This is a genomic window from Alteromonas sp. Mac1 (genome assembly GCF_001562125.1).
Taxonomy (GTDB): Bacteria; Pseudomonadota; Gammaproteobacteria; order Enterobacterales; family Alteromonadaceae; genus Alteromonas; species Alteromonas stellipolaris.
Window position 1 is genome coordinate 3,496,587 of the sequence record NZ_CP013932.1, and the last position, 115,343, is coordinate 3,611,929.

The following is a 115,343-nucleotide window of genomic DNA, read 5'->3' on the forward strand; positions in this document are numbered from 1 at the left end:
AGGTGAGCACTAGGCTCACCTTTTCAATTCTCTATGTGTCACAAACTTAATTAAGCATCGACAACCACCCTACCCCTCAATATAACTCTCTATACTAGGGCAAGAACAAATCAAATTACGGTCCCCGAACACATCATCAATTCGGTTAACCGAAGGCCAGAATTTGTTTCTGTGAACTTCTGGTACTGGGTACGCCGCTAGGTTGCGGTCGTAGCTGCGGTTCCAGTCGTTGTCACAAATATCGGCTAAGGTATGTGGTGCATTGTGTAGTGGGTTATCGGTAGCATCCCACTCGCCGCTTTCTACTTTCGCAATTTCTTGGCGAATGCTGATCATGGCATTTACGAAGCGATCTAGCTCGTACTTGGCTTCCGATTCAGTTGGCTCAATCATTAGCGTGCCCGCTACTGGGAAGCTCATTGTTGGCGCGTGAAAACCGTAGTCGTTTAAGCGTTTTGCTATGTCTACTTCGGTTACACCGCTGGCTTCTTTTAATGGGCGCAGGTCAATAATACATTCGTGCGCTACGCGGCCGTTTTGGCCTTTGTACAGTACGTCGTAGTGCCCTTCTAATGCATTGGCTACGTAGTTGGCGTTAAGTATGGCTACTTCAGTTGCCTTACGTAGGCCAGCCGAGCCCATCATTTTAATGTACATGTAGCTTATTGGCAGAATAGACGCGCTGCCCCATGGTGCTGCTGAAACCGCACCGCAGTCTTTGCCTGCTGTTTCAATATTCACTACCGTGTGGTTTGGCAAGAAAGGCGCAAGGTGCGATTTCACACCAATTGGCCCCATACCTGGGCCGCCACCACCGTGTGGAATACAGAAGGTTTTGTGTAGGTTTAAGTGCGATACGTCTGAGCCAATAAACCCAGGTGACGTAATACCCACTTGCGCGTTCATGTTCGCGCCATCCATATACACTTGGCCGCCGTACTGGTGCACAATTTCACACATTTCACGAATGGTTTCTTCGTACACACCGTGGGTAGATGGGTACGTGATCATGGCGCACGATAAGTTATCGCCCACTTCTTCGGCTTTCTTGCGAAGGTCGGCAATGTCTACGTTACCGTTGTTGTCGCACTTCACTACCACTACGTTTAGGCTAACCATTTGCGCAGATGCGGGGTTAGTACCGTGTGCTGAACTTGGAATTAAGCATACGTTTCTGTGCCCTTCACCGCGGCTTTCATGGTAACGCTGAATGGCCAACAAGCCTGCGTATTCACCTTGTGCGCCCGAGTTAGGTTGCATAGAAAGGTTGTCGTACCCAGTTACGTTAATTAACCACTCGGCTAGCTCGGCAATCATTTCTTGATAGCCCACTGCTTGATTTAGTGGTGCAAACGGGTGAATTTGGCCGAACTCTGCCCAAGTTACGGGAATCATTTCAGCAGTAGCGTTTAGCTTCATGGTGCACGAACCCAATGAAATCATTGAATGGTTCAAGGCTAAATCTTTATTCTCTAGGCTTTTAATATAACGCAGCATTTCAGTTTCTGAATGGTACTGGTTAAACACTTCGTGAGTAAGAATATCGCTAGTGCGTACTAGGTTTTCTGGAATAGCATTAGTAGGCTGCGTGGTAACTTCGGCATCAAGCGCATCTACACTTAAGCCGTGGTCGCTGCCTAGAATAACGGTAAACAAAGTAGCAATATCTTCACGGGTAGTGGTTTCATCAAGCGAAACCCCTACAGCGCCTTCTAAGTCGGCACGTAGGTTTAGCCCGTGCTCGTAGCCTTTGTTTAGTACGGCGTCTTTGTTATCTACCAATACGGTTAGGGTATCGAAATAAGTACTGTGCTTAAGGGCGGCACCTTTTTTCGTTAGGCCTGCCGCTAGAATACTGGTTAAGCGGTGTATGCGCTGAGCAATGGTTTTTAAGCCTTTAGGGCCGTGGTATACGGCGTAAAAGCTGGCCATGTTAGCTAGCAGTACTTGCGCGGTACAAATGTTCGAGTTGGCTTTTTCGCGGCGAATATGTTGCTCACGCGTTTGCAGCGCCATACGTAGTGCTGGGCGGCCACGGGTGTCTTTACTAACGCCAATAATACGGCCAGGCAATGAACGCTTGTAGCTGTCGCGTGTTGCGAAGAATGCAGCATGTGGGCCACCGTACCCCATTGGCACACCAAAGCGTTGTGCGCTACCTAGGGCAACGTCTGCACCTAGTTCACCGGGCGATTTTAGCATTACCAAGCTCATCAAGTCGGCGGCTACTGCCACTATGCCTTTTTTGGCTTGTACCGCAGCAATAATATCGGAAATGTCGGTTACTTCACCGGTGGTGCTTGGGTATTGTAACAACGCACCAAATACATCGTGGTTAGCGGCATCACTTGCTGGGCCGGTAATAATACCAAAACCAAACATTTCAGCGCGCGTAGCTACTACATCGTGGGTTTGTGGGTGTACGTCATCAGCAATAAAGTAGCTGCTGGCTTTTTTGTTTTTAGATACGCGTTTAGCCAATGCCATGGCTTCAGCTGCTGCGGTGCCTTCATCAAGTAATGAAGCAGACGCTAGCTCTAGGCCTGTTAAGTCGATGGTTAACTGTTGGAAGTTTAAAATGGCTTCTAAACGGCCTTGGGCAATTTCTGGCTGGTAAGGCGTGTATGCTGTGTACCAACCTGGGTTTTCTAATACGTTGCGTAGAATAACATTGGGTACGTGGGTATCGTAATAACCCATACCAATAAACGAGCGATTAACCGTGTTTTTGCCAGCCACTTTTTTCAATGCCGCTAATGCATCTACTTCGGTTGCCCCTTCGCCTACTTTTAACGGCTCGGGTAGCGCAATGCCAGCCGGTACGGTTTGCGCAATTAAATCGTCTAACGATGTTGCGTCAATAGCCGACAGCATTTGCTGAATTTCTTCTTCGCCTGGGCCTACGTGGCGGCGAATGAATGCGTCTTTTTGCTCTAGTTGAGCTAATGTAGGAGAAGTATTCGACATAACGTTGTTAAGCACTCGCAATGTATTGCCCCGAAAGGCAGGATAAAACACAAATAAAAACGTAAAGATAAAAAGGGGCTAATTAGAAGCCCCTTTTTAATAATTACTGGTTACTACGCTTCCATTTAGAAGCAACTAACGAATTACTCTTCGTCAATGCTGTTTTCATAACCTTCAGCGTCTAATAAGCCTTCAACTTCTTCGGCATCATCCGCTTTAATTTTGAATAACCAGCCATCGCCGTAAGGGTCTGAGTTTACAAGCTCTGGTGAATCTTCTAGTTCTTCGTTAACGCCAACTACTTCGCCGCTAATAGGGGCGTAAACGTCTGAAGCCGCTTTAACCGATTCAGCAACAGCGATATCGTCGCCAGTGCTCACGGTGTCGCCAACGTCTGGCAACTCTACAAATACCATATCGCCAAGCAAGCCTTGAGCGTGCTCAGAAATACCTACTGTAAATACACCATCGCCGTCTGGACGAACCCATTCGTGGGTAGATGCGTAACGTAAATCTGTTGGAATGTTGCTCATAATCGTTCCTGTTATTCTCTGTTAACTTATAAAACACTTTTTCCGTTGCGAACAAAGGAGGGCTTAACCACTTTTACTGTAACCCACTTTTTGCGCATTTCCACCTCAACCGTTTCACCAACATCTGAAGGTACTCGTGCTAACGCAACAGAGTGGCCTAATGTAGGTGAAAATGTACCTGAGGTAATAATGCCTTCGCCGCTTTCGGTTTTAATTTTTTGACCGTGGCGCAACACGCCTTTCTCTGTCATTACTAAGCCAACTAACTTGTCGGTACCGGCTTCGCGCTTTGCTTCTAATGCGCTGCGGCCAACAAAGTTACGATCTGCTGGTTCCCACGTAATAGTCCAGCCCATGTTAGCGGCTAGTGGTGATACAGTTTCATCCATATCTTGGCCGTACAAGTTCATGCCTGCTTCTAAACGAAGGGTATCGCGCGCGCCTAAACCACACGGTTTAACGCCTGCGTCTAGCAAGTCTTGCCAGAAGCTGGCTGCTTGCGCGGTAGGCACCATAATTTCGTAACCTGCTTCACCGGTATATCCTGTGGTAGCAATGAATAAATCTTCAGCTTGTACGCCGAAAAACGGCTTCATGCCTGCGACTGCTTCTTTTTGCGCGGCACTGAAAAGCGTTGCGGCTTTTTCTTTGGCATTAGGGCCTTGCACAGCAATCATGGCGAACTCTGGGCGTTCGGTAATAGATACGTCGAAACCTTCGGCGTTACTATTTAGCCAGTTCATGTCTTTTTCGCGTGTGGCTGAATTAACTACTAGGCGATAGTTAGTTTCATCGAAGTAATACACGATTAAATCGTCTACCACGCCGCCTTCTTCATTAAGCATGCCGCTGTATAGCGCTTTGCCTTTTACTTGAAGTTTAGCAACGTCGTTTGCAAGAAGGTGTTGAAGGTATGCTTTAGCTTGTGTGCCTTTAACATCAACAATGGTCATGTGCGACACGTCGAACATGCCTGCATCTTGGCGAACAGCGTGATGCTCTTCTATTTGCGAACCATAGTTAATTGGCATATCCCAGCCAAAGAAATCAACCATTTTGGCACCAGATTCCAGGTGCTTTGCATGTAGGGCGGTGGTGTTAGACATTCCACTTTCTCTTAGGTAAGGGTAGAAAACGCTATCGAGTATAGTGAGTGAAATAAGGCGCAACAAATTGAAAATTCTTATCAATACATTTATAAAGGTAATGTATACGATTTACTACATCAGGAATTCAAATCTTAATGAAGCAGCTATCGCTAGATAATTTGCGCACTTTTGTGAGTGTTATAGAGCTTGGCGGCTATGCTAAAGCCGGTGAATTCGTGGGTCGGTCGCAGCCCGCTATTAGTTTGCAAATAAAAAAACTAGAATCCCAACTAGAAAGAAAGCTGTTTACTAAGGTAGGCCAACGGCATTTACCTAGCGCCGATGGCAATTGGCTTTATCCTAAAGCAAAAGAGTTACTAGAACTTAACGACAATATCTTTAAAAGCCTAATTCCTGCGCCTTTAAGTGGCCGTTTGCGCTTGGGTATTCCAAATGAATTTGCATCAACGTTACTGCCAGGGCTTATTGGTGAATTTTCGAAGCGCTACCCTGATGTGTCGCTAGAGGTAACATCATCGCTAAGCCGCGATTTACTACACCCCAGCCAGCGGGATCATTTCGATTTAATTTTAGCGCTGGTAAACCCTAATGAAGATACTGAAGGGGAAGTGGTCCTAGAAGATGAAATAGTGTGGGTGGGCGATGCCACCCTCCCTTTAGTAGGCGATAGCATCCCGCTGGTGCTGGCCCCCGATGGCTGTATGTACCGAAGCCGTGTAATTGAAGAACTAAAACAACAAACCTTTGCATGGAAAATTACTTACACTAACGCCGATTTAGGTGGCTTAGTGGCGGCTATTCAACAAGGCTTAGGTATTACCGCCCTCGCCCGTTCAAGTTTGCCGCAAAACGTTTCGCCGCTTAATCACCCAAAACTGCCCAAATTAGGCAGAGTGAATATCTGCCTTTTCAACCAAGACACCCAACATCCTGTCATTAGTAAAACCTTAGCAGAGTTTATAACCAGTAGATTACGGGCTTAGCCTAGTTAAAAACTGATGGCGTTAGGTAAAATTGAACTGGGGTTAGCGTGAAAAAAAGCCGCAATTTATATAAATAAATGCGGCTTTTGTTTTTAAATCACGCACCATGTTTTACGTAAAGTGGATGACATGCGTTGTTAATAAATATCCAAATAAAACAAAGATTGTAACGTCATAGTCTCATCTTGAAGGTAGTTTGGGTTTCTATCGCAGGTATTTTCAGTGCCATCAATGATGCCCGCTAATACTTGCCCGCCATCTTCTCTGCATACCGTGCGCTGGTGAGGGCGTTCGCTTCTAAGGTTAGGATTTGTTGAACCGGGAAAAACGTCATCAAAACCTACTGAATCAAGGTGTTGCGCTACGGGTGACCATGTTTCGCCCGGCCCTCGGGGATCTTTCCAGTAATAGCAGTAGCCACCCGTTAAAAAGGTCCAACTATCTGCGCTAGCCCGCGACCGTTGGTCGTGATAGTTACCATGAGAATATTTCCCCACATACACAACAGGATGCTCACCATCTTTTTCTACTGTTTCAGCAGCTTTAGTATAGCGCCCGTTGTGCTGCCAGTAAGTCACGTGCTCTAGCTCATGATTTACTACATGAACGGTAATCGCCTCCCAATCGTCTGCGTGCCCACTATCCCACGTGGTACATCCGTTTTGATCGCCATAATAATTCCAGTAGGTAATTAATTTGTGTGTTTTACCGTTAACATCTTCTTCGTACGCTTCCCAGAAAACAGGAACCGTTGTAGTTTGATATTCACTTCGAGTAACGCATTCCCCGCTATTTGTTCCGTTGGCAGGGTTAGTCGGCCAACATTCGTTATCTGTTCTTAACTTGTACACAGGTTTGAAGTCATTCACGTCATCTGCATAGGCATTTTCAATTTGCCCAGCAAGTCCCACAACAACGCAAATTAGGCTTACATAGAAATGTAGTTTCATTTTATGTCCTTTTCTGTTTAGGTTATTTATTGGTTGTACACGCCTATCTCAAATAGCTTTTCGAGATACCAAGAAGAGTTCTGCGCTAAGCATCTTGGGGACAACAAACAGCATGAAATTTATGTGACAGAGAGTGATGTAACCACCACCCGAAACAAGAACATAAGCAAGATGAAAGGCATACCGGTATTACCACAACGGATTCTGGTATGGCATTACTTAAAAAACAGGTATAGTTTCTTTTTTTAACGACAAAAAATGCAAGAGCCCATAACTAAATGGTGACTATCAAAGATGTAGCCGCCCATGCTGGCGTAGCGTTCAAAACGGTATCTCGCGTTGTTAATAACGACCCCACTGTAAAGCCGGCCAATCGTGACAAAGTATTAGCGTCTATTGAAGAACTAGGCTATCGCCCAAATCGTGCTGCGCAAATGACTAGGCGGAAAAAATCGGGAGTAATTGGATTTATTGCTGATGAGCTTTTGCGTGTGCCTTACACTTTCGATCTTATTCGCGGCGCGCAAGACTTAGCGTGGAAGAATAATAAAGAGCTTATGGTACTTAACGTTAATGTTGATAAATATAGCGTAGAAGGTGCTATCAATCATTTGTTAGGGCATAGAGTTGAAGGCATTATTTATGCGGCAATGTATCATCGGGAAGTAACGCTGCCTGAACAACTTACCCCTGTTCCCACTGTATTAGCGAATTGTTTCGACCCATCAAAGCGATTTGCCTCAATCGTGCCTGATGAAAAAGAAGCTGCCAGAGAAATTACTGCCAAAATGCTGAATAAAGGCTACCGTCGTATTGCCTTCTTAAACTTGAATGAAAATATTATTGCGGGGCAGCAGCGTAAAGCAGGTGCTGAACAAGCTTTTGCCGAACATAAAGGGAAAAATTGCGAACTGCATATAGAGTCAGTCATTATTGGTGAAGAAGGCAGTGAGCGCTCAGTAACGCGCCAACGGGCAGCTGAACTTATCGAAAACTTTAAACCCGATGCAATTCTTTGCGGCCAAGACCCAATGGCAGTAGAAGTCTATTTTGTGGCACAATCTTTAGGTTTAAAAGTGGGCGAAAACATTGGCATTGGTAGCTTCGATGACTGGGATATCATCCCCACGCTATTGCAACCATCTCTTACCACCATGGCACTCCCTCACTACGACATGGGCCAATGGGCCATAAATTATCTTTTAAACGAAAGAACCGATATCGTTAGTCAAACGGCAAAATTTAACTTAATTAATCGCGACTCATTTTAAGGTTTGGTTGTTGAAGTGCCGGCGTCGCCTTGTTTTTATCTTCTAACACCCGCCAAGATATCGCTACGTTTAGGGTTACCACTATTCCTAGTACCAAATACGCATTGGCAAAACCAAACGTATCGTACATTTCACCCACTAGCGACGACAGCGCTGTCGTTACCACCTGCGACATCACATTAAATCCAATTAAGTAAATCGTTGCAGAGAGCCTAGCGTCGAAGTTTACCGTTATGTATTTGAATATACTCACTAACAAGAGGGGTAATTCTACGGCATGCAGAAGCTTCACCATCGATATTGAAATTGTGTCGTCAACTAAGCCTGATGCAAGAATACGTAGCGCCATAATAGCGCCACTCAGTAACAAGCCATTCTTTGCACCAACCTTGTTTACCACGTATGGCGCCACAAACATCAGGCCCGCTTCCACAAACACTTGAGTCGAATTTAAGTACCCATAGAATCGGTTACCCTCTTCTACACTGGGGAACATTGCTGCAAAATAGATAGCAAATTGCTGGTCGTAAATTTGATACAGACAAGACACGCCCATAACGTAAAAGCCTAAGCGCCAGAATGAACCTAGCTTCAAAAGCGCAAATACATCCATTGAAGAGATACTGGTTCGATGCGACGATTGTAAATCAAATTCGTTTGTTGGAAGTCGAAGTACACAAACAAAAAATGCTGCGCCACTCACACTCGCAATCCAAAAGTTGACCTGCGGGCTAATGTTGAAAATTATCCCTGCAGCAAATGTTGCCACCGCCCAGCCTAATGAACCCCACAATCTCGCTCTACCAAACTCGACACCATGCTGACGCCCTATACGCTCAATTAGCGCCTCTAATGTACCTACCGCAGCACCAAACGCTAACGCGCTGTAGAGTGCGCCAACACAAACTCCCGTAAAAAAATGATGGGTGAGTAAAGGTTGGTAGACATACACAAAAAATGGCCCAACTGCGATGGTCAATAAAGCTAAAATACGGAGCAATTGCTTACCGGTACCCAACTTGTCTTGCACTACGCCATAAACCGGCATAGCAAACAATGCAGCTAGCGCGTTTGCGGCAAATACAATACCGGTTTGTTTGCCAGATAACTGTAACGTTTGGTTTAGCCAAAGTGGGAAAAGCGAGTAAGCGAACGACCACGTTAAGAAAAACGTGAACAAGGCCAGTGCTGAAGACCAATACGCGGTACTAGGCCGCTGCCGTAACATGCAACCTAGTACTGACGTTGAATGGACTTTATTTTTTAGCATAAATAGATGCTAAACGCGCACCTAACACTGAGTGAATTTCAGTAGTATCATCGTTAGTTTTCAGCGTAGTGTAAACCGATTTCGGAAAGACCAGCGCTGTCATAACAGTCAAGCCATCATCAATGAATACTTCAACTGACCCACGATCTGCAACCACAGTCACGCTAATTTCATCTCCTTCGTAGTTAAGAAGCGCGCGTTGCGTACTGCCAAACTCGCTATGAAACTCTGTTTTACCCGACAAACTTCTATCTAACTTAACGACATTAGATTTGGTATCTATTACTAGGCCAATACTCTCACCTTCATCGTTTGCCAAGGTTATGCTAGAAATTGGGTTGTTTTTACTATCAATATTAAATGAGAAAATAGATGCCGTGTTGCTTCGTTTTCCGACCGCTTCTTTTACTATCAGAGAATCCCCAGCAGTAAGTGTCTTCAAACTCGTCTCTTGTTGTTTCAGTTTGTAGACTTCTTTTGCCAACTTGCTTTTAACCCGCAAACCATGATTACTATTAACCAGTATCAATTCCCTGGGCAATGTCATGGCACTTCTAAAATTACTTGAAGGCACTTCATTGGCATATAGCCAGTTGCTCATCCAACCCATAAACACATGACGCTGTTCATCACTATTAGGTGCTTTGAAGAACGTAACCCCTGCATAGTTATCGGTTCCGTAGTCTAACCAAACGGCTGGTTCAATTTGATTTCTAGCGGGGTGATCTGAAAATACAAATTGATCAACCAACACATGACCCCAACCTCCGGTTTCATAATCAATGATTTGAAGTTGAGCATGTTGGCCTTCATACGCCGCAACATCCCAGCTCACATTGCGTAATATATTACGGTTCTTACCCGTTGCCGACATCACCACTTTATTGTCGACTAGCAAATTAACGCCCACTTTTTCCGTGTGCTGCCCACCTGCCAATTTAAAATTAATAAACGGTTTTTCTATCAAAAACTTCGGTGATGTCAGAGAACCGGTAGATAAATCGCCGTCTTTAAAACTATTAATAAGATGCTGCCCTTCAAAGCCTTCCGGCATAGGCTGAGCACCGTGTGAGCCCGCGGTGGGACCACCATTAAAAGCATCACCTTTTGTGTGCCAATCGTTAATTTCCTGTTCAAAATCGGCAAATACAGTGCCCTCTGGAAACTCTGCTGGCGTCTGAGCTAACGCTTGCTGCCATGTATCATCAAGGACGAAGTTTTTACCATCAAAGTCGCCCACGAAGTACTGCGTAGCTGAACCGCCATTTGGACCGCCCGGCATGATGCTTACAAGTAGTACATATCGATATTCATCGGTGCCAGCTATTGGCATAAGAATCAATTCAGGGCACTCCCATACGCCGCCGTGACTCCCCATGTTTTCACCGAAAGTACTTTCTAACTTCCACTCTTTTAAATTCTCTGAACTGTAAAACCCAATATGGTCTTTTTGTGCCAGTGCCATAATCCACTGCTTAGAGCCCTCATGCCACATGACTTTGGGATCTCTGAAGTCGCGAATGCCTGGATTTTCCACCACTGGGTTTTGAGCGTACTTCTGCCAAGTTCGCCCCTTATCTAAACTGTAGGCCATGGCTTGCGTTTGAAAATCAATACGCCCCGCTTTTTCAAGCTCTGGATTGTGATAAGTGTACAGCGCCACGATGGGTGGATTTTCCTTTGTTCCTAACCCGCTAGAATTGTTCCAGTCGACCACGGCACTTCCCGAGAAGATAGTCCCCTGTTCATCGGGGTAAAGCGCAATGGGCAAATGCTCCCAATGCACTAAGTCTCGACTAACAGCATGCCCCCAATGCATGGGCCCCCAAACCGAAGCATTTGGGTTATGCTGATAGAAAAGATGATATTCCCCATCAAGATAAAACATACCATTTGGATCGTTCATCCATTTTTCTGGTGGCGTGAAATGGGCCTGCGGCCTAAATTTTTCGTTGTACATGGGGGCCAATCCTGTTGTATCTGTAGTGCGATTCACTACCGAGCTTTGCATTGAACAACCAACTAATGCAGTTGAGATTAAAACGCTAACTAAATATTTCATTGAATTTTAATTTCCTATTCCGATAACTCAGAAGCCACATCTTCTAATGTGCGTCCTTTGGTTTCAGGCATCATGAAACGTACAAATATAAGTTGTAGGAACATGGCTAAAGTAAAAAAGAAGAAGACTTGAGATGCGCTGAAGGTGGCTAACACTTGAGGCATCGCCAAGGTGATGATGGCAGCAAACACCCAGTGAGTTCCGCTACCCAGAGACTGGCCTTTAGACCGCACAGAATTGGGGAATATCTCGGCAATAAACACCCATATGACAGCACCTTGTCCCAACGCGTGTGAAGCAATGAAAACAAAAATAGCGACAACGACGAGTGTGCCCCCCACATCACCGTAAAAAGCCCAACTAACCGTTGCTAAAGAAAGGATGTAGCCAATTGAACCAACGTACATTAATAGCTTACGTCCACATTTATCAATTAAGCTTATCCCCACCATGGTGAACACTAGGTTCACCAACCCAACGCCGGCGGTAGACAATAACGCATTACTCGCATCAAGCCCTGCCATTTCAAAGACCCTTGGTGCGTAATAAATAATAAAATTAATACCCGAAAGCTGATTGAATGCCGCAATCAAAAATGCCAACGTAATCGGCAACTTATATTCGCTTTTAAACAGTGAAGTGTTGGGCTGACGTTTTGCAGACTCGCGTACCTGAGTAATGGTATTGTCAATATCATCACTACCGAGTGCTTGCATTATTTCACGAGCTTCCTGCTCCTTGTTGTGTTTAAGAAGTAACCAACGAGGACTCTCAGGTGCTTTAAGTACTAGAAGTAAGTAAACCAAAGCGGGAATGGCTTCTATTCCCAACATGACTCGCCAGTCTTGAGGAATGATACCAGTCAGTAAATAGTTAGATAGAAAAGCGATGAGGATGCCAAACACAATTTGGAACTGATACGTTGCAACTAACCGACCTCGCAGGTTGGCAGGAGCAATTTCAGAAATGTAAGCCGGTACAACAATAGAAGAAATCCCTACGCCCACTCCGCCAATAAAGCGCAGAATAGCAAAGGTATAAGGGTCTTGTGCTAGTGCAGAGCCGATAGCAGACAAAAGATAAAGCACACCAATAATAACCAGTGTTTTTTTACGCCCCAACTTATCGCAGGGGATGTTTCCGGATAATGCACCAAGTACGGTTCCCCACAGTGCAGAAGACATAACAAATAAGCCATGTACCAGCGGTGAAGTTCCCCACAGCGCTTGTATAGCTTGGTCAGCACCAGAGATGACGGCAGTATCGAATCCGAATAAGAACCCGGCAACTGCAACAGTAACCGACCATGTAATTATTTTATTCATAGTTATATGTACAACAAGTAAAGCCCCCTTATTAGGAATAATCTCTAATAAGGGGGGCGGCTGAATTAGTAGCCTGGGTTTTGAATGTAAATACCGCCGCTCAAGTTAATCTGTTGATTAGGAATAGGCAGGTATTCGTGCTTGTTTTTGGTGAACTTAGCATCAACTAAGTAGGGCTTGCGGCTTTGCTCCACACTAAGGTATGAGTCGATGGTTTCTTTCGCGATCCCCCAACGAACCAAGTCGAAGAACCTATGCCCTTCAAGGCCCAATTCTAAGCGACGCTCAAATCGAAGCGCTTGGCGTGCTTGCTGTTTTGAAGTGAACGCCGTATAGGTGCTAATACGGTATAAACTGGCGTTATTGAGTCTCTCGGTGCTGTTTGCGGCACGCTCACGAATTCGATTAATTATCGGTATCGCTTCAGCAAACCTATCTAGTTCAATTAATGCCTCTGCTTTCCAAAGCAAAACGTCTGAATAACGAATAATAGGTGTATTCAACGAGAAGATTGGGAAGGGGCCGTTCGCTCCGCGGCAATCACACTCAGGGTTTTCCATGTCTTTTATGGCGTTAAAATTGCCGTAAATAGCAGGCGCACGGGCCCAAGAATCGCCACCGTGAATGTAATTCTCATCATATTTGAAGGGCTTGCCTTCCATTGCAACGGTGTGATCTAAGCGTGGATCAACATAGTCGGTCTCTACACGATAATTTGCATCGTTGTACGAATCGAACTGTGGCAAGCCATCTTGGTCGGTTTTAAACGCATTAACAAAGTTTTCGGTTGGCACATGAAAGCCACAACAACCAAACCCACTTTCGCTTGAAATAGGAGCATTTAGCGCACTAGGCCAACTGCCTCGGCCATCTGGTGAGCCATCGTTAAGCGAGCGCTGGATTGCAAATACCGACTCTTGCCCATTCTCAAATTCAAACAGAAAATTCTCTGCATAGTCATCGGCTAAACTAAAAACACCACTGGCTTCAATTTCATCAACTAAGGCAACCACTTCATTAAGCTTGTCTTGATTGATATTGACCACGTTGTGCAGATCGTCTTGCTCGTATGCTTGATAAAGTAAAGTTTTGGCTAAAAATGCTTTCGCAGATAACGCTGACGCTCGGCCAACATCCACTTGTACATCTGGCAATGTTTCAGCACCTACACGGAAGTCTTCCGCTATTTTGTCCCACAACTGCTGATCGGTAAGATCGCGGTTGCTAGCAGACAGAATATCTTCCTGTGTCATGGTTTCATCAATCCAAGGGATATGTTTATGATGAATTTTCAAGTCAAAATAAAAGAAACCACGAATAAACCTAAGTTCTGCAGACTGCAAATTACCATTAGGTAGCTCGGCGGCAGGCGTTTCATTAATAATTTTAAGCGCAGCGTTCACCCGCGAAATGCCGGTATAGTTCCGCGTCCACTTTTTATCATTTAAATCGATAAGATCGGGAGGGAACGATTCCATATCGGGTACCAACGGCTCGTATAGCGACAAGGCATGGTAGGCGAATATATCTGAGGGACCATTCCCGCCTTTATGGGCATCGCCCGCGCGTAAGTTTCCGGTAGGCCAAAGAAAATTAGGTGCTGTATAGTGATCATTACCTATATAGGAATACGCCGCTATCACGAGGGCATCTACATTTTCTGCGGTAGCAACCTGCTCTTCAGTGAGCACTGCTTGGGGTGCCGTATCTAATTGATCACTGCCGCCGCAAGAGGCGACCGACAGCGCGACTAAACTACTTGCTAATAACTGTGTTACTCGTTTCATAATTCAAATCCGTAAAAATAGGGGCGCTTAGAAAGACAAATCCATACCAAGGGTGATTCGACGCGGTACTGGGAATACCTCATTTGGCGTTTCAGGATCTTGGCTTAACGTGCCATCTGGCGTGATGGTAAGTAGGTTTGAGGCTTGCACATAGAAGCGAGCATTGCTCAGTCCAAAGCGCTCAACAAAATCAAGTGAAGGGGTGTAGCCAACGCTGATGTTACGTAGTTTTAGATAAGTGCCATCTTCCCAAAAGAAACTAGATTGACGGCCTTCACCGTTGTTATCCACCAAAGTAAGTGCCGGTACGGTGGTATCGGTATTTTCCGGTGTCCACGCATCTAACGTTCGAGAACCATAGTTTGAACCAATATTAAGCGAGGTAAAGTCGGTAAATAAGCGCCAGTTGTTGCGAATTTGACCACCTTTTACGCCCTGCCAAAACATGTTGAAATCCCAGTCTTGGTAGCGGAAAGTAAAGTTCATTCCATAAATGAAATCTGGATCGGTGTCGGCAAAGAAATCTTGATCGTTCTCGTCGATAACACCGTTTCCGTCAAGATCTTTCCAGCGAATACGACCTAAACCAGCGCCCGCTTGTGCGGCGTGTGAATCTATTTCTTCTTGGTTTTGGAAAAGTCCGTCTGCTACGTAACCATATACAGAGTTAATGGAATGCCCTAAGATGGTTTTATCTTGACCATTACCGCCAAACGAATTCACCACATCTTCCGGTAAAGCCGTTACCGTGTTTTTGGCGCTAGAAATATTAAAACTAATATCAACTTCTAGTTCATCGTCAAGAAAACCGGTGTCCACCCAACTTTCATAACCAAGCACCAGTTCTACACCTTTGTTCTCAATGGTGCCGCCGTTCACCCAACGCTGGGCGCCTTCTCCTAGCGTAGCGACAGGCTGAGTGAGAGTTAGAATGTCGCGGGTTTCTTTTTCGAACCAATCAATACTTCCGTAAATAGTTCGTTCGAATAGTTCAAAATCGAGCCCTATATTAACTTGGGTCGATGTCTCCCATTTTAAGTCTTCATTACCCGTTTGTGCTTTTACAAACCCAGATGGCAATGTTCCGCCATTGGCACCCGTTACATCGTATGCGGTTCCTTCGTCTTGAAGATCTGTGAAGAGTGATTGAGTTGCATAGCGTGGAACATAGGTAGTGAATGTGGCATTTGACGCGATTTCCTGGTTTCCGGTTTCACCTATACTCGCTCTAAGTTTCAACGTATCAATAGATTCAATATCGAAAAACTCTTCGTTTGTGATAACCCAACCTACCGATGCCGCTGGGAATGTTCCGTATTCATTGTTTTTACCAAACCGAGATGAACCATCTCGTCGCACCGTTGCTGATGCTAGATAGCGATTGTCGTAGTTATAATCTACCCGCGCAAATTGTGAGTCTAAGGCCCATGAATCGCCCTCTCCTTCAACACGAACATTTTCGGTCGCTTGCGATAAATATGCGAACGCGCGGTCATCAGAAGCAAAGCCAGAACCAAACCCTCTAGACAACTCGTTTTTAGCATCAATTTGTTCAACGCCAGCTAAAAAATTAAACTTATGTTTATCATCTAAAACAAGCTTGTAAGTAGCCGTAGCGCTGGTAATAATACTTTGGTTCCAGCTGTCTTCTACACTGAGTAAATCATCTGAAGATAAGAAGCCTGCTGTGTAAGCACGTCTAAAATTACGGAAGTAATATTGACCGTAATCCACACCTACCGAACCTCGAAGTACTAAATCTTCAATGGGTTCATATTCAACATAAAAACTACCCATAATTTTATTGTAGGTGCTTTCGTTATCACGGTTTTGCTCAATAATACGAACCGGGTTATCGCGATCGGTAATGCCGGCAACAGGCCCTCCCCAGTTACCTACGTCGTTATAAACTGGAACGATAGACTGCTGTTCAATAGACAAGCCCACAATATCGCCGGCAAGGTCATTGATTAAGTTGGCTTTTTGGTCGGTAATTAAAAAGGTTTGCCCCACTTTCAATTTATCTTCAATAATCTCGTAGTCTGCATTTACACGGAACGACATACGAGAAAACTTAGAGCCATCAACCACGCCCTCTGCGTCGTAGTAGCCAATTGAGCTGTAGAAACTAGCGCGATCAGTCCCACCTTTTACGGATAGGTTCATATCTTGAATTTTGGCAGTTTGCGTGACTTCATCAAACCACTGGGTGTCAGCGGCTTGCTGCACGCCTTCAGGATCGGTGTACTGAGGAATAGAAACACTGTTTAACTGTGGATTTGTGAAATCCCCGTTCCAATCGTAGGTATATAGCGGACTGGCAGAGTTAGGATCGGTACCGTCATTCACGGCAGCACGCCATACAACTTCGCCACGTTGAAGAGTGTTAAGAGGGTTTAAGTCAAAATCATATTCTTCAAACGATTGATTGTAGCGGAAATTGAAATCAAGGCCGTCATGACCACGCTTCGTGGTAACGACGATGACGCCATTTCCAGAACGAGCACCGTAAATACTGGCGGCGGCCGCATCTCGCAATACCTGTATATCAGCAATGTCATTACTGTTTATTTCTTGCAGGCCTGATTTAGTAGGAATACCGTCGATAATGTAAAGGGGATCGTTGTTACCTAATGGACCCAATCCTTGCCCTCTAATCCTTACCGTTGCTGATGAACTAGGATTACCATTAGTCGTAATTTGCAAGCCAGGCACACGACCTTGAAGGTTTTGCATAATGTTGCCTGACGGTAAATCGACAACATCTTTAATATCGACTGATGCGATTGAACCGGTTAAATCGGTTTCTTCTACCGCACTATATCCGTAGGATATTTGAATGACTTCAACGTCATCTTCAGAAATGGCATTCTCCAACTCCGCCTCTTGTGCAACACCAATAGGGGCATACATGTAACAGAGAAGCGAACAGGCAGGCAACGCCGTACGCACTTGTCGGGCTAACGGGTGTAATTTGATATTTTTCATTTCACATTCCAAGTCTGTGGTTGTGTTTTTAATTTAAATAAACAACGTTGTCTTTTTAATTTATACATTTTGTTTAAGTATTAATCAACATATAATTAACATATAATTTCAACCCACAAACTGAAACGATTAAGCTCTTTAAATTTCAACAACTTAAAATTATAAAAATAAGAATTTATTTAACCTATTTCATCAGGTTTTATGACTTATTTACGTGAATGTATGATTTTTGTTACTGGCGCCGCACCGTCAACACCTTATCTAGTGGAAATTTCGTCAGCCTCTGTCGATGACCGTCTGGCCATAAAATTTCTAGGTAATCGACTACGTCGTTTTGAGGTATGCCAAAGTGTGCCGTCATAAAGTCATTTGATAAATAGTTCGACCCTAAACGGAGCTCCCTAACTTGATTTAGTGACGCAGTTTTTAGCCATAATTTAGCGCCAATAGCGTCGGGATTTTGTTGCCCTGCGACTAGTTTCACTGTCAAAAAGTGATTTGCATTTTTCAGCGTATTTTTATAATACGTAGGCGCCGCACCATTATTTGCAATGAGAATATCAATGGTTCCATTTCCGTCAAAATCAGTACAACTGACTCCCCTGCCTTGCGCAGTATGAGTTAAACCTAATTGACGAGACTTTTGTGTAAATGTGCCGTCACGATTGTTGATAAACAACCTACTGGGGTCATCATAAAACTGACCTACTTGTGATTCTTCGGCGATCGTACCGGTACGCATACCATTTGTATGAAATATATCTAGCCATCCATCGTTGTTAAAATCAGCGAAGCAGGCGCCCCAGCCCCAGTAACCTTCTCTTACACCGGCAACGTCAGTCACATCAGTAAAAACGCCCGTACCATTGTTTTGGTATAGCCGGTTGCCTGAATCGCCACCTATGTACGTTTTCTCCTCTATTGGGTTTGAAATAGCGGTAACAAACCAATCAAAATCACCATCGTTGTCGAAATCTCCCACTGCGGCACCCATGCCATTTTCATCGCTTATCACCGAATGGGTTTTATCCTTAAATATACCCTCTTCGTTAACCATCACCTGAGATGTTTCGTAGTCAGCCGCTATCAATAAATCGAGATCGTTGTCCATATCAATATCGGTAAAAATGGGAGTGAAATTAACATCTAGATTTGGATACAAGGGCGAAGGACGCACATCAGGCAACCGAGAACTTACGTCTTGATACCGTCCTTTACCGGTATTTTCCCATAAGTAACCTTTTCGATTTTTTGTTCGCGTATCTCCCCAATGTGAGGCAAACAAATCGAGATCGCCATCCTTGTCAAAGTCGCCAGCCGATAAAGAGTGGGTAAAGCGAGAAAAATTTATACCGCCTTTAGTAAACGAAGCAAACTTACCACTAGGAAGTTGGTTGAACACCCTAAAATAGCCTTCAAAAATATCGTCTCCCACTAGCAAAAGGTCTTTTCTTCCATCGGCATCATAATCAATAAACAGTGCCCCTAATTGTCTGCCCGATAAATCTCCTAGTAGCCTTGATGTCTCATCGGTAAAACCGCCTTTTTGATTATTGATAAAAAGCTTACCAGGCTGCATGGCATGGCTAATAAATACATCTGGCCATCCATCTTTGTTAATATCATCTACCGCAACACCTCCGCCCATCAAATGATATTCATCGGTAAATTCAGCTTGCGGCAGCTCATAACGCAGCCCACTATCGATTGAAGCGTCAATGAACCACGCATTTAATGCTTTTTCCTTATCATCAATAGCCCTAACTTGCTCGTCACTGGCACTATTTTCAGGCTCTTGCGCAAGATTTAAATTGCGCACACTATTTATTTGAGATGCGCTAAATTCAGGCCTTAGTAAATTAAACGTTTGTTCTTGCTTGCTTGATACAGGGCTCCAAGGCTTTAAGCAGTCTGAAGAATTTACGCACGGATCAGTTAAACTCTTAAGAAATGCGACTAGCGCATTTACGTCTTTTTCTTCAACGAGCCCTGTTTGTAATTTATTGCTGTCTTTGTTATCAATGAATTGCTTTAACACGCGGTACGATAAGGTTTTATTACGTTCTTGATTTACCTTTACGCCGGCAAACTGGGGGAGATGACTCAAGCTGTAATCAAATTCAACTACCGAGGCTTCGGGTGCCATATGGTGTTTAATAACATCTGCCAACGAATGGAAAGCCCCAGAATGTCCATACGGCCCTGTCACATCTATATTCAATAAGATAGGTGTTCTGAAAGCATACTTATCGTGAACATTAAATGTGTGCAGTAAACGCCCATGATCATTGCCATCAGTATCTTTTCCTCGGCCAATTTGTGGCATCGCAATATTATGAAATTGTTCATCGGTAAACGCACTACCACTATGGCAGCCGTTGCACGAATACCCTCCATTCGAGGGTTTACTAAAAAATAGCATTGCACCACGCTTCGCTTCATCGCTTAACGCTTCGCTATTTCCGGCCAAATACTCAAACCATGGGTTGTCAACAAACCACATAGAACGCTGAAAAAATGCCAGCGCGGTAGATATTCTATCAATAGTAATAACGTGCTCGGGGTCAGTACTTGAGTCGTCAAAGGCGGTTTGAAATAGAGGAAGCCAAGGGTTATCCCGTCCCGTATCATCAACCTCCAAAAAACCTGCCAATACTTGCTGCCTTTTGGCATTGTTAGTTTTTCTTTTATCTGGTCCATGACCAAACATTTCATGAATGGCGGTAATCGGAAACTTTGCTTGAGCTTGAATAAAATCATCTGCTACCGAGGTATCAGGTAAATTCATTCTGCTATCCGGGGTACGTAACATGGAAACACCCGGGGTTTGAACATCATCTTGTATAATTTCCACTCGCCCATCCCAAAACGCTGCTTTTTTTAAAAGCTGGATATTGAAAATGGTAGAGGCGTTTCTTGGTACATTGGGCGAACCGTCGGCTCTGCTATCAACCAACGTATTCCCATCATGGGTTCTCCCAATGCCTAATAATTCAGGGTTTACTGCGTCAACTCCCACGGGTAACGAAAGCCCATCGCCTCCCCCTAGCTTAGGATGATGACAACTAACACACGCTACATCACCATTAGCACTTAACGTCTTGGTGTAAAACAAGTTTAAGCCTAGCTCAAACATAGGGCCAGACGGCACAGGGACGTCTTTGCTACTAGGTATAGTTGCTTTCAAAGCTAATGATTCAATCAACGCTGCTAAGTTAACGTCTAGCTCATTCTTATTTGAATAAGGAGGTGTATTGGATGGAGAAAGAAAAGTGTGTACTGCCGGAGCAGAAGTAGCAACACTAGCTGTCACTACAAAAACAAATATTGCACTCAAACGCCAACAGTGCGTGATGTAATTAGCCATACCGACCCTATGAATTTCAATAAAAATCTTGCCAAACCAGATTGACAACGTTGTCTTTAATGAAACTTAAAGTGCTAACACATCGAATGCAACAAGTATTTTACAATAGCATCGTTTTACAAAGCCTCTTGAGTAGAGGCCTTGCGTATGACCTTATACTAACGGTACTAAACGTCCTAAAGGTTTAGTTAAGCTTTCTGGCGGCTCGGTAAAATAAACGGGGGCTTTGTCTGTCATGTATAGGCAATCTTCTAAGCGAACGCCAAATTTTCCGGGTATGTACAAGCCAGGTTCGTTCGAAAAGCACATGCCTTTGTTAAGTGGTGTAGTTTCGCCACGCACAAAGTTCACGCTTTCGTGCCCCTCCATACCAATACCGTGACCGGTACGATGGCTTAAACCAGGTAGAGCATAGTCTTTATCGTAGCCTTGCGTAACGTAATAAGCGCGCACCGCATCATCTACTTCACCTGCAGGCGTACCAATTTTAGCAGCCGCAAACGCCACGTTTTGGCCTTCACGCACGGTATTCCACACATCTACCACCTGCTGCGATGCTTTGCCGAATACCAAAGTACGGCTAATGTCCGACTGATACCCATGTACGCTACAACCACTGTCGAGCAATATCACTGAGCCTTCACTAATGGTTTGTTTTGCATTCGTACCATGAGGATAAGCACTGGCATCATTAAATAATGCTAAACACCATGCACCGCTGCCGCCAAGTTGCTGCTGAGCGCTATTCATTAGGCCTTTTACTTGCGCTTGGCTCATGCCGATTTCAAGTTTGCTAAAAACATATTGGTAAGCCTTAAGAGTTACTTCATTGGCTTTATGCATAAGAGTAAGCTCGGCAGCCGTTTTATACATTCTACAACCGCGAGTAACCGGCTCTGCCGCCACTATGTTCATATTTGGCAGTGCGTTAGTTACGCCAGTTACGACAAAGTAGCGAACACTGCTTTCAAAGCCAATATTGCCTTTGGTAATACCACGAGATTTCAAAATGCTGGCTACAACATCAAACGGGCTTTCGTGCTCTTGCCATACGCGAACATCGTCGCCTACTTTCAAGCTTTCCAAAACACTGGGTTGCTCAAAATAAGGCGTTACCACACCAATCTCACCTTTTTGCGGTATAACTAACGCGGTGAGTCGCTCGCTTCGCCACCACTGAATACCTGAGAAATAGTCCATGGCTGCACCCGGCTCTATTATCAGTGCTGCCATATCATTTTCTACCATTAACGCCTGCGCCTTTTTAATTCGCGCTTCGCGCTCGGCGTTGGTAATAGGAGAAACGCCTGAGGTAATTGGCTGTAACGATAATGAATTGCTTTTAGTGCTAGCTGCTGCATTGGCAGCGGCAAGGCTGGTCAGTGGCGATAACGCCAAAGGGGCTAAAGCTGCCGCGCCTGAAAGTCGAAGAAAATCGCGTTTTTTCATTATCATTCCTTTAGTAATAAACGTGGTAAAGGCTTGGCTTACGCCCACATAACAAGTACTGCGGCAATCGCAATCAAAAATAAACCAGCTATTTCCTGAACAGTCACTTTATGTTTAAGCCAATAGTGCGCTAGCAATAGGGTTAACAATACTTCTAGTTGCCCTAATGTTTTCACCAAAGCCACATGCTGAAGTGCCATAGCAGTAAACCAGCATATAGATCCTAGGCAGCTCACTGAACTGATAACCAACGTATGGGTGAATCGGTCAAATAGCTGTTTAAAAACATTTGGGTTAGTAAAGAATATATACGTACTTAACCCAATGGCTTGTGTACATAGCACCCATAAAAGCACCCATGCGGCGCCATGCACAAATGGCATGGCAAGCATATGACTGGCCTCTCTTACGAATAACGAGGTAAGTGCAAAGCACGTTCCGCACGCTATACCTATCATTAAAGTTTTTAAGCTTAAGCCTTTTGCCCTATTCCCGCTACTTAATACAAATACGGCCACGGCTCCGATACCAATGCCTATCCAGCCAAGCAAGGTTAAATAGCTACCAAAGAAAAGCATACCCAGCACAGCGGCTACCAGCGCTTCACTTTTGGCTAGCCCTGCACCTATGGCAAAATTCTTTTGTTTAAATAACATAACCATAAATGCCGTGGCAGCTATTTGCAGCACCGAAGCTAGTAAAACCATAATAATAAAAGCGTGGCTAAAGCTAGGTATCTGCTGTGGCGATGTTATATGAAGCGCTACTACGTAAATAAGGGCAATAGGTGGCGCGAATAGAAACCGAGAAAGCGTGACACCCACGGTATCTACGTGGGTGCTTAATTTGCTTTGCAGGGCATTACGAACGGTTTGCATAATTACCGCGCCTAGGGTGTAAAAAACCCAGCTCATAGATAGTTGTTCACTTCTGTGTAGATGTTCTGAAACGGCTATTAGTGCTATTGAGCACTCGCATCAGGTCTGGGGTCAGGTCTGTCTACTAAGCGCCTATTCTTAAAATCAGACTCACGCTTCCAATAAGGCCATGCTTGGCTGTTTGCAAAATCTGACATCATAGTGCCGATTAACGCTAAGTCTTGCTGTACACCACCTAGTGTCCAGCTTGGCAAGTAGTCGTCGTCGGCTTTGTGATAGCGATTGGCGATGAAATCAGGATCCGTATCACCTAGGCTCATAAACAGTAACGATGGCACACCTTGGCGGGCCAGCGCAAAATGATCGGAACGAAAGAACAGTCCATTTTGCGGGCGAGGATCGAGCTTAACCGAGCGCTCTTGTGCTGCGGCTCCAGTACTTAAGTCATCTTCTAGTGAAGAGTAGCCTTCTCCGTACTGCAAAATGTAATCAACGGCATTATTCACGTTCATGCCGTCTATATTTAAAAACGCCACCATGTTTGCAGTTGGAATAGGCGGATTTTTGGCAAAGTGATCAGCCCCCAGCAAGCCGGTTTCTTCGGCAGTAAAAGCACTGAACATTAATGTGCGTTCAAACGGGGTTTGTTTGCTTTGTGCTACCAAACTATTGGCCAAGGTTAGCACACCTGCCACGCCCGAGGCATTGTCTACCGCGCCATTGTAAATTACGGTTTTACCGTTTTTCTCACTTTTACCCAGATGATCCCAATGGGCGTGTAACATTACCCACTCATCAGGTGCGGACGCGCCAGGTAAAATCGCTGCTACGTTTTGTGACTGAGCATGAGTGATGGTATTGGAAAAGGTCAACGAAGCTTTCACTTTCATAGGAATAGGCTTGAACCCAGGCGTAGATGCTTGTTCTTTCAGCGTGCCGTAATCTAGCCCAGCTTGTTCAAACACCGTACGCGCGGTATTAAGATGTAGCCACCCCATTACGCCAACTTGAGACAAGTTCTTATTGTTATCAACTAACGCAAACTTGGTATTCGAGTTCGAGTTTTCAACCACCCCCCAGCCATAGCCGGCAGGCATGGTTTCGTGAACAATAAATACCGCTTCTGCACCTTGGCGGGCGGCTTCTTCGTACTTGTATGTCCAGCGGCCATAATAGGTCATGGCATTGCCTTGAAATAAATTCGGGTCTTTTGAAGCAAAACCTGGGTCATTTACTAACATGACCACCGTTTTACCTTTTACATCTAACCCTGCGTAGTCATTCCAATTGTATTCTGGGGCATTAATGCCGTACCCCACAAAAATTACATCGCTGTTTTTTAATGTAATTTCTTTAACTATTCGCTGGGTTCTGGCGGTAAATGCGCTGCCACCAGCAAAAGTATGTTGACCCAAGGTTAACGCCATATCACTTGAAGGCGTAATTTTTGCCAAGGGCACGGGCTGGGTGTAGCTATCGCCAAAGGCGGGTTTTAGCCCAAGGGCTTTGTAGGCTTCAACTAAGTAATTGACGGTAAGTGTTTCACCTGCTGACAAAGGGCCGCGGCCTTCAAACTTGTCGCTTGCTAACGTACTAACATGGGTACGGTATAAGTCTAAGTCGGCATCAGTAATGCTAGCTGTGATATCGATAGTTTTTGCGGGATCGCCGCTCTTAGAAGCTGATATTTCTGCGTAAGCTAAAATGGAAAAAGAAAGCGAAGTACAGATCGCCATCAAAGATGAAAATGCGAATTTATGAATAAACTTTTGAATTATCATTAATTTAGGCGCTTTTATAAAACGGATAGCTTAAGAGTATCGTTATAAAGCGCCTAGCTCAATGTTTGACGTGCATTTGGCTGCTCTTATTTGCAGCCATTTGCAGCCATTTGCAGCCAATTTAAAAATTGATAAAGGTGAACTTGTATTTATAAACCCATTGCGTGGCTAACAAATGCCTGTTTAACCGCGCTAAGTTTATCAGTAGCGGCTAGGCCTAACCCTCGAATTAGTTTTTTAAGCGGGTCGTCGCCATCGAATAAGAACTTAAACCCATCCATAGCGGCAATCATCTTCATCGCTTCGGTTTTACGTGCTCGCTCATAGGGGCGCAAGTAGCGAAGCTGACCAATGTCTTTTTGATCATCTAGCAAGGTAATTAAGGTTGCAGCCAATGCCAAAGCATCTTGCATGCCTAAGTTAGCGCCCTGCCCTGCTAATGGGTGGATAGTATGGGCAGCATCGCCCACCAGCACTATGCCCTCTTTAGCCCATTCACGGGCATAACGCATAGTCAGTGGAAAGGCTGTTCTAGCTGTTTCTAACGTTACAGGACCTAATGCATTATTGCTTGCTGCTAATAGTGCATTACAAAATTCGCTATCGGAATACCCTTGTAAAGTTTTGGCGGCATCTGGGGTTTGTGACCATACAATAGAGCACACGTTAGGGTCGCGCATAGGCAATAATGCTAAGGGTCCGGTTGGCGTAAATGCTTGGCGTGCCACGTTTTCATGAGGTTGCTGAGTACGAATATTGGCAACAATGGCGGTGTGTTCGTAATCGCGAAACGTAATAGGAAAGTTTGCATGTTTGCGCACAAAGGAATTAGCTCCATCGGCGCCTACTAATAATCGGCAAGAAAGCGCATCGCCGTTTTCTAGCATTAGCATGTTTTGCTGCGGGCTACTTAATACGCGCTCTATGGTGGTATCTATTACCACAACGTTATCTTGCTTTAACACCGAATGGGCTAAGCCATTTATTAAAGCCTGATTTTCAATAATAACGCCCAGGGTATCGCTTTCCAGCTCCCCCCCAGTATCGTTACCCGCAAAGTGAATATCACCAAAGCTGTCTTTATCCCACACATGCATTGCATTGTAAGGGTTAGCTCTGCTTTCATCGATATGCTGCCAAACGTCGGCTTTTTTCAACGCGTTAATATTGGCCTGATTAATGGCGCTAACCCGCGCACCTGGCTTGTCGCCAAGGGGCTGGTCTATAGCGCCTTTATTTATAATAGCGATGCGGCACGGCGCGTCTTTTAGCGCTGCGGCTAGGGTTAACCCTACTATTCCACCGCCTACAATGGCGATATCAACATGTTGCATATCGGCTCTCTTATTCTTTCATCATTTCGCTAATCTTACGGCGACAACTTTACGGTGCTAACGGGTATCACCGCTTATGTACTGCGCCCATATCCAGTGGTTTGCTGCACAAAAGCACGCTTGGCCGCTGGCATCACATTAAGTGCAGTTAGTGCCAAGTTTCTTGCTGCCACTAACGGAAAGTGTCGATTGGAAAACGTACGTACTAATGTGTCGGTCAAGGTAATGGTGGCGGCTCTGTCTTTGCTTCGCTTAGCAGCGTATTCACTAAGTAAGTTAAATTCCCCCGGATCGGTCACGCCTTTAAGCGTATTTACTAGGGTAATAATATCGCGAAGACCAAGGTTAAACCCTTGCCCTGCAATAGGATGTAATGCTTGGGCAGCATTACCTACTACTACTGCACGGTGCGCGGTTAATGCATCGGTGTAACTTAAGGCTAGTGGGTAGCTGGCTAATTCACTGATTGCGGTAATTTGCCCCTGCCTGTAACCAAATTCTTGCTGTAACTTATTAACGAAGGCTTCAGGGCTAAGCTGAATAAGTGACTCCGCATGCTCTTTTGCAACCGTCCACACCACGGAAAACCCTTTTCCTTTCGCCACATGGCCATTAATTTCACTGTCGAAAGGCAAAAACGCTACAGGGCCGTTTTCGGTAAAACGCTCGTAGGCTTTGTTGTAATGAGGCTCGCTAGTATGGGCATTGAAAATAATGGCCACTTGCTGATAGTCGTCACTATGTCGGGTAAGCCCTACTTGCTGAGCAAGTGAAGAGCGCCCGCCATCGGCAATAACTAACAGCTTGGCATTAATGGTGCTGCCGTTATTAAGCGTAACTACCGTAGTGTCGGTTTCGCGGGCTAAATGGGTGACCGTGGCTGGCGCAATGTGCTCATACTGCTTACTTTGCGACATTACATTATGGGTAAGCGCACTTAGCGACACCACTTGTCCAAAGGTGTTAATACCAAATTCACTGCACGATAAATTCGTTAGGCCAATACCGCCTTTATCGCTTACTTCAATGTGTTCAATTTTGCCTTGGCTTTGTTTTGCCAGCTCTGCTAGCCCCACGCCCATGGCATTTAATTCATTTACTGTTCGTCTAGCAAGGGCGATTACACGCGTGTCGGTTAACGGGTTAAAGTTGCTATTTGTATTAGAAGAGCTGGCGGTATTTGAAAGGTCGGAAGCATCAACTAAGGTCACCGAAAGACCTGCTTGTTCAGATAAACCTTTCGCTAATACGCAGCCAACAATGCCTCCACCTACTATCACTACATCTTGCTGGCTCACGCTTTTGAACCTTCTTGCTTACTTTTTTTATTGGCTGGCTGCATCAGCGCTTCGATGTCTTTTACGGTTTTAGGTACATCGGCAGTTAGTATGTCTACCCCTGTTGCCGTAATCACAACATCATCTTCAATACGCACGCCAATACCTTTGTATTGTTCAGGTACATCGCTGTCGCTGGCAATATAAATACCCGGCTCTACGGTAAGCACCATACCGGGTTTTAATAAGCGGTCTTGACCATTAATTTTGTAGTTACCTACATCGTGAACGTCTAAGCCTAAAAAGTGCCCTAGCCCGTGCATGTAAAATTGCTGCCATGCTTTATCGTCAAGATTTTCAGCTACCGAACCTTTTAGTACACCAAGGGCGACTAAACCTTCAGTAATCACTTCAGCGCTATGCGTCATGGCATCCGTTAACGTGATACCTGGTCCAAGCATGGCCAATACGCTTTCTTGCGCTTTTAGCACCAGTTCGTAAATATCTCGCTGGGGCTTAGAGAATTTCCCGTTAACGGGGAAAGTACGGGTAATGTCAGCAGCATAACCCTGAAATTCAGCGCCTGCGTCTATTAGCACTAAATCGCCGTCTTGGGTTTGAGATGAATTTTCGGTGTAATGCAAAATACAGGCATTTTCACCGCTACCTACAATCGTACTGTAAGCCGGTGCGCGAGCACCTGCCATGGCAAATTCATGGTGAAGTTCGGCTTCAAGTTGATATTCGAAGCAGCCCGGCTTGGCAAATTGCATAGCGCGCTTGTGCGCACTGGCGGTAATTTCTGCCGCAGCTTTCATCATGGCTACTTCACAAGCCGATTTAAACACCCGCATTTCGTGCAAAATGGGGCGAACATCAGTAATAGAGGTGGGTGCTAAGGCTTCTTTAGGCGCATTGCGCAGGGTTGCAAGAACACTATTGACCTGTGCATCAGCGTTATCGTTTTCACCTAAGGCGAAATATAGATGGTCTTGCCCTTGCAGTGATTCAAGCAAAGCATCGCCTAATTCAGACAGTTCAAACGCTTCGTCTAAGCTAAAGCGTGCTAGCGCAGCTTCCGCACCTAAACGTCTGCCTTGCCAAATTTCAGCGTCTTTATCTTTGGGTAAGCACACCATAGCCCGATAGCGTTCGCCATACCGAGGATGATTCGACAATATTAACCAGGCGTCGGCTTCTTCAAATCCGGTTAAATACCAAAAGTCGCTGTTTTGTCTGAACAGGTATTCCGTATCTCGGCTTCGGGTTACTAAACCTGCAGCCGGAATAACACAAACACTGTTAGGTAAACATTGCGCCAACAGCCTATCTTGACGAGCGATAAATTCTTGCGCACTAATCATCTCATTCGCCTTTCTTCATCAATATTATAAAACTCATGCATCTAATGATGATCATGCTATTTGTGACATCTACACTGACTGTCACTTCACTTGTGCTTATCTAGCCCATGATTCACAAGTACGGGCTCATATATACCCGCTTTTGCATACCAGGTTGTATATACGAGGTTATATATACGAGCATTGCTGACTAAAGATTATTACCTTAGTGAACAGATGGCTTATCTTGCTGATCGTCAAGTAGCGACTGACCTAATTCGCTGAAACACAAAATAGCGGAAATCTTCACGTATTCCATTACCTCAAATAAAGCTCGTTCAGACTCTTCATCAGCATCCATAGGCTCTTCCATACGGGCGATGTCGCCAAAGTCTTCCAACGCTTCTTTCACATCGGCAGAGCATTGCATTAAATCTTGCTGGTGTAAGCCGAACCCTAACATAAAGCCGTGTACCCAATTAATTAGCGCTTCGCCTCTGTCGTTAATAGGGGCTTGGTCGTCAGGTAGCATTAGCTGTAAGGCGAATTCAGGTTCAAGTAACTGCTGACACGTTTGGTTAAACAATGTGTTCAGTAGATGAGTGGTGGCATCGTTGAAGTTTTCACCTTGGTGAATAGTGTCACTTAATGCAGAAAGCCACTTTTGATCGGTTAGCGACATGCCGCCACACAACATGCCACATAAAATTCCGTGAACTTCTGCGCCATCTACTACTATGCCGTGTTGCGATAATTTATTGCTAACGCTGTCGTAATCGAGCTGTTTTTCCACAAATAGGTTTCCTTTTTCGTTGAATCTTAATATTAGCAAAATAGCGCTGTAAAACACACTATTGGTAATTTGGTCAGATGTTATTCAAGTAGTACTGGTCTTATGGGTTTTAACTGGCAACCTAGTATTAATTGCTCTATGATCGACGTTATTGGATATGGAGCTTCCTTTGCAGCAGATTAAGGTAAATCAGTAAGAAGCTTACTTAAGCGAAGCAAATTTGAGCTTAAGTGAATAGCGTGTATAATTGCTGACCAACTGGTCAAGATTAGATTTATCGAATCTCATCAGTAATGGTTAAATTAGCTACGCAAATAATTCATTGGCGCTTTGGTGATCTACTTCACCCCACACCGCGTTTGATATACCCTGTTGCGTTATACAATAACAATGTTTCCTGGAATGTTCGCCAGTTCACTCTTGTCCCTGGCCGATGCTATTAAACTAGGAAGTTGAAACCATGGCTACTGTGCAAGCTCGACTCGTATCGAGAAGCCTACGGCCATAGTGATGCTTCCGCCCTGAACTTTCGGTTCACGGGCGAACGATGAACAGCGGCATTTCGGGAGACGCCCTCTTTCGACGGAAGAAGAAATGGCAATAATAAATTTTGGCTCTATAAATATCGATCATGTTTATCAGGTAGATCACTTTGTTCAACCTGGTGAAACCCTTGCGTCTACTCACTACCAACAACTGCTTGGTGGTAAAGGTGCGAACCAGTCAATTGCCCTAGCGCAAGCAGGTGCTGATGTTCGTCATGTAGGCAGCATTCATGAAAATGACGCAACGTTTAAACAAACGCTAATTAAAAAAGGCGTCGATTGCCGTGGCGTTAAATGCTCTGAAACCCCTTCAGGCCATGCCATTATTCAAGTAACGCCCAGTGGTGAAAATGCTATTGTGTTATTTGGTGGCGCAAACCAAACCATTACTGCCGATACGGTAAACAAAGCGTTGTTAGATACGTCTTCTTCGGATTGGGTATTAACCCAAAACGAAACCAGCAGTATTGCTGACGTACTTCGCTTAGCAAAAGAACAACAGCTTAAAGTTGCCTTTAACCCTGCGCCTATGAGCGAGTCGGTTAAAGCCCTTCCTTTAGATTGTATCGATTTACTGATTGTAAACGAGACGGAAGCAGCAGCATTAACAGATAAAGAAGCGCTTGACGATATTCTTAACGTTTTCAAAGAGCAGTGGTCTCATTGCGAAGTTATCATTACACTAGGTAAAGCGGGTGTGATGATGTTAAGAGGAAGCGATACTATTGAAGTGGAAGCGTTTTCTGTTGATGCAGTAGATACCACAGCCGCTGGCGATACGTTTATAGGTTACTTCTTGTCTGCTTACAGTACTCACACTGATGCCAAACGTGCATTAATCAGAGGCTGCGCAGCATCTGCAATTGCGGTTACCCGTGAAGGCGCTGCGCAAAGTATTCCTACGCAAAAAGAAGTTGACCGTTTTTTGGCAAAGCACACTAAATAAGAAAACGCACTAGAGTATTATTAATGGCACATAAGATAATTTTAGATACGGATCCTGGCATCGATGATGCGATGGCAATATTTTTTGCGTTTCAATCTCCAGATATCGAAGTTCTTGGTTTAACGACTGTTTACGGAAATGTACCGGTCACCATGGCGGCACAAAACGCCCTTACGCTTTGCGAAATTGCGGGTAAAGATATTCCGGTAACCAAAGGTGTTGGTATGCCTTGGGTAGGTCCTGAATCAACTTACGCGCATTTCGTACATGGCGACTATGGTTTTGGTCACATTAAACCTGAAGCGCCTAAAACTGAGCTAGACCCTCGTAGTTCTGCACAGTTTATTGTAGATATGGCCCGTAAATACCCAGGCGAAATAACGCTTGTGGCTATTGGCCCATTAGGTAACTTAGCGCTAGCACTACGTTTAGAGCCTGAACTGCCTAAGTTAGTGAAAGGCGTTACCATCATGGGTGGTGCTGCATTTGTACGTGGTAACGTAACACCACTTGCCGAAGCTAACATTTGGAACGATGCCTACGCTGCCGAAATTGTATTTGGTGCAGATTGGGACTTAACCATGTTTGGTTTAGATGTAACGAACGACACACCGTTTTCTCCTTCTTTCGTTGAAACCCTTGAAGCGAAAAACGAGAAGCTTGGCGGTTTTGTGAAAGACACAGCTCAGTTCTACATGGATTTCTATTCAGCTAATCGTGAAGATCGTGTTTGTTTCTTCCATGATGCTTTCCCACTTGCACACTTACGCCACCCAGAGTTATTTGAACTCACCGAAGGTCATGTGCGTGTTGGTACTGGCGAGCTAGATCGTGGTCAAACAGCAGTGGCACCTAAGGGTACAACCCCTAGTCCACTGTGGAACAATGCGAACACCATTAAAGTGGCTACAAAAGTAGATCACGCTAAATTGGAACAATTGTTCATAGACACCTACGCTTTATAGATGTGAAAGGAGGCTGTTCTACGGTAGTCAGCCTCCTGCTTTCACATTTTAGTTGAGGTAATGTGAACGAATGATCCCTGCCAAGGTTCCAGAGAACGAAGAACAGCGCCTTAGAGAGCTATTAAGCTACGATGTACTCGATACAGACGCCGAGCAACTCTTCGACGACTTAACTCAACTTGCTTCGCAAATTTGCGACTCACCCATTGCGTTAATTAGCCTAGTTGACCCTAACAGGCAATGGTTCAAATCTCGTGTAGGGATTGAAGCGACCGAAACCTCTCGTAATATCGCCTTTTGCTCTCATGCTATTTTACAGCGTGAAGTGTTCGAAGTATCTAACGCAAAAGAAGATCCGCGTTTTCACGATAACCCGTTAGTTACGGGCGAGCCAAACATACGATTCTACGCTGGAGCCCCCTTAATTACCCCATCAGGGCATGCTATTGGTACACTATGCGCAATAGGCGATAAACCTAAAACTCTTACCAACCTTCAACGCAGTGCACTTAAAACACTGAGTGAATCTGTGGTTGCTCACCTTGAATTAAAACGCAAAAACAGAGAGCTTGAGCGAACCAGCCAGTTTAAATCTGACTTTCTTTCCTACATTAGCCATGAAATTAGAACGCCCCTAAATGCGATAAACACCTTCAGCCATTTACTTGAAGGCGAGGCCAAGCAATATTCACTGCCCGCTAACTTTAGCGATTCCTTGGGGCATATAAGCAAAAGCGGCGAGCGTTTGCTTGAAATAGTGAACTCAGTGCTGGATATGAAACAAATTGAAGCGGGTAAAATGCGCGTTATGCCCCGCCCTGTAGCTACAGCCGACTTTTTCACTCATTTATTCTCGTTAACCCGAATTCGCGCTGAAGATGGCAATGTTATTTTTAATGCTGTGATTGATGACAATGTTCCCCACTCGCTTAATTTTGACGACACTAAATTTGGTCAAGTTGCCCTAAACCTGTTATCGAATGCCATTAAGTACACGCATGCCAACAAGCATGTTTCTATTCAAGTGAAGTATAAGCAAGGGAAATTGTTGCTGGCGATCAAAGACGAAGGCATCGGCATTAGTGAAGAGGAACAAAAGAAGCTGTTCGCACCTTTCGAGCGGATGGAGAACGCGCATCAATTTGATGGTACAGGCTTAGGCTTAAATATTACCAAGAAGCTGGTAGAGCTGATGGATGGTTCTATAAAGCTAAGCAGTAAGCTAAACGAGGGTACGCGTGTAAGCGTAGCCATTCCTGCCGAAGAAGTCAGTGCCGATACTGTCGAGCACGACCCCACCCTGTTGCAGCCCGAAAAGCTAAATGTTCCTGCTGACTCTCTCGTATTAGTAGTGGAAGATCATTATATAAATCAAATAGTGATAAAAACCATATTTGATAAACTTGGTTTATCAATATCGGTTGTAGGTAGCGGTGAAGAAAGCGTAGAGTATGTTAAATCGAACCCTGTAGATTTGGTGCTAATGGACATCAACTTACCGGGTATTGACGGAACAGAAGCCACACGGCAAATTAAGCAAATGCGCGCAGCACTGCCTGTTATCGCCTTAACCGCAGATGTAATAACGCAACGAGATCTGTTACTAAAAAATGGCTTAGACGACCTACTCACCAAGCCCGTTGAAAACGCAGAGCTCATTAGGGTACTTAATCACTATTTGGGGAAGTAAGACAACGTGGAGCCTCTGGAAGACTGCTGTATGGAACCGAATACATCACAAATCATGTCAAAGAAAATGTCACGAGTGTCGCTTCGAAAGACATTAAGAGCATTGCGCAACGAATTATCTGATTCACAGCAGCAGCATGCCTCTTTAGCTGTTCGAGATAACCTGCTGTCATTACCCGCGATTACCGATGCATCATCTATTGCTTGCTACCTGCCAAATAACGGTGAAGTAGACTTACGCCCTTTTATGCACGCATGCTGGGAACTTAACAAAAGGTCTGCCCTGCATACTTCCTTGCCTGTATTGCACCCAGTTTGCAAAGGCCACCTGCTATTTCTTCGGTATACCGATAAAACGCCGATGCGCATGAACAAATACAACATTGAAGAGCCAGTACTGGCTTGCCCAGATGTTATTCCTACCTTTCATCATCAGGTGATACTTATGCCATTGGTGGGATTCGATGCAAATGGAAACCGCTTAGGTATGGGCGGCGGCTATTACGATAGAACTTTAGCCAGTATACAAACACAAACGATAAGACCAAAACTCATTGGTATTGCCCACGATTGCCAACAAGTAGACCAACTTCCCGTTCAGCATTGGGACATTCCTGTAAACCGTATTGTTACCCCCACACAGCAATTGAGCTTTAATCGAGCATAACGCACCGTAAATTCCCCTATCACGGTGGGTTAGCCCGTGGTTTTCCGGTAAACTGATGAAAATTTAGTTAGGAGAGTCACTATGGATCAGAATGCAAAGAAGCAAGCAGTCGCTAAAGCAGCCATCGAATATGTTGAAAAAGGCAGTATTGTTGGCGTAGGTACAGGCTCTACGGTTAATTTTTTCATTGAAGAACTCGGCAAAATTAAAAACAACATTGAAGGGGCGGTATCAAGTTCAGATGCCTCTACAAAGTTGCTTGAAGCCCTAGGCATTGAAGTATTCGCGCTAAATGATGTAAGCAATATTTCGGTGTATATCGACGGTGCTGATGAAGTTACCGAACATAAACACATGATTAAAGGCGGCGGTGCAGCCCTTACCCGCGAAAAAATTGTAGCCGGTGCATCAACTACATTCGTGTGTATTGTAGATGACAGCAAGCGCGTGCCCGTGCTTGGCAAGTTCCCACTGCCTGTTGAAGTTATTCCAATGGCGCGCTCTTTTGTGGCTCGTGAGTTGGTAAAACTAGGTGGCGATCCTGAATACCGCCAAGGCGTAGTGACAGATAACGGCAATGTTATTTTAGACGTGCATAATCTTGAAATACTAAATCCAAGAGAGCTTGAGCAGTCGATTAATAATATTCCAGGTGTGGTCACCAACGGCATATTCGCCCTACGTGGCGCAGACATCGTACTGTCGGCCACCGATACCGGTGTTGAAACCTATAAATAATAGCTTTCAAGTTAAACTGATTTCTGTTAGATTTCCGTTTAGACGTCTAGATGGCCTTTCGAGAGTGTGAGGCTGGTGCTAGTCGGGGTAGGTAAGACTTCCGCAAACACGCTGTGAACCCATCCATGGGAGCTCCGCCGCCGCATCCATGCGGCGGAGGGTTTGCTCCAGTCTTACCTACCCCGCCTGCACTAGCCTCGAGCTCTGTAAATACTAATACTTTTTAAGAGATAGCAAATCCATGAGCAAAGTTTCACTAGAGAAGGATAAGATCCGGATATTGTTGTTAGAGGGTGTGCATCAAAGTGCATTAGAAACCTTTAAGAATAATGGATACACCAATATTGAGTATCTCAAAACGTCCCTTCCTGAAGAAGAGCTTGTTGAGAAAGTGAAAGATGCCCACTTTATTGGCCTTCGTTCACGTACTCAAATTACTGAGAAGGTAGTCGATGCTGCTCAGAAATTGGTAGCTATTGGTTGTTTCTGTATTGGTACGAACCAAGTTAATTTAGAAGCAACACAGCGCCGTGGTATTCCGGTATTTAACGCACCGTTTTCTAATACCCGTTCAGTAGCAGAGCTTGTGCTTGGTCAGCTTATTCTTTTGCTTCGCCAAGTACCTAGTAAAAGTGCAAAAGCGCACCGCGGTGAGTGGGAAAAAACTGCCAATGGTTCGTTTGAAGCCCGTGGTAAAACATTAGGTATCATTGGTTATGGCCACATTGGTACCCAGCTAAGTATTCTTGCTGAACACCTTGGTATGCGTGTACAGTTTTTCGATATTGAAGATAAGTTGGTATTAGGTAACTCTACGCAGATAAAGTCGTTAGAGAAGCTATTAAACACCTCTGATGTGGTATCGCTTCACGTGCCTGAAACTCAGCAAACGCAAAACATGTTTGCAGCTGAGCAATTTGCACAAATGAAGAAAGGAAGCATTTTTATTAATGCGTCTCGCGGTACGGTTGTAGATATTGATGCCCTAGCCGACGCGCTTGAAAGCGGCCAGTTAAATGGCGCAGCTATTGATGTATTCCCTGTTGAACCTAAGTCGAACAATGAGGAATTCCAATCGCCTTTACGTAAGTTCGATAATGTTATTCTTACGCCGCATGTAGGTGGTAGCACCCAAGAAGCACAAGAGAATATTGGTATTGAAGTGGCCGGTAAATTGGCGAAGTACAGTGATAATGGCTCTACCTTATCTGCTGTTAACTTCCCTGAAGTATCATTACCAGAGCACACTAACCGCTCTCGCTTACTTCACGTACACAAAAACCAGCCTGGTATTCTTACTCAAATTAACCAAGCGTTTGCAGAGAAAGGCATCAACATTGAAGCCCAGTACCTTCAAACTAACGCAGAAATTGGTTATGTAGTAGTAGATGTTCAGCAAGACAGAGCCTATGACGCGCTTGCACAACTACAGCAAATTGACGGTACGATTAAAACCCGTATTCTTCACTAATGCTCTGTATGACGGTGGTTTAATACCGTCATACACTTTTAAAGACATAAAAAAACGCTGCCAATTGGCAGCGTTTTCTGTTTCTACAATCGTTAATACGATTTTAGAAGAAGTTGTAAACTAGCGTTACTGCAGTTTCAGTATCTAGCTTTTCTACGTCGTCAGATACGTTAGAGTTGTGGTCTACCTTGAATGACAACTTCATAGAAAGGTTACCGCTAATGGTAGCCGTAAGCGCCGATTCAGCACGAGATTTCGTGTTGTCAGAACCCACTTCCGTACTCACTGTTTGCGTGAATTTAGCCGTATCTGAAATTTTCCAAGAGTATGCACTTGAAGCACGAACAATCATGCTGTTCTGCTCTTCGCCTTCTTGCGTTTCAGCAAACGAGTAACCAGGACCGATTGAGTACTCTAAAATGTGACGTTTATTTTCAAGTACTTTTTGGTTCCAACCCACAGCAAGTGTTGATTGATAGTCGAAGTTACTTAAACGGTCATCTTCATACGATGCGAAACCAAATAAACGGTAATCAGGGTTATCTAGCTTGTAGTTACCCTGTGCAGAACCGTAAAACTTTTGCGCTGATGTGTACTCTTCTTCGGTACCATCGTCGTTATCAACAGTTTCTTTTTTGTAAAGACCTTCTAGAGTGTAGTCGTTGCTCCACTGCTCTAATTCTTGGTGAGCAGTAATACCGGCACTGATTGATGACGTTTCGGTGTTACCTGTTGTTGCGATAATACCTAGCTCACCTTCCATCGTGAAAGGTTTAACGTCGTCTTGAGCAAAAGTAACAGAAGAGAAAGACAAGGCCAAAAGTGATGCGAGAAGCTGTTTTTTCATTAGCAATCCTAGTAGTGTTTTATCCTTTGCCATGCTGTGAAAACCTAGCGTAAGCGCTAGCCAGCATAGCCTGAAAAATCTGCGCCAATAGTACCTACCTAATAGTGCGAGTCAATGAGGGTCGAACAAAAATTAGACTATAAGACGTAAAATTTACACTTATTGATAAGCTTTAAGCGTAATTGTTAGAAGAATTGATAAACCAAGGCAACCGAGGTCTCGGTACTTAACCCATCTACATCTTCGGTAGTATCGGTTTCGTGATTCAAAATAAACGATAGCTTCATGGCTAAAGAGCCGAAAACATTGGCCGACAAAGATGTCTCGGAACGAGATTTAGTATTTTCGTCGCCCGCTTCCGTGCTTACAAATTGTCGAAGGTTAGCACCTGAGGCCCAATGATATTTGTATTCAGCTGATGCACGTACAATTACCCCGTTGTTAATATCTTCTTCGAGGGGTTCTTCTAGCTCAACAAAAGCATAACCCGGCCCAACACTGTAACGGAACTCGCTGACTTCATCTCGCCAAACTCGTTGTGACCAACCGGCAGCCAGTGAAGCACGATGATCATAGCCGCTGAAGGCATCATCTTCATAATCGCCGTACATGAACAAGCGTCGACCAGGCTGGTTTAATTTGTAATCGAACTGAGCACTGCCATAGAAGCGTTTGGCCGACACATCGCGACCAGTGCCATCGGTGTTACTTTCTTGATAAAGCATTTCTGCAAAGTACAGACTGCTCCAATTTTCAGTTTCATGGTCGGCGTTGATACCCGCTTTAATACTCGCTGCTGATGTATTACCCGTGTTTGAGAGTATACCTAACTCACCATTTAACGAAAATCTAGGCACTTCGTCGTCGGTGTCTGGCGTAAAATCAGCGTGATAAAGCGTTTGAATTAAGTCGCGATCTGCTGCGAAGACGGCAGTACTTATGCCAAGAAGACAGCATACTGCACAGAAATGTTTTGTTAGATTAAGCATAATTTTTAATAAATTTTTATTGGTTTGGTGTTGTTATGGCATAGCCATTTAACACCCTATTATGCCCTTCCATGGGTATTACGTTAGCTATGTGTTTTTTACCGCTTAGTTGTACGATTGAACACTTGTAAAGCGGCTTCTGAACTTACATTCAACAACCATCAAGCTGCCTTGGCTAGATAAAGCTCAAGGCTGCTTATCACTGTTTTACCTCATTACTGGTAAATCAATGGATAAGCATGGAAATTTTTGCTGTTTCTCTGTCGGCGAACTCTATGGCATTTGCCACGTCATCTATATTCACACCACTATTATTGGCTATGTCTTCTAAAAAAAGTTCAATGTCACCGTCAGTTTTTTTATTTTGCTGCATGGTAGTAACCCTTGATGCTAATGCCAGTAGCGCAATATCGCTATCTGTTGCCTGTCTAGACATATCATTAGCGTGCATAACCGGATAATAGAGCACAAGAGGAAGCTTCCAATTTTCTAATATGGTACCGCTACAGTTTGAAAAGGTAAAACCAAAATGTTGAATTTGTCTTGCCCCGAGAAGCATATCGCTATCTTGCTCAATATAGCTTTTATAAAGCTCTGGCGAACGTTTAGCAATGACCAACTCACTGAGGTTTTGCAATATCCCCATAACGAAGAAACGCTCACTACCACGCATATTGCTGGCCTTAGCCAAATGTTTCGCCACCATTCCACAATAAACAGAGTTGAACCAATGTTTATCAAGGTTAATAAGCTGGGTATCAAAGTATTTAAAAGCGGTATTGGCGGTTTCTGCAACCACCAAATTATACAAAGCTTCACCACCAATGACATTGATGGCTTTTGAAACAGACTCTACTTGTGATGGAAACCGGAACAGTGAACTGTTTGCCAATCGCAGCACTTTGGCTGTTAATGACGAATCTAAACTGATTAAATCGCCAAGGTCGCTTGCACTTGAACGAGGGTTATCTAATACCGAGCGGATACGAATACATATATCTGGCAAGGTAAATGACTTTGTTGCAAACGACACATATTTATCTAAGGACATGCAAAGGTTCCACTTTTATCATCTGCATTAACAGCTATCGCGAGGTCAGTCTCACTGCTTATGCTTTATCAATTGTCTCGAAAGGCACATCAAACATATTTATTTGACTAGGCTCTCGTACTTCTATTGGTTTTTCATTTTGGCGACGGGCTCTACTTAGCGCCGCTTGCTTTCTTCGCTGACATGCCCCAATTATCTTTCGGCGAGTTCCATCATCAATCTTAAGCCAATACAGCCGCTCTTCTCGGCTGCGGTAACATCCTTTGCAATACCCTCGCACTCCAGACTCACAAACACCAATACAGGGACTTGGAATTTCAAAGAACTCCAATTGCTGTGCTGGCGGTGTTTGGTCTGTCATGTTTACCTGTATGCGCTTGCTAACACGCGTTTCGTTAAATTAAAAACACCCTCTTAATGCCACTAACGCATTGTTATTGGCAACCTAATCTGGCCACGTAATTTAAGATAGCTTTACATTACTCCAGTATATTTTGGGCAAACTCACCAAAATAGCAACTCTGTAATAATACATCAGTATTAATCTACTAGTGTATAGTCAATAGTCGAAACTACCCGAACCTGCTTAATATGGGGGTGATGATGGTCTCTGCTAGCGATTGAAAACCGCCCTTGATTAGCCCGTTTTATTTTCCCTAACGTACTTTTCGAGTCCTGCGCGAACTTTTCAGCAACCTCTCTGGCATTAACAGTGGCTTCCTCGATCATTGCCGGTTTTACTTCATTTAAACGCGTAAATACATAGTCGGGCTGTGCTTGATAGTGTTGATTCGTTAGCACAACACCAGACTTTAATAAGCTACTTATCTGGCTCATGACTACACGTACCTTTTCGACCTCGTTTGAAAATACGGTAATGGTTTGCACTGCGGTGTAACGAAATGGCGCTTTTTCTGTACCGCCATATTGCTGAGCTAGTTTATCGGTAATGTCTGGCTTACCAATGGTAATACCCTCTTTGGCAATCCCTTTGCTCTGTAAGAAGTTAGACACTTTCATGCTGTTTGTTTCTATCTGGTTGTAAAGCGCGGGTAAATCATTGCCTGCATCAACAAATTGAATAGGCCAAATCACTCGATCTGCCACGTACTCCCTTTCAGACAACCCTTTAACGGTAACTACCCTGTCCCAAGTTTGCATGTCGTTTAGCGCCGAAGACACCTGTTGACCCAATATGCCAAGCGCACTCACCATGCCTATTGCCACTACCACTGCTGCACCTATCTTCATAACTCTCGTTCCAGTTTTTATTGTTGATAGTGCTAGCTTACGTTCAGTTGGAGTCGAATTTAGGGATGAAAAAAGCCGAGATTGTTGATACTTAACGATACATAATGACCAATTGTGGCCGCAAAGAGGCTGGAGAAATGGATTAGCGTTTATTCCCATCAACTATCATTTTGCGCGCTCTCGCATCCGAATTTCGAATCATATCGTCAATCAAAGCTGTTTCGGGCATATTCTTCCAGTACTTTTTGGGCATTGAGCTTAACATTGCGCTCTTTTTGATGCGGGCGGGATTAAAAATATTAGCGTAATAAGTGAGCCAATATTTTTCGATACGGTCGTCATTAGGAAACACACTCGGATCGGGATTATCTTCTAAAACTAGCTTTTCAGTATCCCAATGGGCAGCCCGATAAGGCGTTAATATTGACCACCGCATATTTTTAAAACGAGTTTGGAAGAAGTCGAGCTTAATCTCTAAGCTAAAATGTTCCGGCTCATACCAAGCGATAAAGTGCTCTTGTCCGTCATGATTAACTTCTCGAAACCTCAAAAAAGCACTTATTTTATATGCATCGCGTTTTACCGCTTTGGCTAACGTAACAAGTTGCATGATATCTTCATCAGTTTTTAACTGAATAAGGTTTTTGTTTTCGAAAATAACACGCCATAACACCCGATAACACAATGCGAAGCGGCTAGCATCTTGGTGACACAACGCATATTTGATAAGCGTTAAGACTGACTTGGGAATGCTGTGTTTCGCTTTTGGCTTACTGGCTGCTATAACTTGTTCCCCACCGCCAAACAGGTCGTCTTGTATAGACTCTGAAGTTTGCCAAATAATATTTTCGGGGGGGATAGCTTGCGCCAAACATTCTCTTGCTGCTATGCGCCACTCATCGTACCCAGGCACTGAAATGATTGTAATGGTTTTCATCTTTATGCCATTTCAATTAGGCGCTAAATAGCTCGAACTGCTTCGGCTGTTTGAACTGTAACTCAAAATTATTGCTATCGAGTAAATGAATATTAGGCGAGTAGTCGCTCACGCTAATAAAAGGCTTCAGCTTTTGTAGAGGCAGGCGCATTTTAGTAAGATCCATCCAACTAAGCTTTGCATAACGGCGAATAGTCAGAATTTTTTGTACAGTGCGTGCACCAAGGCCTGGTACCCGTAACAACATCAGTTTGTCGGCTTTATTTAAATCGATTGGAAACACATGACGATTGCGCAATGCCCACGCAAGTTTAGGATCATGATCCATATCAAGCATGTCATCGTGCAATATTTCATCAAGCTTGAATCCATAAAAACGCAAAAGCCAATCAGCCTGATAAAGACGATGCTCGCGAATTAAAGGCGCTGGTTTTAGCGGTAAAACTTCTGATGCATCGGGTATTGGCGAGAATGCAGAGTAATAAACGCGACGTAGCTTTTGTTGGCTATAAAGTTTTACGCTCGTGCCCAAGATAACTTTATCATTAGAACCATCGGCCCCTATTATCATTTGAGTAGACTGCCCGCCAGGGGCAAAGCGAGGAGGACGTTTACCTGTATGGGTTTTATCTACCTTATGCTCAGCTATTTTCTCTTTCAGTGTATTCATCGCGTTATGAATAGCGCCGAGGTCTTTTTCGGGCGCGTACTTATTTAAAGAAGGTTGGGTTGGCATTTCTACATTAATGCTTAGTCTGTCGGCGTATAAGCCAGCTTCGGCCTGCAATTCAGGTGAGGCATTGGGAATTGTCTTAAGATGAATATACCCCTTGAACCCGTGATCCAGACGTAAAGATTTTGCAATACGCACCATACTTTCCATTGTAAGGTCTGGAGAACCCACAATGCCTGAACTAAGAAACAGACCTTCGATATAGTTACGCTTGTAAAAATTCAGTGTTAGGTCTACGGTTTCTTTCACAGTGAAACGGGCACGTTGAACACTACTCGATACTCTATTAATGCAATAGTGACAGTCGTAAATACAGTAGTTCGTCATTAGTATCTTTAACAAAGAGACACAGCGCCCATCAGGGGTAAAACTGTGACATATACCCGTACCACCGGTAAGAGAGCCTATGCCCGTTTTATCGGTTTTGCCAGCCTTTCGTTTACCTGCAGAACCGCTTGCACATGAAGCGTCATACTTGGCTGCATCTGAAAGAATTTCGAGTTTTTGTATCAGTTTGTCATGCATCGCAGATTTGTACTTTCTCTTAGCAAATACACAGCGTCAGTGGGTTCAGTAATAAATGATGAAAAAAGACGTGTGTATCGGCAATATCGTTTTCAGTATATAAAACGTTATATCATGTATAAATATACAGTACAAATGCATTTTGCTATCAACACTCTGCTACCAAAAAGCAGAGCGCAATAGGTTTGAGCCACTGCCCCCTTCTCCCTAAGGACTGGCATAAAAAAAGGCCACTTAAACAAGTGGCCTAAAGTGCCTCCAAAGTACGAGGAGGAGGCAACGCTTGGGTAAACGGGAGAGTTAACCGTTACGTTTCAACAAATAGTAAAATACAGGAGTAAGAATTAAGCCGAACACAGTTACCCCAATCATGCCTGAGAACACTGCTACGCCCATGGCTTGACGCATCTCTGCACCTGCGCCTGTAGAAAGTACCATAGGCAACACACCCATAATGAAGGCTATAGACGTCATTAGGATTGGGCGAAGACGCAACTTACTGGCCTCTTTAATGGCTGATAGTGCATCCATGCCGTTGTCTTGTAGCTCTTTGGCAAATTCCACAATAAGAATGGCGTTTTTAGTCGCCAGCCCCACCAGCACAATTAAGCCAATTTGGGTAAATATGTTGTTGTCACCACCATATATCACCACACCAATTAGTGCGCTTAGCAAGGTCATGGGGACAATCAATATAATGGCCAGCGGTAAGCGTAAACTTTCATACTGCGCTGCCAATACTAAGAACACCAAAAGCACCACCAGCGGGAAGATAAAGGCCGAGGCGTTGCCTGCCAATATTTGCTGATAAGTTAGCTCGGTCCATTCGTAGGTCATGCCTAACGGCAGGGTTTCATCAAGAATTTGCTCTATCGCTGCTTTAGCTTGATCTGAACTGTAACCCGGCGCCGGAGAGCCGTTAACTTCAGCGGTGACATAGCCGTTGTAATGCATCACTCGGTCTGGCCCTGCGCTGTGCTCAATATTAAGAAATGAACCTAGCGGGATCATATCGCCTTTATCGTTTCGCACTTTAAATTGGGTGATGTTTTCAACATCTTGACGATACTGAGCATCGGCCTGAACATTTACCTGATAGGTTTTGCCGAAAAGGTTAAAGTCGTTCACATACACCGAGCCCAAATACGCCTGCATGGTGTCAAACAAGGTACCTATGTTTACACCTTGGCTAACGGCTTTCTCGCGATCTACATCCACATTTAACTGAGGTACGTTAACCGTAAAACTGGTGAAGTTACCGGTTAGCGCAGGGTGTGCCCACGCTTTGCCAATCACTTCTTGGGTTACTTTTTCAAGTTCAGCAAAACCTAAGTTTCCTCTGTCTTGCACTTGTAGCCTGAAACCACCAATGGTGCCAAGGCCCATTACCGGTGGTGGCGGGAAGATAGCCACATAAGCACCTTTAATAGAGCCAAATTGCTGGTTCAATTGCATAGCAATTGCACCGGCTGAAAGCTCAGGGCTTTGACGCTCATTGAACGGTTTAAGCGGCGTAAACAACACACCCGAACTTGGGCTGTTGGTGAAGCCGTTTATGTTCAAACCTGGAAATGCCACTGCATCAGAAACACCAGGGTGTTCCATCGCAATACGCGACATTTCACGCACGACTTCCTCAGTTCTATCTAACGACGACGCATTAGGAAGCTGTGCAAATGCAATAAGATACTGCTTATCTTGAGGCGGTACATAACCAGTTGGCGTGTTAGCAAACTGGAAGTAGGTTAACCCTAGCAAACCAGCGTAAAGCACGACTACCACACCGCTTTTGCGAATAAGCCCACCTACAGCGCCAGTGTATTTTTTCGCACCGCGATCGAACATTTTATTAAATGGCGTAAATACAAAGCGCCCAAACACTTTATCCATACCTCGGCTTAGCCAATCTTTCGATTGCCCATGAGGCTTCAATAACAAGGCCGATAATGCAGGGCTTAAGGTTAACGAGTTAATTGCCGAGATGAAGGTAGAAATAGTAATGGTTAACGCAAACTGCTTATAGAACTGACCGGTTAAGCCGCTCATAAAGGCAGTAGGGATAAATACCGCAGCCAATACCAAGGTAGTGGCAATAATAGGCCCTGTTACCTCTTTCATTGCTTGCACGGTAGCATCGAATGGCGCTTTGCCGTCGGCAATATTCCGCTCAACGTTTTCCACCACCACGATGGCATCATCAACCACAATACCGATAGCCAGTACCAAGCCAAACAACGATAGCGCATTTAACGAGAAGCCCATCAATTGCATAAACGCAAAGGTACCTACCAATGAAATGGGAACCGCTACTAAAGGAATAATAGACGCGCGCCAGGTTTGTAAAAACAGTACTACTACTAATACAACCAATAGCACAGCTTCAAGTAACGTATTTACCACGGCTTCAATTGAGCCACGTACGAATACGGTAGGGTCGTAAACGATGTCGTATTCCAACCCTTCTGGAAACATCTTTTCAAGTTCTGCCATGCGAGCACGCACGTCGTCAGAGATTTGAATAGCGTTTGAGCCTGGGGCCTGAAATATAGGTAATGCAGCTGCTGGATTATTATTTAGTAATGAACGCAAGGTGTAATAATCGGCACCTAACTCAATTCGGGCTACGTCTTTTAACCGGGTAATTTGACCATTATCGCCCGTTTTGACGATGATATTTTCAAATTCACTTTCATCTTCAAGGCGACCGCGCACATTAATAAGTAGCTGAAACTCACTGGTGCCCGTTGGCTGTGCGCCTAGGCTACCTGCCGCTGCTTGTTGGTTTTGCTCGGAAATAGCCGCAACCACATCGCCTGGGTTCATTTGCAGTGAAGCTAACTTGTTTGGATCTAGCCAAACACGCATGCTGTATTCACCAGCGCCAAATAAACGAACTTGCCCTACCCCTTCAACTCGCGCGAGCTCATCTTTTACGAATTGGTCGGCATAGTTCGACAAATAAAGCATGTCGTAACGTTTATCAGGTGAGGTTAAATGCACCACCATGGTTAAATCTGGTGATGATTTTTCGGTAACAATACCTAAGCGCTGTACTTCCTGTGGCAATCGCGGTGTCGCACGGTTAACACGGTTTTGAACCAGCGTAGTAGCATCATCAGGATCGGTACCAATAGCGAACGTGATGGTAAGCGTCATACGGCCATCAGATGTGGCCTGTGAAGACATATAAATCATGTCTTCCACGCCATTAATCTCTTGCTCTAAGGGCGTAGCAACGGTTTCGGCAATAACTTTGGGGTTAGCGCCAGGATAGTTAGCCGTTACCACTACCGTAGGCGGCACCACTTCTGGGTATTCTGTTATAGGTAGCTGCCAAACAGCTATCGCACCACCAATGAAAATGAGCAGGCTTAGTACACCTGCAAAAATTGGGCGGCGAATGAAAAATTGCGAAAAATTCATTAATTAATTCCAGTGCCAGCTACGCTACTTGTAATAGCGTCTGCGTTAGCCAAATTTGTTACGTTATCTACACGAGACTGCCAGTTTTGCAGGCTTGCTAGTGCTTCTTTATCACCCATATCAACGTGGTTTGGCGCAACAACAGCACCTGGGCGTACGCGCTGCAGACCATCTACTACAATGGTATCGCCTGCCACTAAGCCACTTTGAATAATGCGCATGCTGCCTACTTTGTCACCCAAGGTAACGGCTCGGTATTCCACTTTATTTTCGCCGTTTACCACCAACACAAATTTGTTGTTAAGGTCGGTACCAATGGCTTTTTCTTTAATTAAAATGCCTTGTTCGTTGGTATCACCCGCAAGTTTTAGATGGGTAAATAATCCCGGCATTAAACGACCATTTTCATTGTTGAAAACCGCGCGAACACGAAGGGTTCCGGTATTGCCATTAACTTGGTTATCTACGAAGTCGATTTGTCCCCAATGGCCATAATCTTGCTCATTGGCAAGACGCATAGCCACGGCTTGGTCGTTAACCGCTGAGTCGGCTTTATCATCACTGCTCACGTAATTTAGGTACGTTTGCTCATCAATATCGAAGTAAGCGTAAAGCTGATGGGTAGATACAATGCTGGTGAGCTCAGACTGCCCTGCCGTTACATAGTTGCCTGCAGTTATATTTGCGCGAGAAACACGGCCAGAAATAGGCGCTTCCACACGGGCAAAACCGCGGTTCAAACGGGCAACTTCTAACGCCGCTTTTGTTTGGTTAATGCTAGCAAAAGCTTGATTCTTACCCGCTAAACGCTCATCTAGCACTTCTTGCGAAACCGCTTGGGTTTTTCGAAGCTTTACGACTCTGTCGTAGCTTTGCACTGATAAATCGTAACGGCTTTTTGCTTCTTCAAGTTGCGCGGTTAAACGCTCAACTTCTGCTTTAAAAGCGCGGTTATCAATAAGGAACAAGGTTTCGCCCTGCTCTACATATTCGCCTTCCTCAAACGCTACAAATTCAATGTAGCCTGAGACACGTGGGCGAAGGGATACGGTTTGCGGCGCTTCTAAACGGCCAGTAAAGCTGTCCCATTCGGTTAAACGCTGCGAGACCACTGGCGCAACATCTACAGGAATGCCCACATTCGCATGCATTTGCTGGCCAGGATCCGTATCGTCGCTACCACATGCGGCGACAAGTGCTGTTAGGCTTAGAATTGCCAAAAATCGAGTTAAAGTCGTCATTGCAAGAGTCTCTAAAAGTGTGAAGGCGTGCATTATGCACATGGCAATACAATAAAAATAATTATATTTTCGTATGCAACACATCATAAAATGATATATATTGAGAAGTATGAAATTTAGGCTATTTCGCTCAAGGTGTTACCTGTAATTTGGCAGCACAACATGAAGCAAATAAATGTGGTGATAATACTTAAACGCGCTGTTTAGCGATAAACTCACGTGATAAAAAGCGACGGATTCACACGTGTTTATGCAGTATTTCCTCTGCTCGGCCTAGTATACTGGTACAGAACTAATTTACGAATAACCGGAGAGACTGATGCGTCCACATGATTTAAATTTATTGATGATATTTGATGCCATCATGACAGAGGGCGCGATTACCCGAGCTGCTGATAGATTGTCGATGACCCAACCAGCTGTCTCGAACGCCCTTTCTCGCATGCGTACCGCGTGGAAAGACGAGTTATTCGTAAAGGATGGGCGTGGTATTCAACCTACGTCATTTGCCACCAACTTGTGGAGCCAAATTCAAGGCCCATTAGGACAACTTGAAGTTGCCGTCAGCCCGGCGGAATTTGACCCTGCCACGGCCAAGCGAACCTTTCGTATATCGGCCACCGATAGCATTGTTGCTATGGTGTGGGGGCCGCTTCGCAAGGTAATTGAAAATGAAGCTCCAGGCATTAATATTCACGCTATTCCCAGTTACGATTTAGGCACTGATAAGGTTTTAAAAGACGCAGAGGCTGAACTGACCTTTTCTAAATATCATCAACCCGATGCGGTAATACGCACCGAGCACGTTTTAGACCCTAGTTGGGTAGTGGTGATGCGCCCCGATCACCCACTAGCAAAAGCGCAGCTTACCTTGGAAGACTTTATTGCCGCAGATCACTTATTGGTGTCGGTAACAGGCGATGTTACCGGCCCTACCGATCAAGTATTAGCTAACATGGGGTTAAAACGCCGTATTGCTATGTCGGTCAATCAGTTCTACAACGCCACGCCGCTGCTAAAAGAAAGCAACTTAATATGTGTTGCACCATCACTGGTCGTTGAGAAGGAGATTTTCTCTGGTGAGCTCGCAGTATTTGAAACGCCGATTGAAATAAAAAGCTTGCCAATGTCGGTAATGTGGCACAAACGCCAAGACTTAGATGCAGGGTTACAATGGTTGCGTAAGCTTGTCGTGAAGTTTATTCGCGAACGTGTTGAGCGACATGAAATGCTACTTTCTCAATGTTGCCGTAAAGCCTACTGCGCTGATACCGTTAAGCGATTCTTGGCGCAGCGTAATATGGACAACAGCGACTTTTCACCAGCGCATATTAAGCACGACGAAACGTTGGATGCTGCTGAAACAGCAGATATTGTGGACTTAGATAAAGCCGTGAATGATGCGAAGGGAAAAGTAACCGCATAGTGTTTTGATAAGCCCTCTTCGTACCTTTTGGCGTTAAAACCCAGCGGTGCCTCTTGGCGATAAGCCCCAGCGATGTCTCTTAGCGAAAGGCCTAGGTGGTGCCATTTGGCAATAGGCCACTATTTCCCCTGTGATAGGCAGCTTTTCACCTACCTAGCATTACTTGTATTTACACCCTTTACTGGCAAGCCACGCTAATCCATCTTTTTCATCAACACAAAAGAAATAGTCGATATCTGCTGCCAAATACACCCGCTCAAACTGACTTTGCACCAGCGCTGGAATGTCAGCGTTGGTAACAACTAGAGCGCAGGCTGACATACCGTATATTTTGCGAAGTTTAATTGAGTCTATCAGGATAGTTTCTGCTGCAGGGGTTAAAATACCCGTGCCAAGAACAAAGCCAAGAAAGCCCCACTTTTGCCCATTGAGGCTAATAACTATATCTTTAACGTCTTCGTGATATTGCTTTAAAATCTCTTCATTAACCACGCCTCGTCCGTCTACTCGTAGCACACTACCTATGAGCTCAATATCATATTCGGCGTGTTTAGTTTCTGCATGAGAGGTGTGTTTTCCAATAGTATGAATGTTGCTCGGAACCATTTTGTCTCGTTTAAAACTAACTGCTAATTACCTGCTCTAATAATAGGCGCTACATTCGCATTACGCCAAGTTAGCTTCGCTAAAAATAAAAAAACCCGCCATCTGGCGGGTTTTTGCGTTAACTATTAAGCTAACTTACTTCTTTTTCTTTGCCTTAGCGTTAGGCAAATCGGTAATACTACCTTCGAAGATTTCTGACGCTAGGCCGATTGACTCGTTTAGCGTTGGGTGAGCGTGAATAGTTAATGCAACATCTTCAGCGTCTGCGCCCATTTCAACAGCAAGACCAATTTCGCCAAGCATTTCGCCTGCGTTAGTACCTACCATTGCGCCACCAAGTACACGACCGGTGTCTTTTTCGAAAATCATTTTAGTCATACCGTTAGTTGCATCAGAGGCAATAGCGCGACCTGAAGCAGCCCATGGGAATACGGCTGTTTCGTAGCTTAAACCTTGCTCTTTTGCTTCTTTCTCGGTAACACCAACCCAGGCAACTTCCGGCTCAGTATAGGCTACTGAAGGAATACCACGTGGGTCGAAGTAGTGTTTTTGTCCGGCAATAACTTCAGCAGCAACATGACCTTCGTGAACCGCTTTATGCGCAAGCATAGGTTGGCCAACTAAGTCGCCGATAGCGAAGATGTGTTCAACGTTAGTACGCATTTGCTTATCAACGTTAATAAAGCCACGGTCGTCAACGTTAACACCAGCAGTGTCTGCGCCAACCATTTTACCGTTTGGACGACGTCCAACAGCAACTAATACTTTGTCGTAGCGTACTTGCTCTGAAGGTGCATTTTTACCTTCAAATGTTACATACAAGCCGTCTTCTTTTGCTTCAACCGCAGTTACTTTGGTTTCAAGCATGATGTTGAATTTTTCTTTATAGTCTTTCATAAAGACTTTCATGATGTCTTTATCAGCAGCTGGAATAAGCTGATCTAAAAATTCAACAACATCGATTTTTGAACCTAGTGCTTCGTACACTGTACCCATTTCTAGGCCAATGATACCGCCACCAAGTACTAGCATTTTCTCTGGAATATCTTTCATTTCCAAAGCGCCAGTAGAATCGATGATACGATCGTCTTCTGGAATAAACGGCAAGCTTACTGGCTCAGAACCCGCAGCAATAATCGCTTTTTCAAACGTAATAGTAGTAACGTCGTCACCATTTTTTACTTCAAGGGTATTAGCGCCAGTAAATTTACCGTAACCTTTAACGTGCTTGGTTTTACGCATTTTAGACATGCCGCCAAGACCGTTTGTTAGCTGTTTAACAACGCTGTCTTTGTATTCACGAATTTTATCTAGGTCGATTTTTGGCTCACCAAAAGTCACACCATGGCTAGCCAAGTGCTTCGCTTCTTTCATTACTTTCGCTACGTGAAGTAATGCTTTTGAAGGAATACAACCAACGTTAAGGCATACGCCGCCTAGCACTTCACGTGAATCAACAATAACGGTCTCGATGCCTAAATCGGCAGCACGGAATGCCGCAGAGTAACCGCCAGGGCCGCCGCCCAGTACCACTAATTGCGTTTTAATTTCGCTCATTGTGAACCTCAATCCTATTTTTTGTTATCTATCACCTTGTGCGTGATAGCATAACCTAAATACTGCCCCATGGGCTTATAAAATCACCGAGAATGTTAATGATATAACAAACATTCTCGTATTTTGATTTAAAGTATAATTCTACGCAAGTCAGTCAAGTTTGCCGCCACTTCTGTGGAGAACCTTGCACCTACTGCACCATCAATAACCCGATGGTCGTATGACAAGCTTAATGGAACCATAAGACGAGGTTCAAACTCGCTACCATTCCACTTCGGTTTCATATCAGACTTAGACACACCTAAGATAGCAACCTCAGGGGCGTTAACAATTGGCGTAAACGCTGTTCCACCTATGCCGCCTAAGCTAGAAATAGTGAATGTGCCGCCTTGCATGTCTGAAGACTTCAGTTTTCCGTCACGGGCTTTCTTCGATGTCTCAATCAGTTCTTGAGACAGCTGCTCAATACCTTTCTTGTTCACATCTTTGATAACGGGAACTACCAAACCACCAGGCGTTTCCACCGCAATACCGATGTTGATGAATTTCTTGATAATCAAGCTTTCACCGTCATCAGAAAGAGAAGAGTTAAATACTTCGTATTTCTCTAACGCTTTAGCAACTGCTTTCATGACGAATACAAGTGGCGTAATTTTAAGGCCAGACTTAATTTTCGCATGGTACGCATTTTGTTCCTTACGGAACGCTTCTACGTCGGTGATATCAGCCTCATCAAACTGTGTTACATGAGGGATAGTCGCCCAGTTGCGGTGTAAGAATGGACCAGAAATCTTCTGAATACGCGAAAGCTTAACTTCTTCAACTTCACCAAACTTGCTGTGGTCAATAGGTTTAACCGGCACAATTTGAAGTACGTTATCGCCTGCTGGCGCAGCTACACTGCTTGCGCTGCCTTTAGGCTTAGCAAGCTCTGCTTTCACATAAGCCTGAACGTCTTCTTTTAGAATACGATTCTTAGGACCCGAGCCACTAACAAGGGTAAGGTCTACACCGAACTCTCTGGCTACACGACGTACAGAAGGAGAAGCATGTGCTTTGCCATTGCCTTTAGGCGCTGGCGCTTCTTGTGCTGGTACAGGTGACTTATTTTGCGCTGTTGGTTTTTCAGCCGCTTTTGGTTCCTCAGGCGCAGATTCCACTTTCTTCGGCGCAGGGGCATCGCTACTTGCTGAACCGCCATTTCCGGCAGTTTCTAGCTTAATAACTAACGTACCTTGCTTAACTTTGTCACCGGCTTTAATGAAGACTTCTTTTACTGTACCTGCATGGGTAGAAGGCACATCCATTGTGGCTTTATCAGTTTCAAGGGTAATAAGACCATCTTCTTTCTCAATGGTGTCACCTACAGAAACTAATACATCGATAACGTCTACTTCGCCGTCTTCACCAATATCAGGTACTTCAACTTCTACTACACCACCGGCTGATTTCTCTGAATCTGACGACTGGGCAGATGAATCAGCCGCAGGTGCCGCTTTTTCAGAACTTGATTCAGCAGGCGCATCGCTGCTTGCCGTTTCACCACTTCCAGCGGTTTCTAGTTTAATAACTAGCGTACCTTCTTTCACTTTATCGCCAGTACTGATGAACACTTCTTTCACCGTACCTGCGTGAGTAGAAGGCACATCCATAGTCGCTTTGTCGGTTTCTAGCGTAATAAGCCCATCTTCTTTCTCGATGGTATCGCCTACTGAAACCAATACATCAATAACGTCTACTTCGCCATCGTCACCAATATCAGGAACCGCAACTTCTATCACTTCACCGCCACCAGATGATGCTGGTGCCGCTTCGGGCTTACTTTCTTCTTTTGGTGCTTCTTTTGACGCTTCTGGCGCAGGCGCTTCTTGAGCTGGCTCTTCTTTCTCTTCAGAAGAAGCTTCTTCGCCACCTGCTTTTTTCATTTCACCGATAACATCGCCTTCTTTTATCTTGTCGCCAACAGCAACAGATAAGCTAACGATCTCACCTTCAAATGGTGCAGGAATGTCCATAGAGGCTTTGTCACTTTCAACGGTAACAACGCCTTCATCTGCATCAATGGTGTCGCCTACGGCAACACATAGCTCGATAACTTCAACTTCGTCACCGCCTACATCGGGTACGATAATCTTTTGAATATCTGACATATGTAAAATACCTTATCTGCCTGCGGCTACGCGTAAAGTGGGTTTAGTTTTTCAACGTTAATATCAAAACGTTTAATCGCTTCGGCAACATCTTTCTTATCGAACTCACCGCGTTGCGCCAATTCGTACAATGAAGCTACTACAATGTATGCAGCGTTAACTTCAAAGTGAGTACGCAAGTTTTCACGGCTATCACTTCTACCAAAGCCATCAGTACCTAGGCAGCGGTAATCAGTATCGATAAATGCACGAACCTGATCAGAGTAGTTCTTCACGTAGTCGGTCGCCGAAATAGCAGGACCTGCATCTTTCGTGATTACCTGACCAATGTAAGCTGTTTTCTGATCGGCTTCTGGGTTCAACATGTTCCAGCGCGCCACTTCTTGACCTTCGCGAGCCAATTCGTTGAACGAGGTAACCGAGTAAACGTCTGAAGAAACATTGTAATCGTCACAAAGAATCTGTGCCGCTTTACGTACTTCATTCAAGATAGTACCCGAGCCCATTAACTGTACATTGGTCTTGGTCTTCTTGTTTTCAACGCGTTCAAGCTTATAAATACCTTTAATGATTTGATCTGCTACGTCATCACCTTCAGGCATAGCTGGGTGTTGGTAGTTCTCGTTCATCAATGTTAGGTAATAGAAAACGTTTTCGTTGTTGCCATACATGCGGCGTAAACCGTCTTGTACGATAACAGCCACTTCGTATCCGTAAGTTGGATCGTAAGTTACACAGTTCGGGATAAGGTTCGCTTGAACATGTGAATGACCATCTTGGTGCTGTAGACCTTCACCGTTCAATGTTGTTCTACCTGCAGTAGCACCTAACAAGAAGCCTCTTGCTTGGCTATCGCCAGCTGCCCACGCTAAGTCGCCAACACGTTGGAAACCAAACATTGAGTAGTAAATGTAGAACGGAATAGTCGTGGCGTTACAGGTTGAGTAAGATGTACCTGCTGCTACCCACGATGCCATTGCACCTAATTCGTTAATACCTTCCTGCAATACTTGGCCTTTTTTATCTTCACGATAGTAAGCCACTTGGTCTGCATCTTGTGGAACGTACTTTTGGCCTTCGTTAGCATAAATGCCCACTTGGCGGAAAAGTCCTTCCATACCGAATGTACGTGCTTCATCAGGAATAATTGGCACAATACGCTTACCAATTTTCTTGTCTTTCAACAACGCATTAAGTACGCGAACAAAGGTCATAGTAGACGATACTGAACGATCGCCTGAGCCTTTTAAGATTGCATCGAAAGCTTTTAATTCAGGTACTTCAAGTTGTTCTTCAGCTTGTTCTCTACGAGAAGGTAAGTAACCGCCTAAAGACTCACGACGCTCGCGCAAGTACTTCATTTCTTCACTGTCTTCAGGGAACTTGAAGTAAGGTAGCTCTTCAATCTTCTCATCAGCGATTGGAATGTTGAAACGATCACGGAACACTTTAAGTGAATCAACGTCCATTTTCTTCACGTTATGCGCAATGTTCAAGGCTTCACCAGAAGCACCTAAACCAAAGCCTTTAACTGTTTTAGCAAGAATAACCGTTGGACGACCTTTGGTCTCTTTCGCTTTTTGATAAGCAGCAAAGACTTTAACTGGATCGTGTCCACCACGGTTCAAGCGCCAGATGTCATCATCAGACATGTTCGCTACAAGTGCAGCCGTTTCTGGGTACTTGTTGAAGAAGTTTTCGCGAGTGTATTTACCACCCTTCGCCTTACAGTTCTGGTACTCACCGTCTACGGTTTCGCCCATTAACTGAATAAGTTTGCCTGATTTATCACGGGCAAGAAGCTCATCCCAGTAACTGCCCCAAATAACTTTAACCACTTCCCAGCCTGCGCCGCGGAATGTGCCTTCAAGTTCTTGGATAATTTTGCCGTTACCACGTACCGGGCCGTCTAGGCGCTGTAGGTTACAGTTGATAACGAAAGTTAAGTTATCTAGGCCTTCGCGTGAGGCAAGACCAATAGCACCTAATGATTCTGGCTCATCACACTCGCCGTCACCCATGTAGCAGTATACGCGCTGTTCAGAACAGTCTTTGATACCACGATTAGTAAGGTACTTAAGGAAACGAGCAGTATAGATGGCTTGAAGTGGACCTAAGCCCATCGATACTGTTGGGAACTGCCAGTAATCTTTCATCAAGTGAGGGTGTGGGTATGAAGATAAGCCTTCACCAGCACATTCTTGACGGAAGTTGTTTAGCTGTTCTTCAGAAAGGTTACCCTCAATGAAAGAACGGGCATAAATACCTGGAGAGATATGGCCTTGAGCAAAAATAAAGTCGCCGCCAGCATTTTCTGTAGGCGCTTTAAAGAAGTGGTTAAAACCAACATCGTATAGCATGGCAGATGACGCAAAACTACCAATGTGACCACCAAGCTCTAAGTCTTTCTTAGAAGCACGTAATACAATCATCAATGCATTCCAACGAATGGCTGCACGAATACGTGCTTCAATCGTTAGGTCGCCAGGCATTTTTGGCTCTTGCGCTGAAGGAATTGTATTGATGTACGCTGTGGTGGCGTCGTACGGTAAGTGCGCTCCGCTACGACGAGCCTTATCAATCAGTTTCTCGAGTAGATAATGGGCGCGTTCTACACCTTCCTCTTCCAAAACAGATTCAAGAGCGTCAATCCACTCTTTAGTTTCTTGAGGATCCACATCTTGGTGCATCATATCAGTCATGGTGCCATCCTATTTTTGCTTTATATATAGAGAATTCTTCCTTCGACCTAATTATCGAAAGAAGAATGACCAAATTACGTTGTACTCGCTGTGACCCTTAATGGCTCACCTGTGCTTTTTGCCTATTGCAGTAGCTAAAATTCTCTTTAAGCCTCTGCTTATATAATCACGCCTCATAAAACTGGGTAAACAAGAAGGCGTGTTAAATTTCCAATCGTCGTAACGCGCGTTGTACACGAGTGTCACGCTGATTAATGGTTAATAATGTCTTTTCAATGAACGCAAGGTGCGTATTACACGCTTGACGTGCCGCTTCTGGATCCCGTGCGGCGATAGCCTCAACTATTTCTCGTCTTTGACGAGCAATATCGGCCACTGCATCGGGGTGAGTCGCTAACATATCAAAGTTACGTTCAATGTTTTCCACCAGCATACTCTGCATGGTGCTCATTACATGTAAAAGCACCATATTATGAGATGCTCTTGCCATAATGATGTAGAACTTACCTAGCGCTTCAGCTTGTTCCCGCTTACTTTCTTCGGGTGCTGGCGTGGGTAGTTCATTAAGCGCATTTTTTAGTGCTTCATAATCTTCAGGTTGCCCACGAAGCGCTGCGTAATACGCCGCCATACCTTCTAAGGCATGACGAAACTCAAGTAAATCAAACTGAGTTTCAGGCCGTTTACTCACCAGCGCCATCAACGGATCTTTCATGGCTGAGTTAAGGTTGCGATTCACAAACGTGCCGCCCCCTTGCTTGCGCTCAACCAATCCACGCGCCTGGAGATTACCAATGGCTTCTCGTAACGAAGGACGCGATACCTCAAATTGAATCGCAAGTTCACGCTCTGGTGGCAATTTCTGACCTGCCAATAAGCTCCCATCCAAAATCATGGATTCAAGCTGCTCGGTGATAACATCGGCAAGTTTTTTTCGCTGCTGACGCATGCGTGACTATATTCCTTCGTTTACTTGAGTATGCGACTATTTTGTAAACAAGTAAGGTTTACAGTCACAATTGGTAATACCATTTTACCTATACAGTTTAAGATAGATTGAAACCGAGGTAAATACTCTCAAGCATAGCAAACTTGTAAGGAGTTGCTTGTTGTTAAGCTTTATTGTTGAATTTGTTGCAAAAATTTAGCAAACCCACACTGGTCTGATGAGGTGAGGTAGCCAGCATATAAGACGTGAAATGCCTGATCTATAAATGAAAAATTTATAGACCAGGATAGAATGGTAATACGTTTGTTAATGGGAATAGTTAGGCAAGGGTGCCAATAACGGTAAGCGCAGAGGTAATTACAAGCAGAAAAATAACATTACGTTTTGCTAACTTGACTAACACTTTAGGCTCTACAGCCGCGTTTTCTGATTGAGCTTCATACTCTTCGGGCGTTAACATCTCGGCTTTCGACGATACTTGTGTAAGCAAGTCATAGGCAGAGACATTCAATGAAAAGGCGTGTTTCAGCCATTCAGGCAATGCACGAGAAAAATGCCCCATCATGAGCATACCGAAAGCAGTAATCCGTACCGGAATGAAATCAAGTGCGTACATTAGTTTTCCCGCCGACATAGACAACGGATGTTGAGATGCACAGAAGCGCTCGGTAGCACTTCTACTAAAACAGTAAAATACGGCGCCCGGTGCACCAAATGCAATAAACCATAGCATGACTGCTGCATAATGCTGATAATTCAACCAAGTAAGATGTTGCCCGAAACTCTTCCCTTCAGCCAACGCTGTACCATCACTAGCCCGTTCACTTCCACAATGTCCTAATTCGTCTGTGTACATACTGCAAGCTTGCAAATCGCCACGGTCTGCAGCATTTAAAAAGCATTTATAAGTGGCCCGCAATACGGGGCAGCCTATACATAGAAACAGAATCACACTTTGTTCTATAAAGGTAAGAAAAGCGCCGAACAGCCAGTGTTCAATTAGCCCTATTATTAATGCTGGCAGTAACATGTATAAATAGAAGGCTACGGATGACGTGCCTTCTTCTAGCCATTTTCGCTCGTAAAGCCAGTTTTGATAGGCAACTGCATAACGCTCGATGTGCCATACCGGTGTCTTAGTGATAAGCCTTTCAAGACTTAAAACCAACAGTAAACTCATTAGTATCATGTTTATTCCCTACCGTAGAAATGCTGAATTATGGGGTAATGGACAGGCGGTTAAACGCCCTATTTACCTTTTCTGTTTATGATGTTTCTTAAGGTGTTGGTTAAATCGAGTGACTGTCTGTAGCGTGGCCAATCGAACGCAACACCCGGATCGGTTTTTCGCCCTGGCGCAATATCATTATGGCCTACTATACGCCCTAACGAAATTTGCGGGTATTGTTGCAATATAAACTTACTCAACTTCGAAAGTTGTTCATATTGGGCATCTGTGTAAGGTAGCGTATCGGTGCCTTCTAATTCGATACCAATGGTAAAGTCGTTACAACGAGAGCGCCCCTGAAATGTCGAGAACCCTGCATGCCACGCCCGCTTATTAAAGGGCACGAACTGCTCTACTTCGCCAGTACGGTAAATAACACAATGAGCAGACACTCTAATACCTGCTATTTCTTTATAAAACGGGTGTTCATTTGGGTTTAATGTACCCGTAAACAATTCGCGAATACCTGATGTACCGAACTGTGAGGGTGGCAACGAAATATTGTGGATAACCAACACACTCACGTCGGTTTCGTCGGCCCGTTCATCATAATGGGGGCAATCAATTTGCGTCGCGGGCTCGTATAACACCATATAATTTGAAAATTCGTTGCGTTGTTTTCATTAATAACAGTGTGACACCAGCCGCCCACTGGCACAAGCTAAACACATTGCGTATGGGTGGTAAAGCACGCCGTGAATCCATCCATGGAGGCTCGTCTGCAGCATCCATGCTGCAGACGGCTTTACCCCCAAACTCACCTTACACTTATATAGTGTTACTAGTATTTTTTGAAAACAGAAAAGAATGCTGCCTTCTGCTGGCAAGGTATAAATGGTTACGAACTCTATTAGTTTGGTCGATACATTTATATGTACGTAGAAAGGCGGTATAAAGGGAACGATAAAAAGAAGTGAGATGTTTTATATGAGTGAAGATGATTCTGTGGGCGTGAGTTCTGCCGGTAAGTATATGGTGGTGCTGGCGTGGATTTGTGGGTTTGCCCTGCTGGTCTATGTTTTTTCTGGCTTGCTCGACAAGCAAGTTAACCCAAATAGCGAACCTCAGTCACAACGTATTGGCTCGCAAACTGAAGTACGTTTAAAGCAGAATCGTGCGGGGCACTATGTTACTTCTGGCTATATAAATGGTGAAGAAGTGGTGTTTTTGGTGGATACTGGCGCTACCGATGTGTCTATTCCTGCCCATTTAGCCCAGAGGCTTCAACTACAAGCGGGTCGCAAAGGTTTAGCCAATACCGCTAATGGTACGGTTACTGTGGCTGAGTCTTCTATTGATACCCTTCGTATTGGCGACATTGTCTTAAATAACGTTAGAGCAAATCTAAACCCTGGTATGCAAAGTGAGCATATCTTGCTTGGAATGAGTGTTTTACGGCAATTAGAGTTTACTCAGCGCGGAGATTGGTTAATATTGCGTACCCTTTAATTCTAAACAGCGATCATCATGATTTCACCCGACATTAACGCCATTCGCGAACAAGTTTCTCTCGCACTAATTGAAGATTTAGGTGGCGAGCTTAACGCGCATAACGACATTACTGCGAACTTAATAGATGAAAGCGAAAGCGCGACTGCCACTATTATTACCCGTGAGCATTGTGTTATTTGCGGCGTAGCCTGGGTTGAGCAAGCGTTTGCGTTAATTGATGAGAGCCTAGAATTAGTATGGCAAGTGAAAGACGGCGACACCGTAGAGGCCGATACTACTCTGCTTACCTTAACAGGCTCGGCTCGCGCCATTCTTACCGCTGAGCGTGTAGCACTTAACTTTCTGCAAACCCTTTCTGCTACGGCGACAGTGACGGCAAGCTACGCGAAGTTGTTGGCCGGAAGTAATACCAAAATTCTTGATACGCGCAAAACCCTCCCTGGTCTTCGCATGGCACAAAAGTATGCGGTACATTGTGGCGGCGGGCAAAATCATCGTATTGGTTTGTTTGATGCGTTCTTAATTAAAGAAAACCACATTTTTTCCTGCGGCTCTATAGAGAAAGCAATAAGCCGCGCCAAAGAAATGAAACCTGGTAAGCCTGTTGAAGTAGAAGTAGAAAGCTTAGAAGAATTGCAACAAGCACTTGTTGCAGGGGCTGACATCGTTATGTTGGATAACTTTACCAACGAACAGATCCAAAAGGCAGTAGCGCTAACCCAAGGGCAATGTAAACTGGAAGTGTCAGGTAACATTACCGATGAACGGTTATCGTCGCTAGCAACACTGGGTGTAGACTATATTTCATCTGGTGCACTAACCAAGAATGTGAAGGCAATTGATTTATCGCTAAGAGTGAATTTAGCGTAAAACAGATTTGTCGATTAGCTTGCGTTAAGTTCACATGTAACAGTTCAAATGACGTGCTTGGGTATAAAATTACTTTACTACTTTATAGGCACGTTTCACCGGTTTCGTTCTAGGTAGTATAGTTATCTATACGTACGAAAGTTGCAAATTCATACCAAAGTTCAACAACATAGGGCTGAAAAGCCCTTTTTGAATGTGTCATACTGAAAAAGTCAGACATAGGTATTTTTCTGCATACTTGTCTCTGACCAATAAATTTATATACTTAGATTCAAGTACCAGGGGCGTTTAAGGACGACTCGGGTATAAACGTCAATTTGAATTACATTTAAACTTAACGTGCTATACACGTCCCGGAGAAAACCATGATGAACATGAATAATAAAAACCAAAAGGGTTTCACCCTAATCGAATTAATGATCGTTGTTGCCATTATCGGTATTTTGGCGGCAATCGCTTTACCTGCTTATCAAAATTATGTGAAAAAAGCTAGGTTCTCAGAGCTTCTTAATGCATCTGCTGCAGCTAAAACCGCTGTTGAGGTTTGTTACCAATCAAATGCTGCTTTAACAAATTGTAATTCTGGAACAAACGGGATCCCTGCCGCTATAACTGCTTCGGGTGATATAGTCGGAGTTTCAACAGCAGCAGGCGTTATATCGGTAGCTACGCATGCTGATCACTCTAGCTTGTCTAGCACAACTGCTACATTTACTCCTACTGTAACAAGTAATCGTTTAACTTGGACAATCACATGTAGTGACGATTCACTTTCGAACAGCTGTACAACTGCAACAGCAACTCCTACCTCTTAACTATATTTGATTTGAACAGCCCAGTGAATACTGGGCTTTTTTGTCTAGCTAAATGGAAACTCAAAATGGCAAAGGCAACATTAGTATTTGAATGGCAGGGGAAAGATAGAAAAGGTAATAGCCAAAAAGGCGAACTCTCCGCTATCAACATTGCTGAAGCTAAATCTCTACTGCGCCGAAGAGGAATTTCCGCCAACAGGGTTAGGAAACAAAGCGCCTCACTGTTTAAGCGTAAACAAAAAATCAAAGCTGCAGATATATCGATTGTATCTCGCCAAATTGCAACAATGCTTTCAGCGGGCGTTTCTTTAATTCAGTCCTTAGAAATGATTTCACAGGGTCATGCCAATCCAGCAGCCCGGAAACTCCTATCGGAGATAACTGATGAAGTTCGCGCAGGTAATCCACTTTCTTCAGCGCTACGTAAACATCCAGACTATTTTGATGATTTATACTGTGACTTAGTTTATACCGGTGAACAATCCGGTGCTTTAGAAACTATTTACGACCGAATAGCCACTTATAAAGAAAAAGCGGAAGCCCTTAAATCTAAAATCAAAAAGGCCATGTTTTATCCTATTGCTGTGGTTGTTGTAGCGCTTATTGTAACAACCATATTATTGATTTTCGTAGTTCCTCAGTTTGAAGAAATATTTAGCAGCTTTGGTGCGGAACTCCCCGGATTCACTCTATTAGTACTGGGAATTTCAAATTTTGTCCAAAGTTATGGGATATTCATAGGCATTTGCATTAGTGTAGCTGGCTACTTGTTTATGCGGGCTCATAAGAAAAGCCAAAGCTTTCGCGATAGAGTTGATAGAGCGGTTCTTAAAATTCCCGTTATTGGGGAAATACTCAAAAAAGCCAGTATCGCAAGATTTACTCGCACCCTCGCAACTACTTTTGCTGCCGGTGTACCTTTAATTGGCGCACTTGAATCGGCTGCTGGCGCGTCGGGCAATGCGGTATTTAGAGACGCTATCTTATATATTAGAAAAGAAGTGGCTGGCGGTATGCCAATGTTTATCTCCATGCGCGCCACCAATGTATTTCCCGATATGGTCACGCAGATGGTCGCCATTGGTGAAGAATCTGGCTCGGTTGAGGAAATGCTCAGTAAAATAGCAACAATATATGAAGCCGAAGTAGATGATATGGTCGACGGCTTAACCAGCTTGCTTGAGCCAATGATCATGGCTGTGCTAGGTGTGGTGATTGGTGGACTTATTATCGCCATGTACCTTCCCATATTTGAAATGGGTAATGTGGTATAACCTTTTACGCCAGCTGCTCCTTGTTTGTTCGTACACTACACATGATTAGGCTTGCCCAGCGCAGGCCTTTTTTGCATTATTAACTAAAATAAAAAAGAGAACGCTATTTTATGGAAGCGATATTGCTTACCAGCCAATTATACCCGTGGTTATTCTACCTATTTGTTTTTGTAGTGAGTTTAATGGTAGGAAGCTTTTTAAATGTGGTTATTCATCGCTTGCCCATTATGATGGAAAACAGTTGGAAGCAGGAATACGCCAGTTACTTTAGTGAAACTGATAGCGATGCAACAAATAGCAAGAAAAACGCTGTTTTAGATTCTAGTGCACAAACTTCCCCTGAAACGTTTAATTTAGCCAAGCCAGATAGCACCTGTCCTAGTTGCGGCCACAAAATTCGGGCATGGGAAAACATTCCTATTATTAGCTATTTATTCCTTCGCGGGAAATGTTCAAATTGTAAAACCCCTATTTCTATTCGCTATCCGTTAGTTGAGTTATTCACTGCCCTAACCTGTACATTCGCCGCCTATTATTTTGGCCCAACACCGCAAGCAATATGGGCGGTGATATTTACTTATATTCTTATTGCCTTAATTTTTATCGATTTAGATAAAATGTTGCTTCCTGATCAACTTACCCTACCCTTACTTTGGCTTGGTTTAATACTTAGCACACAATCCATTTTTGTAGGCCCTGTTGACGCTATCATTGGTGCCGCCGCCGGATATTTGAGTTTATGGTCTGTATTCTGGTTGTTTAAAATAGTCACCGGGAAGGAAGGCATGGGATATGGCGACTTCAAAATATTGGCCGCCCTTGGTGCTTTCACAGGCTGGCAGGGCTTGCCTATCATCATTTTACTGTCTTCAATTGTAGGGGCTTTTGCTGGTATTGCCATTATGCTATTCCAAAATAAAGGCAAATCATTGGCTATCCCCTTCGGGCCATATCTTGCCGTCGCAGGTTGGATAACACTCTTTTATAAAGACACGATTATTACCCACTATATAAAATGGGCGCTACAGTAATGGACGCAACTAAAACAGCAGAAGTTGAAAAAAAAGTGCCTTCGAAAGCAAACGATAAAATGGTGGTTGGCCTTACCGGGGGAATAGGCAGCGGGAAGTCTGCCGCTACAAATAAATTCGCAGCGTTAGGCATTGATATTATTGATGCCGATGAAGTGGCGAGAGATGTTGTTACTCTTGGCAGTGAAGGATTAACTAGAATAACCGAGCATTTTGGCCACGCTATTTTGTTAGAAGATGGCACCCTTAACAGAGCCGCGCTACGAGAACGAGTTTTTAATAACAGCGAAGAAAAGCAATGGCTCAATCAATTGTTACATCCGCTTATCCGCAAAACTATGCTGCAACAAATAGCTGATGCAACCAGCCATTATTGTATTTTATCGGTTCCATTGTTGGTTGAGGGCAACCTCACAGAATTATGCGACCGCGTAATTGTGGTAGATTGTCCAGAGTCTATGCAGCTTGAACGAGCCATGCAACGCGATGGCAGTACTAAGCAAATTATTGAAAGTATTATGGCATCGCAAGCGACGCGAAAAGAACGATTGGCAGCTGCAGATGATGTTATCGATAATAGTAAAACCCTCGCGTTTTTAAATGAGCAAGTACTCACCCTACACAGTAAGTACACCGGTCAGTAACTGGTAAATACAGTGCAAATAACGAAAATTCTCCGTAAATCCGGTTTTACTGCAACTTTTTTCCTTAAAACTCGTCAAAAGTTTAATTGATTATGAAAGTAGGCTTGGCTTAGGGCAGTTCATGCATTAGGCTTTAGGGTTAAGTCTATGTGTTTTAAGGATATCCATGAGCGAAGCTGTATTCGAATTTCCCCTAAAGGAAAAAGTGCGTAACTATCTGCGCGTAGAGCAGCTTCTTGGGCAGTTAAAAAGCACCGCGAAATCTGACAGTGTTCCGCTGCAAATGGTTTTCTTTGAGCAGTTATTTGAGTTACTCGATTTAATTGAGCGATTAGATTTGCGCTCAGACATGAGCAAAGATTTAGATGCCCATGAAAAAAATCTCGTTTACTGGTCACAGCACCCTAAAATTGACAGTGCCGCATTAGATCAAGCACTTAAAACGATTGTTAATCTTAAGCAAAAGCTAAAAACTGACCGCCGCTTTGGCAGTGCGCTTAAAGAAGATAAACTGCTAAGTGCCATTAGGCAGCGTTTCGCTATTCCAGGTGGTTCGTGTAGTTTCGACCTACCCAATCTTCACTTCTGGCTGCAACAACCAGCCGAAACTCGCCAACATGAAATCGGCCAATGGCTCGACACCTTGAGCCTACTAGACGACACCATAGCCGTTAGCTTGTCTTTTATTCGAGAACGCGGACAATTCAAAACGGTTACCGCAGACAACGGCTTCTACCAAGGTGCTGCTGAAGATAAAAACGAGCTTATCCGTATTAAGTGCCGTGTAGATGAAGGCTACTACCCTACCCTTAGTGGTAATAAATACCGCTACGCCCTACGCTTTTTATGGTTCTCTCCTGCACAAGGTCAAAACGCTGCCGTTGAATCTAATATTCAGTTTAAACTGGCAGCCTGTTAAACTACTCCCATTGTATTTTTATTGTGCCACTGGAGTAATTCATGGTTGTAGATTGCCCGATTTGCGCGAAGTCGGTTCCCTGGAATAACGATAGCGAATTTCGCCCCTTTTGTAGCAAAAAGTGCCAACTTATTGATTTAGGAGAATGGGCCTCAGAGGAAAGGAAAATTGCTGCAAAGCCTTCTGAACAGCCTTCCGCCCAAGAAGTCGATATTGAAGAAATAGAAGCAATGCTTGCTAAACAGTCTGACGACTTTTTTAAACACTAATAGGAAGTATATGATTAATAAAATTGCGCTTGTTGGTGGAACCCATGGTAATGAAACCAGTGGTATTCAGCTTATTCATAATTGGCAATCTGAAGGGTTTTCTGACGAGCAATCATCGCGATTTTCATCATTGGATATTTCGCTGACCATTGCTAACCCAGATGCCCTAAGCGCTAATGTACGGTTTGTTGAAGAAGATTTGAATCGTCAATTCACGCTAGAAGCGTTAGAAAAAAACAGTGCTGCTAAAGAGGCTAAGCTGGCCAAACAGCTTAACCAACAATTTGGCCCGAAAGGCGACTCTGCCACTGACTTGGTGATTGATATCCACAACACCACCAGTAACATGGGTGCAACGCTTATCATTTTAGAAGCTGATGACTTCCACGTTCAGCTTGCTCGATTTGTAAAACATCACATGCCTGAAGCGAACATTCTATTGGAAGACGAAAAGCCGTATTTAGAACACGGTTATTTGTGTACCACAGGCAAACGTGGCGTCATGATTGAAGTAGGCGCACAGCCTCAAGGTGTATTGCGAGAAGACGTTTATTTGCTTACCCAAACCATGGCTGAAGTTATTCTCGATTTTTGCCAAGCCTACAACACAGATAGCCTTGAACAATATCCCGAGTGCGAGGTATTTAGACTAGGGGAAAATATTAAATTCCCACTAAATGCCGAGGGTAAACGTACAGCGATGATCCACCACTCATTGCAAGACAATGACTTTGCCCCGCTCATTCCCGGCGCACCTGTATTTCGCTCTTTTGACGGTAAAGACATTGAATGGCAAGAAGCACAAGAAACCTATCCTCACTTCATTAACGAAGCGGCTTATCACAAGCTTGATGTAGCCTTTGCCACCGCAACACGGATTATGCTGTAGCCTCTAGAAGTCCGTATTTCAGCACGTGACACAGAGACAAAAAAGGGCGGTCCATGAAGACCGCCCTTTTTTATTTTGAAGTATATTTTTAAGTTAGAAGCCAGCCGCTACTTTGAATATTTCTTATGAAGCGCATCGATAATAGCCACGTTAGCTGCTGGAAATTCACTGGCTTCCAATGCACTGACTTCAACCCAGCGCGTTTGTTGGCTTTCCTTACCTTCAGGTTCACCGCCAAACGCACTCACAGCGTGCACATCAAGCTTAACCAGCTTATCGCCATAATCATGCTCTATTACCAGCAAAGGCTCGCTAGATTGCACTAGAATGCCAATTTCTTCCTGCAACTCTCGGCGTAATGCATCAAGTGCGGTTTCATTGGCTTCCACTTTACCTCCTGGGAACTCCCACTTGCCGCCTTGATGTGCGTTATCAGCTCGCAGGCTGATAAACACTTGTGTGCCGCGAACTACTACCCCAACGGCAACATGTACAATTTTCATTAACTTAATTTACCGTGGCACTGCTTGTACTTTTTACCTGAACCACACGGGCAAGGATCGTTACGACCTACTTTAGGACCGTCACGCACTTCGGTACGTACTTTATCGCTTGCTGCTTCTGGTGGTGCTTCTGTGGCAGATGCGTTTTCGTGCTCAAATTGCTTAGGCACATTATCCGCTTGGCGACGCTGTTCTTCTACTTTCTCAACGTCTTCTTCAGCTTGTACTTTCACACGTGAAAGAATAGTAATAACTTCAACTTTCAACGCTTCTAGCATTTGTGAGAACAAAGCAAACGACTCACGCTTGTATTCTTGCTTTGGATTCTTCTGCGCATAGCTGCGTAGCCCAATACCTTGACGAAGGTGATCCATTGCCGCTAAATGCTCTTTCCAATGGCTGTCTAGGTTTTGTAGCATCACTGCTTTTTCAAACTGTCGAAGAACTTGTTCACCCACTACACTTTCTTTTTCTTTATAGCTAGAAACCACTTCATCGTGAATTCGCTCGCGAAGCTTTTCTTCGTAAAGCTTATCGTCGTTTTCTAACCAAGTTTGAATAGGTAAGTCTACGGCGAAGTCAGCGCGTAAACGCTCTTCTAAGCCTTTAACGTCCCACATTTCCTCTAGAGATTGTGGTGGAATATATTCATCAACCACACCACTTACCACATCTTCGCGGATTACTGCGATGGTTTCACTAATATCGCCTTCATCAAGCAACTCATTACGTTGCTCGTAAATCACTTTACGTTGATCGTTTGCTACATCATCGTACTCAAGTAATTGCTTACGAATATCGAAGTTACGACCTTCCACTTTACGCTGGGCGTTTTCGATAGCACGGGTTACCCATGGGTGCTCAATGGCTTCACCTTTTTCCATCCCTAAGCGCTTCATCATATTGCCCATTTTTTCAGAGGCAAAAATACGCATTAAGGCATCATCTAGTGACAAGTAAAAACGGCTTGAACCTGGGTCGCCCTGACGACCTGAACGACCACGTAGCTGATTATCGATACGGCGAGACTCATGGCGCTCTGTACCAATAATATGTAAACCACCTGATGCTAAAACGGCATCATGACGCACTTTCCACTCAGCCTTAATCTTATCGATTTGTGCTTGAGTAGGGTTTTCAATTTTTTCAATCTCTGCTTGCCAGTTACCACCAAGCACGATATCCGTACCACGACCGGCCATGTTTGTTGCAATGGTGACTGCGCCAGGCTTACCTGCTTGCGCAACAATGTCGGCTTCGTGTTCGTGGAACTTAGCGTTAAGCACTTTATGTGGAATTTTGCTTTTCTTGAGTACTCGAGACAACAACTCAGAATTTTCAATAGATACTGTCCCTACCAAGGTAGGCTGACCGCGCTCAACACACGCTTTAATATCTTCTACAATAGCATCGTATTTTTCTTCTGCCGTTAAGTAGATAAGGTCGGCCTTATCTTTACGCTGCATAGGTTTATTCGTTGGCAACACAACCGTTTCTAGGCTGTAGATATGCTGGAATTCGAATGCTTCCGTATCGGCTGTACCTGTCATACCCGCAAGTTTGTTGTACAAACGGAAATAGTTTTGGAAGGTAATAGACGCTAGAGTTTGGTTCTCGTTTTGAATCTTCACACCTTCTTTTGCTTCTACAGCTTGGTGTAAACCTTCAGACCAACGACGGCCTTCCATTGTACGACCGGTATGCTCATCAACAATAACAATTTGGTCTTCTTTAACGATGTAATCTACATCTTTCGAGAACAACTTGTGGGCACGAAGCGCTGCGTTAATGTGGTGAAGTAATGAAATGTTACCCGCAGCAAATAACGATTCGCCTTCTGGTAATACGCCTGCACGATGCAAAATTTCTTCTACATGGCCCTGGCCACGTTCAGTTAAATGAATTTGTTTTGCTTTAAGGTCGATAGTGTAATCACCGTCGCCTTCTTTACCTTCTTCATCTTCTTCTTCTTGCTGAATCAATTCAGGAATAACTAAATTAATACGGCGGTAAAGTTCAGAACTGTCTTCTGCTTGGCCTGAAATAATCAGCGGAGTACGAGCCTCATCAATTAAAATTGAATCCACTTCATCCACCACAGCAAAATTAAGTGGGCGCTGAACGCGGTCTTGCGGGCTAAACGCCATGTTGTCACGCAAGTAATCAAAGCCGAACTCATTGTTCGTGCCATAGGTAACGTCTGCTTGATAGGCATCGCGCTTTTGCTCGTGCGCCATACCAGGTACGTTACAACCTACACGCATACCCAAGAAAGTGAACAGCTGATTAGCCCATTCAGCATCACGCTTAGCAAGGTAATCGTTCACGGTAATAACGTGAACACCTTTGCCTGACAAGGCATTTAAATAAGTAGGCAACGTAGCGGTAAGGGTTTTACCTTCACCGGTACGCATTTCTGAAATTTTACCTTCGTGTAATACTTGGCCGCCCAGCATTTGCACGTCAAAGTGGCGCATACCGTACACACGTTTACTTGCCTCACGTACGGTAGCAAAAGCTTCGTACATAAGATCTTCAAGGCTTTCGCCTTTTTCAATTCGTTGTTTAAACTCAGCCGTTTTTGCTTTTAACGCCTCATCAGAAAGCTGTTCATACTCTGCTTCCAGTGCATTGATGGCATCTACATTTTTTTGTAATTTTTTTAATAGACGGTCGTTTCGGCTACCGAACACTTTTCTAAGGATGCTTGAAAACATTAGCTTGTTATTTCCACTACTTGTCGAGACGCCGCACGGTAAGAGCACAGCTGCGATTAAACGTAAAAGACACTATCTAATTAAGATAATGCCAAGCGATTACTAATTGTTGCGTAAGCTGAATGCTTACTTACCTGGCTGCTGCCGTGTTTATTTTTTATAAACGTATGGCAGAGGATCGATTTGCTTACCGTTTCTTATTACTTCGTAGTGAACATGAACGCCAGTAGAGCGCCCTGTATTGCCCATTTTAGCGATAGATTGACCTTTGGTCACCACATCGCCTATTGAGACAGTCAAAGTTTCATTGTGCCCATAACGGGTTATAAAACCATCACCATGTTCTATTTCTACTAGATGCCCGTAACCGCTACGTTCGCCTGCCCAGGTAACAATACCTGCAGCAGTCGCTAAAACGTCATCACCCGCTTTGCCAGCGAAATCTAAGCCTTTATGCATGGCTGTTTCACCAGTGAAGGGGTCGGCGCGCATACCATAATAAGATGACAACCATCCCGATGCTATCGGTCGACCAGATAATTGACTCTGCTCATGGATATGGTGACCCCTCACCAAACTTTCAAGCATAGAAAGCTGCTGAGATTTTACGTCGAGAGATTGCTGGAGCTTATTAATCTCGCTGAGTAAGGGATCATCTTGGAGGTTGTCCGGTATCGATACAGGTACAAAAGCGTCCAGGTCAGCCGCTGTCATACCTAATTCTGTTGCTATCTGTTTTCCTTTATCATCGAGCATAGACGCTTGTGCTGAAAGCTCGGCAATATGGGAAATCAAAGTTTGTAATTTAATGGTGGTCTGTTGTTTAAGTGCTTCAACGTCTTGTTGCGTTTCATTCACTTCAGATTGTGCTAGGCGAACCCTAGCCACATCTTCAGACACAGATTCTGTGGAACGACTAGACACTAACATGAATATCGACGACAACACGGTCGCGCTCACCAGCGTACGTACACTGATGCTATGACGATAGCGTTTGTTCTTGCCTGATAGCGTTATTGTTAGCTTCATACCACAAATAGGAAATTTCTGTCGTGCTCAGTGAACTTCCAATACCTGTTTGCTGGCAAACATAGTCTCGGCTGTTGGCCGAACTGGAACGTAAAGAAGTTATGACACATTAATTATAATTATATAGATTGCTTACTTTATCATTGTTTAGTCTAAAAGCTAAACGAAAAAAAGCCGCCATGTAGGCGGCTTTTTATATACCGGTTTACGCTAATACTGGTTGAGCGTAATGTATAGGTGCTTTATCTTGAGAATCGTAAGTTATAAATTCCCAGCAGTCTTTCTGCGCAAGCACGGCGTTCAATAGTTTGTTGTTTAAGCCGTGGCCTGTTTTATAAGCACGCAATTCACCAATAAGGCTATGCCCACCTAAGTACAAATCACCAATAGCATCTAAAATTTTATGCTTTAAAAATTCGTCGTCGTAACGTAAGCCTTCAGGATTCAACACGCGAAATTCATCAAGCGCAACCGCATTTTCCATGCTGCCGCCTAATGCTAAGTTATTAGCATTCATGTATTCAAGGTCGCGCATAAAACCGAAGGTACGTGCACGGCTTACTTCGTTCACATAAGAACATGAATCGAAATCCATGGTCATATGTTGACGAGTTTGGCTGATAACTGGGTGATCGAAGTCAATCTGGAAATCAACACGGAAACCATCATAAGGCACTAATTCGGCCCACTTATCGCCATCTTCAACGCGAACAGTTTTCTTAATACGGATAAAGCGCTTGAGTGCGTTCAACTCTTCAATTCCTGCTGATTGAAGCAAGAATACGAAGGGGCTAGCACTACCGTCCATAATAGGCAGCTCGTTGCTATCAACTTCTACAATGATGTTGTCGATACCAAGCCCTGCAAGCGCAGATGCCAAATGCTCAACGGTTTGAATAGTTACGCCGTCTTCATTATTCAAACAGGTACACAGCATGGTATTTCCCACCGCGTTTGCACGCGACGGAATATCAACATGAGGTTCAAGGTCAACACGCCTAAACACAATTCCCGTGTTCGCAGGCGCAGGCCGGAGAGTCATTGTGACCTTTTCCCCTTTATGAAGCCCAATTCCGGTTTCTTGCACCGGGTGCTTGATTGTACGTTGTCTAATCATCTGCTTATGCTTTTACCTATAAAAAAAGCGGTCGCGAATTATAGTGACTTACCACTTATTTGTCAAAAATACGCAATTTGAACCATTCGCTAATCCAAAAATTTACGCGCAAGTCGCCACTCTGGTCACTAATCTGAAAAATTTCCAGTTTAGAACCTACCAGACAAATAGTGCCCTTAATACCGTTCTGACAACGGTACTTCAGAAAAATTCACTTCAATTTCAGCGAGGTGAATTAGTCTGCTTGCTTACGCAAAAACGCTGGAATGTCTAAATACTCTAAATCATTACCAGGTTGCGCTTCATCTTCAGCTTTAAGTGCTTGGTTGCCTTCAGTGCCACCAACCGATGCTGAACGAGGTTCAGACGCTGTTGTGCTACCGTACTCTTTAGCTGGCGTAGTTAAACGCGAACCTTCTGAGCTTACTAGCGAAATGTCAGGTTTACGCTCTGCGCCAATACCGGTTGCAACAACCGTTACGCGAAGCTCATCTGTCATTTCCATGTCGATAACCGTACCCACAACCACGGTTGCATTTTCAGAAGCAAACGCTTTAACAGCATTACCCACAGTTTCAAACTCATCGATAGCGAAATCTGGGCCAGCTGTGATATTCACAAGAATACCGCGGGCACCTGATAAATCGATATCTTCTAGTAGCGGGCTCGCAATTGCTGACTCAGATGCTTCTTCAGCACGGTCTGGACCACTTGCTGAACCGCTGCCCATCATGGCTTTACCCATTTCAGACATTACTGTACGTACGTCGGCGAAATCCACGTTGATCAATCCAGGGCGAGTAATTAGCTCTGCAATCCCCTGAACAGCACCACGTAACACATCGTTCGCTGCGCTGAATGCTTGAAGTAGAGGCGTACCTGGACCCATCACTTTTAACAATTTCTCATTAGGAATAGTGATAAGTGAATCTACGTTGTTAGCCAGTTCAACAATGCCCTGCTCTGCAAACGTAGTACGCTTTTTACCTTCGAATGGGAATGGCTTAGTAACAACAGCCACAGTAAGAATTCCCATTTCACGGGCAATTTTTGCCACTTCAGGTGCTGCACCAGTACCTGTACCCCCCCCCATACCTGCGGTGATGAAAACCATATCTGCGCCGTCTAATGCTTGGCGAATGGTTTCTCTGTCTTCATGTGCAGCGTCGCGCCCAATGTTAGGATCGGCGCCTGCGCCTAAACCTTTAGTAACACTAGAGCCAATTTGTAAGGTAACGTCAGCATTTGAGCTACGTAGTACCTGTGCGTCGGTGTTTATCGCAATAAACTCTACGCCTTCAATGCTTTGAGACACCATGTGCTCAACTGCATTTCCGCCGCCACCACCAACACCGATGACTTTGATTACGGCTTCTTCGCCGTGACTATCCATTAATTCGAACATACTTACTCTCCGGTTGTACGTCTTCTATGCTTTGCTACGACACATAGTCGATTATCTGCATCCTGCGAATCGTGATGCCGTAGCTATAGCGACCCCAAAAAATTAAAATTCACCTTTAAACCAGCTTTGCACGCGATGAAATAAACTTTCACCGGTTTTTTGCTTACTGGACTTCTTATTATCTGCTTGCACTTTGCCGTATTGCAGAAGCCCTACGACGGTTGCAAATCCTGCATCATCAACGTATTCAGATAAGCCTTTAACGTTGATTGGGTTGCCTACTCTTACAGGCATCTGGAAAATTTCCTCCGCAAATTCAACCGCACCTTCCATTTTGGCGGTACCACCGGTTAGCACTAAGCCGGCAGCAATTTGCTCTTCCAGACCACTGGCACGAATTTCATCATGTACCAGTTCAAAAAGTTCTTGGTATCGAGGCTCAATCACTTCAGCTAGCGTATGTCGCGACATTACCCGCGCGGCACGCCCGCCTACACTTGGCACTTCAATACTCTCTTCCATACTGACCATGTCTTTCAGCGCGCAGGCATAATTAACTTTAATTTCTTCTGCGTTGCTAATTGGCGTACGGAAAATCTTAGCGATGTCGCTGGTAATCTGATTACCGGCAACAGGGATAACAGCGGTATGCCTGATGGCACCGTCTGTGTAGATAACGATATCCATGGTGCCACCACCAATATCAACTACACACACACCTAATTCACGCTCATCATCCGTTAGCACAGCATAACTTGATGCCAATGCTGAAAATATCAATTGGTCGGCGTTTAGTTCGCAGCGCTCAACACATTTCACTAAATTTTTCGCCATATCGTCTGCACACGTAATGATGTGTGCGTCGGCTTCCATTCTTACGCCTGACATGCCAATTGGGTTCTTAATTCCTTCTTGCACATCAATAGTAAATTCTTGTGGTAAAACATGAAGTAACCTGCGTTCAGCTGCAATAGGAACACTGCGTGCTGCATGAATAACGTTGTCTACGTCTTCTTGAGTTACTTCTTGGTTATTAATCGGCACCATACCGTTTTCGTTTTGGCATTTTACGTGACGGCCTGAAATAGACATGAAAACTGAAGAAACACGGCAATCTGCCATTAGCTCCATTTCATTTACCGCACGTTGCACCGACTTAACCACTAGGTTTAAGTCATTTACACCGCCTTTATCCATGCCTTTTGCAGCATGCGTACCGACACCAACGATACTGATTTGATCGTCGTCTAGCAGCTCACCCACTACAGCCTTTACCTGGCTAGTGCCTATATCTAAGCCTACAATCAAATTACGTTCAGCAGGTTTTGACATGGTTTCCTTAACTCTCTTTGTTTGTTGTATCACTGCTGCTGTTTTCCCAGCCAACCGCGACACCTGTATCGTAACGAAGATCGATATATTTCACCGTCTTCTCTTGCTGCGCAAGTAAGGGATATACATCGATAAAGCGTTGTAACCTATCGATAAATTCCTTGCGCCCTAAATTCAATTCAATACCATTTTCAAGTTGAACTTGCCATGCGAAGCGCTCGCTCAACGATAATTCTTCAATATTCATGGCGGTAGTGGCCAACAACGCATGCATGGAGTTATACCCTTCAAGCGCGGTCTTCTCGCTACCACCTGGGCCGTATAACCTTGGCAACGCTAAATCATGCCCATCGGCGTTAAACGTGTCGCCGTAGGGGTTTAGCAGCAAATCTTCGTTCCATTTGGCAACGGGTTGCTGCTCAACCAAATATATCTTTAACGTGTTTGGCCATTTTTTACGTACCGACGCCCGATATACCCATGGCTGTGCTTCTACCAACTCAAACACTTCATTTACGTCTAGGGCGAAAAAACTGCCCGGCTGTGACTTTCTTATCAGTCGCTCTAGCCTGCTAATATTCACATGCTGGTAATCGCCTGAAAAATCAATTACCTGAACAGGCATTTGCTGTTCATCTTGCATATAGCCGTTGGCCTTCACAGCACCAAACACCAATGCAGCAATAACAAACAATAAGAACACTACACCGCCCCACAAAGATGCCTTGTCTTTGGTTGGTTTACTTTTTACAGCGCTTGCGGTGTTCGTCTTACTTGTCATTGCGTTTTATGCTCTGCTGTCAGGGTCAAAACTGGTGGCCAATATTGCCAACACCAGTTCGTCAAAACTTAACCCTGCCACTTTGGCCGCTTTAGGCACCAAGCTTTTTTCCGTCATTCCCGGCACCGTATTCGCTTCAAGCAAATAAAAGTGCCCGTCACTATCCTGCATCACGTCAATGCGACCCCAGCCAGAGCCAGAAATAGAATCGAATGCCTGCGTCGATAGCTGAGCAAGATGTGCTTCTTCCTCGTCAGACAAACCACTTGGACAAAAGTATTCGGTGGTATCGTCTTGGTACTTTGCAGCATAATCATAAAACGTATGAGGAGTAGACATGCGGATAGACGGCAATGCCTGCCCCTGAATTACTGAAACCGTAAATTCAGGGCCATTTATGTATTGCTCTAACAGAACCTGATTGTCATAGTTAAATGCGTCCTGTATGGCATTTTCGAGTTGTTCAGCGCTTGTCACTCTTGCCATGCCAATACTCGACCCTTCTCGGGCCGGTTTTACCATGACTTCATTCCCCAACTTTTCCATTATAGCGCTGCACTTACCAGCTTCAAAGCGCCTTTTATCAGCAATTTCATATTTAGCAGTAGGTAAGCCAAGGCTTTGCCATACTTGCTTGGTGTGAATCTTGTCCATCGCCAATGCAGAACCTAAAACCGGCGTTCCCGTATAGGGAATTTTAAGCAGTTGTAGTGCCCCTTGCATTGAGCCATCTTCACCACCTCGGCCGTGTAACATGATAAGCACTCGGTCGACTTTTTCGCTGATCAAATCAGTCAGTGGGCGCTTAGCTGGATCAAAAGCAATGGCATTCACATTTTGTCGTAAAAGTGCTGCAAGCACTGCGTTGCCTGAGTTTAGCGACACTTCACGTTCAGCAGAATCGCCGCCAAACATGACCGCAACTTTTCCAAAGGCGGCAGCATCATATTTTGTTACGTTGCTAAAATGGCTCATGCATCGCTCTCCTGATGCAGCGCTTTTGGCTCCATCTCACGGCTAGCTAGCAACTTAGCAATTTGACCAATGTTCCCAGCACCTTGCGTCATCACGATATCGCCCTCTACCAAAATATTGGAAAGAATGGCGGGAAGCGCTTCTTTGCCGCCCACGTAGACGGGCTCAATTTGGCCACGTTGACGGATAGAACGACACAAAGATTTACTGTCAGCGCCCTCAATAGGTTGTTCACTGGCCGGATAAACGTCTAACAATAGCAATACATCTACCGTAGAAAGCACGTTAACAAAGTCTTCGTATAAATCACGAGTACGGGTGAACCTGTGTGGTTGATACACCATGACTAAGCGATTCTCGGGCCAATTAGCCCTTGCAGCCGCTATCGTGGCTTTCACTTCTGTAGGATGATGACCGTAGTCGTCAACCAAAGTAACGTTACCCACACTGGTATCAAAATCGCCAAGTACTTCAAACCGACGGCCAATACCACCAAAGCTTGCCAATGCAGCCACAATGGCGTCATCATCAATGCCTTCGTCAGTCGCTACCGCAATGGCTGCCAATGCATTTAGCACATTGTGATTACCGGTAAGGTTTAGTGTTACCTTCAACGGCTCGCGCTCTGGACGTATAACAGTGAAATTAGCTTGTCCAAACGATAAAGTAATATCCTGGGCACGCACATCGTTGTGCGCTTCAAAACCATAAGTAATGATGCTGCGGCCAATACGAGGGCTAATCTCTTGTATGTTGGCGTCGTCGCCACACACGATTGCCTGCCCGTAAAATGGCAAATTACTTAAAAACTCAACAAAGGTGTCTTTTACTTTCGAGAAGTCACCACCATAAGTATCCATATGGTCAGCTTCAATATTCGTGACTACCGACACCATTGGCTGCAAGTGCAAGAACGATGCATCGCTTTCATCGGCTTCAGCTATCAAATAACGGCTTCTTCCCAAGCGTGCGTTAGTACCTGCACTATTTAACAAGCCGCCAATCACAAATGTTGGATCGTACTGCGCTTGAGCAAAAATGGTCGAGATCAAACTGGTTGTTGTGGTTTTACCATGAGTTCCGGCCACAGCAATTCCATGGCGAAAACGCATTAATTCCGCTAACATTTCCGCACGACGTATAATTGGAATACGTTGTTCTCTGGCGGTAATAATCTCTGGATTAGCTTCGTTAATAGCGCTAGAAACCACAATCACGTCCATACCATCAACGTTTTGTGCTTTATGACCAATTTTTACATCTACACCCAAATCACTTAGGCGCTGAGTCATAGGCCCTGAATTTATATCAGAGCCAGCAATGTCGTAACCTTCATTAAGCAGTACTTCTGCAATACCGCCCATACCCGCACCGCCAATGCCGATAAAAAATATTTTCTTCACCCTGCGCATTTGCGGGCTCTCAAATGGGGTCTTAAAAACCATTATTCCCCTACTCCTACTACTGCCATGCAATGGCTTACTACTTGTTCTGTGGCGTGAGTACTGGCATGTTGCCTCGCTACTGCACCCATTTTTAGGCAATCGCTAGGGTGTGTTACCCAGTGCCGAACTGCCTGCCTTAAATTGTCTTCTAATGCTGATTGCGCAACCATAATGGCTGCGCCATGTTTCACTAACGACTGCGCATTTTTGGTCTGATGATCGTCTACCGCGTGAGGCAAAGGTACAAACAATGCTGCCCTGCCGGCTGCCGCCACTTCTGCAACGGTGAGTGCGCCTGCTCTGCAAATTACAAAATCCGCCCACTCATAGGCTGCTGCCATATCATCAATAAAGTCGCTGACGTCAACGGGATTGGCCGAACCTGCATAAAGCGCTTCTACCGACGCTTTATTGCCTTTTCCACATTGATGACGAATAGATAAACCCTCTAGCGTCGCGCAAGTGTCGGGCACAGTATCATTAAGTACTTTGGCCCCCAAACTTCCTCCAACAACCAATAGATTAAGTTTGCCGTTTGTTGACTCATCTGTAACTTGTTCTTTCGGGTTAACCTGCCAAATTTCGTCCCTCACAGGGTTGCCCACGGTGTGCACTTTAGACGCAACGTTAGCAAATTGTGGTTTAGCATCTTCAAAACCAAGTAGCACCCGCGTAGCGACTTTGGCTAATAGCTTATTCGTCATGCCTGCGGCCGCATTTTGCTCGTGTATAACCACGGGAATGCCTAGGGATTTTGCCGCAATACCGCCAGGTCCGCTGGCATAACCACCAAAACCAAGCACTAAATCTGGTTGCACCCGTTTAATGATACGGCGAGCCGAAAATAAACTTTTGATCAGTGCTATACCGCCCGACAGTTTTGCTTTAAGCCCTTTACCACGAATACCTTTCACGGGGATAAAGTGAATGGGAATACCATGTTTAGGTACAACGTCGGCTTCCATTCGCTCGGCAGTACCCAACCATTCTATTTCCCAGCCAGCGGATTGCAGCGCGTGCGCCACAGCTAATCCAGGGAAAACATGCCCCCCAGTGCCACCCGCCATAATTAAGCAACGCTTACTCACTCGTGGCCTCCTTAGATACTCGGGCTAAAATAGCTTTGATGCCCGCTTTTCCTTCGTCTTCAGGAGAAATGCTATTAGATGATTTTTTTGCCCCAGCGCCTTTTGATGTCGCTGCTGACGCTTCTTGATCAGCCCCTTTTACATCAAGCACTTTCGCATCAGCAGCTTGGTTATAATCAGCATCGGCGTCAGCAAAAGGTTCAGCATTGGTGTGCTTTGTTTTCACTGGCGGCGTAGCCGCTGACTTAGCGGAAGACTTTGCCTTCGCTTTACTGGTTTTCTTATTGTCGCCACGCCCTAAAGCTTGAACACCGTCTACGCGCAATTCAAAATCGATACGCAACAATAAAGCCACCGCAACAGACATAACGATAAGCGATGATCCGCCGTAACTCACTAATGGCAGCGTTAATCCTTTGGTGGGCAGAATACCTGCACTAGCACCAATATTTACAGCGGTTTGAAAACTAAACCAAATACCTACGCTGTAAGCTAAATACCCTTCAAACGGACGTGATTTCAATAACGCTTTGTTCCCTATTTGTAGGGCACGCACCACCATCCATAAAATTAAGCCGAGTACGGCAAGTACACCCACAAAGCCAAGTTCTTCGGCAAGAATAGCCATGACAAAGTCTGTGTGCGCTTCGGGTAAGAACTCTAACTTTTGTAGGCTGTTGCCCAAACCTTGGCCAAACCAATTGCCTCGCCCATAAGCCATTAAGGATTGGGTTAACTGATAACCCGCACCAAATGGGTCGGCCCATGGATCAAGAAAAGAAGTCACCCGCTTCATGCGGTATTCTTCAAATACGATAAGGGCAACAACCGCCAGCACGCCGGCGAATACCAACGCAAAGAACTGCCACAAGCGAGCGCCGGCTAAAAATAGCAGCCCAATAGTAGTGGCAAACATCACAACCACAGTACCTAAATCGGGTTGTAGCAATAGCAACATGGCTAAGGCGAAGAACACCACTAAGGGCTTGATGAAACCTTTTAAGTTTTCTGTTACTTCTTCATAACGGCGAACCAAGTAGCCCGCCAAATAAGTAAAGAAAAAGAGTTTTGCAGGCTCTGCAGCTTGTATGGTGATGGGGCCTAGCGCCAACCAACGAGTACTACCGTTCACGGTACGCCCAATAAGCAGAACTGCCACCAACAGCCCAATGGCCGCCAATAATAAATAAGGGTTTGCCGTACGCCAAAACTGCATAGGAAGTTCTAATACCACCATGGCAGCAATAATCGCCCCCACAATGTAAATGCCATGGCGAATAGCAAAGTAAAAAGGGTTATCGTGAATTCGTTCAGCAACCGGCATCGACGCTGATGTCACAATAATAATACCAATGGTCATTAGCGCTAACGCAACAATGATTAAGCCGATATCGTAGGGGCTTTGGAGATTTTTTTCATCGTGACGGGCGGCAAACAATGCACTTAATTTAGTGTCTGTTGACGACGTACTTTGTGTTTTTTGCGCGCTATTTGCGTGGGAAGCATTTGCAATCGTCATGATGGCAATCCCCCTGCTTCTTTCGTTGCGCCTGCATCACGAGTAAATTTCACACTTGCGGTAATATGTGCTACTGCGTCAGTGAATACTTGTGCGCGGTGCATATAGTTTTTAAACATGTCGATACTTGCACAAGCCGGAGACAGTAAGACAATATCACCGCTAACAGCACGTAAGTTAGCTGCCGACACTGCCATTTCCATTGAACTAACTAACGTAGTGTTATCAAAAATCGTACTGAATTTTTCTGCATCTTTTCCAAGAGCTATCACTTCACTCACACTTTCAACCAGCGCTGGTTTCAATGCACTTAAGTCTGCTCCTTTGCTATCACCACCAGCAATGAGAATAATCTTTCCTTTGGTGATAGGTGCAAGCCCTTCAATAGCGGCGATGGTGGCACCCACATTAGTGGCCTTTGAATCATCTATCCATTTCACGCCATTAATGTTGGCAATTTCTACGCAGCGGTGCGGCGCTGAAGTGAAGCTGGTCACTGCAAGTGCAGCTTTGTTAAGCGGTGCACCAAACGCCTGACATAACGCCAGCGATGCCATTACATTCAGAATATTATGCATACCCGCCAAGCGGATATCAGCGCTATTGAGCAACGCTTCACCGTCAAAGGTAATATTGCCTTCCCTTAAACCAAAACCGGTATCGCTAGCATCAAGGCCATAGGTTATGGTGTTTTCACAAGCCGAAATTGGTTTTACTTGGTAGTCGCCTCGCCAAACGACTGCGGTATCACAATGACTAAAAATACGCTGCTTGGCAGCTGTGTAGTGCTGCATATCGCCGTGTCTATCTAAATGATCATCACTAATATTTAAAATAGAGGCAGCGTTTAACTTCAAGCTAGAAGTCGTCTCAAGCTGAAAACTCGATAGCTCTAAAACAATGACATCCAAAGGCTGTGTTTCTCGCTGACTCACAGATTCCGGAAGGGTTTCAAGCACAGGACGGCCAACATTACCTGCTTCACACACCTCGTATCCACAGGCTCTTAGCATATGGGTAGTAAGTAGCGTAACCGTGGTCTTTCCGTTCGACCCCGTAATGCCTATCGTTGGCGTACTGTTAAGACGTGCAAATAATTCCACATCACCAATCACTTCAACACCACAGGCTTTGGCATGTATTACTTGTTCAATATCAAGAGATAGACCCGGACTAAGCACCAAAGTATCAACGCCTGCGAAGAAGTCACGAGGCAATGACCCAGTGGTGACGCAGATATTTAATGGTGCTGACACATTGAAAGTATCACGGGTATCGAAAGCTTTTACCTTCGCCCCTTGTTGCTTTAGAAAACGCACGCACGCCTGACCTGTTAATCCAAGGCCGCCTACCACATAAGAATGTGCACGTACGTTATATGTCATTACCTAAGCTTCAATGTTGCCAGCCCAACAAGGACTAAAATGATAGAAATAATCCAGAAGCGCACTATAACTCGTGGTTCTGGCCAACCCTTTAATTCGTAATGGTGATGGATAGGTGCCATTCTAAAAATGCGTTGTCCACGCAATTTAAATGAACCCACCTGCAAAATGACCGATAGCGTTTCTACTACAAACACGCCGCCCATAATAATTAGTACAATTTCTTGGCGAACTAGCACGGCGAGCACGCCTAATGTTCCACCTAACGCCAATGAACCTACATCACCCATAAACACTTGAGCGGGATAGGTGTTGAACCATAAAAATCCTAGCCCAGCACCAACAATGGCCGTACACACAATAACCAACTCACTGGTAAGTGGAATATGCGGAATATTCAAATAATCGGCGAAATTTGCATTACCGGTCACATAAGCAAAAATAGCGAAAGCGCCTGCCACTAAAATAGTGGGCACGATGGCTAAACCATCTAGGCCATCAGTTAGGTTTACTGCGTTACTTGTGCCCACAATGGCAAAGTAAGTAATAATGATAAAAAAGGCGCCTAGTTGCGGAAACACTTCTTTGAAGAAGGGGATAAGCAACGAGGTTTCAGCACTTAACGTGGCACTGCTATATAAGAAAAAAGCCACCCCAATAGCCACCACCGACTGCCAGAAATACTTCCAGCGAGCAATCAAGCCTTTTGAGTCTTTGCGAATAACTTTACGGTAGTCATCAACAAAGCCAATAATGCCGTAAGACACCACCACGGCTAAGGTCACTAATACGTAGCGGTTACTTAAATCTGCCCACAGTAAAACACTGACTACGATAGCCGCTAAAATCAGTAAGCCACCCATAGTAGGTGTACCCGATTTAGATAAGTGACTTTGCGGGCCATCATCACGAACGGTTTGTCCTATCTGCATAGTTTGCAGATAACGAATCATTTTAGGGCCAATTAAAATAGCAATGAGCAACGCCGTTAACGTACTTAAAATCGCTCTTAGGGTAAGGTATGAAAATACGTTAAACCCAGTATCAAATTGTGTCAGCCAGTCAGCTAGCCAAATTAACATGCAATACGCTCCCGACGGCGTTCAAACTTTCCCAGCGAAGAGGCCTCAATCGCCTCTACCACGCGTTCCATACGAGAACTGCGTGAGCCTTTTACTAAAATTGAAATATCTTGTTGTTCTACTTGTAAGTCCTGCTCTAGCGCTTGCATTAAACTGTCGATGTCGGTGAAATGGCCGCTGTTTTTTCCAACCACATTTTTTCCTGTAACATCATCAAACACGGCACTTGCAGCCTGGCTTAGCACACCAAACGAATACAGGTAATCAATGCCTTTACTTAATGCGTAATTACCTACTTGCTCATGATAAAAGCGCGCTTTTTCGCCCAGCTCTTTCATGTCGCCCAATATCAAAACATTAATGCCCGAGAAGGTACTTAGTGTATCTATAGCCGCATTCACAGAGGCAACGTTGGCGTTGTAGGTGTCATCAAGCAAACGTACTTGGCTGCCTAATGTCTTAACATTCAAACGCCCTTTCACTTGCTTCATCGCAAGCAAACCGTCACGTACATTCTCAAGGGTGGCACCTAATTGCATGGTAAGGGCCGCAGCTACTAGCGCATTTCCCACATTGTGGATACCTGGAATAGTTAATTGAATAGCAGCTTCACCTTCGTTGCTACACAACTGAAATGCAGCGCAACCATCAAGGCCTACAATGATGTCTTCTGCCGTAAAGTCGGCTTCGTTCTTTTGCATTGGCGAGAAAGTTAACACCCGCTTTTGCTTAAGCTTACCTTGCCAAAAATCGGCAAATTGGCTGTCTAGATTAACAATGGCAGTGCCGCTATCGCCTAAGCCTTTAAATATTTCGCTTTTTGCACGCGCTACACCTAACAAACTTCCGAACCCTTCAAGATGAGAAGCAGCGGCATTTACAATAGTGGCAACGTCTGGCTTAACCAGATTAGTGGTGTAAGCAATTTCACCTAGGTGATTTGCACCTAATTCCATCACCGCATATTCGTGGTGTTGCTCTAGGCGAAGTAAAGTAAGCGGAACCCCAATATCATTATTGAAATTGCCGTTTGTGGCGAGTACTGAACCACGGCGTTCAAGTATGGCCGCACACATTTCTTTCACGGTAGTTTTACCGCTACTCCCTGTAATAGCGATGGTTTTAGGTGCCACTTCGCGTTTTACGGCAGCGCCTAAAAGACCTAAAGCCAGTTTAGTGTCTTCAACATACACCACAGGAATGGAGACATTCACAGGTTCGCTGGCGATAATTGCACTTGCGCCTGCTTTTTCAGCGCTTGCTGCAAAGGCGTGACCGTCAAAGTTCTCGCCTTTTAATGCAAGGTACACAGAGCCCGAATCTAAGGTTCGCGTGTCTGTACTTACTGCATTAACTTCACAATCTTGTCCGTCAAGTTTGCCGTCTATTTGGCTGGCTATCCACGACAGTGTTGTAGTTATCATTTTTTGTACTCCTGCTGTAGTCGAGCCACAACTGTACGTTCGTTATAGTCTGTCTGTTGGGTACCAATAATTTGGTAATCTTCATGACCTTTACCGGCCACCACAATAATGTCGTTTTTATCTGCATTTTCTAAGCAATAGCGAATAGCTTTTTCTCTATCTGCTTCTTCTACTGCGTCGTTAGCACGTTGCAAACCCGACTTAATATCACTAGCAATGCTTTCAGGCGACTCACTGCGACTGTTATCAGTTGTAATGACAATGACATCTGCATACTGCTCAGCCGCCGCTCCCATTAAGGGGCGTTTGCCTTTGTCGCGATCACCACCACATCCAAACACGCACCACACTTTACCCGCGGTATGTGTTTTAGCGCTTTTCAGCACTTGCTCTAACGCGTCGGGTGTGTGCGCATAATCAACAACCATGCTGGCACTGCCTTCAACGGGAAACACTTCCATTCTTCCCGGTACAGGTTGTAAGCCATTCAGTACCCGCACTACATTTTCAAAGCGTTCGCCTTGCGCCAATAAGCATGAAATAGCGCTTAACGCATTGCTCACGTTAAACGAGCCAAACAATGCTAATTCAATAGGCGCTGTACCCCATGAAGAAACAAGGTCGAATCGAATTCCTGAGGAATGGTATGAAACATTTGTGGCGAAACAATGGCGATCTTGTGGTTGTTTGTGCGTGGCTATAATGTCTTCAGTAGGTTCAAACCCTGCCCATACTCGAATAACGCTCGGCTTTTTATCTTCGCGTCTCTCTAACCCTTTATGCTTAGCTGCATTTGTATCTAAATAGTTAGCCCAATTTTGGCTTTCGCTATCGTTTACATTCAACACTACAGCTTCAAGGCCAGGTTGATTTAATAACAACCGTTTTGCCTTCGCGTACTCTTCCATGGTGCCGTGATAATCTAGATGGTCACGGGTTAAATTAGTGAATACCGCGATATCTGTTTTCACTTGGCTTAACCGGCCTTGCACTAATGCATGAGAACTGGCCTCAAACGCCGTATGTCGCACTTCGCATTGCACAAAGTCTGCCAACACGTACTGCAGACGAATAGCATCGGGGGTGGTGTTAGCCGCAGCGGTTGTTACCCATTGAGTATTTTCACCTTCATATACGCTACTACCTAGGGTTCCCACACTGGCGCTGCGCGTACCCAAGGCATCTTTTAACTGGGTAAGCAATTGAACTGTAGAGGTTTTCCCGTTAGTTCCCGTTACTGCCACTGTCATCATTTTCAAAGCAGGATAGTCATAAAACGCAGCCGCTAATGCCGATAACATGCTAGGTAATTGATATAACGAAATAATCACCGAATGGTCGCGCATTTCCAACTGACCATGGGCCTGACTGTCGTCAGTTTGCGCCAGAATTACACGTGCCCCTAAACTAATGGCTTGAGGTATGAAATCTCTTCCATCACGTTCGTGACCTTTAACCGCAATAAATGCGATTTTAGTATTCACTTCGCGGCTATCTAAGGTTAACCCTTCGATACGAATATCGGGTGCATCGATACCAAATTTCGCCAGCAGCGCACGGGCACTTTGAATAAAGGAATTAACTACCATGGTTGCCCCCTTTTAGCCATGCGCCTGAGGTTACATGCTTATCATCAGGGGTTACGTTCAGCATATGTAGTGCGCCGCCCATAATTGACGAAAACACGGGTGCTGCCGTGTCACCGGCATGATACAAATCGCCGCCAGGCTCATTAATAAGCACAATAGTCACAAGTCTGGGGTCAGAAACAGGGGCAATACCCGCGAAAATATTCACATATTCTTCGCCATAACCGCCCGCCACTGCTTTACGACTCGTACCGGTTTTTCCTGCTACGCGGTAACCTGGTACGGCTGCTTTTTTCGCTGTGCCGCCACGCTGGGTTACGCTTTCCATCATTTGTACTATCGCTTTAGCATTTTCTTCGCTTATTACCCGTTCTGGCTGACCTTGCCATCCCGTTTGCTGCGGCGACTTAATAATATTCAATGGCTGCTTGATGCCGCCATTAGCTAAAGTGGCATACAACCTGCCAAGTTGTGCGGTAGTCACGGAAATACCGTACCCAAATGACAATGTTGCCAGTTCGAATTCAGACCAGCGGCTGCGGTCGTAGAAAATACCACTACTTTCACCAGCCATATTTAGGCCCGTATCTGACATCAAACCAATGTTGTAATACGTATCGAGTAGAAACTGTTTAGGCACAGAAAGCGCTAATTTCGAGGTACCCATATTGCTTGAATGCTGAATTATTTCTTCAAGGGTAAGCTCGCCATAATTGCGCGAATCTTTAACTAAGCTGCCGCCTAAGCGCATCCAACCAGGGTTGGTATCCACTACATCTTCGGCTTCTACTTCACCAAATTCCATGGCGGTTAATACGGCTAACGGCTTTAATGCAGAACCGGGCTCAAATGCGTCGGTGATAACCCGGTTACGCATGCGGTGTGGTGAAATATTGCTGCGATCGTTAGGGTTAAACGATGGCGCATTTACCATGGCCAGTACATCACCTGTTTTTACATCAATCACAACTGCAGAAGCAGAACTAGACTGATAATAAATCATGGCTTCTTTAATTTCTTTGTACGCTAACGCCTGAATACGTTGGTCGATAGTTAGTTGCAGATTGCCCGCATCTTCACCAGTAGTGGTTTCTAAAATTTCTACCTGACGGCCTTTGGCATCTCGTCGAATTTTACGTGAGCCAGGCGTTCCAGTTAGCCACTCATCGTACATGCGCTCTAAGCCTTCAACACCGGTATCATCAACATCGGTAACACCGATTAATTGAGCCGACACTTCACCGGTAGGGTAATAACGACGGCTTTCGCGGCGTAAGTAAATACCTGGAATATCAAGTTTATCTACGTACTCAGCCATAGCCGGGGATACTTGGCGCTGCAAATACACAAAGCGACGTTTAGGATTGCTCACTTTTTCTTGTAAGCTATCTACCGACTGCCCTAACACATCGGCCAGTGCTTGCCAGCGACGAGGCTCAGCAAGGCCATCATTCTCATGAATAATTTTAGGGTCGGCGTAAATGGCACGAACCGGTACGCTGACGGCTAATTCAACACCATTTCTATCTGTCACTAACCCGCGATAGGTTGGCATGTTACGCGTACGCAAAGTACGGCTGTCGCCTTGTTGAATAAGCTCGTCAGGCTCAATAACTTGAATAAACGCCGCGCGGGCAGCCAGTGCTGCGAAAACCGAGATAACCACGATAAGCACAACCACAAAGCGCCAATGCACCAAGCTTGGTGTGACGTTCTGTTTTGCTCCGCTCGCTTTGCGGCTACGTTTAACGGTTTGCGTGGTCATTTAAGTCTCACCACCACTTCGTCATCGGCTGTTGGACGGTACATATCAAGTTGCTTTTCAACCAAGGTTTCAATTCGGTTATGTTCGGTAAGCGCACGTTGTTCTAGCACTAAATTGCGCCATTCAACATCAAGCTCGTCTTTCTGTTGCATCAGGTCTTCAAGGGCAATTACTTGCTGGCGATTTTGGTGGCTTCCAAGAATAACCGCCATGCCACTAAGCAGAACCGCTAAATACAACAAAACCCGCAACTTGTTGCGGGTTAAATCTGACACAATAATCAGCAGTAAACTGAAGTTTGTATTTGCCCTGTCAGGCTTACCTAACGTCATAGCTTTTCGGCCACCCTTAACACGGAACTGCGTGAGCGAACGTTGTTCGCAATCTCCAATTCAGAGGGTTTGATGGCCCGACTTAAGGCTTTTAATACTTTGTCGGCGTCTATTTCCGCTTGGGTGATAGGCAAATTATGCGGTACTGATTTACCTTTGCTTTGATCTTTTATAAAGCGTTTTACTAATCGGTCTTCTAGAGAATGAAAAGAAATAACCGCCAAACGCCCTTCTTTGGCTAATACTTGAGTAGCTGCTTTTAGGCCAATTCGCAGCTGCTCTAGCTCAGCGTTAATGTAAATTCGGATACCTTGAAATGCACGAGTTGCAGGGTGCTTGAATTTGTCTTTTACTGGCACGGCTTCGTCAATAAGTGCGGCTAACTGGGCGGTACGAGTAATCGGCGTGGTTTCACGGGTATTTACAATGGCGTGCGCAATTCGTTTGCCAAACTTCTCTTCGCCAAACTCTTTAATTACTTGGGTAATGTCTTGTTCTTCCGCGTGGGCTAGCCAATCGGCAGCACTTTCACCGCGTGAAGTATCCATACGCATATCTAGCGGGCCATCACGAAGGAAACTAAATCCACGTTCGGCGTCATCAAGTTGAGGGGACGAAACCCCCAAATCCATCAATACACCGTCAATCTTTCCGGTTAAACCAAGGGCTTCAATTTCTTCGGCCATGTCGCCAAAAGGAGAATGAATAATACGGAAACGGCTATCATCAGCAAAACGCTTGGCCGCTTCTATGGCCTGTGGGTCGCGATCAAACGCGATTAGGCTACCATCACTACCCAACGCATCAAGAATATGCGCAGAATGGCCTCCACGGCCGAATGTGGCATCAATATAAATACCGTTAGGTTTGATAGCCAGGGCTTCTATGCACTCGTCGAGTAACACGGAAACATGTTTGAATTCGTTAGATTGGCTCATAAGGAAAAGTCCTGTAAACGTTCGGTGAGTTCAAATTCGCCTTTGCGTTCGGTATCCATATCAAGCTCAACTTGTTCAGCCCATACTTCGGCATCCCAAATTTCAAACTTATTCAACTGACCAACTAACATGACTTCTTTTGATAGGTGAGCATGAAGGCGCAGAGGAGTAGGAAGCAGAATTCGTCCGCTTTTGTCCATTTCACCTTCTGTAGCATGACCCAGTAATAAACGCTGCATGCGTCTTTCCGCCGGAATCATGCTTGAGAACTTAATAAGTTTAAGCTCAATTTCTTCCCATTCGGGAAGTGGGTAAAGCAGCAAACAACTTTGCTGTGTATCGACCGTACAGACCAGCTGTCCATTACAATCATCCAGCAACGACTGCCGATACTTTGTTGGTATCGCTAGTCTGCCTTTTGTATCCAGATTGATTGCGTTAGCGCCGCGGAACATTCCCCTAGCCTTCTATATTTTGCTCTTGGTTTTCTTGTTTTTTGAGTACTGATCTGCAAAACAATGATGGTTCGATCCACTATTCGCCACATTTACCCACTGATTGACAGTTTAGGTATCAATGATCCCCACTGTCAAGCTAAAAAGCATAGTGAAGGCCACGTATTTACTGGCTTTAAACTGTGGTTACATACAGTGTTTTGGCGAAGTAGTTGATAACCCCTAAGAAAAGAGGGGCAAAATAAATAGGGGTTAGAAAAAAGTACAGACTTTAAATACGAAAAACCGATACTCGTTTCCCAGTATCGGTTTTTTGTCTAGCTTAGCGGTTTACATCATCCTGGTGGATGATAAAGCCTATGCGCTTGGCGCTTCAGCTTGTGCTTCTTCAGGCTTAACAACTGACAATTGCATGCTGCGAATTGGGTTGTCTGTACCGTTTGAAAGCTCAACCAAACGGTTCAATTGACCTGCTGACATCATTACAGCGTACATGGCGCCTAAGAAACCAGACTTGTGAAGCTCAGTTACTTTCTCTTCTGGCAACTCAAGTACTTTCTTTTCATTGATGCTTAGCATACCAGTAACGTTACGTTGCTGGCCGCTTTGATAAGTAAGACGAATTTGAATTGGATCTAGCAGGTCTAGGTCAACAACTTGTTGAACAAAACGCTGAGTCATCATTTCGCTGTTAGCAAGGTCAGCTAAGAACTGCTGACGGTTTTGCAAGAATTCCGTTGGCTCACCAGCGTCAGTAAATAGGGCTTCGCCCTCTTCACCGATTAAATCGCTGTTTTCATCTATGTATACACCTAACTTATCGCCATCAGGGCGAACATCGAAAGGGTAACGAAGAATATTCATTGGAACGTGAGGGCCCTGCCATTTGTCGCCAGTAAGAAACAGGTTTTTGTTCTGTTCCATACCAAGCATTGCAACAACATGGTGGCGTTTAGCATTAGCATCTTCAATAAATACTAGCGGCATAGTAGCAGCTAATTGAGCAAACTCACGGATAGTGGCTGCAGCAAGGTGCGTATCTTTCGCAAACTTAAAGGTATTGCTAACCGCGACTTTTAAGTCTTTGTGTTTTTCTTTATCTAGCGGTACAAAATTAATAGCCATTTTCTTTCTCATACTTGTTTACTGTGGCCCCTGTAAAATAACTGAGAAGTGAGGGGTGCCACGAAAAATTATGTAGGCCGCGCGGATGAACTCACTCTCATCCTATTCGGCGACGCGCTCGGGAGTATCCCGCATTCGCGTTATGAAGTCACGCGTCCACACAATAACAAGTTTTAAATTTTTATTGCAATGTAAAATTAAAGTGAATGGTAGTAACCGCTCTAAAAACGCACAATTTTACTGTTTTTAGCGGCTTGGGGAATGAAAAAGCCCGAAATGAATGGAAATTAGAATAAATAAAAGATTAAGGCGTTTGGGGCATTGTAGGTATCAAGGTTTTCTTTTAGTCTTTTGTCTTACAACAACGATAAGGAAAAAACAGAATGAAGGGCTTCTTCCCGCTAAAATCTTGTGCACTCGCAATTTCCACTCTACTTTGCGCATCAGCCATTGCTGATGATGCCCCCACTTACACTGCAGGTGAAAAAGCGGTAAAAATAGCCCACGAAACAATTATTGTTGATGGCCACATTGATGTGCCTTATCGCGTTAAAAACGCATGGGTAGATGTAACCGAAGCCACAGAAGGTGGAGACTTTGATTACCCTCGCGCTGTAAAAGGCGGCTTAAACGCCCCTTTCATGTCTATTTATGTACCTGCGAGTTTAGATAATTCACCGGAATCTACCCAGCTTGCTCATCTGCTTATCGACTCTGTGGAAGCCATTGTGGCGCGAGCACCTGATAAATTTGCTATTGCAAAAAGCCCGTCAGACGTAAAAGCACAGTTCGAGAAAGGCATTATTTCCTTACCTATGGGGATGGAAAATGGCTCTCCTCTTCAAGGCGATTTAGCTAATCTTGAAGCATTTCACGAACGTGGTATTCGCTACATTACACTTGCGCACAGTCAGTCGAACCATATTTCAGATTCGTCTTACGATTTGCGCCGTCAGTGGAACGGGTTAAGCCCGTTTGGTAAAACACTGGTTACTGAGATGAATAACATCGGCATCATGCTTGATATTTCTCACGTTTCAGATGATGCCTTTTACCAGGTTATCGAGCTCACAAAGGTGCCCGTTATTGCTTCTCACTCGTCGCTTCGCCGCTTTACACCGGGTTTCGAGCGCAACATGAATGACGAGATGGTAAAAGCATTGGGCGACAATGGCGGCGTTATTATGATTAATTTTGGCTCAAGCTTTGTGACAAAAGACGCAGGTAAATGGCGCACCGGGCTAACACAAGCCCGCAAAGCATTGATAGCCGCTGAAGGTGAAGATAGCCCCAAACTGGAAGACTTCGAAGCTAACTACCGCAAAGAAGTGCCTTACCCATATTCAACACTTGATGAAGTACTTGATCATATTGACCATGTAGTAGAATTGGTTGGTATTGAGCATGTGGGGATTGGTTCTGATTATGACGGCGTAGGTGATTCGCTGCCTATCGGCCTAAAAGATGTGGCTAGCTTCCCTAATTTAGTTCAAGGGTTACTCGACAGAAAATACAGCCGTGCAGATATTGAAAAGATTTTGAGCGGTAATTTGTTGCGTGTATGGACCCAAGTGGAAGATTACGCCAGCAAGCACTAAGCACTAAATTAGGTACTAAGCACTAATAGTGCCTTAGCTTTCATTTTTAACTAATGGAAGTACACAATTAAATTAAGCAGTGCAAAAATACAAAAAGCAGTTAGCTTGATCTAACTGCTTTTTTGGTTTTTCTTTTGGGTTCTTAAAGTCGCTGTGCCTATGTTCAGCTTTCCCTCACGAACGTCGTTTTAACTGCCTCACCTGAATTAGGTAAAACAGAGTAGGTAGCACAAACAGGGTGAGTATCAGCGCACTTACCATACCGCCCACCATAGGGGCTGCAATACGCCGCATAACTTCAGCACCGGTTCCTGTTGCATACAGCACGGGCAATAAGCCGATAATAATAGACAACGCCGTCATCATTACTGGCCTTACACGCCGAGTAGCACTCTCGGTAATCGCCTGCTTAAGCGCTTGTTTTATTTGCTTTTCAGATACTTTAGCATTCAGAGTAGAGCACGCTTCCTCATCAAAAATTTTAACCCCTTGATGCAGGTACACCAGCATAATAACGCCTATTTCTACCGCGACACCTGCTAAGGCAATAAACCCCACGGCAACAGCCACCGAGAAGTTAAACTCCAATGCATACAACAGCCAGTAGCTGCCTATCAATGCTAACGGTAAGGTGACCATAATAAGGGCTACGTCGGCAATTCGCCTGAAGCTTAAATACAGCAGTACCACAATAACGACTAACGTTAAGGGCACCACAACACTAAGCCTTTCTTCAGCCCTTTCTAAGTACTCAAACTGCCCTGCCCACGTTAGGGAATAGCCTGGGGGTAAGGGGACTGTTTTGGCAATATGCTGTTTTGCACTTTTTACGTAACTGCCTAAGTCACCGCTTTCAATATCGATAAATACCCAACCGTTCAATCGGGCATTTTCACTTTTTATTGCCGCAGGCCCACCCTCAATGGCAATAGTGGCTACCTCGCCCAACGCAATATTAACGCCGCTTGCTAATATGATAGGGAGTTGCCTAAGTGCCTCTGGAGAGTCTCTATACTGCTGCGGGTAACGCATACTAATAGGAAACCGCTGTCTTCCCTCTACCGTTTCACCCAGTGTGCGTCCACCTATTGCAGTGTTGATAACCTCTTGAATATCAGTAATATTGAGCCCATATCGTGCAGCCCTGTCGCGACTAATATCAATAGTGATATAGCGTCCACTTGCAACTTTCTCGGCAAATACCGATGCCGTATTTTCGAAGTCTTCTAGCGCAGTTTCTATTTGTTTTCCCACCTGCTGAATGCCAGCCAATTCTGGCCCCGCTATTTTAATACCCACCGGAGTTTTAATGCCGGTAGCAAGCATATCGATACGGGTTTTGATTGGCATCACCCAAGCATTGGATACTCCTGGGAATTGTACTTGGCTGTTTAATAATTCCTTTAGTTTTGATGTCGTCATGCCGGCACGCCATTGCGATTTTGGCTTTAATTGCACGAAGGTTTCTATCATGGTTAAAGGTGCAGGATCGGTAGCTGTATCTGCCCTACCTACTTTACCAAATACGCTTTTCACCTCAGGTATTGTGGCAATCAGCTTATCGGTTTGTTGAAGTAACTCTCTCGCCTTCCCCACCGAAATACCTGGGTAAGTGGTAGGCATATAGAGCAAATCACCTTCATCTAAAGATGGCATGAACTCGCTCCCGATATGTTGCATGGGCCATACCACAGACGCTAAAGCAATCAGGGCCGCGAACAGTATTTTTCGAGGATGTTTCAGCGCAGCCGTTAGCGCTTTCACATACCCTGTTGAAATAGCCTTGTTTAACGGATTCCTATGCTCCGCTTTTAGGTTTCCTGTAACGAAATAGCCGGCTAACACTGGTACCAAAGTAATGGCTAACGCCGCTGCGGCTGCCATGGCATAGGTTTTCGTGAAGGCAAGTGGGGCAAACATACGCCCTTCTTGTGCTTCTAAAGTAAAAACAGGAATAAAAGACACGGTTATAATCAACAATGAAAAGAACAATGCGGGGCCAACTTCGGTGGCCGACTTCACTACCAGTGCCCAACGGGCTTCACCCTTTACTGGCTCTCCTTTCACTGTTGCTTGCTCAATATGCTTGTGCAGGTTTTCAACCAACACAATAGCGCCATCCACCATAGCACCAATGGCAATAGCGATACCGCCTAAAGACATGATGTTCGCGTTGAGCCCTTGGAATTTCATCACAATAAAGGCCATTAAAATGCCAATAGGTAAAGTGATTATGGCAACCAGCGATGAGCGCACATGAAAAAGAAACACTAAGCACACTGCACCTACCACGAAAAGCTCTTCGACAAGCTTGCTCCATAAGGTATCAACGGCATTATCAATAAGCGTGGAGCGATCGTACACAGGTACTATGCTTACGCCATCAGGTAAACTGGCTTTTAACGTTTCAAGACGCGCTTTTACATTTTCGATGGTCGCCTTAGCATTTTCGCCATAGCGCATCACGACTATGCCACCTACCACTTCGCCGTTTCCGTTTAGCTCAGCGATCCCTCTGCGCATAAGGGGTGCCTCGATAACATTCGCAATATCACCTATCGTGACCGCCACACCGTTGTGAGCAATGCCCAAAGGAATACTAGCAATATCTTCGGTGCCCGAAAGATATGCGGAAGATGTCACCATATACTCGGCTTCAGCCATTTCTATCACTGACGCACCAGCTGCATTGTTGCCTCGGGCGAGTGCCGTTTCAATATGACGCAAAGGCACGCTATACGCTTGCAACTTTTGCGGATGAAGTTGCAGTAAATATTGTTTAACCATGCCGCCTACAGAGGCGACTTCCGACACCCCTTGCACGCTTTGCAGTTCATATTTCAAGAACCAGTCTTGCAGAGCCCTAAGCTCGCCAGCATCGTGGTTATTTAACTTATCGACTAGTGCATACATGTATACCCAGCCCACCCCAGTAGCATCAGGGCCTAGCTTGGGTACCACCCCATCGGGCAGCGTTATTTGGCTTAGGTATTCCAGCACTCTGCTGCGTGCCCAATACATATCTGTGCTGTCATCAAAAATAACGTACACATAAGAGTCTCCAAAAAACGAAAATCCTCGAACTGTTTTTGCACCCGGCACCGACATTAAGGCCGTGGTGAGCGGATAGGTCACTTGATCTTCCACTACCTGAGGCGATTGCCCTGCATAGCTGGTTTTTACAATCACCTGCACATCAGATAAATCAGGGATGGCATCAATGGGGGTATGTTTTACCGCTATTACCCCACCAATGGATATAAACACCGTTACCAGCAACACCAATATGCGATTGGACACCGACCAGCGTATTATGGCTTCAATCATTATGCATGCCCTCGTGGTGCATGGTCGCATTGTTCTTCGTCTTTTGATGCTCCGCACTAGGCTGACTAGACTCGTGAGACATGCCATCGTGTGACATGCCATCGTGCAACATGCCCTGGTGGTGCTTGGTCTCTTGATGCATTTCCGTGCGATTCATTTCACGGTTGTGCGTTTCTTGGTCAAGAGGCGACTGCATACGTTTGAAATCTGATGCTTTAGACGACTCTGAATCAATCAAGAACTGCGCCGACACTACTACTTTGTCACCTTCGTTTATGCCGTGAGTTATTTCAATGAACTCCCCTGCTTTTCGCCCAACGCTGACACCAATAGATTTAAAGCTTTCTTCAACGTTCATAACGATTCGGTTTTGGGTTTGAGCTGGGGCGAGATCTTGATTTTGACCCTGCGACTGAATTTGAATAACGCTTTGATAAGGCACATACAGCACAGGCTGTTCGGTTTGCTTGGTAAAAATCACATTGGCAAACATATTGGGCTTAATGTCACCGCTGTCGTTCTTTAAAGTAACTCGCACCTTAAGCGTGCGGGTTTCAACATCTAATGCCGGGTAGATAAAATCGACTTTTCCTGTGAATGTCTTACTTGGTAAATAGTCGAACGTAATCGATACCTGCTGGCCAAGCGTTACTTTAGGAACATCTTGCTCAAATACACGGGCTTCAACCCATACACTGTCTAAGCGAGCAATACTAAGCACCGTGGTGCCAGGTTGAACATAGAAGCCTTCGCGTACGCCTAAATGTTCGACCACGCCACCTTGGGGGGCAAAGAAGGTAATGGTTTGCGAAACTTCGCGAGTTTTTTCGAGTTGTGCGATAAACCCAGCAGATAAATGCAGTGCTTTAAGGCGTTGTTTAGCACCTGCGGCTAAACGTGTATCTCCTCCCTTTAGCGCAATCACAAACTCTTCTTGGGCAGTCACCAGCGCGGGCGAATAAAGCGTATATAATTTTTGCCCTTGGCTAACAGCTTCACCTTCCGTCTTAATAAATAGCTTATCAATCCAACCCTCTACTCTGGGGTGAATATGCACTAAGTAGTCTTCGTTGTAGGTAACATTTCCCACAGCGTTGAAGGTCAAATCCAGCTTCCCTCGTTTTACCGTGGTAAATTTAACACCCATATTTTGCTGTACTTGAGGCGAAATTCTCACCTCTCCATCATCACGTTTTTCGCTGCTACCCGATGCTGCAAATACTGGTACTAAATCCATACCCATAGGAGACTTACCCGGTTTGTCTCGGCGATAAGCATCATCCATTGGCGCAACCCAATAAAGGGGCGTTTTATTATTTGATTTATTATCACCGTTGGTAGCCAACGCTTCAACACCGGAATTGCCATGTATATGTGTATTCCAAACAAACACAGCTGCTGCACCACCAAGTAACCCGACTATAAGAATAAATAACGTCTTCATTGTTGCGCTCCTATAGCTGCGGTTGTGTGGGTGTCTCTTTTTGAATCTATGTTTGAACCAGCAACTGGAGTTGCAGCTGATTGGTGGGTGTCCATGTTTGAATTTGTATGACTGTCCACGTAAGTGATTAGTTGTTCACTGTTTAAATTAGAGGTTTGAAGTGGGTGTCCATAACCGAATTGATAGCTGAATAAGGGGTGCGTTTGCCTGTTTAAGGTATGGGTGTCTTTAATTTGTGGCGCGTTTATTAGGCGGCCTAATGTGTGGGTGTCCATATTTGAATCTAAATGGGTGTCTTTAGGTTTTTCTTTTACTAGCGGATAATACAGATAAGCGAGTTCGGCTAAATTTTTTGCTATGTCAACATGAAGTGCTAGCGCATCTAACTTTGCTGAAATGTGCGATATACGTGCACGCATTACGCCATCAAATGTGCCCTTATCGGCCATGTAAGCATTAAGCACGGATTCGGCTAAACTCTCTGACTGTGCAAGTAATGCGGTATCAAATAACTGCTGCCTAGCAATTAAGCTGACAAGCTGCGCTTCACTTGCTTCGGCAAGGGCTGCTAATCGTCTCACTTCTAGTCGTCGCTGTGTGGATGTCACCCCTAACCTTGCCGCTGATGCCGATACATTGGCATCTTGCCGCTTACTGCTAAACAAAGGTAAATCAACTTGGACACCCACACTAATAAAGTCAGCTTGGCTCATGCCATTCTGGGCATCTTGTCGATATCCGTAGGCGGCTTCGAAAGCCCACATAGGTTTGGTTTGCTCTTTCGCAAGACTCAATTTCTGTGTGGCGACCAACTCGTCTTTGGCAAGCAATTGCACAGAAGGGTGAGCGTCAATAATATTTAGTAAGTCACTTTCTTTAACCTGCCTAGCGAAGGATGTATTAAAAGGATATATGTCGTGATGATTGAGCGTTTCGGGTACAGAAAAACTAACTTCATTAGAGAAATCGAACCACCTCGACAACTTCGCCAACGCCACCGATGCGGTTTGCTGCTCCTGCAAAAGTGTATCTTCTAGGCGTAGGCGCTCAAGGCGTATTTGAATGATGTCTTGTTGCTGCGTGCCCCCCACACCATTTCGGTATGACGATTCGACCATTTCGAGCAGTTGCACTGTCGACTGGATCTCTTCACGCAGTAAGGTTACGGTTTGTTCCGCTTGATACCACGCCAACCAATCCATCGACACTTCTCGCAACAACCACGCTCGCCTAGCCGCTCTTTTCACCGGTTCTTTTTGGGCTTGTTCAATAGCGATGGCTCGGGAAAGGCTGGCAGAGTCTCCTCTTGGCATAGCTTGTCGAATACCCAGTTTCAACTGAGTCATGGGCTCTTGATTAAATGAAAACCCATCTGTTGGCACGCTTTGCAGTGTAGTAGTGATAGTAGGGTTATCCCAGCTATCAGCCGCATCACTGTCGTGGTGATACGCAGCCTCTTCAAGTTTGCTGCCTTGAAAATAAACGTCTTGGTTGAGCGCGAGCTGTTGCGCCTCTTGAAGGCTAAGGGTAGTAGCGAAGGAAGGCGCTCCCACCAAAAATATCAGTATTCCTAGCCAAGCGCGCGGAAGGTAACCAGTTCGAGCGCGACCTTGGATTAAGCAAGTAAAAATCATACCCAGATTAAAATTAAACATGAGAAAACCACATTAATTCCCCCTGTGCACCAAGGGAATAAAAAGAAAAACGTGGGTGCTATATGCGCCCGCCAGATACAACTATCCTGCGAAAGCGAATTTAGGTGGGCGAAATTGGGAGTTGGGTATAGTGTGAGGGGCTTGGTGGTTTACAAAAAGCACCAAAGGAGCATGAGCAATAACCGCTACCGAGACTTCATTATTTATTACTGCATAAACAGCGGCGCATACGCCTGCAGGGCATTGACACTGAACGTCGCAGCACGAATCAGGTGTGTCACCGTGCATGCTATGTTCCATTGATTTCACAGCTTCTCTGGGAGCGCTTGAGACGCTATGAGTGGCGTGGTCATTTTTTGCGGTTAATTGAATGCTTGAAGGCGTAATTAAGTCGCTTGTCGAAGCGTGACTAGCTGAATGGCACCCACTAGCACTAAATTGCATCGTTTTATTGGCGCGACTATCTGCTGATGAATTGTTCTCAGAATTTGCATCCATAGACATTACATCCATAGACATTGCGTCCATAGACATTGCGTCCACAGACATTAGCGCAGGCTTTGGCATAGCCGTTGGCATAGCCATTCCCGGCGACAATTGAGTCACCAAGGAAATAACCATTACCAATATTACGACATAGCCGCGTCGGTGCTTTTTCAATTTATCTATCATGCCTTAAAGCTTAATCGCATTTGTTATGGCTGTAAAACGCTAGAATTGTTGCGCATAGGTTTTTAGCATCATTGTCATGGTTGAAAATAAAGGGTTTGCTTTTGGTACTGCACATTCTTCGTTTTCATTTACCATGACCTTATTAAACTTCATATCATGTAACATTGACGTATTCACCACAAGGTCGGCGTGGCACAACGCATAAGATGCATCGATAACAAAAAACGTATTAGGCCCTGCGCTATTTTCCATCAGGTTTTCTACACCGTGAATAGGCGTGGTGGCATCAGCTTGAGAGTGCGCAGCAAAAAGAGGCACTTCAATACGCTTGCCGTCTTCGAAGTCGTCGCGGATTTTTTCGATAATATCCATCAATTCCAACCCCGCAAAGCCTGCTACATTTGGATATTTAAAAGGGTTGGGACCGTGGGTGATATAACTACCATCCACAATTTTAGCAACCCACTTGATACCCCAAATACGTGACATACTCTCGGCATTTTCTGAAAGTGCCAATGCACCAGAAAACAACATAAGCCCATCGATGTTGTCACTTGCATCTAGGTACTGATCCGCCGCCAATGCGCCACCAGTAGAAAATCCACCCACAATCAAAGTATCGCCCATATCATCAGCTAACGCGATAACCTCATCGACATGCGATTGCCAACGCTCCGCTAAGTCGCTGTCACTCATTGCACCATCATCATCTCGCAAACCATGGCCAGGTAATAGCGGAACAATAACGTCGAAACCTTCGTTAAATAAAATATTGGCAATTTCTCGCATAAAGAATGGCGAGTCACTAAGCCCGTGTACTAACACGGCCACTTTCTTTGCAGGGGTATCGTGATGCAGCACATAGGGAGCATTACCTTCGTTGCGAAGTACGTTACCACATACGGTGTAGCGGTGCAGTTTAGAAGATTTACATCGCTGGGTTTCGCCCCACTCTTGCTTATAAAAATCAGTAAATTGCGTTAATGCGTCTTGTGTTTCGAGGGAGCTAGCCCCTGCAGCATTAGCGAATAATGTACTTATTAATGTACCTATTAGTGCACAGCACCTTACGGCAAAAGGAAGTATGGATAATTTTGCGAGAGCAAACTTTGAGAGCACGTATATTCTCCAAAAGGCATTACGTTTGGTCAATAATAACAAAATAAGGCCATTAAATAATGGCCTTACACTATTACCGTTACATTATAACGGTATTCTGTTTTAACTACCTACGCTTTAACAGCAAAAGTTGTTCTAGTAAGCGCTTTGTTTCCGTTATTACTTGTATTTAGCTAAAATACAATGCTAAGTCGTCTGACCCACCAATATGCTTACCACCAATGAATACTTGAGGTACCGTGTCACGTCCCGTCACTGCGCTAAGGCTGGTTAACGAGGCATCTTTACCCAGTACAATCTCTTCGTAGTCGTAACCTTTGTCGGTTAACAATGCTTTCGCTTTTGTACAAAATGGGCAATTTGGCTTAGTGAATAGCGATACCGGAGCTTTTGTCTCAGCGCCTGGTGCAATATAAGCAAGCATAGTGTCGGCATCAGAAACCTCAAACGGGTCGCCAGGCACGTCAGGCTCAATAAACATTTTCTCTACAGTGCCATTTTTAACCAACATAGAGTAGCGCCAGCTGCGCTTTCCAAAACCTAAGTCAGCTTTGTCTACCAACATGCCCATGCCGTCAGTAAAATCACCATTACCATCTGGTATTACGGTTACATTTTCTGCTTCTTGATCGGCTGCCCATGCATTCATTACAAATGTATCGTTTACAGATATGCATAGAATGTCATCAACGCCATGCTGTTTAAATACTTTAGCAAGCGCATTGTAGCGAGGTAAGTGCGTAGAAGAACATGTTGGCGTAAACGCGCCAGGAAGTGAAAAAACTACCACAGTCTTGTTACTAAACAATTCTTCAGTAGTTTTAGTTGCCCATGTCTCGCCTTCGCGAACAGGAATAGATACGGAAGGTACTGGTTGACCTTCTTTTGAAATAAAACGACTTTCTGACATAGAGTTCTCACTACGGGCAAATTAATGAAGTTGCTAGGATAGAGAAATCTAAGAAAAAAGAACAGCCTCGGTTCACCCAATCTCAACAAAGGTATAAATTAGCATGCGTAACCTCTAATATTAATGCGTATCAAATCACATTAATACTTTTCAACACCATGTCTCTCGCTATATTCTTATTCTACGTTAGACATTAGTTTTAACTGGTCAGGGAACGATTCCGCCTTACGCTTCCGCCAAATCGAGCTCAAAAATAAGCATAACTGTTTTATTTAATGTGTAAATTCCGATGGGAACAGGTACTCTCTGCGCCGAATTTATACTTTAGTCTAATGCCTGATACGTTATTTCTTCGGGTTGTTCGCCATAATAGTAGTGATACGAATTGACTGCTGATAACGATATTAGTACTTCAGCTTTACTCATAAACTTCCGTCCTTCTTCTTTTTAAAAGAGAAGGCCAATAAATGCGTAGTCGTAAGGAAACTTCTATAATGCCCAGACAGTCGGCTCGGCGTTTTGCCACCAGCATTGTCACCGTTTCGCTACTTTTTGCTCTAGTGGGTTTTTCTTTGCCTATAAAAGCAGTTTCTAATGCCCTTACTCAAACTGTTCAAGAATTCGTTCAAAGCGGGGCTTTCGAAGAAGCCGAGCGTCAAACCCTACTTGCTATTGAACAAGCTCACCAAAGCGGCGTATTGTCGGTAAGTACATTGTCGGCCAGTACATTCTTTGAGGTTGGAGTATTATTACAAAGTGCATCTCGTTTCAACGTTGCAAACGATGCACTGTACGTTGCGTTAGATGGCTTCACCCGCCACGGCCAACTTATTGATATGGCAAAAACCTTACACCATCTTGGTACCGCGCAACGCTTTCTAGGGAACTATGAGCAATCTATTGGCTACCTGCGACGTGCACAATCTATTGCGCAAACACAAGGGATCCTCCCGTTAAATGCGACCATTCAAATGGAAATTGGTCTTGTCCAAAAAGAACAAGGCCAAGTACAAGCGGCACTCTACACATTAAAAAAAGCATTGGGCTTGTTTCGGGTACAACATGACGATAAAAGTACCGGCCAAGGTCTAGCGACTATTGGTGACATCTACGCCACATTAAATCAGTTTTCTGAGGCCAACACCTATTATCAAGATGCACTACAGATAGCGAAAACCAGCGATGATAAGCCGCTTACAGCACAAATATTGGGTAAGATTGGCGCTTTACTATTACTTAAGGGCGATATTGAAGAAGCCTCAGAAGCGCTTAAGTACGCACTAGCCCTTTTAAAAGAGAATGGAGAATCGAGTGAAATCTCCACCACCCAGGCGTGGTTAGGCGAAGCGCTGGTAAAAACCGGCGACACAGAACAAGGCTTAATGCTACTTGAGGAGTCACTCGCGGTAGCGAAATCTACTGGTCAGCAAAAATTACTCCAACAATCTCGCCTCGCACTGGCCAATGCGATGATGTCATTGCAACAATTTGACGATGCACTGGCGTATGCTAAAAATGGCACTATTGAAGCAAGACGGCGTGGTGATTTGCGCAGCCAGTTGAACTTCTTATCGATTCAAGTGAAAGCCTTAGCAGCCAAGGGAGAGTTTAAGCGCGCGTTAGATATTCAGTCGGTGTTACAAAATATAAGAGAAGAAGTGCTAAGTTCGGGTAGCGAGGTTGCTATTGCACAGCTTCAGGCCGAAATAGAAATTGAGCGACAGGCACAGTCAATTCAAGTACTGCAGAAAACCAAACAACTCGCACTGGCTGAGGCCGAACAACTCAACCTGCGCACAACATTGTTTTGGAGCACGTTAATTGCCGGTTTGTTAACACTGTTTCTGATTTGGAGCAGATATACTCAGCGCCAACAAACCATTAGGCTTCGCCGTGAAGTTAAGCAGAGAACGAAAGAGCTTGAACAAAAAAACTCGGAGCTACAAACAGCCTATAAAACCCTTGAGCAAGTCAGTCTTCATGATTCACTGACCGGTTTGTACAATCGGCACTACCTTGAATCTCAATTGCCAGGTGAACTTAAGCGCAGCTCTCATGCAAATAAGCATCAGCAAGGCCACAACGAACGTAACCAAGACCTGCTTTGCTTCTTAATAGACATCGACCATTTCAAGCGTATTAATGACGAACATGGCCATTTAGCGGGCGATAAAGTATTAAGTCAGTTTGCCGATGTGCTTCGTGAAGTTTTCAGGCAAACTGATTTACTCATCCGCTGGGGCGGCGAGGAATTCTTGGTGATATGCCGTCACTCTATGCGAGACGATCTTCCTCAACTGGCTGAACGTTGCCGCGCCGCAGTGAGTGATAAAGTATTTCATATTGACGATACTCGCTCACTTCGTGTTACCTGCAGTATTGGCTTTAGTATTCTTCCCCCTGTTGAACATGTGTCTTTCGAAGAAAGCTGGAAGAGCACCTTTTCAGTGGTTGATTATTGTTTATACGCCACCAAGATGTCTGGCCGTAATGGTTGGATTGGGGTTATTGATACTAATAAAGCCCTGATTGGCGACGTGCAACAAACCCCGCTTGATAAGAAATTTCATTTTAAGCAGTCATACATTTCTACATCATTTAACACGCTGTCGAGCATAAATTGGCCCGATGAGTAGGAGCGTACATTATGTATAAAGGTAGTTGTCAGTGTCAGGCCGTGCAATTTGAGTTGCCTGATATTAGCGAAGATGAATTGGACGTTGAAACATTATCTTGCAGCGAAACGCTAAACCTCACTGTTGCAGGGGCACGTAAGCATCTAATCATAGATTGCGCCCCCTCTATGCTTGGGGAATTACAGCTATCACCAAGCCGTAAACAGTTTTTCTGTAATGAATGCTCCACGCCAATTTTCACAGAAGATGAAGATGGTAACATTGGACTACATGTCGCCTTTTACGGGCATGATTTATTAGCAAAACATCACAGCCAATACCATATCCCCTAAATTGGCAGTCCAGCTTCAATGCTTTAGAAGCCACGACATGAGTTTTGATTCATGTGAGTTGTCGCAACGAAGTTGTCGCAACGAAGTTGTCGCAGTGAAGCTATCGACACAAAGCCGTAACCACGACTTGCATGCTCAACTAAGCTTGTCGTAGCAACAGGCTTTATAGGGTATCGCGCTGAATGATGCGATGCTCAGAACCAAACCGCGCTTTTCCTGATTAATCTCACGCCGAACTTTTTAAGTCATCCAGGTGGTATTTATCAATAAGTGAATACAAGGTTGGACGAGTAACACCTAGCAATTCAGCGGTTTTAGACATATTTTTGTCCGCTTGGTGGTACGCTCTACGAATTGCCTTACTTTCAGCAACCTCGCGTACCTCGCGAAGATTCAATGTTTCAGACTCTCCACTACCATCAACCGCGAACAAACCTAAGTCATCAGGCTGTATAACGGTGCCTTCGGCCATGATCACTGCCGACTTAAGCTTATTCTGCATTTCACGAATATTGCCAGGCCATTTGTGAGCCAGCATGGAATTTATCGCAGATTCAGAAAAGCTCTTTGCCTTAGCATTAAACTCTTCCCGATAAATATTCAGGAAGGTACGCGCAAGCAAGATAATATCTTGATCTCTATCTCGCAGTGGCGGGATCATAATGGGAATTTCACCAATACGATAATATAAATCTTCCCGAAAACGCTCTTCCGCCACCATGGTTTGTAAATCTCTGTGGGTAGCACAGACAACCCGAATATCCACGGGAATTTCGGCTCGCCCCCCCACTCGCTCAATAACACGCTCTTGTAAAAAACGTAGCATTTTGGCTTGCAGCCCGATTGGCATATCACCAATTTCATCTAGAAATAGCGTGCCACCTTGAGCGGTTTCAATTTTACCTAATGTGGTTTTATTGGCTCCAGTAAATGCACCTTTCTCATAACCGAAAAGCTCACTTTCTAGCAAATTTTCTGGAATAGATGCACAGTTAATGGCAACAAACGGTTTATCTTTGCGAGGACTATGTTCATGAATGCTGCGAGCAAACACTTCTTTACCGGTTCCACTTTCACCTAGCAGTAAGGTACTAACATCCGTATTCGCTATTTTTTCAGCTTTACGTACTACCGTTTGAATAGACTCACTGTTGCCAATGATACGGCTCATACCTGTGCGAACTTTGGATAAGATACTGTTTTCAAGCTCTAATTTACCCAAATTAAGTGCGCGATTAACAAGTAACTTTATGGTGTCTGAATCTATGGGTTTTTGATAAAAGTCATAGGCACCAAAGTTTATAGCCTTAAGGGCATTCTCTTTTTCGTTATTTCCGGTGACAACAATGACCTTAGTTCTAGGCGCTAAGGCGATAATATCTTGTAATATTCTCAAGCCTTCAGACGCATTAGCTGGGTCGGGTGGCAATCCTAAATCTAGTGTAACGACTTTAGGCTCATAACGGCGCAGTTGCGCAATTGCCGAGGTATGATCGTCAGCAAAAACAACATCGTAGTCGGTTAAGCTCCACTTTAATTGTTTCTGAATACCTAAATCGTCATCTACCACTAAAACGGTATCTGTCATCAGTTTGTTCCTGTGTTACTTCGTCCGTATCAACATAGGTTGGTTGTCATAGCTCACTTTGCTCAATGAAGCGTGAATGCTAGCGTAAAACAACTTCCTTTCCCTGGTTCACTTTGAACGCTTATTTTACCACCAATAGATTCAATATACGTTTTCGCATCGTACGCACCAATTCCCATTCCTGCATTTCCTTTCGTGGTATCGAAAGGTTTAAACAAGCGGTTTTCGATGAAATCTTGATCCATCCCGGTTCCCGTATCCTCTATCATTACATATTGAACACGGTTTTGGATGTCATGCGTTAATACTATATCTATTTCGCCACTATCTTTGGTTGCTTGCTGCGCATTACTTATTAGGTGATAAAAAACATTGGCAACTTTTTCTTTATCAATTAATACCTGCTCTTCGCTGCTGCAGTGCACTTTTGGAGTGGGAGAAAGCCCCATACATCGATTTGCCACCACATCTTTAAGAATATGCGATAACGAGCACGATGTGTGAGCCCCATCATCATTAATCTTTTTATCGGTTAATTGCTTTAACATTTTATCCATACGCGCTTTGGTATGTTCCAATGTTTCAAATGTGTCTTCAATAAATTCAGGGTTATGTTTATGTTGCTGCGCATTCGCAAGGATCAAATCGACTTGCGCCATTACATTCTTCAAATCGTGAACAACAAACGCAGACATTCTATTGAATGCAGCAAACTGAGCATTTTCTGCCACCAGCTTTGAAGCTTCATGATGGAATACAAACATACTCACTTGCTCGGTAATAGCATTAAGATAATCTCGAACTTCCCAATTTAAGCTCAGTCGTTCATTATCCCCAGCCGCAAGTACAGCAAAACCCCAAATTTCATCATTTTTATAAAACGGCAGGTAAAGCTGATAACCCCAGTCTTTTAAGGTATTTCTGTCGATTTGCAGCCCTTTGTAATGAAATGGCTTGGCCTGGTATTCATGTACATCAATTAACCAGGTATTAGACGCGCAATACTCTGTTAGCGTTCGAATGATGGTTAAATCATCATGGGTGTCTGGTAACGGGTTAACTTGTGCCAACTGCTCGAAGTCGTTATTTACTCGTTTATATAATTTGCCAGAGTCATATTCGATAGCTTCCAGTATGCCGCGAAGTGCACTTTCGTGAACCGTATTAGGTGCATCCATTGAGCTAGAAAGTGTTTTTGTTAGTTTTATCCACTCTACGCGGTAATCAAACTGGTTGGCAAAAAAGTGCTTAGTGATAAAAACCTTACACTTGGTTCTAAATGAATTCGACAAAAATACGGTAACTAGCAAGGCAAGGGACAATACCACCAAGATGGTTTGTACCATGGCGCCCCAATTTCCACCTACGTAGCTGATGGCATACCCAATGATAGCCATAATGAAAAGGTAAGCGCCCGCTACCAGCAATAAAGAGCTATGTAGTACTACATCCCTGGAGATAAATATATCGACGCCCCAGTGCTTTATACGCCGAATGGCAATAACCAAAAATGGAATAAGAAGGAAATAGATATAGCCCCGAGCGGCAATGTAACTAACCTCAACCTGATTCACCATGGTGGCATTGGCGTAAGTAACAAAATCAAAAAGGTGGGTAGCGCCTAAATATAAAATTAACGGCTTATAAGCCCATTGGTCTGCATCCGCTTGACGGTAAATAACTTCCAATAAAATAAGGACTTCAAGCGCCAAAATAATAAGCATAAGATAACGCCACGAAGCATCAATCCACAAGACATGGGGCAGCACTAAAGCTATGCAGCCGGGGAGTAATATAAAAAGGGTCGTGGGGCGGCGCAGAACATCAAACAAATTGGTGAAATTATTTTTTAAACAACCTGCGAGGAAGAGCAACCAAGCCACCTGCCTGATTGCATCAATGGTAAGCAACCAAGAAAGGCTGATGGGACCAAACAGCGCCGTTATCATGCTAGTAGACCAGAACAGCGTAGTGGCTGTGGCCAGTACCAACAAGTGATTGGCTAACCCAGGCTTTCGTACTGCAAAAAGTAATAGCATTAACAGTAAGTAAGCCAAACTGTTAAGGGCATAGCCTATATCTGAAATCATCCCTATTTATTCTCACCCAGCTTTTTTATTGTTTTCGAGGTTCTGTTTCGAAGCTCTGTTTTTGAGGTTCTGGTGCAATCAGGTGGCGCTGACAGTAAACTAGGTTACTGTCAGCTTTAGCTAAAGGCCTACCGTTTTTTTAGTAACAATGACCCAATTGAATAGCCTGCCCCAAAGGAGCACAACACACCAACATCACCGGCCACTAAGTCTTCATGGTTTAAGCCAAAGGCAATAACCGATCCTGCTGACGCCGTATTCGCGTATTCGTCTAACACAATAGGTGCTTCATCAGCGTTAGCATCACGCCCCAACAAACGCTTAATGATTAGCGTATTCATGTTGATATTCGCTTGATGCAACCACCAACGTCTTACGTCAGTTGCCGTTAACTGATGTCTGTTTAAGTGGCTTTCTATGTGACTTGCTGCCATTGGGCAGACTTCTTTAAACACTTTGCGCCCAGCTTGATGAAAGAGCTTGTCTGCACCATATGGGTCTACATCTTCTGTACGTGTAATGTAACCGAAATTTGAGCGAATGTTGTTGGAGTACTTAGTTACCGCGTTGGTACTCATAACATCGTAACTGTGTTCGCTATTCACAGTGTCGGCAGTTTCTAATACCGTGGCTGTTGCAACGTCACCAAAAATGAAATGGCTGTCTCTGTCGGTATAGTTAATTTGCGGTGACACTAATTCAGGATTGATTACCAATACACACTTAGCGTTACCGGCGCTTAGCATTTCGTATGCGCGGTGCATACCAAAAGTGGCAGCAGAACACGCTACTAGCATGTCGAAACCAAAGCCTTCAATACCTAGCGCTTCTTGCACTTCAATTGCAATAGCGGGGTAAGCACGTTGGGTATACGCGCAAGATACAATAACCGCATCAACGTCTTGGGCGGTTTTATTTGCAGAAGCCAACGCCAATTTGGCTGCTTCTACTGCTATTTCCGCTTGGTGAGATAGCGCTTCATCTTCGCGTGCTTCAATTTTTGGTTTCATGCGCGAAATATCAAGCGCGCCTTCTTTTTGGTAAATATACCGGCTTTTAATTCCTGACGCTTTTTCAATGAACTCGGCACTTGAATAAGGTTTTGCAGTAACCTGTTGCGCTTCTATTTCTGCTTTATGCTCTTCGTTATACGAGTCAACATACGCATTATAACTGTCTACCAGTTCCTGATTTGTAATACTGCTTTCAGGGTGCCAAACACCCACACCGCTAACAACGATCTGTTGAGACATCTGCATTCTCTTTTTCTAATATTTCTGTTTAAGCCCTACGGGCATGACATAACGAAGAAATAAGATAAGTGAAATCCGACAGACTGTTAGCAGGCAACCACAATCTGTACTCAGACAATTTGAGCGCTACTGCGCTGCACTTATCGTTTCAATGTTAATACGTATAGTTATAGCTTAACTCAAACCATCCCGTATGTAATCACCGCTCGACGATTTACCCTAGCCACAAAATGTACACGGTTTTTACTTAAATAAAAAAACGGCGCCAAGGGCGCCGTTCCATTATAGGTTTTTAGCTAGCGTTTTTGCTTAGCATTGCCTATCTAGCATGTTTCAATTAGTTTTGAGTAATTTGCCATACCGTTACGGTGCCACTAACTTCGTTACCTACAAGCAACAAAGGAACGCCGCTTGCGCTATCGTCCGCACTTACAAATACTAGGCTTTCTGGCGCCAAGTCGCCAATAACGTCGGTCGCTACTAGGCCTTCTGTTAAGTCACGATTGATAATGTAATCGGCAAATTGCACATCGTAAGGGTTAGTTACATCGTAAACGAATATGCCGCCCATGCGCTCAGTTCCAACAAACGCATAAGTTCTATCGCCAATAACACCAACGGTTAATGCTTCAGGCTCTGGGCCTTTATTCTCAGAGCGCGAATCGCCTGCGTTTTCGTCATCACCATTGTTAAACGATGCACCGTGAACCGAGGCGGTAATACGCTCAAAATCATCACCTGAATCGTAAACCGCTAAGCCGTTTTGATCCCAAATCGTAAATGAACGTGAGCCGTACGTATAAGCGGCGTCATATTCACCGCTTCCATCCACATCACCCATCGCGCTAGTGACACGCAAATTATCTGCTTCCCCAGTCGCTTGTAAGTCAGCAAGTTCAGAGTTCGCCTCTGCCGTTAAGTCTTCAACCTTAACTTCATCGGTGTAAGCTAAACAGCCATCGTCTGCATCAAACTCTAATCCACCTTCACTTAGGCAGGTTGCTTCATCAGCAGAATCAAAGAAGTATTCACGTGCGTCACCTTCGTTAGCAGTTACGATGAAAGTGGCATCTTTCCACGAGTAATTGGCAATAGTATCGGGCTGATACACGCCGTAAAGTCCATCATACTGACCAAAACTCACGCTGCTATCTTCTTGAATATCAATATTCAAATCAGACCAGCTTTTCACACCTAGTCCAACAATTTCTACCGTTAGTTCTTCAAGATCAAGAATCGCTAAACCGTTGTTTTCTTGAAGGCTAACGTACGCAACATCATTAGTCGCCGTGATATATTCTGGTTCTAAGTCTTGAGCCACAGTGGTAGCAATATCAACACCTTTAATCGTGCGGCCACTTGGATTAGGAAACATCATTCCCTGCGCAATTAAGTCGTCTTGACTGCCGTTAAAGCCCGTAAAGCTTACAGAGGTTGCTGTTTCTTCAGGCTCTCCGCTTGCAAGGATATTAATGACCGAAATAGAACCTTCTGGGTCAACCGTGTAATCATCTGAAGGCTCACCTTCGTTAGCCACCAATACTTTCCCGCCATCTGGCGTAAATGTCACCATGTCAGGTAGTGCACCAACAACCACAGAATCTAAAAACACGGGGGCAGAAGTATCTAAGCCATTATAAAAAAGTACGTAGCCGCTGTCGGTTTTCACCTCAGCAGGCACGGCAACGGCCATAAGGTCGCCACTAATAGCAATACTAGTAAGGCTTCCTAACGTTACGCCGTCAATATCAGCAGGTAGCGTAATATTACTCACCGTAAGGTTGGTAGTATTGATTGGGTCGCTCATTGCAGTAGTGCTTACAGTATCAGCGGCAATAACTGCGATGGCGTTGGTGTCACCGTTAGTGGCATAGATAGTTTGGGTGTCAGCATGATATTGCACGATTTCTGCCGACGTTAGGTTACCCAAAAAGGCACGGGCAACAACATCAAGAGAAACACCTAACGATGCATCGCTACCGTCAACGCCATCGGCGCCATCAGAGCCCGCTTCGCCTTGCTCGCCCTGAGGACCTTGGGCACCTGTTTCACCTTGTTCACCATCGTCGCCATCTAGACCACAGCCAGTAAGAGCCGCTGAGATAAGTAGCGCTAAGACGCCGAATTTGAATTTTGACTGCGCAGACATTTAATTTCCTTTTTATCATGTTGTTACGCCAAACCTTAGCTTGCCAACAGGCCTACTCAATTCTCGCCTTTAGCGCGTGAACTAACCTATGACATACAATGCAGATTTAGCTATTATTTTAATTACATCTGTATATAAGCTAGAGCCAGTGTATGACACAAATATTAATTTGGCAAAAGGGTAAATTTACAAATGAATAACACCACAATTTGTAGTATTAATAGAAGCTAATATTGGTCTGCTATTGCGCACTATACGTAACAAATAATATGGGTCGTAACTCACTAATATTTCTCTATTTCGCAAAAACAAGGATTAAAATATGAAATTGAGGTTTACCGCATCAATCGCCGCAGTAGCTCTAGCAGTGACAGCTTGTGCTACATCGCCTACAGGTCGTAATCAAGTACTCTTATATTCTGAGTCTCAATTGGCAGAAATGGGCGACCAAGCATTTAGCGGAATGAAAGAAGAACTCAAAATTTCAAACAAAGCGGTTCAAAATAGCTATGTTGAATGTGTGGCAAATGCCATCACCGCGAAAGTCCCCAACAGTGTGTTCGATGGTACATGGGAAGTGGTGGTTTTTGACGATGAACAAGTTAATGCCTTTGCTTTACCTGGAGGTAAAATTGGCGTTTATACCGGATTATTAAATGTTGCTGAGAACCAACATCAGCTTGCGGCGGTTATCGGCCATGAAGTGGGTCATGTTATTGCAGAACATGGGAATGAGCGAATGTCTCAATCAACACTAATCAATATGGGCACCCAAGCAGCAGGTGCAGCTTTGGCAATGAACGAAGTGTCTCAAACTGCGCCAATTATGGCAGCCATTGGTTTAGGTTTACAAGTTGGGGTTCAACTACCGTTTAGCCGTACCCACGAGTCTGAAGCTGATGTTATTGGTCTTCAACTTATGGCTATGTCAGGCTTTGATCCTCGTCAATCTGTAAACTTATGGCAAAACATGGATGCAGCAAGTAGCGGCGAACGTCCTTTAGAATTGCTTTCTACTCACCCTGCTCCGCAAACGCGGATCAGTAACTTACAAGCAAACATGAACGCTGCGTACAATGATTATCAGGCCTCTGCATATAGACCTAGCTGTGGCTAGTTTATTGCCATCGCCAACGTAAAATAGAGCAAAAAAAAACGCCACATTAATGTGGCGTTTTTGTATCAGAGAATAAAAGATTATTCGCTGTCAGTTTTGTGAAGATGAACATCCATTTGTGGGAATGGAATTGAAATACCTTCTTGGTCGAAACGTAGTTTAACTTGCTCAGTGAAGTCGAACTTAACGCCCCAGAAGTCAGACGCTTTACACCATGGACGAACCACGAAGTTAACGCTGCTATCAGCCAATTCAGAAACAGCAACTGTAGGTGCTGGCTCGCTAAGGATACGCTCATCAGCACGAACCATTTCATTTAGAATTTCTTTTGCTTTACGCAAGTCCGCGTCATAACCAATACCAACTACCATATCTACACGACGTGTTTCTTTCGCTGAATAGTTAGTAATGTTATTGCTGTAAATACCACCGTTAGGAACAATAATTTCTTTGTTATCAGGTGTAGTCATTGTAGTCGTAAAGATACCAATCTTGTTGATTGTACCCGCCGTTCCAGCAGCTTCAACGAAATCGCCTGATTTGAAAGGCTTGAATACAAGAAGCATTACGCCAGCAGCAAAGTTCTTCAATGAATCTTGCAGTGACAAACCAATAGCTAAACCTGCAGCACCTAATATTGCAACAAGTGAGGTTGTATCAACACCAAGCTGGTTTAACGACGCCACGATAACAAACAACATCAAAATAGCGCTTATAATGGCTTCTAAGAAGTCCACTAACATTGCATCGTACTTTGATTTTGCCATTAGACGGCGGAATAAAGATAGAATGAATCCTACAACGATTCGACCAATAACGTAGATGACAATCGCCATGGCAATATTAATGCCCCATGGAATTGCATAATCGTTAATATAGCGTTCTACATCACTCGATGAGAATAATGATAAATTTTCTTCCATAATTTTGTCCTTGTTTTATCAAACATAATAAAGCTGAAATAAGGTAGCAGGCTTTTAGAATTACGCCAACGACTTTGAATCACAAACAGCCATTTTAGGTCAAAAGTCTAATATATACGTGGCCTACAGCGAATAAATGTTATCCTAAAGTCGACTTTTTTCCCGCTAATTTTTTCTTCAAAATTAAATTTCAGCTATTTAAGCGTCTTGTCGTAAATTCGTCATTAGGGTGTCATTTAAGCAACCTAATCTCACTACCTCATCATGTTAATTAGTAACCCAGAAAAACGAATCAGCCATAACGGACTATCGAAAAATTTTACGAGAACTGATGATTTTTTGGTCCAATTGGTGTAAAATTTTCCGTCAAAATAAGCAGGATGCTTTATATAGACTGCAAAGCGCTGAAATACATTCAAAAAGAATGTGAACCGGATATGACGTTAGCAGGTATTGCTATTGTCAATTTTGTACAGCTTAGCAAATAGAATAAAAGGAATAATCTATGTTTTACATTATATTACTGGCAATTATCGTAGCAGCATTGTTCTTGTATTCTTTAAGAACAGATAAAGGTGAACACACCAAGTATGCACGAAAGGACGGGCAAGCAGTACCTCCTCATCAAAACGAAACGCAAAACACCACTTCAACACCTTCGGCAGCTTAACTAGCCCTAGTGCTAATCTAATAAGGCTATCGTAAATCTCGACAAAAATAGCTTTTTACAACGCATTGTAGCGATTTTCAGCTACGATGCGTTGCATCCACTTGCTCAAGCCACGTATCATATCTACATTATCCGCCATTTTTAGTTTCCCAATGCGCATACCAAGAATTTATTACCCTAATCCAATTCCTCTTGAAGAAGAATTTCAGTTAACTGAAGAAGCTGGGCATCATATTGCCAGTGTGCTTCGTTTGAAAGCGAATCATCCCATCGTACTGTTTAACGGTGATGGTAATGAGTACAGCGCACAGATAATTAATGCTCAAAGAAAAAAAGTTTTTGTAGAAGCCGATGCGTGTTTATCGTTGTCCAAAGAATCATCGCTAAATATTCATTTAGGCCAAGGGGTATCTAAAGGTGACCGAATGGATACGGTTCTGCAAAAAAGTGTAGAGCTTGGTGTTACCGAGATCACGCCTATCCTGACCGAGCGATGTACCGTTAAACTAGATGAAGCCCGATGGGAAAAAAAGCTGCTTCAATGGCAAAAGATCATCATCGGTGCGTGCGAACAAAGTGGCAGAAATACTCTTCCCTCGCTTAACCCGCCTATTGCGCTAAACAAATGGTTATCTGAGTCGACCTCGAGTTCACGATTAGTATTGGCGCCGGGTGCAGAAAAGCCGTTAGCGAGACAGCCATACAATACACAAGGTTTTCGACTATTAATTGGTCCAGAAGGCGGACTTTCCGAAGGCGAAATTCATCAAGCGAACGAAAGTGGTTTTACATCATGCAGTTTGGGGCCTCGAATACTACGTACGGAAACTGCAGCCATTAGCTGTATTAGTATTCTGCAAGCCCAGCATGGCGATTTTTAAGTTGGCAGTTTACGCGAGAGCTTTACAGGTTAACTATTAGAAAGTTTGGTTTTTACAATACTTGATCTAAATGCTGAATGCCCCCACTTAGGATTTAGTGGTATTCATACCAAAACCAACATCGACATATAAAATGCACCAACAGCCAACTATCGCCATCAATGCGTAACGCTGTTGCTAATTTATCTACCTTTATCAAAGAGTGAGAACATACATGCACTACACCCTTGGCGTGATTATGGATCCTATCGCGGTGATTAAGCCGCATAAAGACACCAGTCTAGCAATGATGCTTGAAGCCCAGCGCCGTGGCGCAACCGTTCTGTATTTCGAACTTAAAGATATCTATATTAATAACGGCAAACCAATGGGGTTGGCTAGAACAATTACCGTGCGTGACCAAGCGACTGATTTTTACTCTCTTGGTGAAGAGCATACTGTTTCACTCGGTGACATTGATGTGTTGCTTATGCGTAAGGATCCCCCTTTCGACAGCGAATTTTTATATGCTACCCATATTTTATCACTTGCCCAAGACGAGGGCGCGCTGGTTGTAAATAATCCGCAAGCGCTCCGAGACTACAACGAAAAATTGTTTACCTCTTTGTTTCCTGAGCACATTCCTAACACGCTGGTAACTAATAATCAGAAGCTTATTCGTGAATTTCATGCAAAGCATCAAGATATTATTTGTAAGCCTTTGGATG

General features: G+C 44.4%; 89 protein-coding genes and 1 other RNA gene (1 of these 90 only partly in view). 26 read left to right on the forward strand and 64 right to left on the reverse strand.

Going from position 1 to position 115,343, the window contains the following annotated elements; all coding sequences use genetic code 11:
- Positions 1-69: 69 nt before the first annotated feature.
- From gcvP to gcvT, 3 genes are all read right to left on the reverse strand, one after another.
- Positions 70-2,967 (reverse strand): aminomethyl-transferring glycine dehydrogenase, encoded by a 2,898-nt coding sequence (gcvP, locus tag AV939_RS15000; RefSeq protein ID WP_061997843.1) that lies wholly within the window; start codon positions 2,965-2,967, stop codon positions 70-72.
- A 143-nt stretch (positions 2,968-3,110) separates the two neighbouring features.
- Positions 3,111-3,500: a glycine cleavage system protein GcvH gene (gene gcvH, locus AV939_RS15005; RefSeq protein WP_057790052.1), complete on the reverse strand. Its 390-nt coding sequence runs from the start codon at positions 3,498-3,500 to the stop codon at positions 3,111-3,113.
- A 26-nt stretch (positions 3,501-3,526) separates the two neighbouring features.
- Entirely contained in the window at positions 3,527-4,606 is a 1,080-nt protein-coding gene (gene gcvT, locus AV939_RS15010) for a glycine cleavage system aminomethyltransferase GcvT (RefSeq protein WP_061997844.1), read from the reverse strand.
- A 137-nt stretch (positions 4,607-4,743) separates the two neighbouring features.
- Between gcvT and AV939_RS15015 the strand changes: the two genes are divergently transcribed.
- The gene (locus AV939_RS15015) at positions 4,744-5,592 is read left to right on the forward strand and encodes a LysR family transcriptional regulator (protein WP_061997845.1); all 849 of its coding nucleotides are present in this window, start codon (positions 4,744-4,746) and stop codon (positions 5,590-5,592) included.
- A 137-nt stretch (positions 5,593-5,729) separates the two neighbouring features.
- Here the strand turns inward: AV939_RS15015 and AV939_RS15020 are convergent, their stop codons facing one another.
- Complete coding sequence (locus tag AV939_RS15020) at positions 5,730-6,542, reverse strand: hypothetical protein (protein ID WP_061997846.1); 813 nt, start codon at positions 6,540-6,542, stop codon at positions 5,730-5,732.
- 278 nt (positions 6,543-6,820) lie between these two features.
- On the opposite strand from AV939_RS15020, the gene AV939_RS15025 reads away from it, so the two are divergent.
- Complete coding sequence (locus AV939_RS15025; protein WP_061997847.1) at positions 6,821-7,813, forward strand: LacI family DNA-binding transcriptional regulator; 993 nt, start codon at positions 6,821-6,823, stop codon at positions 7,811-7,813.
- Here the strand turns inward: AV939_RS15025 and AV939_RS15030 are convergent.
- From AV939_RS15030 to AV939_RS15090, 13 genes are all read right to left on the reverse strand, one after another.
- On the reverse strand, positions 7,794-9,083 hold the full coding sequence (locus AV939_RS15030) for an oligosaccharide MFS transporter (protein WP_231751129.1): 1,290 nt from the start codon (positions 9,081-9,083) through the stop codon (positions 7,794-7,796). The genes AV939_RS15025 and AV939_RS15030 overlap by 20 nt on opposite strands.
- A complete protein-coding gene (locus AV939_RS15035) occupies positions 9,070-11,145 on the reverse strand; it encodes a glycoside hydrolase family 32 protein (RefSeq protein ID WP_061997848.1) in 2,076 nt (691 codons plus the stop codon). Before AV939_RS15035 ends, AV939_RS15030 begins: the two co-directional genes overlap by 14 nt.
- A 14-nt stretch (positions 11,146-11,159) precedes the next feature.
- Positions 11,160-12,470, reverse strand: coding sequence for a sugar porter family MFS transporter (locus tag AV939_RS15040; RefSeq protein WP_061997849.1), 1,311 nt, complete (start codon positions 12,468-12,470; stop codon positions 11,160-11,162).
- A 65-nt stretch (positions 12,471-12,535) separates the two neighbouring features.
- Positions 12,536-14,257: a RagB/SusD family nutrient uptake outer membrane protein gene (locus AV939_RS15045; protein WP_061997850.1), complete on the reverse strand. Its 1,722-nt coding sequence runs from the start codon at positions 14,255-14,257 to the stop codon at positions 12,536-12,538.
- 27 nt (positions 14,258-14,284) lie between these two features.
- Positions 14,285-17,245 carry a SusC/RagA family TonB-linked outer membrane protein gene (locus AV939_RS15050; protein WP_061997851.1) on the reverse strand — a complete coding sequence of 987 codons (2,961 nt, stop codon included), beginning with the start codon at positions 17,243-17,245 and terminating at the stop codon, positions 14,285-14,287.
- Positions 17,246-17,477: 232 nt separating this feature from the next.
- Positions 17,478-20,612 (reverse strand): FG-GAP-like repeat-containing protein, encoded by a 3,135-nt coding sequence (locus tag AV939_RS15055; RefSeq protein WP_061997852.1) that lies wholly within the window; start codon positions 20,610-20,612, stop codon positions 17,478-17,480.
- A 153-nt stretch (positions 20,613-20,765) separates the two neighbouring features.
- Entirely contained in the window at positions 20,766-22,061 is a 1,296-nt protein-coding gene (locus AV939_RS15060; protein WP_082604845.1) for a M24 family metallopeptidase, read from the reverse strand.
- 38 nt (positions 22,062-22,099) lie between these two features.
- Positions 22,100-22,975, reverse strand: coding sequence for a DMT family transporter (locus AV939_RS15065; protein WP_057790033.1), 876 nt, complete (start codon positions 22,973-22,975; stop codon positions 22,100-22,102).
- Between the two features lie 47 nt (positions 22,976-23,022).
- A complete protein-coding gene (locus AV939_RS15070; RefSeq protein ID WP_082746061.1) occupies positions 23,023-24,720 on the reverse strand; it encodes a M28 family metallopeptidase in 1,698 nt (565 codons plus the stop codon).
- A gap of 149 nt (positions 24,721-24,869) precedes the next feature.
- Positions 24,870-26,054 carry an FAD-dependent monooxygenase gene (locus AV939_RS15075; protein ID WP_057790031.1) on the reverse strand — a complete coding sequence of 395 codons (1,185 nt, stop codon included), beginning with the start codon at positions 26,052-26,054 and terminating at the stop codon, positions 24,870-24,872.
- Between the two features lie 74 nt (positions 26,055-26,128).
- Positions 26,129-27,352 (reverse strand): 2-octaprenyl-6-methoxyphenyl hydroxylase, encoded by a 1,224-nt coding sequence (ubiH, locus tag AV939_RS15080; protein ID WP_057790029.1) that lies wholly within the window; start codon positions 27,350-27,352, stop codon positions 26,129-26,131.
- Positions 27,349-28,695 carry a Xaa-Pro aminopeptidase gene (gene pepP, locus AV939_RS15085; protein WP_061997853.1) on the reverse strand — a complete coding sequence of 449 codons (1,347 nt, stop codon included), beginning with the start codon at positions 28,693-28,695 and terminating at the stop codon, positions 27,349-27,351. The genes ubiH and pepP overlap by 4 nt, the downstream gene beginning before the upstream one ends.
- Before the next feature lie 205 nt (positions 28,696-28,900).
- Entirely contained in the window at positions 28,901-29,467 is a 567-nt protein-coding gene (locus tag AV939_RS15090) for a UPF0149 family protein (protein ID WP_057790025.1), read from the reverse strand.
- Positions 29,468-29,858: 391 nt separating this feature from the next.
- Here AV939_RS15090 and ssrS point away from each other — a divergent pair.
- From ssrS to serA, 7 genes are all read left to right on the forward strand, one after another.
- A non-coding RNA gene (gene ssrS, locus AV939_RS15095) (6S RNA) lies at positions 29,859-30,040 on the forward strand.
- 21 nt (positions 30,041-30,061) lie between these two features.
- On the forward strand, positions 30,062-30,958 hold the full coding sequence (locus tag AV939_RS15100) for a ribokinase (RefSeq protein WP_057790023.1): 897 nt from the start codon (positions 30,062-30,064) through the stop codon (positions 30,956-30,958).
- Positions 30,959-30,981: 23 nt separating this feature from the next.
- Entirely contained in the window at positions 30,982-31,923 is a 942-nt protein-coding gene (locus AV939_RS15105; protein ID WP_057790021.1) for a nucleoside hydrolase, read from the forward strand.
- Between the two features lie 70 nt (positions 31,924-31,993).
- A complete protein-coding gene (locus tag AV939_RS15110; RefSeq protein WP_061997854.1) occupies positions 31,994-33,613 on the forward strand; it encodes a hybrid sensor histidine kinase/response regulator in 1,620 nt (539 codons plus the stop codon).
- Between the two features lie 30 nt (positions 33,614-33,643).
- Positions 33,644-34,279 carry a 5-formyltetrahydrofolate cyclo-ligase gene (locus AV939_RS15115; protein WP_061997855.1) on the forward strand — a complete coding sequence of 212 codons (636 nt, stop codon included), beginning with the start codon at positions 33,644-33,646 and terminating at the stop codon, positions 34,277-34,279.
- 81 nt (positions 34,280-34,360) lie between these two features.
- Complete coding sequence (rpiA, locus tag AV939_RS15120; RefSeq protein WP_061997856.1) at positions 34,361-35,017, forward strand: ribose-5-phosphate isomerase RpiA; 657 nt, start codon at positions 34,361-34,363, stop codon at positions 35,015-35,017.
- Positions 35,018-35,258: 241 nt separating this feature from the next.
- A complete protein-coding gene (gene serA / locus AV939_RS15125; protein WP_057790016.1) occupies positions 35,259-36,488 on the forward strand; it encodes a phosphoglycerate dehydrogenase in 1,230 nt (409 codons plus the stop codon).
- A gap of 103 nt (positions 36,489-36,591) precedes the next feature.
- Here the strand turns inward: serA and AV939_RS15130 are convergent, their stop codons facing one another.
- From AV939_RS15130 to AV939_RS15170, 9 genes are all read right to left on the reverse strand, one after another.
- The gene (locus AV939_RS15130; protein ID WP_057790014.1) at positions 36,592-37,335 is read right to left on the reverse strand and encodes a DUF481 domain-containing protein; all 744 of its coding nucleotides are present in this window, start codon (positions 37,333-37,335) and stop codon (positions 36,592-36,594) included.
- 185 nt (positions 37,336-37,520) lie between these two features.
- Positions 37,521-38,324 carry a DUF481 domain-containing protein gene (locus AV939_RS15135; protein ID WP_061997857.1) on the reverse strand — a complete coding sequence of 268 codons (804 nt, stop codon included), beginning with the start codon at positions 38,322-38,324 and terminating at the stop codon, positions 37,521-37,523.
- Between the two features lie 226 nt (positions 38,325-38,550).
- The gene (locus tag AV939_RS15140) at positions 38,551-39,375 is read right to left on the reverse strand and encodes an HDOD domain-containing protein (RefSeq protein ID WP_057790010.1); all 825 of its coding nucleotides are present in this window, start codon (positions 39,373-39,375) and stop codon (positions 38,551-38,553) included.
- Between the two features lie 58 nt (positions 39,376-39,433).
- The gene (locus AV939_RS15145) at positions 39,434-39,736 is read right to left on the reverse strand and encodes a DUF1289 domain-containing protein (protein ID WP_057790008.1); all 303 of its coding nucleotides are present in this window, start codon (positions 39,734-39,736) and stop codon (positions 39,434-39,436) included.
- A 179-nt stretch (positions 39,737-39,915) separates the two neighbouring features.
- Positions 39,916-40,626, reverse strand: coding sequence for an SIMPL domain-containing protein (locus tag AV939_RS15150; protein WP_057790006.1), 711 nt, complete (start codon positions 40,624-40,626; stop codon positions 39,916-39,918).
- A 142-nt stretch (positions 40,627-40,768) separates the two neighbouring features.
- A complete protein-coding gene (locus AV939_RS15155) occupies positions 40,769-41,563 on the reverse strand; it encodes a TIGR03915 family putative DNA repair protein (RefSeq protein ID WP_057790004.1) in 795 nt (264 codons plus the stop codon).
- 16 nt (positions 41,564-41,579) lie between these two features.
- Positions 41,580-42,821: a putative DNA modification/repair radical SAM protein gene (locus AV939_RS15160; protein WP_057790002.1), complete on the reverse strand. Its 1,242-nt coding sequence runs from the start codon at positions 42,819-42,821 to the stop codon at positions 41,580-41,582.
- A gap of 300 nt (positions 42,822-43,121) precedes the next feature.
- Complete coding sequence (locus AV939_RS15165) at positions 43,122-46,244, reverse strand: efflux RND transporter permease subunit (protein WP_057790000.1); 3,123 nt, start codon at positions 46,242-46,244, stop codon at positions 43,122-43,124.
- Positions 46,244-47,485: an efflux RND transporter periplasmic adaptor subunit gene (locus tag AV939_RS15170; protein WP_057789997.1), complete on the reverse strand. Its 1,242-nt coding sequence runs from the start codon at positions 47,483-47,485 to the stop codon at positions 46,244-46,246. Before AV939_RS15170 ends, AV939_RS15165 begins: the two co-directional genes overlap by 1 nt.
- A 319-nt stretch (positions 47,486-47,804) precedes the next feature.
- Between AV939_RS15170 and AV939_RS15175 the strand changes: the two genes are divergently transcribed.
- A complete protein-coding gene (locus AV939_RS15175; RefSeq protein WP_057789995.1) occupies positions 47,805-48,911 on the forward strand; it encodes a LysR family transcriptional regulator in 1,107 nt (368 codons plus the stop codon).
- Between the two features lie 159 nt (positions 48,912-49,070).
- Here AV939_RS15175 and AV939_RS20410 read toward each other — a convergent pair whose 3' ends face one another.
- From AV939_RS20410 to ampD, 7 genes are all read right to left on the reverse strand, one after another.
- Positions 49,071-49,517: a hypothetical protein gene (locus AV939_RS20410; RefSeq protein WP_231701224.1), complete on the reverse strand. Its 447-nt coding sequence runs from the start codon at positions 49,515-49,517 to the stop codon at positions 49,071-49,073.
- A gap of 135 nt (positions 49,518-49,652) precedes the next feature.
- A complete protein-coding gene (gene lpdA / locus AV939_RS15185; protein ID WP_057789993.1) occupies positions 49,653-51,074 on the reverse strand; it encodes a dihydrolipoyl dehydrogenase in 1,422 nt (473 codons plus the stop codon).
- A gap of 128 nt (positions 51,075-51,202) precedes the next feature.
- Positions 51,203-53,224: a pyruvate dehydrogenase complex dihydrolipoyllysine-residue acetyltransferase gene (gene aceF / locus AV939_RS15190; RefSeq protein ID WP_057789991.1), complete on the reverse strand. Its 2,022-nt coding sequence runs from the start codon at positions 53,222-53,224 to the stop codon at positions 51,203-51,205.
- Positions 53,225-53,250: 26 nt separating this feature from the next.
- Positions 53,251-55,926: a pyruvate dehydrogenase (acetyl-transferring), homodimeric type gene (gene aceE / locus AV939_RS15195; protein ID WP_057789989.1), complete on the reverse strand. Its 2,676-nt coding sequence runs from the start codon at positions 55,924-55,926 to the stop codon at positions 53,251-53,253.
- Positions 55,927-56,128: 202 nt separating this feature from the next.
- Positions 56,129-56,875, reverse strand: coding sequence for an FCD domain-containing protein (locus AV939_RS15200; RefSeq protein WP_057789987.1), 747 nt, complete (start codon positions 56,873-56,875; stop codon positions 56,129-56,131).
- A 319-nt stretch (positions 56,876-57,194) separates the two neighbouring features.
- A complete protein-coding gene (gene ampE / locus AV939_RS15205) occupies positions 57,195-58,064 on the reverse strand; it encodes a beta-lactamase regulator AmpE (protein WP_057789984.1) in 870 nt (289 codons plus the stop codon).
- 59 nt (positions 58,065-58,123) lie between these two features.
- A complete protein-coding gene (gene ampD, locus AV939_RS15210) occupies positions 58,124-58,696 on the reverse strand; it encodes a 1,6-anhydro-N-acetylmuramyl-L-alanine amidase AmpD (RefSeq protein WP_057789982.1) in 573 nt (190 codons plus the stop codon).
- Positions 58,697-59,021: 325 nt separating this feature from the next.
- Between ampD and AV939_RS15215 the strand changes: the two genes are divergently transcribed.
- From AV939_RS15215 to AV939_RS15255, 9 genes are all read left to right on the forward strand, one after another.
- Positions 59,022-59,552 (forward strand): retropepsin-like aspartic protease family protein, encoded by a 531-nt coding sequence (locus AV939_RS15215; RefSeq protein ID WP_138118214.1) that lies wholly within the window; start codon positions 59,022-59,024, stop codon positions 59,550-59,552.
- An 18-nt stretch (positions 59,553-59,570) separates the two neighbouring features.
- Positions 59,571-60,425 carry a carboxylating nicotinate-nucleotide diphosphorylase gene (gene nadC, locus AV939_RS15220; RefSeq protein WP_057789980.1) on the forward strand — a complete coding sequence of 285 codons (855 nt, stop codon included), beginning with the start codon at positions 59,571-59,573 and terminating at the stop codon, positions 60,423-60,425.
- Positions 60,426-60,790: 365 nt separating this feature from the next.
- The gene (locus AV939_RS15225) at positions 60,791-61,240 is read left to right on the forward strand and encodes a pilin (protein ID WP_057789978.1); all 450 of its coding nucleotides are present in this window, start codon (positions 60,791-60,793) and stop codon (positions 61,238-61,240) included.
- Positions 61,241-61,305: 65 nt separating this feature from the next.
- Positions 61,306-62,514, forward strand: coding sequence for a type II secretion system F family protein (locus AV939_RS15230; protein ID WP_057789976.1), 1,209 nt, complete (start codon positions 61,306-61,308; stop codon positions 62,512-62,514).
- A gap of 110 nt (positions 62,515-62,624) precedes the next feature.
- The gene (locus AV939_RS15235; RefSeq protein ID WP_057789974.1) at positions 62,625-63,545 is read left to right on the forward strand and encodes a prepilin peptidase; all 921 of its coding nucleotides are present in this window, start codon (positions 62,625-62,627) and stop codon (positions 63,543-63,545) included.
- A gap of 59 nt (positions 63,546-63,604) precedes the next feature.
- Positions 63,605-64,189 (forward strand): dephospho-CoA kinase, encoded by a 585-nt coding sequence (gene coaE, locus AV939_RS15240; RefSeq protein ID WP_057795957.1) that lies wholly within the window; start codon positions 63,605-63,607, stop codon positions 64,187-64,189.
- A 166-nt stretch (positions 64,190-64,355) separates the two neighbouring features.
- On the forward strand, positions 64,356-65,108 hold the full coding sequence (gene zapD / locus AV939_RS15245; protein WP_057789972.1) for a cell division protein ZapD: 753 nt from the start codon (positions 64,356-64,358) through the stop codon (positions 65,106-65,108).
- 41 nt (positions 65,109-65,149) lie between these two features.
- Positions 65,150-65,377 carry a DNA gyrase inhibitor YacG gene (yacG, locus tag AV939_RS15250; protein ID WP_057789970.1) on the forward strand — a complete coding sequence of 76 codons (228 nt, stop codon included), beginning with the start codon at positions 65,150-65,152 and terminating at the stop codon, positions 65,375-65,377.
- A gap of 10 nt (positions 65,378-65,387) precedes the next feature.
- Positions 65,388-66,266: an aspartoacylase gene (locus tag AV939_RS15255; RefSeq protein WP_057789967.1), complete on the forward strand. Its 879-nt coding sequence runs from the start codon at positions 65,388-65,390 to the stop codon at positions 66,264-66,266.
- 107 nt (positions 66,267-66,373) lie between these two features.
- Here the strand turns inward: AV939_RS15255 and mutT are convergent, their stop codons facing one another.
- The 20 genes from mutT to AV939_RS15355 all read right to left on the reverse strand — a co-directional run bounded on the left by mutT (position 66,374) and on the right by AV939_RS15355 (position 90,272).
- The gene (mutT, locus tag AV939_RS15260; RefSeq protein WP_057789965.1) at positions 66,374-66,769 is read right to left on the reverse strand and encodes an 8-oxo-dGTP diphosphatase MutT; all 396 of its coding nucleotides are present in this window, start codon (positions 66,767-66,769) and stop codon (positions 66,374-66,376) included.
- Entirely contained in the window at positions 66,769-69,486 is a 2,718-nt protein-coding gene (gene secA / locus AV939_RS15265) for a preprotein translocase subunit SecA (RefSeq protein ID WP_057789963.1), read from the reverse strand. The genes mutT and secA overlap by 1 nt, the downstream gene beginning before the upstream one ends.
- A 150-nt stretch (positions 69,487-69,636) precedes the next feature.
- Complete coding sequence (locus AV939_RS15270) at positions 69,637-70,515, reverse strand: M23 family metallopeptidase (RefSeq protein WP_057789962.1); 879 nt, start codon at positions 70,513-70,515, stop codon at positions 69,637-69,639.
- Positions 70,516-70,720: 205 nt separating this feature from the next.
- A complete protein-coding gene (gene lpxC / locus AV939_RS15275) occupies positions 70,721-71,632 on the reverse strand; it encodes a UDP-3-O-acyl-N-acetylglucosamine deacetylase (protein ID WP_057789960.1) in 912 nt (303 codons plus the stop codon).
- 235 nt (positions 71,633-71,867) lie between these two features.
- Positions 71,868-73,037: a cell division protein FtsZ gene (gene ftsZ, locus AV939_RS15280; protein WP_057789958.1), complete on the reverse strand. Its 1,170-nt coding sequence runs from the start codon at positions 73,035-73,037 to the stop codon at positions 71,868-71,870.
- Positions 73,038-73,139: 102 nt separating this feature from the next.
- Entirely contained in the window at positions 73,140-74,369 is a 1,230-nt protein-coding gene (gene ftsA, locus AV939_RS15285) for a cell division protein FtsA (RefSeq protein WP_057789956.1), read from the reverse strand.
- Positions 74,370-74,376: 7 nt separating this feature from the next.
- Positions 74,377-75,150, reverse strand: a complete 774-nt coding sequence (locus AV939_RS15290) for a cell division protein FtsQ/DivIB (RefSeq protein WP_082746062.1) — start codon at positions 75,148-75,150, stop codon at positions 74,377-74,379.
- Positions 75,151-75,156: 6 nt separating this feature from the next.
- The gene (locus tag AV939_RS15295) at positions 75,157-76,125 is read right to left on the reverse strand and encodes a D-alanine--D-alanine ligase (protein WP_061997858.1); all 969 of its coding nucleotides are present in this window, start codon (positions 76,123-76,125) and stop codon (positions 75,157-75,159) included.
- A complete protein-coding gene (gene murC, locus AV939_RS15300; protein WP_061997859.1) occupies positions 76,122-77,570 on the reverse strand; it encodes a UDP-N-acetylmuramate--L-alanine ligase in 1,449 nt (482 codons plus the stop codon). Before murC ends, AV939_RS15295 begins: the two co-directional genes overlap by 4 nt.
- Positions 77,570-78,658, reverse strand: a complete 1,089-nt coding sequence (murG, locus tag AV939_RS15305; protein WP_061997860.1) for an undecaprenyldiphospho-muramoylpentapeptide beta-N-acetylglucosaminyltransferase — start codon at positions 78,656-78,658, stop codon at positions 77,570-77,572. The genes murC and murG overlap by 1 nt, the downstream gene beginning before the upstream one ends.
- Positions 78,651-80,177: a cell division protein FtsW gene (gene ftsW, locus AV939_RS15310; protein ID WP_231751130.1), complete on the reverse strand. Its 1,527-nt coding sequence runs from the start codon at positions 80,175-80,177 to the stop codon at positions 78,651-78,653. The genes murG and ftsW overlap by 8 nt, the downstream gene beginning before the upstream one ends.
- Positions 80,174-81,562: a UDP-N-acetylmuramoyl-L-alanine--D-glutamate ligase gene (gene murD / locus AV939_RS15315; RefSeq protein WP_057789948.1), complete on the reverse strand. Its 1,389-nt coding sequence runs from the start codon at positions 81,560-81,562 to the stop codon at positions 80,174-80,176. Before murD ends, ftsW begins: the two co-directional genes overlap by 4 nt.
- Positions 81,562-82,644, reverse strand: a complete 1,083-nt coding sequence (gene mraY / locus AV939_RS15320; protein WP_057789946.1) for a phospho-N-acetylmuramoyl-pentapeptide-transferase — start codon at positions 82,642-82,644, stop codon at positions 81,562-81,564. The genes murD and mraY overlap by 1 nt, the downstream gene beginning before the upstream one ends.
- Complete coding sequence (locus AV939_RS15325) at positions 82,638-84,068, reverse strand: UDP-N-acetylmuramoyl-tripeptide--D-alanyl-D-alanine ligase (RefSeq protein ID WP_057789944.1); 1,431 nt, start codon at positions 84,066-84,068, stop codon at positions 82,638-82,640. Before AV939_RS15325 ends, mraY begins: the two co-directional genes overlap by 7 nt.
- Positions 84,065-85,657 carry a Mur ligase family protein gene (locus tag AV939_RS15330; protein ID WP_057789942.1) on the reverse strand — a complete coding sequence of 531 codons (1,593 nt, stop codon included), beginning with the start codon at positions 85,655-85,657 and terminating at the stop codon, positions 84,065-84,067. Before AV939_RS15330 ends, AV939_RS15325 begins: the two co-directional genes overlap by 4 nt.
- Positions 85,647-87,422, reverse strand: a complete 1,776-nt coding sequence (locus AV939_RS15335) for a penicillin-binding transpeptidase domain-containing protein (protein ID WP_057789939.1) — start codon at positions 87,420-87,422, stop codon at positions 85,647-85,649. Before AV939_RS15335 ends, AV939_RS15330 begins: the two co-directional genes overlap by 11 nt.
- On the reverse strand, positions 87,419-87,754 hold the full coding sequence (gene ftsL, locus AV939_RS15340; protein ID WP_013782930.1) for a cell division protein FtsL: 336 nt from the start codon (positions 87,752-87,754) through the stop codon (positions 87,419-87,421). Before ftsL ends, AV939_RS15335 begins: the two co-directional genes overlap by 4 nt.
- Positions 87,751-88,692, reverse strand: coding sequence for a 16S rRNA (cytosine(1402)-N(4))-methyltransferase RsmH (gene rsmH / locus AV939_RS15345; protein ID WP_057789937.1), 942 nt, complete (start codon positions 88,690-88,692; stop codon positions 87,751-87,753). Before rsmH ends, ftsL begins: the two co-directional genes overlap by 4 nt.
- Positions 88,689-89,147 (reverse strand): division/cell wall cluster transcriptional repressor MraZ, encoded by a 459-nt coding sequence (gene mraZ / locus AV939_RS15350; protein WP_057789935.1) that lies wholly within the window; start codon positions 89,145-89,147, stop codon positions 88,689-88,691. Before mraZ ends, rsmH begins: the two co-directional genes overlap by 4 nt.
- A gap of 357 nt (positions 89,148-89,504) precedes the next feature.
- Positions 89,505-90,272: a SapC family protein gene (locus tag AV939_RS15355; RefSeq protein ID WP_057789933.1), complete on the reverse strand. Its 768-nt coding sequence runs from the start codon at positions 90,270-90,272 to the stop codon at positions 89,505-89,507.
- A 383-nt stretch (positions 90,273-90,655) separates the two neighbouring features.
- Here AV939_RS15355 and AV939_RS15360 point away from each other — a divergent pair, with 383 nt between their 5' ends.
- Entirely contained in the window at positions 90,656-91,870 is a 1,215-nt protein-coding gene (locus AV939_RS15360) for a dipeptidase (RefSeq protein WP_057789931.1), read from the forward strand.
- Positions 91,871-92,044: 174 nt separating this feature from the next.
- Here the strand turns inward: AV939_RS15360 and AV939_RS15365 are convergent, their stop codons facing one another.
- From AV939_RS15365 to AV939_RS15390, 6 genes are all read right to left on the reverse strand, one after another.
- Complete coding sequence (locus tag AV939_RS15365) at positions 92,045-95,197, reverse strand: efflux RND transporter permease subunit (protein ID WP_061997861.1); 3,153 nt, start codon at positions 95,195-95,197, stop codon at positions 92,045-92,047.
- Positions 95,190-96,641 carry an efflux RND transporter periplasmic adaptor subunit gene (locus AV939_RS15370; protein ID WP_061997862.1) on the reverse strand — a complete coding sequence of 484 codons (1,452 nt, stop codon included), beginning with the start codon at positions 96,639-96,641 and terminating at the stop codon, positions 95,190-95,192. Before AV939_RS15370 ends, AV939_RS15365 begins: the two co-directional genes overlap by 8 nt.
- A complete protein-coding gene (locus AV939_RS15375) occupies positions 96,638-98,296 on the reverse strand; it encodes a TolC family protein (protein ID WP_061997863.1) in 1,659 nt (552 codons plus the stop codon). The genes AV939_RS15370 and AV939_RS15375 overlap by 4 nt, the downstream gene beginning before the upstream one ends.
- 81 nt (positions 98,297-98,377) lie before the next feature.
- Positions 98,378-98,968 (reverse strand): hypothetical protein, encoded by a 591-nt coding sequence (locus AV939_RS15380; protein WP_061997864.1) that lies wholly within the window; start codon positions 98,966-98,968, stop codon positions 98,378-98,380.
- A 39-nt stretch (positions 98,969-99,007) separates the two neighbouring features.
- A complete protein-coding gene (locus tag AV939_RS15385) occupies positions 99,008-100,087 on the reverse strand; it encodes an alpha/beta hydrolase (RefSeq protein WP_082746063.1) in 1,080 nt (359 codons plus the stop codon).
- Positions 100,088-100,256: 169 nt separating this feature from the next.
- Entirely contained in the window at positions 100,257-100,997 is a 741-nt protein-coding gene (locus AV939_RS15390) for a glutathione peroxidase (RefSeq protein WP_057789919.1), read from the reverse strand.
- A 494-nt stretch (positions 100,998-101,491) separates the two neighbouring features.
- On the opposite strand from AV939_RS15390, the gene AV939_RS15395 reads away from it, so the two are divergent.
- Complete coding sequence (locus AV939_RS15395; RefSeq protein WP_061997865.1) at positions 101,492-103,633, forward strand: GGDEF domain-containing protein; 2,142 nt, start codon at positions 101,492-101,494, stop codon at positions 103,631-103,633.
- Between the two features lie 11 nt (positions 103,634-103,644).
- On the forward strand, positions 103,645-103,965 hold the full coding sequence (locus tag AV939_RS15400) for a GFA family protein (protein ID WP_061997866.1): 321 nt from the start codon (positions 103,645-103,647) through the stop codon (positions 103,963-103,965).
- 226 nt (positions 103,966-104,191) lie between these two features.
- Here the strand turns inward: AV939_RS15400 and prsR are convergent, their stop codons facing one another.
- From prsR to AV939_RS15420, 4 genes are all read right to left on the reverse strand, one after another.
- Positions 104,192-105,553 (reverse strand): PEP-CTERM-box response regulator transcription factor, encoded by a 1,362-nt coding sequence (prsR, locus tag AV939_RS15405; RefSeq protein WP_061997867.1) that lies wholly within the window; start codon positions 105,551-105,553, stop codon positions 104,192-104,194.
- 62 nt (positions 105,554-105,615) lie between these two features.
- Positions 105,616-107,643, reverse strand: coding sequence for an XrtA/PEP-CTERM system histidine kinase PrsK (gene prsK / locus AV939_RS15410; RefSeq protein WP_061997868.1), 2,028 nt, complete (start codon positions 107,641-107,643; stop codon positions 105,616-105,618).
- A gap of 128 nt (positions 107,644-107,771) precedes the next feature.
- A complete protein-coding gene (locus AV939_RS15415) occupies positions 107,772-108,896 on the reverse strand; it encodes a beta-ketoacyl-ACP synthase III (RefSeq protein ID WP_061997869.1) in 1,125 nt (374 codons plus the stop codon).
- Positions 108,897-109,233: 337 nt separating this feature from the next.
- The gene (locus AV939_RS15420; protein WP_061997870.1) at positions 109,234-111,045 is read right to left on the reverse strand and encodes a choice-of-anchor I family protein; all 1,812 of its coding nucleotides are present in this window, start codon (positions 111,043-111,045) and stop codon (positions 109,234-109,236) included.
- A 322-nt stretch (positions 111,046-111,367) separates the two neighbouring features.
- Here AV939_RS15420 and AV939_RS15425 point away from each other — a divergent pair, with 322 nt between their 5' ends.
- Positions 111,368-112,162 carry a M48 family metallopeptidase gene (locus AV939_RS15425; protein WP_057789904.1) on the forward strand — a complete coding sequence of 265 codons (795 nt, stop codon included), beginning with the start codon at positions 111,368-111,370 and terminating at the stop codon, positions 112,160-112,162.
- Positions 112,163-112,242: 80 nt separating this feature from the next.
- Here AV939_RS15425 and AV939_RS15430 read toward each other — a convergent pair whose 3' ends face one another.
- On the reverse strand, positions 112,243-113,085 hold the full coding sequence (locus tag AV939_RS15430) for a mechanosensitive ion channel family protein (protein WP_057789902.1): 843 nt from the start codon (positions 113,083-113,085) through the stop codon (positions 112,243-112,245).
- 505 nt (positions 113,086-113,590) lie between these two features.
- On the opposite strand from AV939_RS15430, the gene AV939_RS20200 reads away from it, so the two are divergent.
- The 3 genes from AV939_RS20200 to gshB form a co-directional block, all read left to right on the forward strand.
- Positions 113,591-113,755, forward strand: a complete 165-nt coding sequence (locus tag AV939_RS20200; RefSeq protein ID WP_156454644.1) for a hypothetical protein — start codon at positions 113,591-113,593, stop codon at positions 113,753-113,755.
- A gap of 152 nt (positions 113,756-113,907) precedes the next feature.
- Complete coding sequence (locus AV939_RS15435; protein WP_057789901.1) at positions 113,908-114,636, forward strand: 16S rRNA (uracil(1498)-N(3))-methyltransferase; 729 nt, start codon at positions 113,908-113,910, stop codon at positions 114,634-114,636.
- Positions 114,637-114,850: 214 nt separating this feature from the next.
- A protein-coding gene (gshB, locus tag AV939_RS15440) for a glutathione synthase (RefSeq protein ID WP_057789899.1) crosses the window boundary here: on the forward strand, positions 114,851-115,343 show its 5' portion. Its footprint extends 461 nt past the window's final position; the window shows 493 of its 954 coding nt (coding positions 1-493); the start codon lies at positions 114,851-114,853; its stop codon lies off the right edge, out of view.

What these genes read in the sequence shown, in the direction of transcription:
- gcvP (WP_061997843.1), bottom strand. Translation starts at nt 2,967, where the DNA reads ATGTCGAATACTTCTCCTACATTAGCTCAACTAGAGCAAAAAGACGCA.
- gcvH (WP_057790052.1), bottom strand. Translation starts at nt 3,500, where the DNA reads ATGAGCAACATTCCAACAGATTTACGTTACGCATCTACCCACGAATGG.
- gcvT (WP_061997844.1), bottom strand. Translation starts at nt 4,606, where the DNA reads ATGTCTAACACCACCGCCCTACATGCAAAGCACCTGGAATCTGGTGCC.
- AV939_RS15015 (WP_061997845.1), top strand. Translation starts at nt 4,744, where the DNA reads ATGAAGCAGCTATCGCTAGATAATTTGCGCACTTTTGTGAGTGTTATA.
- AV939_RS15020 (WP_061997846.1), bottom strand. Translation starts at nt 6,542, where the DNA reads ATGAAACTACATTTCTATGTAAGCCTAATTTGCGTTGTTGTGGGACTT.
- AV939_RS15025 (WP_061997847.1), top strand. Translation starts at nt 6,821, where the DNA reads ATGGTGACTATCAAAGATGTAGCCGCCCATGCTGGCGTAGCGTTCAAA.
- AV939_RS15030 (WP_231751129.1), bottom strand. Translation starts at nt 9,083, where the DNA reads ATGCTAAAAAATAAAGTCCATTCAACGTCAGTACTAGGTTGCATGTTA.
- AV939_RS15035 (WP_061997848.1), bottom strand. Translation starts at nt 11,145, where the DNA reads ATGAAATATTTAGTTAGCGTTTTAATCTCAACTGCATTAGTTGGTTGT.
- AV939_RS15040 (WP_061997849.1), bottom strand. Translation starts at nt 12,470, where the DNA reads ATGAATAAAATAATTACATGGTCGGTTACTGTTGCAGTTGCCGGGTTC.
- AV939_RS15045 (WP_061997850.1), bottom strand. Translation starts at nt 14,257, where the DNA reads ATGAAACGAGTAACACAGTTATTAGCAAGTAGTTTAGTCGCGCTGTCG.
- AV939_RS15050 (WP_061997851.1), bottom strand. Translation starts at nt 17,245, where the DNA reads ATGAAAAATATCAAATTACACCCGTTAGCCCGACAAGTGCGTACGGCG.
- AV939_RS15055 (WP_061997852.1), bottom strand. Translation starts at nt 20,612, where the DNA reads ATGGCTAATTACATCACGCACTGTTGGCGTTTGAGTGCAATATTTGTT.
- AV939_RS15060 (WP_082604845.1), bottom strand. Translation starts at nt 22,061, where the DNA reads ATGAAAAAACGCGATTTTCTTCGACTTTCAGGCGCGGCAGCTTTAGCC.
- AV939_RS15065 (WP_057790033.1), bottom strand. Translation starts at nt 22,975, where the DNA reads ATGAGCTGGGTTTTTTACACCCTAGGCGCGGTAATTATGCAAACCGTT.
- AV939_RS15070 (WP_082746061.1), bottom strand. Translation starts at nt 24,720, where the DNA reads ATGATAATTCAAAAGTTTATTCATAAATTCGCATTTTCATCTTTGATG.
- AV939_RS15075 (WP_057790031.1), bottom strand. Translation starts at nt 26,054, where the DNA reads ATGCAACATGTTGATATCGCCATTGTAGGCGGTGGAATAGTAGGGTTA.
- pepP (WP_061997853.1), bottom strand. Translation starts at nt 28,695, where the DNA reads ATGATTAGTGCGCAAGAATTTATCGCTCGTCAAGATAGGCTGTTGGCG.
- AV939_RS15100 (WP_057790023.1), top strand. Translation starts at nt 30,062, where the DNA reads ATGGCAATAATAAATTTTGGCTCTATAAATATCGATCATGTTTATCAG.
- AV939_RS15105 (WP_057790021.1), top strand. Translation starts at nt 30,982, where the DNA reads ATGGCACATAAGATAATTTTAGATACGGATCCTGGCATCGATGATGCG.
- AV939_RS15110 (WP_061997854.1), top strand. Translation starts at nt 31,994, where the DNA reads ATGATCCCTGCCAAGGTTCCAGAGAACGAAGAACAGCGCCTTAGAGAG.
- AV939_RS15115 (WP_061997855.1), top strand. Translation starts at nt 33,644, where the DNA reads ATGGAACCGAATACATCACAAATCATGTCAAAGAAAATGTCACGAGTG.
- rpiA (WP_061997856.1), top strand. Translation starts at nt 34,361, where the DNA reads ATGGATCAGAATGCAAAGAAGCAAGCAGTCGCTAAAGCAGCCATCGAA.
- serA (WP_057790016.1), top strand. Translation starts at nt 35,259, where the DNA reads ATGAGCAAAGTTTCACTAGAGAAGGATAAGATCCGGATATTGTTGTTA.
- AV939_RS15130 (WP_057790014.1), bottom strand. Translation starts at nt 37,335, where the DNA reads ATGAAAAAACAGCTTCTCGCATCACTTTTGGCCTTGTCTTTCTCTTCT.
- AV939_RS15135 (WP_061997857.1), bottom strand. Translation starts at nt 38,324, where the DNA reads ATGCTTAATCTAACAAAACATTTCTGTGCAGTATGCTGTCTTCTTGGC.
- AV939_RS15140 (WP_057790010.1), bottom strand. Translation starts at nt 39,375, where the DNA reads ATGTCCTTAGATAAATATGTGTCGTTTGCAACAAAGTCATTTACCTTG.
- AV939_RS15145 (WP_057790008.1), bottom strand. Translation starts at nt 39,736, where the DNA reads ATGACAGACCAAACACCGCCAGCACAGCAATTGGAGTTCTTTGAAATT.
- AV939_RS15150 (WP_057790006.1), bottom strand. Translation starts at nt 40,626, where the DNA reads ATGAAGATAGGTGCAGCAGTGGTAGTGGCAATAGGCATGGTGAGTGCG.
- AV939_RS15155 (WP_057790004.1), bottom strand. Translation starts at nt 41,563, where the DNA reads ATGAAAACCATTACAATCATTTCAGTGCCTGGGTACGATGAGTGGCGC.
- AV939_RS15160 (WP_057790002.1), bottom strand. Translation starts at nt 42,821, where the DNA reads ATGCATGACAAACTGATACAAAAACTCGAAATTCTTTCAGATGCAGCC.
- AV939_RS15165 (WP_057790000.1), bottom strand. Translation starts at nt 46,244, where the DNA reads ATGAATTTTTCGCAATTTTTCATTCGCCGCCCAATTTTTGCAGGTGTA.
- AV939_RS15170 (WP_057789997.1), bottom strand. Translation starts at nt 47,485, where the DNA reads ATGACGACTTTAACTCGATTTTTGGCAATTCTAAGCCTAACAGCACTT.
- AV939_RS15175 (WP_057789995.1), top strand. Translation starts at nt 47,805, where the DNA reads ATGCGTCCACATGATTTAAATTTATTGATGATATTTGATGCCATCATG.
- AV939_RS20410 (WP_231701224.1), bottom strand. Translation starts at nt 49,517, where the DNA reads ATGGTTCCGAGCAACATTCATACTATTGGAAAACACACCTCTCATGCA.
- lpdA (WP_057789993.1), bottom strand. Translation starts at nt 51,074, where the DNA reads ATGAGCGAAATTAAAACGCAATTAGTGGTACTGGGCGGCGGCCCTGGC.
- aceF (WP_057789991.1), bottom strand. Translation starts at nt 53,224, where the DNA reads ATGTCAGATATTCAAAAGATTATCGTACCCGATGTAGGCGGTGACGAA.
- aceE (WP_057789989.1), bottom strand. Translation starts at nt 55,926, where the DNA reads ATGACTGATATGATGCACCAAGATGTGGATCCTCAAGAAACTAAAGAG.
- AV939_RS15200 (WP_057789987.1), bottom strand. Translation starts at nt 56,875, where the DNA reads ATGCGTCAGCAGCGAAAAAAACTTGCCGATGTTATCACCGAGCAGCTT.
- ampE (WP_057789984.1), bottom strand. Translation starts at nt 58,064, where the DNA reads ATGATACTAATGAGTTTACTGTTGGTTTTAAGTCTTGAAAGGCTTATC.
- ampD (WP_057789982.1), bottom strand. Translation starts at nt 58,696, where the DNA reads ATGGTGTTATACGAGCCCGCGACGCAAATTGATTGCCCCCATTATGAT.
- AV939_RS15215 (WP_138118214.1), top strand. Translation starts at nt 59,022, where the DNA reads ATGTTTTATATGAGTGAAGATGATTCTGTGGGCGTGAGTTCTGCCGGT.
- nadC (WP_057789980.1), top strand. Translation starts at nt 59,571, where the DNA reads ATGATTTCACCCGACATTAACGCCATTCGCGAACAAGTTTCTCTCGCA.
- AV939_RS15225 (WP_057789978.1), top strand. Translation starts at nt 60,791, where the DNA reads ATGATGAACATGAATAATAAAAACCAAAAGGGTTTCACCCTAATCGAA.
- AV939_RS15230 (WP_057789976.1), top strand. Translation starts at nt 61,306, where the DNA reads ATGGCAAAGGCAACATTAGTATTTGAATGGCAGGGGAAAGATAGAAAA.
- AV939_RS15235 (WP_057789974.1), top strand. Translation starts at nt 62,625, where the DNA reads ATGGAAGCGATATTGCTTACCAGCCAATTATACCCGTGGTTATTCTAC.
- coaE (WP_057795957.1), top strand. Translation starts at nt 63,605, where the DNA reads ATGGTGGTTGGCCTTACCGGGGGAATAGGCAGCGGGAAGTCTGCCGCT.
- zapD (WP_057789972.1), top strand. Translation starts at nt 64,356, where the DNA reads ATGAGCGAAGCTGTATTCGAATTTCCCCTAAAGGAAAAAGTGCGTAAC.
- yacG (WP_057789970.1), top strand. Translation starts at nt 65,150, where the DNA reads ATGGTTGTAGATTGCCCGATTTGCGCGAAGTCGGTTCCCTGGAATAAC.
- AV939_RS15255 (WP_057789967.1), top strand. Translation starts at nt 65,388, where the DNA reads ATGATTAATAAAATTGCGCTTGTTGGTGGAACCCATGGTAATGAAACC.
- mutT (WP_057789965.1), bottom strand. Translation starts at nt 66,769, where the DNA reads ATGAAAATTGTACATGTTGCCGTTGGGGTAGTAGTTCGCGGCACACAA.
- secA (WP_057789963.1), bottom strand. Translation starts at nt 69,486, where the DNA reads ATGTTTTCAAGCATCCTTAGAAAAGTGTTCGGTAGCCGAAACGACCGT.
- AV939_RS15270 (WP_057789962.1), bottom strand. Translation starts at nt 70,515, where the DNA reads ATGAAGCTAACAATAACGCTATCAGGCAAGAACAAACGCTATCGTCAT.
- lpxC (WP_057789960.1), bottom strand. Translation starts at nt 71,632, where the DNA reads ATGATTAGACAACGTACAATCAAGCACCCGGTGCAAGAAACCGGAATT.
- ftsZ (WP_057789958.1), bottom strand. Translation starts at nt 73,037, where the DNA reads ATGTTCGAATTAATGGATAGTCACGGCGAAGAAGCCGTAATCAAAGTC.
- ftsA (WP_057789956.1), bottom strand. Translation starts at nt 74,369, where the DNA reads ATGTCAAAACCTGCTGAACGTAATTTGATTGTAGGCTTAGATATAGGC.
- AV939_RS15290 (WP_082746062.1), bottom strand. Translation starts at nt 75,150, where the DNA reads ATGACAAGTAAGACGAACACCGCAAGCGCTGTAAAAAGTAAACCAACC.
- AV939_RS15295 (WP_061997858.1), bottom strand. Translation starts at nt 76,125, where the DNA reads ATGAGCCATTTTAGCAACGTAACAAAATATGATGCTGCCGCCTTTGGA.
- murC (WP_061997859.1), bottom strand. Translation starts at nt 77,570, where the DNA reads ATGGTTTTTAAGACCCCATTTGAGAGCCCGCAAATGCGCAGGGTGAAG.
- ftsW (WP_231751130.1), bottom strand. Translation starts at nt 80,177, where the DNA reads ATGACGATTGCAAATGCTTCCCACGCAAATAGCGCGCAAAAAACACAA.
- murD (WP_057789948.1), bottom strand. Translation starts at nt 81,562, where the DNA reads ATGACATATAACGTACGTGCACATTCTTATGTGGTAGGCGGCCTTGGA.
- mraY (WP_057789946.1), bottom strand. Translation starts at nt 82,644, where the DNA reads ATGTTAATTTGGCTAGCTGACTGGCTGACACAATTTGATACTGGGTTT.
- AV939_RS15325 (WP_057789944.1), bottom strand. Translation starts at nt 84,068, where the DNA reads ATGATAACTACAACACTGTCGTGGATAGCCAGCCAAATAGACGGCAAA.
- AV939_RS15330 (WP_057789942.1), bottom strand. Translation starts at nt 85,657, where the DNA reads ATGGTAGTTAATTCCTTTATTCAAAGTGCCCGTGCGCTGCTGGCGAAA.
- AV939_RS15335 (WP_057789939.1), bottom strand. Translation starts at nt 87,422, where the DNA reads ATGACCACGCAAACCGTTAAACGTAGCCGCAAAGCGAGCGGAGCAAAA.
- ftsL (WP_013782930.1), bottom strand. Translation starts at nt 87,754, where the DNA reads ATGACGTTAGGTAAGCCTGACAGGGCAAATACAAACTTCAGTTTACTG.
- rsmH (WP_057789937.1), bottom strand. Translation starts at nt 88,692, where the DNA reads ATGAGCCAATCTAACGAATTCAAACATGTTTCCGTGTTACTCGACGAG.
- mraZ (WP_057789935.1), bottom strand. Translation starts at nt 89,147, where the DNA reads ATGTTCCGCGGCGCTAACGCAATCAATCTGGATACAAAAGGCAGACTA.
- AV939_RS15355 (WP_057789933.1), bottom strand. Translation starts at nt 90,272, where the DNA reads ATGGCTATTAATTTTGTACCGCTAGATAAAGAAAAACACAAAGACTTA.
- AV939_RS15360 (WP_057789931.1), top strand. Translation starts at nt 90,656, where the DNA reads ATGAAGGGCTTCTTCCCGCTAAAATCTTGTGCACTCGCAATTTCCACT.
- AV939_RS15365 (WP_061997861.1), bottom strand. Translation starts at nt 95,197, where the DNA reads ATGATTGAAGCCATAATACGCTGGTCGGTGTCCAATCGCATATTGGTG.
- AV939_RS15370 (WP_061997862.1), bottom strand. Translation starts at nt 96,641, where the DNA reads ATGAAGACGTTATTTATTCTTATAGTCGGGTTACTTGGTGGTGCAGCA.
- AV939_RS15375 (WP_061997863.1), bottom strand. Translation starts at nt 98,296, where the DNA reads ATGTTTAATTTTAATCTGGGTATGATTTTTACTTGCTTAATCCAAGGT.
- AV939_RS15380 (WP_061997864.1), bottom strand. Translation starts at nt 98,968, where the DNA reads ATGATAGATAAATTGAAAAAGCACCGACGCGGCTATGTCGTAATATTG.
- AV939_RS15390 (WP_057789919.1), bottom strand. Translation starts at nt 100,997, where the DNA reads ATGTCAGAAAGTCGTTTTATTTCAAAAGAAGGTCAACCAGTACCTTCC.
- AV939_RS15395 (WP_061997865.1), top strand. Translation starts at nt 101,492, where the DNA reads ATGCCCAGACAGTCGGCTCGGCGTTTTGCCACCAGCATTGTCACCGTT.
- AV939_RS15400 (WP_061997866.1), top strand. Translation starts at nt 103,645, where the DNA reads ATGTATAAAGGTAGTTGTCAGTGTCAGGCCGTGCAATTTGAGTTGCCT.
- prsR (WP_061997867.1), bottom strand. Translation starts at nt 105,553, where the DNA reads ATGACAGATACCGTTTTAGTGGTAGATGACGATTTAGGTATTCAGAAA.
- prsK (WP_061997868.1), bottom strand. Translation starts at nt 107,643, where the DNA reads ATGATTTCAGATATAGGCTATGCCCTTAACAGTTTGGCTTACTTACTG.
- AV939_RS15415 (WP_061997869.1), bottom strand. Translation starts at nt 108,896, where the DNA reads ATGTCTCAACAGATCGTTGTTAGCGGTGTGGGTGTTTGGCACCCTGAA.
- AV939_RS15420 (WP_061997870.1), bottom strand. Translation starts at nt 111,045, where the DNA reads ATGTCTGCGCAGTCAAAATTCAAATTCGGCGTCTTAGCGCTACTTATC.
- AV939_RS15425 (WP_057789904.1), top strand. Translation starts at nt 111,368, where the DNA reads ATGAAATTGAGGTTTACCGCATCAATCGCCGCAGTAGCTCTAGCAGTG.
- AV939_RS15430 (WP_057789902.1), bottom strand. Translation starts at nt 113,085, where the DNA reads ATGGAAGAAAATTTATCATTATTCTCATCGAGTGATGTAGAACGCTAT.
- AV939_RS20200 (WP_156454644.1), top strand. Translation starts at nt 113,591, where the DNA reads ATGTTTTACATTATATTACTGGCAATTATCGTAGCAGCATTGTTCTTG.
- AV939_RS15435 (WP_057789901.1), top strand. Translation starts at nt 113,908, where the DNA reads ATGCGCATACCAAGAATTTATTACCCTAATCCAATTCCTCTTGAAGAA.